At 61.8% G+C, this 115,343-nt stretch carries 107 protein-coding genes, 2 tRNA genes and 1 pseudogene (2 of these 110 only partly in view); 50 read left to right on the top strand and 60 right to left on the bottom strand.

Translation table 11 applies throughout. The features are described 5' to 3' along the window. Both rocF and P8L30_06425 read left to right on the top strand, forming a co-directional pair. Positions 1-429 carry the end of an arginase gene (gene rocF, locus P8L30_06430; GenBank protein MDG2239820.1) on the top strand. Its footprint begins 495 nt before the window's first position, so 429 of the gene's 924 nt are visible here — the last part of the coding sequence; its start codon lies beyond the left edge, outside the window; the stop codon is at positions 427-429. A 13-nt stretch (positions 430-442) separates the two neighbouring features. After that, positions 443-859 (top strand): DoxX family protein, encoded by a 417-nt coding sequence (locus P8L30_06425; GenBank protein MDG2239819.1) that lies wholly within the window; start codon positions 443-445, stop codon positions 857-859. Between the two features lie 55 nt (positions 860-914). Here the strand turns inward: P8L30_06425 and P8L30_06420 are convergent, their stop codons facing one another. Then, positions 915-1,787 (bottom strand): dienelactone hydrolase family protein, encoded by an 873-nt coding sequence (locus P8L30_06420; GenBank protein ID MDG2239818.1) that lies wholly within the window; start codon positions 1,785-1,787, stop codon positions 915-917. Between the two features lie 150 nt (positions 1,788-1,937). Between P8L30_06420 and cysK the strand changes: the two genes are divergently transcribed. After that, on the top strand, positions 1,938-2,903 hold the full coding sequence (cysK, locus tag P8L30_06415; protein MDG2239817.1) for a cysteine synthase A: 966 nt from the start codon (positions 1,938-1,940) through the stop codon (positions 2,901-2,903). A 65-nt stretch (positions 2,904-2,968) separates the two neighbouring features. On the opposite strand, the gene P8L30_06410 is transcribed toward cysK, so the two are convergent. Continuing rightward, positions 2,969-3,382 (bottom strand): PIN domain-containing protein, encoded by a 414-nt coding sequence (locus tag P8L30_06410; GenBank protein MDG2239816.1) that lies wholly within the window; start codon positions 3,380-3,382, stop codon positions 2,969-2,971. Then, positions 3,379-3,576, bottom strand: a complete 198-nt coding sequence (locus tag P8L30_06405) for a type II toxin-antitoxin system VapB family antitoxin (protein ID MDG2239815.1) — start codon at positions 3,574-3,576, stop codon at positions 3,379-3,381. The genes P8L30_06410 and P8L30_06405 overlap by 4 nt, the downstream gene beginning before the upstream one ends. Before the next feature lie 158 nt (positions 3,577-3,734). On the opposite strand from P8L30_06405, the gene P8L30_06400 reads away from it, so the two are divergent. Both P8L30_06400 and P8L30_06395 read left to right on the top strand, forming a co-directional pair. Further along, positions 3,735-5,381: a M1 family aminopeptidase gene (locus P8L30_06400; protein MDG2239814.1), complete on the top strand. Its 1,647-nt coding sequence runs from the start codon at positions 3,735-3,737 to the stop codon at positions 5,379-5,381. Positions 5,382-5,383: 2 nt separating this feature from the next. After that, positions 5,384-6,616, top strand: coding sequence for an amidohydrolase family protein (locus P8L30_06395; GenBank protein MDG2239813.1), 1,233 nt, complete (start codon positions 5,384-5,386; stop codon positions 6,614-6,616). Positions 6,617-6,636: 20 nt separating this feature from the next. On the opposite strand, the gene P8L30_06390 is transcribed toward P8L30_06395, so the two are convergent. The 4 genes from P8L30_06390 to P8L30_06375 are packed head-to-tail and all read right to left on the bottom strand — an operon-like array spanning position 6,637 to position 9,693. Beyond that, on the bottom strand, positions 6,637-6,864 hold the full coding sequence (locus P8L30_06390; GenBank protein ID MDG2239812.1) for a hypothetical protein: 228 nt from the start codon (positions 6,862-6,864) through the stop codon (positions 6,637-6,639). Further along, a complete protein-coding gene (locus P8L30_06385) occupies positions 6,861-7,547 on the bottom strand; it encodes a DUF1080 domain-containing protein (GenBank protein MDG2239811.1) in 687 nt (228 codons plus the stop codon). Before P8L30_06385 ends, P8L30_06390 begins: the two co-directional genes overlap by 4 nt. Further along, a complete protein-coding gene (locus tag P8L30_06380) occupies positions 7,547-8,332 on the bottom strand; it encodes a DUF1080 domain-containing protein (protein MDG2239810.1) in 786 nt (261 codons plus the stop codon). Before P8L30_06380 ends, P8L30_06385 begins: the two co-directional genes overlap by 1 nt. Continuing rightward, a complete protein-coding gene (locus P8L30_06375) occupies positions 8,329-9,693 on the bottom strand; it encodes a Gfo/Idh/MocA family oxidoreductase (protein MDG2239809.1) in 1,365 nt (454 codons plus the stop codon). The genes P8L30_06380 and P8L30_06375 overlap by 4 nt, the downstream gene beginning before the upstream one ends. A gap of 120 nt (positions 9,694-9,813) precedes the next feature. Here P8L30_06375 and P8L30_06370 point away from each other — a divergent pair, with 120 nt between their 5' ends. Genes P8L30_06370 through P8L30_06355 form a run of 4 tightly spaced genes read left to right on the top strand, consistent with a single transcriptional unit; the run spans position 9,814 to position 12,377 of the window. Next, the gene (locus P8L30_06370) at positions 9,814-11,235 is read left to right on the top strand and encodes a M20/M25/M40 family metallo-hydrolase (GenBank protein ID MDG2239808.1); all 1,422 of its coding nucleotides are present in this window, start codon (positions 9,814-9,816) and stop codon (positions 11,233-11,235) included. Position 11,236: 1 nt separating this feature from the next. Beyond that, the gene (locus P8L30_06365; protein ID MDG2239807.1) at positions 11,237-11,560 is read left to right on the top strand and encodes a cupin domain-containing protein; all 324 of its coding nucleotides are present in this window, start codon (positions 11,237-11,239) and stop codon (positions 11,558-11,560) included. A 41-nt stretch (positions 11,561-11,601) separates the two neighbouring features. Further along, positions 11,602-12,111 (top strand): DUF1028 domain-containing protein, encoded by a 510-nt coding sequence (locus tag P8L30_06360; GenBank protein MDG2239806.1) that lies wholly within the window; start codon positions 11,602-11,604, stop codon positions 12,109-12,111. Further along, the gene (locus P8L30_06355; protein MDG2239805.1) at positions 12,009-12,377 is read left to right on the top strand and encodes a DUF1028 domain-containing protein; all 369 of its coding nucleotides are present in this window, start codon (positions 12,009-12,011) and stop codon (positions 12,375-12,377) included. Before P8L30_06360 ends, P8L30_06355 begins: the two co-directional genes overlap by 103 nt. Here the strand turns inward: P8L30_06355 and P8L30_06350 are convergent. From P8L30_06350 to P8L30_06340, 3 genes are all read right to left on the bottom strand, one after another. Next, a complete protein-coding gene (locus tag P8L30_06350) occupies positions 12,374-12,814 on the bottom strand; it encodes an SRPBCC family protein (GenBank protein MDG2239804.1) in 441 nt (146 codons plus the stop codon). The genes P8L30_06355 and P8L30_06350 overlap by 4 nt on opposite strands. Positions 12,815-12,933: 119 nt before the next feature. Then, a complete protein-coding gene (locus P8L30_06345; protein MDG2239803.1) occupies positions 12,934-13,332 on the bottom strand; it encodes a hypothetical protein in 399 nt (132 codons plus the stop codon). Between the two features lie 208 nt (positions 13,333-13,540). Beyond that, positions 13,541-13,957, bottom strand: coding sequence for a BrxA/BrxB family bacilliredoxin (locus P8L30_06340; protein ID MDG2239802.1), 417 nt, complete (start codon positions 13,955-13,957; stop codon positions 13,541-13,543). Between the two features lie 154 nt (positions 13,958-14,111). Here P8L30_06340 and P8L30_06335 point away from each other — a divergent pair, with 154 nt between their 5' ends. From P8L30_06335 to P8L30_06305, 7 genes are all read left to right on the top strand, one after another. Further along, positions 14,112-14,618 carry a (2Fe-2S)-binding protein gene (locus P8L30_06335; GenBank protein ID MDG2239801.1) on the top strand — a complete coding sequence of 169 codons (507 nt, stop codon included), beginning with the start codon at positions 14,112-14,114 and terminating at the stop codon, positions 14,616-14,618. A 50-nt stretch (positions 14,619-14,668) separates the two neighbouring features. Further along, the gene (locus P8L30_06330) at positions 14,669-17,071 is read left to right on the top strand and encodes a xanthine dehydrogenase family protein molybdopterin-binding subunit (GenBank protein ID MDG2239800.1); all 2,403 of its coding nucleotides are present in this window, start codon (positions 14,669-14,671) and stop codon (positions 17,069-17,071) included. After that, positions 17,071-18,060, top strand: coding sequence for a DUF1460 domain-containing protein (locus P8L30_06325; protein MDG2239799.1), 990 nt, complete (start codon positions 17,071-17,073; stop codon positions 18,058-18,060). The genes P8L30_06330 and P8L30_06325 overlap by 1 nt, the downstream gene beginning before the upstream one ends. 1 nt (position 18,061) lies before the next feature. Beyond that, on the top strand, positions 18,062-19,042 hold the full coding sequence (locus tag P8L30_06320) for an FAD binding domain-containing protein (protein MDG2239798.1): 981 nt from the start codon (positions 18,062-18,064) through the stop codon (positions 19,040-19,042). Beyond that, entirely contained in the window at positions 19,042-19,872 is an 831-nt protein-coding gene (locus tag P8L30_06315) for an alpha/beta fold hydrolase (protein ID MDG2239797.1), read from the top strand. The genes P8L30_06320 and P8L30_06315 overlap by 1 nt, the downstream gene beginning before the upstream one ends. A 312-nt stretch (positions 19,873-20,184) precedes the next feature. After that, a complete protein-coding gene (locus P8L30_06310) occupies positions 20,185-20,688 on the top strand; it encodes an acyl-CoA thioesterase (GenBank protein ID MDG2239796.1) in 504 nt (167 codons plus the stop codon). Positions 20,689-20,815: 127 nt separating this feature from the next. Next, a complete protein-coding gene (locus P8L30_06305; protein ID MDG2239795.1) occupies positions 20,816-21,112 on the top strand; it encodes a hypothetical protein in 297 nt (98 codons plus the stop codon). A gap of 12 nt (positions 21,113-21,124) precedes the next feature. Here the strand turns inward: P8L30_06305 and fadI are convergent, their stop codons facing one another. From fadI to P8L30_06270, 7 genes are all read right to left on the bottom strand, one after another. Further along, the gene (gene fadI / locus P8L30_06300) at positions 21,125-22,399 is read right to left on the bottom strand and encodes an acetyl-CoA C-acyltransferase FadI (GenBank protein MDG2239794.1); all 1,275 of its coding nucleotides are present in this window, start codon (positions 22,397-22,399) and stop codon (positions 21,125-21,127) included. Positions 22,400-22,406: 7 nt separating this feature from the next. Further along, complete coding sequence (locus P8L30_06295; protein MDG2239793.1) at positions 22,407-23,957, bottom strand: SLC13 family permease; 1,551 nt, start codon at positions 23,955-23,957, stop codon at positions 22,407-22,409. A gap of 161 nt (positions 23,958-24,118) precedes the next feature. After that, positions 24,119-25,282, bottom strand: a complete 1,164-nt coding sequence (locus P8L30_06290; protein ID MDG2239792.1) for a PQQ-dependent sugar dehydrogenase — start codon at positions 25,280-25,282, stop codon at positions 24,119-24,121. Positions 25,283-25,358: 76 nt separating this feature from the next. Beyond that, positions 25,359-25,997, bottom strand: coding sequence for a hypothetical protein (locus P8L30_06285; GenBank protein MDG2239791.1), 639 nt, complete (start codon positions 25,995-25,997; stop codon positions 25,359-25,361). Between the two features lie 16 nt (positions 25,998-26,013). After that, entirely contained in the window at positions 26,014-26,454 is a 441-nt protein-coding gene (locus tag P8L30_06280; GenBank protein ID MDG2239790.1) for a hypothetical protein, read from the bottom strand. Next, entirely contained in the window at positions 26,451-28,118 is a 1,668-nt protein-coding gene (locus P8L30_06275) for a hypothetical protein (GenBank protein ID MDG2239789.1), read from the bottom strand. The genes P8L30_06280 and P8L30_06275 overlap by 4 nt, the downstream gene beginning before the upstream one ends. Positions 28,119-28,122: 4 nt before the next feature. Next, a complete protein-coding gene (locus P8L30_06270) occupies positions 28,123-29,250 on the bottom strand; it encodes a cytochrome c (GenBank protein ID MDG2239788.1) in 1,128 nt (375 codons plus the stop codon). Positions 29,251-29,344: 94 nt separating this feature from the next. Here P8L30_06270 and P8L30_06265 point away from each other — a divergent pair, with 94 nt between their 5' ends. The 7 genes from P8L30_06265 (at position 29,345) to P8L30_06235 (ending at position 37,186) form a co-directional block, all read left to right on the top strand. Beyond that, positions 29,345-30,871 carry a solute:sodium symporter family transporter gene (locus tag P8L30_06265; protein MDG2239787.1) on the top strand — a complete coding sequence of 509 codons (1,527 nt, stop codon included), beginning with the start codon at positions 29,345-29,347 and terminating at the stop codon, positions 30,869-30,871. A gap of 44 nt (positions 30,872-30,915) precedes the next feature. Next, complete coding sequence (locus tag P8L30_06260) at positions 30,916-32,994, top strand: DPP IV N-terminal domain-containing protein (protein MDG2239786.1); 2,079 nt, start codon at positions 30,916-30,918, stop codon at positions 32,992-32,994. A gap of 5 nt (positions 32,995-32,999) precedes the next feature. Then, positions 33,000-33,599 (top strand): GNAT family protein, encoded by a 600-nt coding sequence (locus P8L30_06255; GenBank protein ID MDG2239785.1) that lies wholly within the window; start codon positions 33,000-33,002, stop codon positions 33,597-33,599. Further along, a complete protein-coding gene (locus P8L30_06250) occupies positions 33,596-33,910 on the top strand; it encodes a hypothetical protein (protein MDG2239784.1) in 315 nt (104 codons plus the stop codon). The genes P8L30_06255 and P8L30_06250 overlap by 4 nt, the downstream gene beginning before the upstream one ends. A 4-nt stretch (positions 33,911-33,914) precedes the next feature. Continuing rightward, a complete protein-coding gene (locus tag P8L30_06245) occupies positions 33,915-34,523 on the top strand; it encodes a DUF2007 domain-containing protein (protein ID MDG2239783.1) in 609 nt (202 codons plus the stop codon). A 93-nt stretch (positions 34,524-34,616) separates the two neighbouring features. Beyond that, positions 34,617-35,873: an alcohol dehydrogenase catalytic domain-containing protein gene (locus P8L30_06240; GenBank protein MDG2239782.1), complete on the top strand. Its 1,257-nt coding sequence runs from the start codon at positions 34,617-34,619 to the stop codon at positions 35,871-35,873. Positions 35,874-35,920: 47 nt separating this feature from the next. Continuing rightward, entirely contained in the window at positions 35,921-37,186 is a 1,266-nt protein-coding gene (locus tag P8L30_06235; GenBank protein ID MDG2239781.1) for an FAD-dependent oxidoreductase, read from the top strand. Here P8L30_06235 and P8L30_06230 read toward each other — a convergent pair. From P8L30_06230 to sufC, 9 genes are all read right to left on the bottom strand, one after another. Further along, positions 37,183-38,265, bottom strand: coding sequence for a porin (locus tag P8L30_06230; GenBank protein MDG2239780.1), 1,083 nt, complete (start codon positions 38,263-38,265; stop codon positions 37,183-37,185). The two genes, P8L30_06235 and P8L30_06230, sit on opposite strands and share 4 nt — an antisense overlap. Continuing rightward, positions 38,262-38,924: a hypothetical protein gene (locus P8L30_06225; GenBank protein ID MDG2239779.1), complete on the bottom strand. Its 663-nt coding sequence runs from the start codon at positions 38,922-38,924 to the stop codon at positions 38,262-38,264. Before P8L30_06225 ends, P8L30_06230 begins: the two co-directional genes overlap by 4 nt. A 21-nt stretch (positions 38,925-38,945) precedes the next feature. Next, positions 38,946-39,434: a methylated-DNA--[protein]-cysteine S-methyltransferase gene (locus P8L30_06220; protein MDG2239778.1), complete on the bottom strand. Its 489-nt coding sequence runs from the start codon at positions 39,432-39,434 to the stop codon at positions 38,946-38,948. A 56-nt stretch (positions 39,435-39,490) separates the two neighbouring features. After that, positions 39,491-39,937 carry an SUF system NifU family Fe-S cluster assembly protein gene (locus P8L30_06215; GenBank protein ID MDG2239777.1) on the bottom strand — a complete coding sequence of 149 codons (447 nt, stop codon included), beginning with the start codon at positions 39,935-39,937 and terminating at the stop codon, positions 39,491-39,493. Positions 39,938-40,042: 105 nt separating this feature from the next. After that, positions 40,043-41,272 carry a cysteine desulfurase gene (locus tag P8L30_06210; protein MDG2239776.1) on the bottom strand — a complete coding sequence of 410 codons (1,230 nt, stop codon included), beginning with the start codon at positions 41,270-41,272 and terminating at the stop codon, positions 40,043-40,045. A gap of 19 nt (positions 41,273-41,291) precedes the next feature. Continuing rightward, complete coding sequence (locus P8L30_06205) at positions 41,292-41,603, bottom strand: non-heme iron oxygenase ferredoxin subunit (protein ID MDG2239775.1); 312 nt, start codon at positions 41,601-41,603, stop codon at positions 41,292-41,294. 3 nt (positions 41,604-41,606) lie between these two features. Further along, positions 41,607-42,947 carry a Fe-S cluster assembly protein SufD gene (sufD, locus tag P8L30_06200; GenBank protein ID MDG2239774.1) on the bottom strand — a complete coding sequence of 447 codons (1,341 nt, stop codon included), beginning with the start codon at positions 42,945-42,947 and terminating at the stop codon, positions 41,607-41,609. A gap of 157 nt (positions 42,948-43,104) precedes the next feature. Beyond that, a complete protein-coding gene (gene sufB / locus P8L30_06195; GenBank protein MDG2239773.1) occupies positions 43,105-44,520 on the bottom strand; it encodes a Fe-S cluster assembly protein SufB in 1,416 nt (471 codons plus the stop codon). A gap of 21 nt (positions 44,521-44,541) precedes the next feature. Next, complete coding sequence (sufC, locus tag P8L30_06190) at positions 44,542-45,324, bottom strand: Fe-S cluster assembly ATPase SufC (protein MDG2239772.1); 783 nt, start codon at positions 45,322-45,324, stop codon at positions 44,542-44,544. A gap of 123 nt (positions 45,325-45,447) precedes the next feature. Here sufC and P8L30_06185 point away from each other — a divergent pair, with 123 nt between their 5' ends. The 6 genes from P8L30_06185 (at position 45,448) to P8L30_06160 (ending at position 52,666) form a co-directional block, all read left to right on the top strand. Beyond that, positions 45,448-46,302: a patatin-like phospholipase family protein gene (locus P8L30_06185; protein MDG2239771.1), complete on the top strand. Its 855-nt coding sequence runs from the start codon at positions 45,448-45,450 to the stop codon at positions 46,300-46,302. Between the two features lie 8 nt (positions 46,303-46,310). Then, complete coding sequence (locus P8L30_06180; protein ID MDG2239770.1) at positions 46,311-47,027, top strand: sulfite exporter TauE/SafE family protein; 717 nt, start codon at positions 46,311-46,313, stop codon at positions 47,025-47,027. After that, complete coding sequence (locus P8L30_06175; protein ID MDG2239769.1) at positions 47,024-47,665, top strand: pyridoxal-phosphate dependent enzyme; 642 nt, start codon at positions 47,024-47,026, stop codon at positions 47,663-47,665. Before P8L30_06180 ends, P8L30_06175 begins: the two co-directional genes overlap by 4 nt. A 595-nt stretch (positions 47,666-48,260) precedes the next feature. Further along, positions 48,261-50,276, top strand: coding sequence for a hypothetical protein (locus tag P8L30_06170; GenBank protein ID MDG2239768.1), 2,016 nt, complete (start codon positions 48,261-48,263; stop codon positions 50,274-50,276). A 123-nt stretch (positions 50,277-50,399) separates the two neighbouring features. Further along, entirely contained in the window at positions 50,400-50,777 is a 378-nt protein-coding gene (locus P8L30_06165; GenBank protein ID MDG2239767.1) for a hypothetical protein, read from the top strand. Next, entirely contained in the window at positions 50,774-52,666 is a 1,893-nt protein-coding gene (locus P8L30_06160; protein ID MDG2239766.1) for a M6 family metalloprotease domain-containing protein, read from the top strand. Before P8L30_06165 ends, P8L30_06160 begins: the two co-directional genes overlap by 4 nt. A gap of 82 nt (positions 52,667-52,748) precedes the next feature. Here P8L30_06160 and P8L30_06155 read toward each other — a convergent pair whose 3' ends face one another. From P8L30_06155 to P8L30_06085, 15 genes and pseudogenes are all read right to left on the bottom strand, one after another. Continuing rightward, complete coding sequence (locus tag P8L30_06155; protein MDG2239765.1) at positions 52,749-53,465, bottom strand: Spy/CpxP family protein refolding chaperone; 717 nt, start codon at positions 53,463-53,465, stop codon at positions 52,749-52,751. A 233-nt stretch (positions 53,466-53,698) separates the two neighbouring features. Beyond that, positions 53,699-54,049: pseudogene (locus tag P8L30_06150) on the bottom strand (aminotransferase class III-fold pyridoxal phosphate-dependent enzyme). A gap of 162 nt (positions 54,050-54,211) precedes the next feature. Beyond that, a complete protein-coding gene (locus P8L30_06145; protein MDG2239764.1) occupies positions 54,212-55,813 on the bottom strand; it encodes an NAD(P)/FAD-dependent oxidoreductase in 1,602 nt (533 codons plus the stop codon). 160 nt (positions 55,814-55,973) lie between these two features. Then, positions 55,974-56,579, bottom strand: a complete 606-nt coding sequence (locus tag P8L30_06140) for a thiamine pyrophosphate-dependent enzyme (GenBank protein ID MDG2239763.1) — start codon at positions 56,577-56,579, stop codon at positions 55,974-55,976. Next, positions 56,579-57,118: a thiamine pyrophosphate-binding protein gene (locus tag P8L30_06135; protein ID MDG2239762.1), complete on the bottom strand. Its 540-nt coding sequence runs from the start codon at positions 57,116-57,118 to the stop codon at positions 56,579-56,581. The genes P8L30_06140 and P8L30_06135 overlap by 1 nt, the downstream gene beginning before the upstream one ends. A gap of 2 nt (positions 57,119-57,120) precedes the next feature. After that, positions 57,121-58,443: an APC family permease gene (locus P8L30_06130; protein MDG2239761.1), complete on the bottom strand. Its 1,323-nt coding sequence runs from the start codon at positions 58,441-58,443 to the stop codon at positions 57,121-57,123. A gap of 88 nt (positions 58,444-58,531) precedes the next feature. Continuing rightward, positions 58,532-59,302, bottom strand: a complete 771-nt coding sequence (locus P8L30_06125) for a peptidylprolyl isomerase (GenBank protein MDG2239760.1) — start codon at positions 59,300-59,302, stop codon at positions 58,532-58,534. A gap of 10 nt (positions 59,303-59,312) precedes the next feature. Continuing rightward, positions 59,313-60,104 carry a cyclase family protein gene (locus tag P8L30_06120; GenBank protein ID MDG2239759.1) on the bottom strand — a complete coding sequence of 264 codons (792 nt, stop codon included), beginning with the start codon at positions 60,102-60,104 and terminating at the stop codon, positions 59,313-59,315. Further along, positions 60,101-60,721 (bottom strand): lactate utilization protein, encoded by a 621-nt coding sequence (locus tag P8L30_06115; GenBank protein MDG2239758.1) that lies wholly within the window; start codon positions 60,719-60,721, stop codon positions 60,101-60,103. The genes P8L30_06120 and P8L30_06115 overlap by 4 nt, the downstream gene beginning before the upstream one ends. After that, complete coding sequence (locus tag P8L30_06110) at positions 60,718-62,115, bottom strand: LutB/LldF family L-lactate oxidation iron-sulfur protein (protein ID MDG2239757.1); 1,398 nt, start codon at positions 62,113-62,115, stop codon at positions 60,718-60,720. The genes P8L30_06115 and P8L30_06110 overlap by 4 nt, the downstream gene beginning before the upstream one ends. Continuing rightward, entirely contained in the window at positions 62,112-62,822 is a 711-nt protein-coding gene (locus P8L30_06105; protein MDG2239756.1) for a (Fe-S)-binding protein, read from the bottom strand. The genes P8L30_06110 and P8L30_06105 overlap by 4 nt, the downstream gene beginning before the upstream one ends. A 3-nt stretch (positions 62,823-62,825) precedes the next feature. Further along, positions 62,826-64,448: a hypothetical protein gene (locus P8L30_06100; GenBank protein ID MDG2239755.1), complete on the bottom strand. Its 1,623-nt coding sequence runs from the start codon at positions 64,446-64,448 to the stop codon at positions 62,826-62,828. Further along, on the bottom strand, positions 64,445-64,567 hold the full coding sequence (locus tag P8L30_06095) for a hypothetical protein (GenBank protein ID MDG2239754.1): 123 nt from the start codon (positions 64,565-64,567) through the stop codon (positions 64,445-64,447). The genes P8L30_06100 and P8L30_06095 overlap by 4 nt, the downstream gene beginning before the upstream one ends. Before the next feature lie 22 nt (positions 64,568-64,589). Next, the gene (locus P8L30_06090) at positions 64,590-65,615 is read right to left on the bottom strand and encodes a fatty acid desaturase (GenBank protein ID MDG2239753.1); all 1,026 of its coding nucleotides are present in this window, start codon (positions 65,613-65,615) and stop codon (positions 64,590-64,592) included. Further along, the gene (locus P8L30_06085) at positions 65,612-67,762 is read right to left on the bottom strand and encodes a penicillin acylase family protein (protein ID MDG2239752.1); all 2,151 of its coding nucleotides are present in this window, start codon (positions 67,760-67,762) and stop codon (positions 65,612-65,614) included. Before P8L30_06085 ends, P8L30_06090 begins: the two co-directional genes overlap by 4 nt. 82 nt (positions 67,763-67,844) lie before the next feature. Between P8L30_06085 and P8L30_06080 the strand changes: the two genes are divergently transcribed. After that, positions 67,845-68,054 (top strand): hypothetical protein, encoded by a 210-nt coding sequence (locus P8L30_06080; GenBank protein ID MDG2239751.1) that lies wholly within the window; start codon positions 67,845-67,847, stop codon positions 68,052-68,054. A gap of 78 nt (positions 68,055-68,132) precedes the next feature. On the opposite strand, the gene P8L30_06075 is transcribed toward P8L30_06080, so the two are convergent. Then, a complete protein-coding gene (locus P8L30_06075) occupies positions 68,133-70,649 on the bottom strand; it encodes a zinc-dependent metalloprotease (protein MDG2239750.1) in 2,517 nt (838 codons plus the stop codon). Between the two features lie 63 nt (positions 70,650-70,712). Then, complete coding sequence (locus P8L30_06070; protein ID MDG2239749.1) at positions 70,713-71,876, bottom strand: hypothetical protein; 1,164 nt, start codon at positions 71,874-71,876, stop codon at positions 70,713-70,715. 154 nt (positions 71,877-72,030) lie between these two features. Between P8L30_06070 and P8L30_06065 the strand changes: the two genes are divergently transcribed. Continuing rightward, positions 72,031-73,251: an Ig-like domain-containing protein gene (locus P8L30_06065; protein ID MDG2239748.1), complete on the top strand. Its 1,221-nt coding sequence runs from the start codon at positions 72,031-72,033 to the stop codon at positions 73,249-73,251. A gap of 30 nt (positions 73,252-73,281) precedes the next feature. Here P8L30_06065 and P8L30_06060 read toward each other — a convergent pair whose 3' ends face one another. The 6 genes from P8L30_06060 to P8L30_06035 form a co-directional block, all read right to left on the bottom strand. Beyond that, positions 73,282-75,105 (bottom strand): cytochrome b N-terminal domain-containing protein, encoded by a 1,824-nt coding sequence (locus P8L30_06060; GenBank protein MDG2239747.1) that lies wholly within the window; start codon positions 75,103-75,105, stop codon positions 73,282-73,284. Continuing rightward, complete coding sequence (locus P8L30_06055; GenBank protein ID MDG2239746.1) at positions 75,102-75,650, bottom strand: Rieske 2Fe-2S domain-containing protein; 549 nt, start codon at positions 75,648-75,650, stop codon at positions 75,102-75,104. Before P8L30_06055 ends, P8L30_06060 begins: the two co-directional genes overlap by 4 nt. Before the next feature lie 232 nt (positions 75,651-75,882). Next, positions 75,883-76,260 carry a hypothetical protein gene (locus P8L30_06050; GenBank protein ID MDG2239745.1) on the bottom strand — a complete coding sequence of 126 codons (378 nt, stop codon included), beginning with the start codon at positions 76,258-76,260 and terminating at the stop codon, positions 75,883-75,885. Between the two features lie 90 nt (positions 76,261-76,350). Continuing rightward, positions 76,351-77,157, bottom strand: coding sequence for a hypothetical protein (locus tag P8L30_06045; protein ID MDG2239744.1), 807 nt, complete (start codon positions 77,155-77,157; stop codon positions 76,351-76,353). Between the two features lie 125 nt (positions 77,158-77,282). After that, a complete protein-coding gene (locus tag P8L30_06040; GenBank protein MDG2239743.1) occupies positions 77,283-78,893 on the bottom strand; it encodes a GMC family oxidoreductase in 1,611 nt (536 codons plus the stop codon). Beyond that, positions 78,890-79,474, bottom strand: coding sequence for a gluconate 2-dehydrogenase subunit 3 family protein (locus P8L30_06035; protein MDG2239742.1), 585 nt, complete (start codon positions 79,472-79,474; stop codon positions 78,890-78,892). The genes P8L30_06040 and P8L30_06035 overlap by 4 nt, the downstream gene beginning before the upstream one ends. 393 nt (positions 79,475-79,867) lie before the next feature. On the opposite strand from P8L30_06035, the gene msrB reads away from it, so the two are divergent. Further along, positions 79,868-80,329 (top strand): peptide-methionine (R)-S-oxide reductase MsrB, encoded by a 462-nt coding sequence (msrB, locus tag P8L30_06030; GenBank protein MDG2239741.1) that lies wholly within the window; start codon positions 79,868-79,870, stop codon positions 80,327-80,329. 15 nt (positions 80,330-80,344) lie between these two features. Further along, positions 80,345-81,826: a YdiU family protein gene (locus P8L30_06025; GenBank protein ID MDG2239740.1), complete on the top strand. Its 1,482-nt coding sequence runs from the start codon at positions 80,345-80,347 to the stop codon at positions 81,824-81,826. Between the two features lie 17 nt (positions 81,827-81,843). Here the strand turns inward: P8L30_06025 and P8L30_06020 are convergent, their stop codons facing one another. From P8L30_06020 to P8L30_05990, 7 genes are all read right to left on the bottom strand, one after another. Beyond that, entirely contained in the window at positions 81,844-83,811 is a 1,968-nt protein-coding gene (locus tag P8L30_06020) for a pyrroloquinoline quinone-dependent dehydrogenase (GenBank protein MDG2239739.1), read from the bottom strand. A gap of 13 nt (positions 83,812-83,824) precedes the next feature. Further along, positions 83,825-84,649: an MBL fold metallo-hydrolase gene (locus P8L30_06015; protein ID MDG2239738.1), complete on the bottom strand. Its 825-nt coding sequence runs from the start codon at positions 84,647-84,649 to the stop codon at positions 83,825-83,827. After that, on the bottom strand, positions 84,646-85,146 hold the full coding sequence (locus tag P8L30_06010) for a hypothetical protein (protein MDG2239737.1): 501 nt from the start codon (positions 85,144-85,146) through the stop codon (positions 84,646-84,648). The genes P8L30_06015 and P8L30_06010 overlap by 4 nt, the downstream gene beginning before the upstream one ends. A 13-nt stretch (positions 85,147-85,159) precedes the next feature. Continuing rightward, positions 85,160-86,182, bottom strand: coding sequence for a CehA/McbA family metallohydrolase (locus P8L30_06005; GenBank protein MDG2239736.1), 1,023 nt, complete (start codon positions 86,180-86,182; stop codon positions 85,160-85,162). Positions 86,183-86,214: 32 nt separating this feature from the next. After that, entirely contained in the window at positions 86,215-89,043 is a 2,829-nt protein-coding gene (locus tag P8L30_06000) for a M28 family peptidase (protein MDG2239735.1), read from the bottom strand. Between the two features lie 14 nt (positions 89,044-89,057). Further along, the gene (gene dacB / locus P8L30_05995) at positions 89,058-90,683 is read right to left on the bottom strand and encodes a D-alanyl-D-alanine carboxypeptidase/D-alanyl-D-alanine-endopeptidase (protein ID MDG2239734.1); all 1,626 of its coding nucleotides are present in this window, start codon (positions 90,681-90,683) and stop codon (positions 89,058-89,060) included. Positions 90,684-90,820: 137 nt separating this feature from the next. After that, complete coding sequence (locus P8L30_05990) at positions 90,821-92,005, bottom strand: aminotransferase class V-fold PLP-dependent enzyme (GenBank protein ID MDG2239733.1); 1,185 nt, start codon at positions 92,003-92,005, stop codon at positions 90,821-90,823. 87 nt (positions 92,006-92,092) lie between these two features. Here P8L30_05990 and P8L30_05985 point away from each other — a divergent pair, with 87 nt between their 5' ends. Further along, positions 92,093-92,332: a response regulator gene (locus tag P8L30_05985; GenBank protein MDG2239732.1), complete on the top strand. Its 240-nt coding sequence runs from the start codon at positions 92,093-92,095 to the stop codon at positions 92,330-92,332. Between the two features lie 117 nt (positions 92,333-92,449). Here P8L30_05985 and P8L30_05980 read toward each other — a convergent pair whose 3' ends face one another. Next, entirely contained in the window at positions 92,450-94,090 is a 1,641-nt protein-coding gene (locus P8L30_05980) for an amidohydrolase family protein (GenBank protein MDG2239731.1), read from the bottom strand. 96 nt (positions 94,091-94,186) lie between these two features. Then, positions 94,187-95,107, bottom strand: a complete 921-nt coding sequence (locus P8L30_05975; GenBank protein ID MDG2239730.1) for an alpha/beta hydrolase — start codon at positions 95,105-95,107, stop codon at positions 94,187-94,189. Between the two features lie 108 nt (positions 95,108-95,215). On the opposite strand from P8L30_05975, the gene ligA reads away from it, so the two are divergent. The 8 genes from ligA to P8L30_05935 all read left to right on the top strand — a co-directional run bounded on the left by ligA (position 95,216) and on the right by P8L30_05935 (position 104,933). After that, positions 95,216-97,276 (top strand): NAD-dependent DNA ligase LigA, encoded by a 2,061-nt coding sequence (gene ligA / locus P8L30_05970; protein ID MDG2239729.1) that lies wholly within the window; start codon positions 95,216-95,218, stop codon positions 97,274-97,276. Between the two features lie 10 nt (positions 97,277-97,286). Next, entirely contained in the window at positions 97,287-99,047 is a 1,761-nt protein-coding gene (gene polX / locus P8L30_05965; protein ID MDG2239728.1) for a DNA polymerase/3'-5' exonuclease PolX, read from the top strand. A 13-nt stretch (positions 99,048-99,060) separates the two neighbouring features. Then, positions 99,061-100,026: a calcium/sodium antiporter gene (locus P8L30_05960; GenBank protein MDG2239727.1), complete on the top strand. Its 966-nt coding sequence runs from the start codon at positions 99,061-99,063 to the stop codon at positions 100,024-100,026. A gap of 34 nt (positions 100,027-100,060) precedes the next feature. Beyond that, the gene (locus P8L30_05955) at positions 100,061-101,221 is read left to right on the top strand and encodes a hypothetical protein (protein ID MDG2239726.1); all 1,161 of its coding nucleotides are present in this window, start codon (positions 100,061-100,063) and stop codon (positions 101,219-101,221) included. Between the two features lie 80 nt (positions 101,222-101,301). Continuing rightward, positions 101,302-102,201 (top strand): enoyl-[acyl-carrier-protein] reductase, encoded by a 900-nt coding sequence (locus P8L30_05950; protein ID MDG2239725.1) that lies wholly within the window; start codon positions 101,302-101,304, stop codon positions 102,199-102,201. 53 nt (positions 102,202-102,254) lie between these two features. Further along, positions 102,255-103,595 (top strand): aminotransferase class III-fold pyridoxal phosphate-dependent enzyme, encoded by a 1,341-nt coding sequence (locus tag P8L30_05945; GenBank protein MDG2239724.1) that lies wholly within the window; start codon positions 102,255-102,257, stop codon positions 103,593-103,595. Position 103,596: 1 nt separating this feature from the next. Continuing rightward, on the top strand, positions 103,597-104,283 hold the full coding sequence (locus P8L30_05940; protein MDG2239723.1) for an alpha/beta fold hydrolase: 687 nt from the start codon (positions 103,597-103,599) through the stop codon (positions 104,281-104,283). Beyond that, a complete protein-coding gene (locus P8L30_05935; GenBank protein ID MDG2239722.1) occupies positions 104,280-104,933 on the top strand; it encodes an HAD-IA family hydrolase in 654 nt (217 codons plus the stop codon). The genes P8L30_05940 and P8L30_05935 overlap by 4 nt, the downstream gene beginning before the upstream one ends. An 8-nt stretch (positions 104,934-104,941) precedes the next feature. On the opposite strand, the gene P8L30_05930 is transcribed toward P8L30_05935, so the two are convergent. Further along, entirely contained in the window at positions 104,942-105,226 is a 285-nt protein-coding gene (locus tag P8L30_05930) for a 4a-hydroxytetrahydrobiopterin dehydratase (GenBank protein ID MDG2239721.1), read from the bottom strand. Positions 105,227-105,425: 199 nt separating this feature from the next. Between P8L30_05930 and P8L30_05925 the strand changes: the two genes are divergently transcribed. Together P8L30_05925 and P8L30_05920 are read left to right on the top strand one after the other, a co-directional pair. Further along, positions 105,426-105,498: transfer RNA gene (locus P8L30_05925), tRNA-Glu, on the top strand. A gap of 55 nt (positions 105,499-105,553) precedes the next feature. After that, positions 105,554-105,626, top strand: a tRNA-Val gene (locus P8L30_05920). Positions 105,627-105,885: 259 nt separating this feature from the next. On the opposite strand, the gene P8L30_05915 is transcribed toward P8L30_05920, so the two are convergent. Further along, complete coding sequence (locus P8L30_05915) at positions 105,886-106,965, bottom strand: hypothetical protein (GenBank protein ID MDG2239720.1); 1,080 nt, start codon at positions 106,963-106,965, stop codon at positions 105,886-105,888. Between the two features lie 310 nt (positions 106,966-107,275). Here P8L30_05915 and P8L30_05910 point away from each other — a divergent pair, with 310 nt between their 5' ends. The 6 genes in view from P8L30_05910 to P8L30_05885 are tightly spaced (at most 20 nt apart) and all read left to right on the top strand, a layout consistent with a single transcriptional unit that may run on beyond the window. Beyond that, a complete protein-coding gene (locus tag P8L30_05910) occupies positions 107,276-108,358 on the top strand; it encodes an efflux RND transporter periplasmic adaptor subunit (GenBank protein MDG2239719.1) in 1,083 nt (360 codons plus the stop codon). Continuing rightward, positions 108,355-111,429, top strand: coding sequence for an efflux RND transporter permease subunit (locus P8L30_05905; protein MDG2239718.1), 3,075 nt, complete (start codon positions 108,355-108,357; stop codon positions 111,427-111,429). Before P8L30_05910 ends, P8L30_05905 begins: the two co-directional genes overlap by 4 nt. A 13-nt stretch (positions 111,430-111,442) precedes the next feature. After that, positions 111,443-112,789 carry a TolC family protein gene (locus P8L30_05900; GenBank protein MDG2239717.1) on the top strand — a complete coding sequence of 449 codons (1,347 nt, stop codon included), beginning with the start codon at positions 111,443-111,445 and terminating at the stop codon, positions 112,787-112,789. A 20-nt stretch (positions 112,790-112,809) separates the two neighbouring features. Beyond that, positions 112,810-113,517, top strand: coding sequence for a hypothetical protein (locus P8L30_05895; protein ID MDG2239716.1), 708 nt, complete (start codon positions 112,810-112,812; stop codon positions 113,515-113,517). Then, positions 113,514-114,950, top strand: a complete 1,437-nt coding sequence (locus P8L30_05890; protein MDG2239715.1) for a hypothetical protein — start codon at positions 113,514-113,516, stop codon at positions 114,948-114,950. Before P8L30_05895 ends, P8L30_05890 begins: the two co-directional genes overlap by 4 nt. A gap of 13 nt (positions 114,951-114,963) precedes the next feature. Next, on the top strand, positions 114,964-115,343 hold the 5' portion of the coding sequence (locus tag P8L30_05885; protein ID MDG2239714.1) for a hypothetical protein. It continues 232 nt past the right edge of the window; 380 of the gene's 612 nt are visible here — the first part of the coding sequence; it begins with the start codon at positions 114,964-114,966; its stop codon lies off the right edge, out of view.

The following is a 115,343-nucleotide window of genomic DNA, read 5'->3' as shown; positions in this document are numbered from 1 at the left end:
GGCGGGCGCGATCAGGCGGTGAAGCCCGAGAACGTGAGCGTCCTGGGTGCGAGGCAGCTGGACGCTGGCGAGAAGGCGCTCGTCTCTGAGCTTGGAGTCCGGGTGTTCACGATGTCGGAGATCGACGACCGTGGCGTCAGCGTGTGTATGGATGAGGCGCTGGAGCGCGCCAACGCTGGAACCGGCGGGTTCCACGTCTCATTCGATCTGGACTCACTCGATCCGCGCGAGGCGCCTGGAGTGGGGACCCCAGTTCAGGGAGGGCTCACCTATCGGGAGGCCCACCTGGTGTGTGAGAAGGCTGCCCGCTCGGGTGGGTTGGTTAGTTTCGAGATGGTAGAATTGAATCCGGTACTCGATGACAGGAACCACACCGCAGTTCTCGGTGTTGGCCTCGTGGCCTCTGCTCTTGGGAAGAGCATTCTCTAACTCAGGACTTCTAATGACCAGTGAAGGCTCACGCTCCGGCGTTTCGCACTTCTTTCTGAACGCGCTTCGCATCGTGGTTGCGTTGATGTTCATGCAGCACGGGGCCCAGAAACTCCTCATGATGTTTGGTGCCGAGAGCGTCGCGGAGTTCATGACGCGGCGGTGGTTCGCAGGAGTTCTCGAACTGTACGGCGGTGGTTTGATCCTGGTTGGACTCTTCACCAGGCCGGTTGCCTTTGTTCTCGCGGGTGAGATGATGTTCGCCTATTTCATCGCTCATCATTCACGCGGTTGGGTCCCCTACATGAATGGCGGGGAGCTTCCCGTCTTGTTTTGCTGGACGTTTCTCTTCTTAGCGGCGAACGGAGGGGGTTCGTTCAGCTTGGACGGCCTTCTAGCGGCCCGCAAAAGAACGAAGGCCGAGGGCTGACACCCCCCCGGCCTTCATGGTCACCGCTCGGTTCGTTCAGGCGAACCGCTCCCCCTCAGCCGCCTAGTGTGCGGTCCAAGTAGGCCTTTAGGCGCTCCCAAGCATCCAGCGCGGGGGCTGCGCGTAGGTCGGGGTCACCGTCCACCCTCAGCCAGAAACCGTGGTCGACCGCGTCGTAGATGTGGAGATCGTTCTCGATTCCAGCTGCGCGAAGGGCGGTCTCGAATCCTGACACCTGTTCGGGGGACGGACCGGAATCCTCCGCTGCAAAGGTCCCGTACACCTCGTGATCCATGTTCGCGAGAACTTCGGGGTCGTCCACGAGGCGCCCGTAGAAGATTCCCGTGGCCTGATGGTCGACGCCATCGAGTCCGAATGACAGCGCGATTCCCCCGCCAAAGCACCAACCCATGGCGCCGACTTGGCCCGAAACGTCCGTGCGCGTCTTCAGAAACCCGACGGCGGCGTCCAGGTTGGCGACGACGGTAGGCATTTTCGCGTTGGCTTCCTGCATGAGCGCGATGTTCTCGTCACTGGACGACCCCACCCGCCCCTGATACAAGTCTGCGGCGAGTGTGACATACCCCTCCGCGGCGAAATCGTCTGCGACCTGGCGGACACGGTCGGTCAGCCCGTTCCATTCGTGGATGATGATAAGAGAGGGGAAGGGGCCGGCACCTTCAGGGATGGCCAGGTATCCGGTGGTAGCGGCGTCACCGTCCAAATAGTGGACGTCTTGGCCTTGGAGGTCCCCGCCCTCGCCAACGATCGAGGGTGGTAGTTGTCCCTCAGCGGTCGGAGCTAAGGCTACGCGGGGCTCCGGGGCTGCTTCGGATTCTGCGGCCTGATCGGGGGATTCTGTGCCACCGCACGCGCTCACGAGAAGGGAGAGGACGGCGGCTGATAGTAGGCGTCGGTGGGTTTTCATGGCTTGAAATTGTCTGTACGGGAGGGTGATGTCGCTGAGCGCAGGATTAGGTCCAGGGCCTCTTTTACGCAACTGATCCCCTGCGACCCCTTTCCTGTAATCCATGTAGACACCATTTAGAGATCAAAATCACCCGAGAAGAGGTTTCCGATGTCCGTACATCAACGAGAGCCCGGCCGCGGCCGGATTTATGACGATTTTGCAGCGACTATGGGTGACACACCCCTTGTTCGTGTGCCGCGACTCAAGGAGAAGTACGGTGTTGGCGCTGACATCCTGCTCAAATGTGAGTTTTTCAACCCGTTGGGCTCCGTGAAAGACCGCATCGGGGTGGCCATGATCGAAGCAATGGAAGAACAAGGCATTCTGAACAAAAACTCCACGATCGTGGAGCCGACATCCGGAAATACTGGGATCGCACTGGCGTTCGTGGCCGCATCCAAGGGATATCGGTGCATTTTGACGATGCCGGAGACGATGTCTGTCGAACGGGTGCAGATGATGAAGCATTTGGGCGCTGAAATCGTGCTGACGCCGGCCGCGGAAGGAATCGGCGGAGCATTTGCCGCTGCGGATCGTCTCACGGAGGAAATTGACGGTGCAGTCCAAGCCGGTCAGTTCGTGAACCCGGCCAATCCTGAGGTGCACCGGCGGACGACTGCGCTCGAGATTTGGAATGACACGGACGGGAAGGTGGACGTCTTCGTGTCAGGCGTCGGGACCGGCGGAACGATCACCGGGGTGTCCGAGGTTCTGAAAGAGAAGAACCCGAACCTCCACTCTGTTGCCCTCGAGCCGGTGACAAGCCCGGTCCTCTCCGGAGGTGAACCGGGCCCTGGGAACATGATCCAGGGCATTGGTGCTGGCTTCGCACCCGACGTTCTCAACATGGACCTCGTGGACGAAGTGATGACGATCGTGAACGAGGATGCTTTCGCGATGGCGAGGGACGTCGCGAAGGTCGAGGGGCTTCCTTGCGGGATTTCCGCAGGGGCTGCGATCTGGGCTGCGATTCAGATTGCCAAGCGCGCTGGGATGGACGACAAGACGATCGTCGTAGTGCTGCCGTCCTTCGCTGAGCGCTACGTCTCGACGGACCTCTTCTCGGACGATTAGACGGTCCGCAACGGGCAGCGATGTGCGTGGCGAAAGGGGGCGGACAGGGTGACCGGTTCCCCCCTTTACGCTGCCCCTCCCCGCACGACCGACAGCGACGTCATCTCCGCGACACGATTGAACGCGAGGTCTGTCGTGAGGAGCGTCAGATCGTGCCTCAGGCAGAGCTGAGCCAGAAGGGCATCGATCGTTCCGATACGGAGTCCTTCCGACGCTAGCCGGCGGCGGAGCTCAGCCGCGTCCACGTAGTCTCGTCCGTCCGGGACGACGTGCGGGAGTACACTAAAGCGCTCCAGAATCAGGTCGCGAGCCTCGTCGTCAGGGAAGCCTTGGAGCAGTTCTTGAAGGACGAGCCCCGTCGTGAACACCTGCTCACCTTCCCGGAGCGCCTGAGCGAGTCTGCGAATCTTGGGGAGCGTGGACGGGGCGTTGTTGCGAAATGCGAGAGACCACACGGAGGTGTCTACGAGGAGTCTCACGACCGTGTACGCTTGGTCTTGAAGTCGTAGGGGTCCCAGTCCAAGGCGTCGAATAAGTCGAGGATATCCATTTGCCGACGGCGCGCTACGAACTCTTTCAGAGCCTTCGTGACCGCCGCCTTCTTCGTGCGTTCACCGCTGACAACAAAGGCTTCTTCGAGTAAATCGGGGTCCAACGCGAGGTTCGTGGCCATCGTCGTTTCCATAGATGTGTGAAAAGTCACACAATAAGTTACACAATCGAGGATCGATTCAACATGACTACCCCGTTAGGGGTTGCCGGCAAACGAAGCCGTTGCTGGCAGCCCGCTGGAGGGGCATGTTCCTCGCCCCACATCCATTTGGAGGCTCCATGCGCGCTTGGCGTTCTGCATTGGTCATTGGTCTCGTATTGGTGGCGGCTGCGTCGTCGAGTACGCCTGACGACTACCCCCGCCGGATCGGAATCGACATAGAGCACTACCGGTTTGAGCTCGCGCTTGCTGACGACTCGGACGAGATCGCCGGGCGTGCGACCGTGACCGTTCTGTTCACCGGAAGTGGCGTTGTCGACTTGCCGCTGGACCTGACGTCGATCGCCTCAGGTGGCCGGGGAATGGAGGTCCTTTCGGTGATGTCCGACGGAGCCTCTTTGGACTTCACACACCGGTCTGACGTCCTCAACATCCGCCTCGCCGAGACGGGTCGGGCTGGGGGACGCGTGAGCGTCACGATCGACTACCGTGGGGTTCCGGTAGCCGGCCTCCAGATCGGTCCGAACAAGTACGGTGACCGGACCTTCTTCAGCGACAATTGGCCTAACCGAGTTCACAATTGGTTGCCGACCGTGGACCACGTCGGTGAGAAGGCCACGAGTGAATTCTTGGTCACTGCTCCGGCCCATTATCAGGTCGTGTCGAACGGACTCGTTCTCGAAGAGACGGACCTCGGCAACGGGAACCGCCTGACGCACTGGAAGCAGTCGGTCCCCATCTCGCCGTGGCTCTTCGTGCTCGGCGTCGCCCGATTCGCCGTCCAACAAGTGGACGACTTCCAGGGCAAGCAGATCCAAACCTGGGTCTATGCTCAGGACCGGGACGCAGGCTTCTACGACTTCGCCGTCCCCACGAAACAGGTCCTCGAGTTTTACGACGAGTATGTGGGGCCGTTCGCCTACGAGAAGCTGGCGAACATCACATCGCCGGCCACAGGCGGAGGCATGGAGGCGGCGTCCGCCATCATGTACAGCGATAACTCTGTCACCGGCGAGCGCACGGACAGGTGGCGGAACGTCGTCATCCACGAGATCGCACATCAGTGGTTCGGAAACGCGGTAACAGAGGCCGACTGGGACGACGTATGGCTGAGTGAAGGCTTCGCCACCTACTTCACGCTGCTCTACCGAGAGCACGCGTATGGTCGGGACGATTTCGTTTCCGGACTTCAGCAGGCTGCCGACCGGATCTGGCCGATGTACGTGGATGCCCCGGAATACCGCATCGTACATGACGATTTGGCTGACATGGCGCTCGTTACCAGCGGAATTACCTACCAAAAGGGTGCCTGGGTCCTCCATATGCTTCGGAAACGCATGGGGGACGAGGCGTTTTGGGAGGGAATCCGGACCTACTACGCTCGTTATATGAACGGAACGACTTCCACGGATCAGTTCATGGAGGTCATGGAAGAGGCCTCAGGTCAGGATCATCAGGTGTTCTTCGATCAGTGGCTTCGGCAGGGAGGCAATCCGTCGCTCCAAGGCTGGTGGGTCTACGATGAGACTGCCCAGGCGGTCCGGGTCGAGCTGAATCAGGTCCAAGACGTCGGTTCGTTCGTGATGCCGCTCGAGATCGGGGTCGACATGGACGGTGATCAGATCGCAGATGTAATGGAAACCGTTGAAATCACTGGCGATTTACAACGTTTTGTGATCTCCGTGCCCGGTGAGCCGGTGAATGTCCGCCTGGATCCAGATACCTGGGCGCTCTTTCAGTCGGACTTCGGTCCGAGGGGGCGGTAGTGATGCGTATGCGGGCCGTTGTCGCGGCGACGCTGATGTCTGTTGCGGCTTGTGCCGCTCCAGCGGATGGGCCGAAAGACGTTCTGCTTACTGCAGATCGGGGGATCGACGGTCTCGGAGAACCGATTTCGCCAGCTCAGGTCCTGATTCGTGGTGACCGAATTGTGGCAGTAGGCTCCGCGGTTAACGCCGCGGGCGATGTTGAGGTTATTGATCTGGGCGACGTGACGTTGTTGCCTGGGTTGATCGACAGTCACGTACACATCACGTACGCCTTTGCGGGCGAGCCACGGGATACGGAGACCGGTATCGTGGGGGCGTCTTCGGCCGAAGCCCTTCTCTTAAGCGGGTTTACCACGGTCAGAACACTCGGCAGTCCCGACTTCTCCGATGTGCTCCTCAGAGACGGCATCAATGCCGGAATCGTCCCCGGTCCGCGATTGCTCGTTTCCGGCCAGGGCATGACGGACGGGGTCGTGGTCGCCGCGGAGGGCGACCGCGTTGACGAAGGAGTCGCGACGGAGGAAGAAGTCCGAGCTTTTGTTCGCAGGGGTATCGAATCCGGAATCGACTGGCTCAAGATCTTCGCGAGCCGTAGCAGTCGGTCCGGGGGCACCCCCAACTACTCCCAAGAACAGCTGGAGTGGGCCATCGACGAGGCTTCGCAGGCGGGACTTCCGACATCGGCGCACGCACACGCCGCCGAGGCAGCGCGACGGGCCATTGAGGCCGGGGCCCGGACTATTGAACACGGATCGCTGGTCGACGAAACCGTTCTCGATCTGATGATCGAACGGGGGGCGTTCTATTCACCGAACCTGTACTTGTCGGAGTACTACCTTGCGAACGGCGACCGCATGGGCTTTTCGGAGGAGGCGCTGGAGTGGACCGCGCGGCTGCTCCCGCCACGGACGGCGATATTCACCACCGCTGTTGAGCGGGGCGTCCCGATCATCTTCAGCACTGACGCCAATCGTGGATGGGTGTGGTCGGGAGATACGGCCATCGAATTCGTGCGTCGGGTCGAGGCGGGCCAGTCGACCAAGGACGCGATCGTCAGTGCCACGTCCCGTGCTGCTGAGGCTCTCCAAATACCGGATGTGGGCGACCTGGCTGCGGGGAAGTACGCAGATGTGATCGCGGTCCTCGGTGATCCGCTCCAGGACATCAATGCGCTTCGGAGTACGGTCTTTGTGATGAAGGGCGGAGAGATCTACCGGAGGCCCGCGGGGTGACTCGACGCGAAGAAGGTCGCTTACGCCTCTGTGGGCTCGTGCTTTGAGCTGCGTGTCAGCAGCTTGTAGCCGACGTACCCGACTACTCCAATGCCCAGCACGATGGGTACCCAACTCACGAACTGCAGCACCAGCCCGCCCAAGAAGACTACGGCTCCGCCCTGCACCCACCCCATCATCTTGGCGTTGCGGCGTCCCTTTGTGAGATCCGCTTCGGTGTAGATCCGTTCCGGCAAGTTGTCGGTCAAAGCTCAGCCACCTTCAAGTTGCGCCAGCGGACCTTGATGCCGCCCCCGTCGTGGATCTGGAGGGCGATGTGACCCGCGCCCTTTCCGATTCCTTCGTCCACGAGGTCGATCATCTCGGTGCCGTTGATCCAGGTCGTTACATGATCCCCTACGACCCTGATTCTCATCTCGTTCCAATCGCCCATCTTGAGTGCCGCGTCACGGTCCGCTTCTGGCTGGATCAGCCAACCGCGTCCGTATGATTCGTAGATACCCCCCGTGTACAGCCCCGGCGGTGCGACTTCGGCCTGCCAGCCGCTGATACGGACGCCATCGATAGTGGAGCGGAAGAACACTCCTGAGTTGCCGTCGGCCTCCTGTTTGAACTCGAGTGTGAGTTCGAAGTCTTGGTAGGTCTCGTCGGTACGGAGGTACCCGTATTGAGCGTCCGGGCCGCTCTCACAGATCAGGTCACCTCCGTCGACATACCAGAGCTCGGTGCCGTGGATGGTCCACCCGTCCAAGCTCTCGCCGTTGAAGATGGACACGGCCTCCTGGGCCCCAAGGGGCGTCATGAGGATGCCGAGTAAGGCTGCCGCCATCACAAGCGCACGAACGAAGTCCGCAGGGAGCACGCCGGCAAACAAGGTCAAGCAGGCAGCTTCGGCGCCCGGCTCAGGACGCTCCTCTGCATATCCGCCCATCACTCCATCGCCCTGATTTTCATATTCCGATACCACACCGGCGTGCCGTGGTCCTGCAGGCCAATGGAGCCGGACGGGGCCCGCGCATAGTGCTCCTCAACGCTGAACTTGCTCGCCTCGACTTGGCCGTTCCACTTTTCAGAGTACAGCTCGTATTCGACGGTCATTGTGCCGTTGAGCCAGTGCTGCACCGTATTCCCCCGTGCGACGATCTTCCCGGAATTCCATTCGCCAATCGGATGGACAATTCGGTTGTCAGCGGCCTCGAGGTCGTAGTTCTCCCCGGTCCGGTGCGTACGTGGATCCCAGTCGTCGGACTCAGGATAAGCCGGGTCGTCCAGCACTTGGTACTCGGCGGAGACCTGCCAAAGACCCTTCCCGTCAGTCTCCACAGCGCGGTAGAAGACGCCACTGTTTCCGCTGGGGCCCACTTTGAAATCGAAGGTCAACTCAAAGTCCGTGTACTCGGCGACTGTGATGATGTCACCGCCGTCCATGTTCCCGCTGGATGCCTGAAGCACCATTTCGCCGTTCTCGACGATCCAGGTCTCGGGCAAGCCATCACGCCCGTAGCCGCGCCACTGGTCCATGGCTTCACCGTCGAAGAGCAGCGTCCACCCTCCTGCCGCTTCTTCGGCGGACAGCGAATTGTGGGCTACCTCTGCCGCAGCTGTGTCCTCTGCGGACGCGTCAGCGGTTTCTTCTCCGCTACCGGCGCAGGCTCCCGAACCAAGTAAGGTGACGGCCGCTATAAAGGCGAGCGTGCTAGTCGTATTCGTGGTCATAACACTTCCATCACTTCGGGATCCCAAGAGATCACCTTTTCGTCGAAGTAGGAGTCGTTGCAGGCAAGGGCAGGCGCAGCGGCGCGCAGTCCGAAGGTGGCATCTTCCACGACCGGCGTGCCGTCACGGACACCGTTGAAGAAGGTGGTGAAGTGGTCGTAGTGAGCGCCCTTGTAGCCCGCTTCCGCAGTGTAGACGCTCTCGGCGGGCGGAAGCATTGATTTGCGAGCGGCGACGACCTGGCCGGCTTCGTCGGACTTCATCTGACTGAAGACATCCGTCGCACCCACAGACTTGTTCCGACGCAGGACCACATCTGTCCACGTGACGTCCATGGCACCTTCGTTCCCTACGAGTCGCAGGAAGGTGCTACCCGAAGTGCCGTCCACGAAGTTCACGCGCAGCGACAGGTTGAAGGCCGGGTGCATTGCAGATTCGGGGTAGTCGAACATGCCGAGCAAGACGTCTGGCACCTCGCGCCCGTCCTTCCAATACCTGAGTCCACCTTGGGCCATGACTTTCCGTGGCCCATGTGAAGACGTCACGAAGTGCAGGCTCGAGAAGAGATGCACGAAGAGATCACCTGAGACTCCGGTGCCGTAGTCCCGGTAGTTCCTCCATCGGAAGATCCGAAGCGGGTCGTAGTCTCGTTGGGGTGCGCCACCCAGGAACATGTCCCAGTCGACTGTCTCTTCGGAGGCGGTCTCCGGGATGGGATACTGCCAGGCCCCGATCGGATCGTTCCGTGCCCAGAAGCCTTCGGCGTAGTTGAGTTCACCAATGGCGCCCTCTTCGAGAAGTTGTTTCGCCTTCTCGTTGCCGAGCGAACTCATGCCTTGGCTTCCGACCTGGAACGTCATTCCGGTCTCTTGCTGCACGCGCACCAACTCTGCGCCCTCCGAGATCTTATGCACCATTGGCTTCTCGCAGTACACGCCCTTCCCGGCCCGCATCGCATCGATGGAAATGCGCTGGTGCCAGTGATCGGGTGTTCCAATGATCACCGCGTCGATGTCGTCCCGAGCGAGGATCTCGCGGTAGTCCCGCGAAGTGAAGACGTCCGCCCCGTGCCGGTCCTTGATGTCCTGCAGCCGGCCATCGAAGCAGTCCGCTGCTGCCACGAGCTTTACGCCAGGAATCTGCAGGGCCGTGTTGACGTCGGCGTTCCCCATCCCGCCGGCTCCGATCACAGCCAGATTGACCTGATCGTTGGCGGAGAATCGGCGGCGGCCTGGTATGATGTGGACGTCTCTCAGGTCGCGTGCACTCAAGACGTGGGGGGTCGCGCCAGCTGCGACTGCACCCGCGGCGAGACTGCCCAAGAACTTGCGACGTGACTGTGGTGGGCGCGGATCGGTCATGGTTCGCTCGTGTTTTGAATTGGGTATGGAAGAATGGGTGGGGAGGCCTTCGATTGCCAGCCGATCCGTCTATGTCGCATCTTGGCGACTCCCCCCGACCCAACGAGACGTTCCAAGCTTATGACGAACAGACTCTTCACGACCTGCAGCGGATGGTGTGCCGTTGCCGCTCTCGCCCTCGCTGCACCGGTCGACGCGTCGGCCCAAGTCGATCTAGAAGCGCTCCAGGACGAGGCCGTAGCCTGGCTGCAGGAGTACATCGGCATCAACACGATCAACCCGCCCGGGAACGAGACGCGTGGCGCCGAGTTCTTCGCGGAGATCTTCAAGGCCGAGGGGATCGAATACGAGATGGCGGAGTCCGCCCCAGGACGGGGAAATATCTGGGCTCGGCTCGAGGGAGGCGACGAGGAAGCCCTGGTGCTTATCCACCACATGGATGTCGTTCCGGCGGATGAGCGCTTTTGGACGACGGATCCGCTCTCCGGCGAACTGCGAGACGGATACATCTATGGCCGAGGGGCGTTGGATACTAAGACCGGAGGTATTCTGCATCTCGCCACATTTCTCGCGTTGCACCGGTCCGGCATCCCGTTGAAGCGCGACGTGATGTTCGTGGCTACTGCGGATGAGGAAGCAGGTGGTTTCTTCGGAGCGGGGTGGCTCGTCGAGAACCGCCCGGAGATCTTCGAAGGCGTCGGCTTTCTCCTGAATGAAGGCGGCGGTGGTGGGGTCGTCGATGGGAAGATCCAGTTCGGGGTCGAGGTGACTCAGAAGGTCCCCTACTGGCTGCGTCTGACGACGGTCGCGAACCCCGGGCACGGATCGAGTCCTCAAGTGACCTACGCCGCGGTAGAAATGGTGGCGGCGCTCGAGCGTCTCCGGGTCCATGAATTCAAGGCGCGCATCATCCCGGCGGTCGACGTGCACTTTAAGGGCTCCGCTGGCGACCATCCCGAGCCGTGGCGCACGCGTTTCGCTGACATTGCTACTGCGATTGAGCAGCCAGGCGTCCTGAGGGAGCTTCAGGCGTATCAACCCTGGATGCATACGCTGACGAGGAATACGTGCTCGATCACGCGCTTCGAAGGCAGCTCCAAGATCAATGTTGTGTCGCCGGAGGTTTGGGCGGAGATCGATTGCCGACTCCTTCCAGACCAGGACCCCGACGCCTGGCTGGCGGAGATGGGAGGGGTGCTCGGGCCCGACGTTGAGATCGAAGTACTGATGGGCTTCAGCCCCGCGGTGTCGAGCACCGACACAGAGCTCTATCGAACCGTCCAAGACGTCACGCTGGAGACGTTTCCGGGAGCCAATTTCGTCCCCCAGGTTTCGGGTGGTTTCACGGACAGCCACTTCTTCCGCGACCTGGGAATTGTCAGCTATGGCTACGAGGCGACCGCGACTCCTGAGGCAGATGGAAGCGGTGTCCACGGAAATGATGAGCGCGTTACCGAAGAGAACGTCCGCCGCGGTGTGGCGATGACCCTACAGATTTTGGAGCGGTTCGCCGCGACACGACCGATCATGGAGGAGTACTGAGATGCCGGAACGCTACGATGTGTGGGCCATGGAGCCCGTTGAAATCAAGCCGGGATACTTCGGTCGGGCGATCACGTCCGAACACACCACCCACATGTATTGGGAGATCGAGGCGGATCGGCCTCTGCCGGAGCACGCACATCCGCACGAACAGATCGTGAACATGATTGAGGGTACGTACGAACTCGTGATCGGCGGTGAGTCGTATGTACTCAACGCAGGTGACGTGCTCGTGATTCCTGGAGGGGTGCCGCACGGCGGCCGGTCGCACACCGCGTGCAAGATTCTCGACGTGTTCTCTCCGGTGCGCGAGGAATATCGGTAGTATGGCGATTTAGCTGCGCCGCCATTGTTCGAGGAGGTGTTGTGGCTCTCGGCGCCGTGCTGGCTCTCGCGACGCTGTCGGCTAGCGTCGCCGGACAGGCTGCCACTGCAACGGGGGTCACCTCCGAAGAGGTTGAGCGCGGGCCACCAATCGCCACGTTTTCCATCCTGGGTTACGACCCGGAGACGGGTGAGGTCGGTGGGGCGGTTCAGTCCCGCGTGTTCGCCGTCGGCAACGGGGTTTTGTGGGCGGAAGCGAACGTGGGCGTCGTGGTGACCCAGGCGATCGTCGACGTCAGTTACGCTCCCCAGAGCATCGAGCTACTCCGCCAGGGTTTGTCCCCAGCCGAAGTGGTCGAGACGGTCCTCGCGAACGACCCTGATCCGCGACCGGACAATTGGAGCAAACTGGGGCGTCAATTCTCAGTTAATGGGATGCCACCGGCGATGTGGCCACGCACACAGGGCCGAGTGCCTCAGAGTGGGCGGGGCATAGGACTGGTCGGTACGTCTCCGCTCAAGGCAACATCCTCGCGGGCGAAGATGTCGTGAACTCCATGGTCGAGGCGTTTGAGACGACGGAGGGGCACCTTTCGCTGAGGCTCATGGCGGCGCTCGAAGCAGGTCAGGCCGCGGGAGGGGATCGCCGAGGTATGCAGAGTGCCGCGATGCTCATCGTCAAAGAAGCCGGCGGCGTGTGGTTGAACAACGATGTGGTATTGCGGCTCCAGGTGGACGATTCCGAAGAGCCCATTGCCGAACTTCGTCGGTTGGTAGAGATCGCTGCTCGCCGACGGGAGCGGGTCCGAGGGCGTTAGACCGCCTCTAGGCGCTCCTTCAACAGAGTGAGCATCGCGTCGAGCTGGTCGCGAGCCGCCTTCTCGAGCGCGGCGGATGGAATCAGCTTCAGCGCGCCACGAGGACTGGCTTCGACGGACATTGTGATCATCGTGCCGTCCGAGGTCGCTTCGCACTCGACTTCAGATGTCGCGTCTACGGTGGAGTCCGAAGTCGTCGCATAGACGATGCGCCACCCGGGCCCCATCTCTCGGACCACATAGGTGTTCTGGGTCCGGCGCCCAAGGAACTCGCTCACATAGCTTTTCCGAGTGCCCACCTGGCTTGGCCCCGGAGGGTCTTTCGTGGCCGACTCGAGACGAGGCTGCCATTCGTGTTCCCGGTCGACATCGTCCAGGTACGCGAAGACGACTCCGATCGGTCGACTGATTTCGATGCTCTTGGACTGTCTGCTCACGTCGTGCTCTCCTTGCTCTACGTCGCCCGTTGAACATCGCCTCGCAACATGCCTGAATAAAGAAACGGCTGCGGAGGCTTCCTGTCCTTGCAGCCGTATCGGTCCCGCGAAGGCTTGAATCAGCCCTTTTCTACTTGGATCGTCGACTGCGTGAGATCGGTCTCGAGATACAGGCTTACCGCTGCACCTTCGTCGAGTCCCATGTCCTCCTTACGGATGCCGTCCTCGTTGCCAACGAGCGAGCAAGAAGGCGTGTTGGGATAGGCCTTGAGTCGCAACTCGCCCATTTCAGCGACCGCGTTGGAAAGCTCAAGGACTTTGAACTGGCCCCGTGCCACTCGGCCCAAGTTGTGCAGTTTTCCGTCAACGTCCTGCGCGTAGACCATCACAGGCAGCTGATCGTTGTTCACGACACGGATTTCGTGTGTGGTGGCGTCATCGGGTCCAGTCACGATCGCAGCACTGACCAAAGTCGCGTTGAAGACAGCCAGGCCAAGCATGAGAGCTACTCGATACATCCCCTTCATCCTCCTCCCAGAGTAGTTACGCACTCAGGCTCTGAATCGAAGTCCCATTCGCGCCTTGAGTACCGCGAGCCCCTTGGCTCGCCCTGCAAGCGATGCTGTGTTGTTGCCTGCGTGTACCCTCTACGAGAAAAGGGCCCCGACCTTTCATCGGGACCCTCACTCTGTCTGCGCTCGGAGATGTCTCCGAAGACGTATCGCTCTAGCAGTGCTGTTCGTAGGCCGCCTGGAGGTCAGCTGCGATGTCTTCTGGGTGACGCCCTTCGATCTGGTGGCGCTCCATGAAGTACGCGAGCTCGCCGTCCTTGAAGAGAGCAATGGACGGGGACGACGGTGGGAAGCCCGTGATGTAGTCACGACTCCGGTCCGTAGCGTCCATGTCCTGACCCGCGAACACAGTGGTCAGGATCTCGGGCTTCTTCTCGCCCTGGAGCGAGAGGTATACAGCAGGACGCATCATTGCAGCTGCGCATCCACACACTGAATTGACGACCACGAGCGTCGTCTTCTTCTCGCTACCGAGAATCGCATCGACATCGCCCGCGGTCCGCATCTCCGTAAAGCCGACCCGAACGAGATCTTCGCGCATCGGGGCGACCATCATTTCTGGATATGGCATTCTGTTCTCCTAAACCAACCGACTGGGAAGGACGGCACCCGACGACAGATCGCCGGCCGGACGAAAATTACCCCAAGTCCCACGAGTGTTCCAACTTCGTGTTCAATGAGCGTCCAAGTTGCCGCCGCCCGAAACTGCGGCGACCTTTTTCGCCATGTCCTCAACTTCGCAGATCGTACGTCTCACGGTGAATGGAGACATCCATGAAGTCGGCGTGCCGACTCATTTCACCCTGCTCGAAGCTCTTCGCTATGCGATTGGGCTCACGGGGTCGAAGCAGGGGTGCGACAAAGGCGACTGCGGTGCGTGCACCGTCGTTGTGGACGGCCAGCCCACGTTGGCTTGCCTGACGCCCGTCTGGGAAGCAGAAGGCAAGGTGGTGACCACCGTCGAGGGCCTCGCGGGTCCGGAGGGTCCGCACCCGCTCCAGGATGCGTTCGATGTGAACGGTGCGGCCCAGTGCGGCTTCTGTACTCCGGGGATTCTATGTTCCGCAGCGGTCCTTCTCGAGCAGAACGCGACGCCGACGAGGGCCGAGATCCAGGATGCCTTGGCCGGTAATCTCTGTCGTTGTACTGGCTACGCGAAGATTTATGCCGCGATAGAAGCAGCCGCGGTGCAATGCCGCGCAGACACCTCGAATAGGGAGGGGGCTGAGTGAGTGCTGACACACATAAGTCCCAGTCGGACTTCACGTTAATAGGATCTTCCATGCGGAAGATCGAAGGGTTGGATAAGTCCACTGGGCGTGCTGTCTACACGGATGACATCACTCTGCCAGGGATGCTTCACGGCAAGATCCTGAGAAGTCCACATGCGCATGCGCGCATCGTCTCGATCGATACTGCCGCTGCCCAGGCGTTGCTGGGCGTGCACGGCGTGATCACCGGACAGGATATGCCGACGACCTACGGCATCATCCCATGGACCCCGGACGAACATCCGCTGTGTGTGGATCGTGTCCGGTACATCGGTGATGGTGTCGCAGCCGTGGCTGCAGTCGATGAGGACACGGCGCTTCGTGCGTTGGATCTGATCCAAGTGGTCTACGAGGTGCTGCCGGCCTTTTTCGACCCGCACGACGCCTTAGCGGCCGATGGTGCGTCTCCGTATGTGCACGACGCCAAGAAAGAGGGATGGAACGGCAACATTACGAAGAAGGTCCACCTGGAGTTCGGTGAGGTCGACGAGCTCATGGACGCGTCCGATGTCGTTGTGGAAGACGATTATTTCTTCGAGGGCACGACCCACACGCCTATCGAGCCACACTGCGCGATCGGCTCGTGGCAACGCGGTGGCGGTGTCCGCGGCTCAGATGGCGAGGAGTCGGGCAAGCTCACGGTTTGGTCGTCGACCCAGGTGCCGCACTACCTGCATCGTGAACTCGCGCGGGTCTTGGAGCTGGATCAGGCTCATGTGCGTGTGCTCCAGCCCTTGGTTGGGGGTGCCTTCGGCGGAAAGAGCGAGCCCTTCGACCTAGAGTTCTGCGTCGGTAAGCTCGCGATGGTGACCGGCAGGCCGGTGAAGATCCTCTACACGCGAGAAGAGGTCTTCTACGCACACCGCGGGCGCCATCCTTTCCATATGCACTACCGCACTGGGGCCAATCAAGACGGAAAGCTCACTTCCGTAGACGGAAAGATTTTGCTCGACGGCGGCGCCTACGCCTCCTTCGGGCTCGTGACGACCTACTACTCGGGGCAGCTGCTGTGTGCGCCGTATGCCATGCCGGCGTACCGGTTCGACTCCACGCGCGTGTACACGAACAAACCCGCGTGCGGACCCAAGCGGGGCCACGGGTCAGTCCAGCCCCGGTTCGCGTTCGAAGTCCAGATGGACCGCCTTGCAGAGAAGCTCGACCTCGATCCGATCGACTTTCGCCGTCGCAACTTCATCGGTGCAGATACCCGGACCATAAACGAGCTCCGGATTACCTCGAACGGCTTCCTCGAGTGCCTCGAAGCTGTTGAAAGCGCGAGCGGTTGGTCGGAGAAATTCCGGAAGCTTCCGTTCGGCCGCGGCCTCGGCGTTGCCGGATCGATGTATATCTCCGGGACCAACTATCCCATCTACCCGAATGACATGCCGCAGTCCGCGGTGCAAATGCAGATCGATCGTTCGGGGCGTGTTGCAGTGTTCAGCGGGGCGAGTGAAATCGGACAAGGCTGTGACTCCGTGGTCGCGTATATCGCGGCAGAAGAGCTGGGTGTCCCATTGGACTACATCCGAGTCATGCGTGGAGATACCGACTTCACACCGGTGGACCTCGGCGCCTACTCCAGTCGCGTGACCTTCATGCTCGGCAATGCGGCGATCGATGCTGCGCGCAAGCTGCGCATCCTTGTCCAAGGAGCGGTTGCTGCCGAATGGAACGTAAAGCCGGGGCAGGTGCTCCTCGCGGGTGGCTACGCGATGTTCGCGCCTGACACTGCCCGCCGAATGCCGATCAAGGAAGCGTTCAACCTCGCCGAAGCGATGCATGGTGCGCTGGGTTCGACCGGTTCGTACAACACTCCGAAGGACGTGCATGGCGAGTACAGGGGAGGGACGATCGGGGCCTCGCCCGCGTATTCGTTCACCGCTCACGTGGCTGAAGTGGATGTGGATACCGACACGGGAATCGTTGAGGTGAAGAAGATCTGGGTGGCTCACGACTGCGGGCGCGCGCTCAACCCAGTTCTCGTCGAGGGTCAGATGGAAGGTTCTGCGTACATGGGCTTCGGTGAAGCGCTCATGGAGGAGCAGATCTACAAGGATGCCGACCACGGTCGCGCCGGGCTCCACAATGCTCCGTCACTTCTGGATTACCGTATTCCAACGAGCCTCGACACACCTGAGTTGGAAGCGTTAATCGTCGAGTCGATCGACCCGGAAGGCCCGTACGGCGCGAAGGAAGCAGGAGAGGGCCCGCTTCATCCCTCCATTCCGGCCATTGCAAACGCGATCTATGACGCTGTTGGTGTCCGGATGACACGCCTGCCGTTTTCAGCCCCGAACGTATGGCGGAACGTAGAGGCGGCACGCGCCGAAGGGACATTGAAGAAACCCGCCGTTCCGACCCGAGCGCCTGCCGGCGTGCCAGATAGTCCCTCCGTGCATACGGCGGCGGACTGATGCGCGAATACCGTGCGCTTCTCGGTCCGGTCGGTGTGATTGCGCTTTTCTTCATCGCTGTCAAATGGTCTCCGTTTGAACCTCACGCTGAACCGGTGTCCGATGCGCTGCCGGTACCCTGGGAGAACCCCAGGGCCGCCCCTTCGTGGCCTGATGCGGACTGGGCGGTTTTCGAAGAGAAGGTTCGTTGGGCCCTCGACGTGCGTGCGGACACTCTGCCGCTTGGGCAGGCGATGGCCGCTCTGGGGCGTTCTTTCATCGGGACTGCTTACGTACCGGGCACACTCGAAACGGACGGGCCGGAACATCTCGTGATCAACTTCCGAGGTCTCGACTGCGTCACCTTCGTAGAGAACGTGTTCGCACTGTCGCGCTTCGTGTCGGAAGCCGGGCGCGCATTTGATGCGGATGCTGATTCGGTACTCGGAAACCGGGGAGCGGTAGAGGACGCGTACGAAGAAGTGTTGGCGAGCTTGCGATACCGAAACGGTGAAGTCGGAGAGTACCCCAGCCGACTCCACTACTTCACTGATTGGATCGGGGACAACGATCGACGGGGATTGGTGGCGGATGTCACCGGAGATCTCGGCGGAGTACTGGACCGAGAGCCGATCGACTTCATGACCACGCACACGGACGCGTATAGACAGCTCGCTGATGCTGCTTACGTGGACGAGGTGAGGGCAGCTGAAGAACGGCTCAGCACGGCTGGCCGGATCTTCATCCCAGAAGGGGATATCGAAGCGGCTGCTTCGCAAATTCGAGACGGTGACATTATTGCTGCCACGAGCACCGTCGAGGGCCTAGACGTGGCGCACACGGGCCTCGCGCTTTGGGTGGACGGAGCGCTCCATCTGCTGCACGCCCCGTTGGTCGGAGAGAGTGTGCAGATCTCCGAGGTATCGCTTGCGGCCCGGATTCAGAGGATTGGTGGGCAAGACGGTATCATCGTGGCCCGCCCACAGTCCGGTTCGGGGGGAGGGGCCTGAGATGCTGAGACTGCCTCCGTTCCAATACCACCGCCCTGGGTCGGTCGCACACGCCGTCGAATTGATGGGTGAGCACACAGGTCACGCGATGTACATCGCCGGCGGGACAGATCTGATTCCGAATATGAAACACCGTCTCTTCGAGCCGGGACACTTAGTGGCCCTCAAGCGCATCGAAGAACTCGGTGGAATCCGGCGCGATGGTGATGATCTCCGGATCGGTGCAGGTGAGACCCTGACCTCAGTGGCCATGAACCCGGATGTAAGGGAGCTCTTTCCAGCGCTCGCTGATGCAGCCGGACATGTGGCGGGGCCTCAGCTTCGGAATTCAGGCACGATCGGCGGAAACCTGTGCTTGGACACCCGCTGCACGTACTACAATCAGACTGAATTCTGGCGTGACGCGCTCGGGTACTGCCTCAAGAAGAACGGGACGGTTTGTCACGTCACGAAAACTGGAACGAAGTGTGTGGCGGCCCACTCGGCTGACACACCGCCAGTTCTGACGATGCTGGATGCGGTTGCGACGCTTGTGGGTCCGGAGGGACCTAGAGACATGCCGGTGCGCGATTTCTTCCTAGCCGACGGGATCATCAACACCCGACGTGCTCCGGAAGAGATCCTCACGGAGGTTCGTGTCCCGATCGCATCTGCGCAGCGCAGACAGGCCTATGTCAAGCTTAGGCAACGAAAGTCGATCGACTTCCCGCTGCTGACCGTAGCAATCGCTGCTGACCTTGATGGCGATGGGACTGTGAAGAGCATCGAAGGTGTCGTCACGGCATTGGGGTCGCGCCCGAGGGTGCTGACGGGTTGGTCGGAGGCGGAGGGCCGAAGGCTCGATGCCGAGGTGATCGACGAGCTCGCGGTGCGTGCCCACAAGCAGTGCCACCCGCTCGAGAACATCATTGTCGATCCTGAGTGGAGACGGGCAATGGTGCCGGTGTACGTTCGCCGTGCTCTGGAGCAGTTGGGCGCCTAGTGGCCCCCTACATACTCGCAGCGCTTTTCCTCGTCGTGATCGATCGCGTGTCACTCAGCATCCTGACACCGGTTCCGCGCGCCCCTGATCGGACCGTGCCCGAGACCGGAGTCGATCACGAGGACCTGATCATTCGGTCGGGGGATCACGATCTCGGTGCGTGGTTACTCAAGCCGACTGGTGAACCGCACCGTCCGCTCGTTCTTCTGGCTCACGGGTGGGGCGCGAACTACTCGCTGCTATTGCAGCTTGCGGAGCCTCTCGTGTCCGAGGGGTACGAGGTCCTGCTCTTCGACGTTCAGGGACATGGCCGTAATGAACCGGTGCCTTTTGTCACGATCAGACACTTTCGTGACGACGTGCTTGCCGTGGCTGAGTACGCCAACGGTCGTTTCCCTCAGCGCCCGATCCTACTGGTTGGACATTCGCTGGGAGGATCCGCTTGTGTGTTGGCTGCTGCTGAAGGGGCCCGCGTCGACGGCGTGATCACCATCGCATCTCCGTCAGATGTGGTGCGCGTCACCGCGGAGTTTCTTTCGGCTCAAGGCATGCCGGGAGGGATTCTGGCCAAGCTGTTCATTCCTTTCTGGTGGAGACGTGCGGGGAGCCGCTTCGGGCCGCTCACACCGAGCAAGCGTATTCACGAAGTCCGGATCCCAGTTAGGATCGTTCAACCCGAGAACGACAATCGGGTGTCCGGCGGACACGCTGAGGCACTCTCGTCTGCTTCGGGCCAAGATGTCACCCTGGTCCAAGGCGCCGGACACAACGATGTCTTGGGGCGGGAAGAGACGCGTGAGGTCGTGAGAACGCTGCTGACCCAGATCTAGCTACGTCGACGCTTCACTTTCGGCGGCCGGACCCTTGTTGTCTAAACGCCCCGGTGTGGATCCGGATAGCCCTTGTGCCGCCGCGTGTCTGAGAGCTGAGTCATCTTCCACGGGGATCACTCGGTAGTTGTCATCCTCGCAGATGATCGACAGATCTACGTCGGGCGTGATCACCCACGGCGTATCGAGGAGCGGATTCGAGCGGCGGCGGGCAGTGACTTGGCAGCAGATACCTCAGCGGACGCTGATGGCCCCGGCATCTCCGTTGTTCTCGGTAGAACCGCTCGGGATGATCGGTGTACTACTTCCACTATGACTGATTCCGATATTGTACCTAAGAAGCCGTCCGATTCACTGACGGTCTTCACGGAACTCATGATGCCCAACCAAGTGAACAACCTCGGGCATGTGTTCGGTGGCGAACTCCTTTCCATGGTCGACCGAGCAGCAGCGGTAGCCGCGATGCGTCACGCCGGAAGGCCCTGCGTGACCGTGTCCATCGACCGGGTCGACTTCAAGCTGCCTATCTACACAGGGGAGCTCGTGACCTGTTCGGCGCGAGTGAACTTCGTAGGTCGGACATCGATGGAGGTCGGGGTCTGGGTGGATGCGGAAAACCTGATTTCCGGAACCAAGCGGCACACGAATGTGTGCCTCCTGACATTCGTGGCCATCGACGACGAGCATCGTCCGTGCCCAGTCCCGCCGCTTGATCTATCCGATCCCGATGATGAAAGGCGCTTTCGAGACGGGAAGCGGCGTCGTGAAGTGCGGGTCGCTTTGGATAAGGAACTGGAAGAGTACGACGTCACTTGAGTACCGCTGCACCCTTAGGGTGTGCTGAGCTAGAAACAACCTCGTTGCACCTTGGGTGCAGCTTGAATGCATAGATGCGTTCTCAAGCGCCGGCGGCGCAGTCTACACGAGCGGTTCGCTCGGCAGTGTGACCGATCACGCCCTCACGCACGGTGTGGGGTCACTCTCTTCCAGTGGATTCAGAGGCGGTGCGGTGGCGAAGGGTGGCACCACGGTGGTGGCATCGTGGAGTGACGGGGCGCCCCTAGTTGGGTACAAGACTCTATCAGCCGGTCAGCGGATGGTGGGCGTGAGTCTCTTCCCTGCCCACAGTGGGGTCGGGGGTGTGAGTGGAGACACCGGTCAGCTGTGGAAGAACGCAGTGCGTTTCGCCGGTGCGGCCGGTGGGCCGGCTAGAGTGGGCGTGGTCGCTGGCGGGAACTGACGCCGCGTCCAGCTACCTCCGTTCGACCACCATCGCAAAACCCATCCCACCCGCGGCGCACACCGTGATCAATCCGAATTCCACGTCGCGTCGTGCCATCTCGTTCAGAATCGTCACTGTGAGTCGACCACCAGTGGCGCCGAATGGGTGTCCGATTGAAAGTGAACCGCCCATGACGTTGATCACTTCGACGTCGGGATGACCCACGGCCTTGCTTCGCCCTAGTTCCTTCTGAGCGAATTCCTTCGACGAGAGCGCCTGGAGGTTCGACAGCACCTGGGCGGAAAAAGCCTCGTGCATCTCCATGAGGCCGATGTCCTTCATGGTGAGCCCCGCACGGTCGAGCGCGATGGGCGCTGCATATGCGGGCCCTTGGAGTAGCTGACCGGCAGGATCCAACGCGGTCCACGCCCAACTTCTTATGTAACCCATGGGCTTGAGGCCTTCCGCCTGGGCCTTCTCGCTGTTCATCAACACGACCGCTGAGGCACCGTCGGTGAGCGGAGACGCGTTTCCAGCTGTGACTGATCCGTGTCTTCTGTCGAAGGCGGGTCGCAGCTTGGCGAGCCTCTCGAGGGAGCTGTCGGTCCGTATGCCGTTGTCACGCGCGATGACTTTCTCAAAATCAGGCGGGACGTACACTGGAGTCAGCTCTGAAGTGAGGCGCCCGTCCTGCGTTCCGGCTGCGGCCAGCTCATGGGACCGAAGCGCCCAAGCGTCTTGGTCCTCTCGAGAGATCCCGTTCTCCTTGGCCATCCGTTCCGCAGAGCCACCCATAGTCTCGCCTGTTGTAGGCTCAGCGATGGCGGGAGTCACTGGCACGAGGTCTTTGGGACGGACTCGCGACAGAGGAGAGAGGCGTCGCCCCAGCGTCTTCCCCTTGGAGGCGGCCACTAAGGCCTTACTCAGCTTGTCGCTGACCTTCATGGGGATGTGCGACAACGACTCCGAGCCACCGGCCATGACGATGTCGGCCTGCCCGACCTCGATGAGTTGGGCGGCGTCCGTGATGGCTTGATTCGCCGAGGCGCAGGCTCTGGAGACTGTGACGGCCGGTACGGTTTTCGGAAGCACCGCGAGGCCGACTTCCCTCGCGATGTTCGGCGCCTGATTGTCGTGCACCACGGTCCCGTACACGAAGTGATCGACCCGGTCGCCCCTGAGGCCGCTCCGGGCCAACGCATCCCGGACAGCGAGTTTGCCGAGTTCGATGGCGTCGAGGCCTGCGAGAACGGTGCCCGATCGTGTGAAGGGCGTTCGACATCCGGCGATGATTGCGATCTTCATACGCTTGCTACCCCTCGAGGCCGCTCGCGATCGATGTGGCCCAGTCGGGCACAATGTTCGGATCGATGTCGAAAACCACGGTACCCACTGTGTAGACTAGAATAGCCACGACCACCGCGCCGATCAGATTGAGCACGAGCCCGATTCGAGCCATTTCACCTACACTGATGCGATCGCTGCCGAAGACGATGGCGTTGGGTGGTGTCGCGACCGGCATCATGAACGCGCACGATGCCGAAATCGTCGCCGGGATCATAAGAATCAAGGGGTTCATCTCGGTAACCACCGCGACCGCTGCGAGGATCGGGAGGATCATCTCGGTCGTTGCGAGGTTGCTGGTCAGCTCGGTTAGGAACGTGAGTGCGAGGCAGACCAGCAGGATCATGACGAAGGTGGGCAGCACGGACAGTACTTCGAACTGATCTCCAATGAGCTGAGCCAACCCAGTCTGCTGGAAGCCAGCCGCGAGAGCGAAGCCGCCACCGAAGAGCAGAACGATGTTCCATGGCAGCCGCGGAATGATGTCGCGCTCGGTGATGCGCATTGCACCGCTTTCCCGGTTCTTCGTAGGCACGAAGAAGAGGAGTCCCGCCATCCCGATAGCGATAGTGCCGTCATCGATCATTCCTTGGAACGGCAAGAAGCGTGACCAGCCCGGGATCACGAAGAGTCCGACGTTGAGGTCTACACGGAAGACCCAGAGCAGGGCAGTGGCTGCGAAAACGGCCAACACCCACCGCTCCTCATAGGAAATCAATCCGAGTTGGTCCTTCTCTCGGGCGACGACGCCTTGGTCGACAGTGATCTCCTTGGACGTCTTGTAGAAGACCTTGGTGATGAAGAACCAGGCGGTGACGAGCATGATCAGTCCGATTGGGAAAGCCATGACCAGCCACTGACCGAAGGCGATCGATGGTGCCTCGGGGAACAGAATCTCGAAGATCCGCACGAACGAGAGATTGGGCGGTGTGCCCACCAGCGTTGTCAGGCCCCCTACGGAACACCCGTAGGCGATTCCGAGCATCAGGCCGACAGTGAACGAATGCGTCTTTTCCTTACCGAATTCGTCTTCCAATTGGAGGACCATCGCTAGCCCGATGGGGACCATCATGACCGCGGTCGCGGTGTTTGAAATCCACATGGACAAGAAGGCCGCGGCGATCATGAAACCGAGCACGATGCGGGAAGGCCCGCCTCCCACTGCGTTGATGATGTTGAGCGCGATACGCCTGTGCAGATTCCACTTCTCCATGGTGAGGGCGATTATGAAGCCCCCGAGAAAGAGCACGATGGTGCTGTTGAAGTAGACGGGCGCCGTGGCTCGCCCGGTCATGATTCCGAGAAGAGGGAACAGAACCAGCGGGAGCATTGCCGTAGCGAAGAGCGGGATCGCATCGGTCACCCACCAGACGGCCATTAAGAGCGCAACCGCGGCGAGACGGCTCGCCGGCCCATTGGTTGGGTCGATTGGGACGGCGAGTAGGAACAGGAAACCGCTCAGGCCGATCCAGAGCCCGAGTTGTTTTCCTTTTTCGCCGGTCTTTCGTGCTATCGCCATGTCGCGCGGGTGTTAGGTGGAGGGGTAGAGCAACCTGGGATGTGGTGTGGGTTGAGTCCAGTTCGGTGCAGGGATGGCTGGGTAACTGACCGGGTCTAACAACGAAGGGCCGAACAACATCAAGTTGCCCGGCTCTTCTTGTTGTCTTCCGGAGTGGCGGCCTAGCGCCCCCCCGCTGGCTCCAGGCGCACGATTGGCGTTGGGGCTCCGCGACGATCTTCGATTGCCACGTAGATGTACCCGTCGGGTCCCTCGCGCACATCGCGGATGCGGCCGAGTCGCTGCAACAGCGTCTCTTCCTTCATCACCATCTCGCCATCCACCGTGAGGCGAGCGAGCTGCTGACCAGCCATGCCCCCGGCGAAGATGTTGCCGTTCCAGGCTGGGAATTTGTCGCCTCGGTACATCATGAGGCCTGACAGGGCGATAGACGGAACCCAGATGTGCGACGGATTCTCCATGCCTTCTCCCTGTGTCGCAGAGTGAATTGCGGAGCCGCTGCCGTAGTTCACGCCGAACCCGACGACCGGCCAGCCATAGTTGGCGCCGGGCTTGATCAGGTTCAGCTCGTCACCACCCTGAGGTCCGTGTTCAGTCGCCCAGATGTTGCCAGTCGACTGATCAATGATGAGGCCCTGTGGGTTCCGGTGTCCGTAGCTGTAGATGTCGCTGAGCGCCCCGTCGGTTCCGATGAACGGGTTGTCCGCCGGGATTCGACCATCGTCGTGCAAGCGCACGATCACGCCGTGATGGTTCGAGTAGTCCTGTGCAGGGTGTGCTTCAAGGTCCCCAGAGGGTGAGATCTGGCGATCTCCGGCGGTGATATACAGGTATCCGTCCGCATCCCAGGCCATTCGAGAGCCGAAGTGACCGTTCCGACCGGTGGATTCCGCGACCCAGATCTGCTCGACGTCCATGAGCGCACTGTCCTGGAGACGACCACGCACGACTCCGGTGCTGGCACCCTCTCCGGAGTCCTTCTCTCTCGAGTAGCTCAGGTAGATGAAGCTGTTGCTCTCGAAGTCAGGGTGCACGATGACATCCAGCAGGCCGCCTTGGCCCTGTGCGACAACCTCGGGCACGCCCGATACCGGAGCGGCAAGCAACTCACCTCCGCGCACGATGCGGAGACGCCCGGCGCGTTCCGTGACGAGCATGTCCCCGTTCGGGAGCCATGCTATGGCCCACGGATTGACGAATCCTTCTGCGACGGTCACGACTTGGAAATCGTGCCTCGCCGAGCGTTGCACTTGGGCGTCCGCAGGCATCGCACCCGCGAGCATCAGCACCGCTAGGGCCACCGTCAGCCGAGTCTTCAAAGCCATCTTCTGCAACCTCATTAATTGAATGAGCTACTGCCTACGGGAACCCATAGGGCGTTCTTTCTGCTGCCGCCAGGGATCAGCGGATCTCGACGTAGCGTTCCATGCGGGCCACCTCGTCTTCATCGACGTATTTGCCCATCTCGCGCCGGAACTGAGCCATGGCTTCGAACGGGCGGTACTCCTTGAACTCTCGAAGCATACGAGCACCGATGCCCGGAAGGCTCAGGATTGCTTCGTCGGATGCCGTGTTCAGGTCGATACGCACGTACACGTACTGCTCCAAGCGGGCGAGCTCATCGTCATCGACGTACTTATCGATTTCACGGTGGAAGACCGAAAGCGCCTCGAATGGTGCGTATTCACGGAACTCATGGAGCATGCGGGCGCCGACGCCGGGAATGAGGAGGATCTCCTCATCCGTTACGTCGTTCAGGTCTATGGGGAGCCACAGCCCTGCGTAGACTTGAGCGAAGGCGGCATCGGTGACATGAGCGGAAAGCGCCTGATGCAGCTCGGACATCTTGAGGAAAGGACGACCCTGCATGATGGCTTGGACGGCACCGCTGTTGAGCCCGTCGACCGCCCCGATCTCTTCTGCAGTGGCGAGGTTCGGGTTCACGAGGCCGAGGTTCTCACCGACCTGAGCTGTGACCGGAGCTGTAGCCAAGAGTGCGAGGGCCACTACCCCCATGAATACAGGGGTGAAGTTCTTCATTATGGATATCCTGCTCTTAGGAATTTTCTGTTTCAGCAGCGGCCCCACCCAATGCGGGGTGCCGGAATGTGATCAACAATCCGAGAAGCCCGAGTTGGGTCATGGTGCCCGGAGCCAGCGCTGGCATCGCGCCGGTCAGACTCTCTATGACGAGCTCCATCCCACGTACGGTCGGGTGTAGCTCCAATTCGAACTCTACATTTGCCTTCAGGTGGAAGTACATACCCAGCGCTCCCGACCCGACATACATGGCCATGAGCCCTTGCAGGGCACGTACGGCTCCTTTCCCCGGCCGGGCAGCAACCCAGAAGCCGAGCACCACACCTACACCCAGGAGTGCCAAGGGTGTCCATTGAGGCGTGAGTTCGAAATGCCCGAGGAGGTAGAGCTCGAGCAGGACGCCGGCCATGCCGAAGATCAGCAGAGCGAGGCCGAGTTTGCGCCAAGTCTCGATCAACGGATCTCCTCGGAAGCTTCAGCGATCACGATGGCCGAACGTTCTGCCATGTCCCGGTAGTACCGGAAAAAGCGCTGTGTTTCGAAGGTGTCGTATTCGCCGAGGTTTTGAGCCCACCGGTATCCTATTGGCTGGAACCAGAGCTCCGCGGTCACGGTGAGTGGCCCGGCCGCGTCGCCCGTTGGAACCGAGTACTGCACTCGGTCCAGTCCGGCGACGAAATCTAAGTCCGTGGCTGCCTCACCCACAGGGCGCACGCGCGGGTCCGCGGCGGATGCGTCGAAGCCGTCGGGGAGAAGTCGGTTGTCCTTGGCCCATCGCTCGGCGGACATGAGCCCAGTAGTCACCTCTCCTGCTTGGTCTACCATGACGGACTGATAGATCTGAACCTGATCAGGGCTGGTGATCTCGGCGTAGTGGGGCTCATACGTCGTGCCGTTCGCGTCGTGGTCGTCACCGATGACCCGACCGTCCGGGGAGAAGGCTCCGGATTCGAAGACGGTGTCGCCGCCGCGGTCCGTGACGGTCACGTGCAGCCAGGCTCGTCGTGACGGGTACGCGGTGGGGAATTTGTGGCCGGCCATGTTCCGGATTTCAACAGTGGCGGACAACACGCCGTCCGTAAGGCTGACGTCCATGACCTCCACAGTGGCGGTGGCTTCGCGGAGGTGATCCTCGGTGCGGGCGGCTGCCAGCGCCATCTCTTGGGGTAGGGCGGTCACGCCCAATTCGTCACGGTATCGGTTGAGCATCCGCAGCATGAAGAAGTTGCCGCCGCGGAAGACGTGCCTTGAGACGTTTGGACGCTCGCGACCGAGAACGGCGGTGACAGGCACATCTTCACCGACTTCGGGCATGTGGCAGTCTTGGCACGTCACGTTCTTCCGGCCGAACGAAGAGGCCTGCCACTCAAGGTACGGGGCCTGTTCTGGGAACTCGACTCCGTCTGAACCATCGTTCCGGATGGAGTGCGTCATGAGGGTATGGCACGACGAGCACAACTCTGCCGACTGCATGTGCGCGCCTTCTGTGGGACGGAAGCCAGTCGCGGAATGCATGATGCCAGCTCCGCCCTCATCGGGCTCGAAGGGACCGTAGACGGTGCGGCCGTCGGGTGCGGCGTCAGTGTTCACTGTGAACTGTCCGGTGAAGCTCGCTTCCGACCCGAGTCCGTCTGGAGCGATTTGATGACACGCCGCACAGGACACGCCGTCTGCAGCGAGCGCGGCTTCTCCCTCTGCTCCGGCTTGGATAGGGAGGTTTCCGAAAACCGAGGTTTCGCGCCCCTGGGAAGCTGCCACGACATTCGCCATGGGCATGTGACAACGACTGCAGTTCGTCTCGATGGACACGGATGATTCGGGGAAGTCAGTGATCTCGCGGCGGACCGCGGCGTGCCAGTAGGGGTCGCGTGCACTGTTGGCCATCATAGACGCACGCCAGTCGTATCCGATTGAGACGTCTGTGCCGTCTGAAGCAGTGATTCCTTTATGGCATGCGATACAGCGATCGGCTGTCTTGAAGAGATCGTCCGTAGCCGCTGGGGCCGTGACGGTCTGTACGGGTATGATCGGTGATGGTGCGGCGGGCGGCCCTTCCGGAGTGCCACTCACGATTAGAGCTGATCCGAGAACGATCACGGTGACGAAGGTCCATTGGTTCATCGTCTCACCATCCCTCGAAGAAGCCGCCGTCAAACCAGTCGAGCAGCACATAGGCGAGGAGTCGAACACCACGTCCGTCGGTATTCGTGGCGGGTATCAATAAACCCAGGCTTCCCAACACATGTTGTCGTTGGTTGAGGGAGAACTGGAACTGTGGGACCACATCGAGCTTCGTGACCGCTCCGGACTCTAGGTCACGCTTTGCCGCGAGCTCGAGCATTGGGGTGAAGCTTCGTCCCCATGGACCCGATGTGAAGGTGCGACCGAAGACGAAGCGGCCGAAGGTCTCGTTGTCACCACCGCTGTAGAGCGGAACCTCGAAGCCCACCTGAGCTTGGATGAATGCGTCTCCTGTGAGGGTCTGGCCGAAGGAGGAGAAGACTTCGGCCGTTACACCGTCGGCTCCAAGACCCTTTGTTTCGTCACCGGTGGGCAGGATGACTTCACCGCCGAGCGAGAGGATCCTCCCGACAGATTTGTCGTGGTATGCTGCGTGTTTCACGCCTAGAACGAGGTCGCCGGGGGCGCTCACCCAGTCGCTACCGGCCCCTTCCTTCCAGCCGTAAGGAATCACGACCTCCCACTGCGAGCGGGACCCGAAGCGTTGTTCGTAGACGTAGGCACCTTCTATGGAGCCTTCACCTTCCAGCGCGACGCCAGCCTCTATGACCCATTCGTCCTCTGGATACGCCTTCTCGGCGAGCAACGCCCTGGGCAGGTTGAGTTCCCCGGCCGGCCAGTTGGGGTCGGTACACAACGTGCGGATGTAGCCCATCACGCGGTCGAGTTGTGCCACAGTGAGTGCTCCCCGGAACGCGGGCATCATCTCGCTGAAGCCGCGAATAGGGCCGCCCTCATGCGCGACTGCCACCCAATCGCCGTCAGGTTCGCGCGCCGCGAAGTCGCAGTCGGTGAAGTCAGGCATCTCTTCGGCGAATGCGAGCAAGGACGGCTCCACCCCGCGGCCGTCGACGCCGTGGCAATTGGCGCATGAGGCCTGGTAGAGCGCTTCACCCGATGCCGCTTCGAGGTCCTCCGGCCGCTGGCCTGTGAGGGGCGCCGCGACGAGTGACAATGCGAGGGAAACGAGCGCAGATATGCTCGCGAATCGCACAAAAAAGGCTGTTGTCATTTCAGAGGGTTTTGAGCCTTACGGGTCGAGGACTTAAGGTGCGTCACCCTAGTAGACGCCCGACGGCCCTACTTCGCTAGATCCCGGAGCCTGAATGGCGTTTAGTTCTCTCGACATCGTCGCGTTCGTCCTCTTCATCGGGTTCGTGATCGGGGTCTCTCTGTGGGCTTCACGGGGGCAGAGCACGAGTGAGGACTACTTCCTGGCGGGCCGGAATCTGCCCTGGTGGCTGATCGGCTTTTCACTCATTGCGTCGAATATCTCTACCGAACACTTCGTCGGCATGGCGGGGCGCGGGTACGACCTGGGCTTGGCGATCGCGAGCTACGAATGGATGGCGGCGGTCACTCTCGTCCTGGTAGGGCTCTGGTTCCTCCCCAAGTTTCTCCGTCTTGGGATCTACACGATTCCAGAGTACTTGGAGTACAGGTACGACGTGGGCGCCCGAACGATCATGGCCGCCTACCTCATGCTCGCCTACGTCTTTGTGGCTCTGGCCACGGTGCTGTACAGCGGTGCGTTGGCGCTCGAGGCCGTCTTCGGGATCCCCACACTGCCGGGGATCTGGTTGATTGGGATCTTGGCCGGGCTTTATACCGTCATTGGTGGGCTGCGGGCCGTCGTCTGGTCCGACCTGATTCAGGGTGTGACGCTCCTCGCGGGCGGTGTGCTGGTGACGGTTCTGGGGTTCCGCGAGATCGGCGGTTGGGCGCCCTTCGTGGAACTCGCCGGAGACAAGCTGCACACAGTTCTTCCGTTCAATCATCCAGAGATGCCATGGGTGGCCGTCTTCATTGGAGGGCTGTGGATCCCTAACATGTTCTACTGGGGACTCAATCAGTTCATCACGCAGCGCACACTCGCCGCGGGCTCATTGGCGGATGCTCAAAAGGGCATCTTCCTGGCAGCTTGGATCAAGCTGATCATCCCGTTCATTATCGTCTTTCCGGGCATCATGGCGGCGTCTCTTTATGCCGACCAAATCGAGTTGGCGGATCAGGCATACCCCATCATGATTCGTGAGCTGCTTCCGGCTGGACTGACGGGAATCATGTTCGCCGCGCTCTTCGGAGCGGTCATGAGTTCGCTCGATTCCATGCTAAATTCTGCTGCCACGATCTTCACGATCGATCTCTTCAAGCGTTATAAGGAGCCTGATGCAACTGGGGCACGCCTGCTGAAGGTGGGCCGAACCGCGACGGGCGTACTTGTTGTGGTCAGCTGCTTGTGGGCCCCTGTGGTCGCGAGCGCGGAGAGTGTCTTCGAGTACATCCAGATGTTTTGGGGCTTCATCTCCCCTGGCATCGTGGCGGTGTTCGTCTTCGGTTTTATGAACCGGAGAACTCCGCCCTGGGCGGCAAAGGGCGCCATGCTCATGGGCGTCCCCGTGTACGGGAGCCTGCTCTTCTTCCTGCCCGACGTTGCCTTCCTGCACCACATGATGCTCACATTTGTCGTGTTGTCGGCGTTCATGGGACTGGCCACGGTGAGATCCACATTCGAGGCCCCAAGACTCGACGAAGTCGAACCCGTGGTGGACCTCAAGCCTGCTCGGGGTGCCAAGTTCATGGCTGCATCCGTTGTGGCGGGTGTGGTCGTGCTCTACGCCGTGTTCTTCTAGGTTCAAAACTGATCCGCAATACCCGCACAATTAGGACACCGTTCATGAAGATCCGCACGCTTGCCGTTGCACTCGTAGCCCTCGCTCTCCCGGCGTTCGCTTCGGCACAGAGTCGGTTGCCGACCATGCCCGGATACGAGCGCCTTACCGCGATGACTCCTGAGTTAGCGCAGGTCCAGCGCAACGCCTCGAGTACCGCTTCGTGGGCTGAGGATTCCGAGAGCGTGACGTTCATGCTCGCGGGCGAGCGCATGAGCTTCGATCTCGCGACGGGTCAGATCACGCCGGCCGAAGGGGGCCAGGGTGGCGGCCGAGGGCGTCGCGGCGGACCGGAGCGTGGTCGTCAGTTTGTCGAGGCCGACTCTCCGGACGGGATACGCAAAGCGTTCTACCGGGACCGAAATATCTACATCAGTAACATGGACGGCACCGGCGAGGTCCAGGTGACCACGGACGGTAGTGAAGCGGATCGCATCAAGTACGGGACTGCGAGTTGGGTCTACGGTGAGGAGCTTGGCCAGAACACGGCTATGTGGTGGTCACCGGACGGAAGCAAGCTCGCGTTCTACCGCTTCGACGAGAGCCCCGTGCAGGACTTCTATCTCCAGATGACGCAGACGGACATCCAGAGCTCGCTCGACATCGAGGCGTACCCGAAGGCCGGGACCGACAATCCACTTGTGGACATGTTCGTTTTCGACGTGGCCAGTGGAGAGGTGACCGAGATCGACGTGCGTGACGGGCAGGCGTTCACGGACGATGTGGTGGGGCACTACGTCTATCGGGTTCGGTGGTCTCCGGACGGGGAAGAGGTCCTGTTCAACCGCACCAATCGAAGACAGAACGTGATGGAGTTTACGGCGTGCAGCCCGGACATGGGATCGTGCCGTGTAGTCATCCGAGAAGAGTGGCCAGCGAGTTGGACGTCGAATCGGCCGTATCAGTTCTTCTTGGAAGACGGCGAACGCTTCATCTGGGAGTCGGAGAGGAACGGCTGGAGGAACTACTTCCTATACGACCTCAGTGGGGAACTGCTGAATCCTCTGACCTCCCATGATTCCTTCGAAGCCGCAGGTGTGACACGCGTCGACGAAGAGAACGGGCTGCTCTACTACATGGCCCGCAGTGGCGACAACCACATGAAGCAACAGCTTCATCGCGTCCGGCTGGACGGCCTGAACGACGAACGGCTGACGGATCCCGCTTTCAATCACAACGTCTCCTTCGCGTCGAACGGCGAACACTTCGTCGACGTGTCGCAGACCCACGATTCTCCGCCCGTGACCGTGCTACGAACAGCTGAGGGAAGTGAGGTCAGGGTACTCGCTCAGGTCGACGATTCGGCCTTCGATCGGCTGGGCCTGGAACGTGTGGAGATGTTCACGTTCACGTCTGCCGACGGCTTCACCGAACTACACGGCATGATCCACAAGCCGTCCAACTTTGATCCGAGCAAGAAGTACCCCGTTCTCGTGTCGACGTATTCCGGTCCCGGGTGGGCCGGAGCGAGGGAGAGCTTCACCGTCCCAAACCGCTACACGGAGGCAGGATTCCTATACGTGACCTTGGACGCCCGCAGTGTCGGTGGGAAAGGCAAGAGAGCGCTCGACGCGCTCTACGAGGGCATGGGTGTGGTGGAGATCGACGACCTCGCGGCGGGAATCCGTTCGTTGTGGGATCGACCCTACGTGAATCGTGAGGCCGTCGGGATCTACGGCACGTCCTACGGTGGATATGCGTCCGCCATGGCGCTCCTGCGGTATCCGGACGTCTTCCAAGCGGCGTCCGCGTCGTCGTCCGTGACGGATTGGCGTCACTACGACACGATCTATACCGAGCGGTACATGTACACGCCGCAGGACAACACAGCAGGGTACGACGCCGGTTCGGCGATGACCTATGCTGCGAACCTCGAAGGGGATCTGCTCCTCTATTACGGGACGGCCGACAACAACGTGCATCCCAACAACACGATGCAGCTGATTGCAGCGCTGCAGGCTGCCGGGAAGAGCTTTGAAGTGCAGGTCGGGCCGGATCGGGGCCATTCAGGTGTGAATCCGGACCGGATGATGGAGTTCTTCATCCAGCACCTGGTCGTCGAGAAGGGTGGCATCGTCTTTTAGCTCAGGTGAAGAACGCAGATTCCCGGGCCGACCTTCCGCCTGCGCGGATCGAGACAGAGCGATTCGTTCTTCGCTGTTGGTCTGCAAAGGACGCGCGTCTGTTCAAGTCCGCCTTGGACATGAGTCTCGAAGCGCTCCAGAAGTGGATTCCCTGGGCGCGGGACGAACCCTCTCCGTTGTCGCTCATCGAAGAGCGACTGCGGCAGTACCACAACGACTTCAATGCGGGCAAAAATGCGCTCTACGCCATGATGGATGTGGACGAGCGTGAAGTGCTGGGTGGCGTGGGCTTATACAGGAGGGTCGGACCCGGAGCACTCGAGATCGGGTACTGGGTCAGGTCGGATCTTGCGGGAATGGGACTGGCGACGGCGGGGACGGCCGCCCTGACGAATGCAGGCTTTTCGATTCCAGGGATCTCTCGGATTGAGATCCATTGTGATCCACGGAACGAGCCGAGTGCAGCCATCCCCAGAAAGCTGGGATACTCGCTAACTGAGATAAGGAAGGACGTGGAGACTTCGTCCGATGATCCCGAGCGTAGTACGATGGTGTGGACTTTGAGTGCGGACGAATACGAACTGACCTGGATGCGATCGATATGAGACGAGTGAAAGGAACACTTGCTGCCCTCGCATTTCTGCTCGCGCTGGGCCTGAGCGGGTGCAACCTTCTTGAGCCCGAGCTTGCTGATACCGGCATGGTTAAGAAGCTCGAGATCGAGGGGGGATGCTGGGTTATCGAAAGCAATTCCGAGACCTACCTTCCAGCCCACTTACCAATGGACCTCCGTATCGAGGACCTACGCGTGCAGTTCGAAGGAACGAGCCGTCCGCATGCCGCCTCGTTTTGTCCGGGCCTTCAGATCGATCTGATCTGGATAGAGGCTCAGCCTGCTGTCGGTGCAGAGGGCTGACGTGATGTCCCGTCGAGCCGTTCAGACACCTGACCGTCACGATCCCGATGTGGTCATTGCCGAGTATCTCTATCGCCACGAAGCCGAATTCGCGGCTGGGTTCTTGGCCCACGCGGGTATTCCACACCGTCTGCAGGCCGACGACGCCGGCGGGGCTGATGCCGGCGTGACGTTCTCTCGGCCTGCCCGTATTTGGGTCCGACGCGCCGATGCCGAAGCGGCGCGCGAACTGCTTGAGGTCACTCCGAACGCGGCGGTCACAGACGAACAGGGCGAACACGAAGCGGAAGAGGAAGATCCCCCTAAGGGACTCTTCATGCCGGCTGCTCGAAAGAATGTGCTGGCTTCGACTCAGAATGATCGCCTTCCGGGACGCCCGTCCGACTCGACTGAATTGTGTGGATCGGAACGGGCCGTCGCCCTACTACTAGGAGTCGGTTTCGGGGCCCTCGGGGCGGGTGTTGGCGGTATCGCTCCGGAGGGACAGTTCGGAATGTTGTGGACCTTGGGCATGGGATTGCTCGGTGTGGCGATGCTCGTCAGCGGCTTGGTCGGCCGTTCGTGGGGGCCGCTTAGATCATTGTTACGCGCCCTGTCCGGCGCGGTGCCCTAGGCTTCTGGTGATGGGAATCAGAGAAGGACAGCAGGAGGACGAGGCCGGGGATTCGCTCCGGCCGACGACCGGCGAAGAAGAGGTATAACGTTCATGCGAGCCGTTTCATTCAACGTCACGATTCCGAGTTTCTTGATTGGAAAAGGGTTCGGGAAGATCACCGAGTCAGCCATTTTTGGCGGCTTCAGCGGTGTGACCTTCGGTGACGTTGCGGAGCCGTCCTTACCCGATGGTGATTGGGTCCGGCTCGAGATTCTGAAGGCGGGCATTTGTGGTACTGACATCGGAACGCTGACGTTCAAGGCGAGTCCCGCCATGGAGCCGTTCGGTTCATTTCCAGCTGTACTCGGACATGAGATCCTCGCGCGAGTCCTGGAAGTCGGCTCAAATGTCTCAAGCGTTACGCCCGGACAACGGGTTGTCGTAGACCCAATGATTTCCTGCACGATGAGGGGCTTCCCAGGGGACGGACAATGCCCATCGTGCTCTGGAGGAAGTCACTGCACCTGTGAACGAATGGGTGAGGAGGGAGTGGTCCAGGTCGACGGTGAGCCGCTGAAGCGCGGTGCCATGATTGGCTATCACGCATCGCTCCCCGGAGCTTGGGCCGAGAGGATGATTGCACACGAGAGTCAACTCTTTCCGGTAGCCGACGAGATGTCGGACAACACAGCTGCCCTGATCGAGCCGATCGCGGTGGGCATGCATGCGGTTTTAGGGTCACGGCCCTTTGACCCGGGCCCGGTGCTCGTCATTGGGAGTGGCCCCATCGCGCTCGGGACGATCTGGTCCTTGAGAGCGGCTGGCTATGAAGGTCCGATCGTCGCTCAAATCAAACGAGGTCCCGAAGCGGACATCGCACGGAGCTTGGGTGCTTCCAAGGTCGTGTCTCCGGGAGATGAAGCGCGGCAGGCCCTCGTGGACACGGGCAGTCAGGCCTATATGCCGATCGTTGGGGAAGAGGTTTATGCCGGCGGTGGCTTCCCAGTCATCTTCGATTGTGTGGGAAGCGGCCAGACGATTTCCCAATCCCTCCGGTTCGCGGCCCCGCGGGCGCGAATCGTCATGCTGGGGTGCGCCGCTGAGATCAAGAACCTGAACCTCACGTTCTTGTGGGCGCGTGAACTGGACGTGAAGGGTTTCGTCGGGTACGGAATCGAAGACTGGAAAGGTGAGCGTCAACATACGTTCCAGATCACCCACGACATGCTGCTCGAAATGGGAGCTCCGGTGGACCAGATGGTCACCCATGTATTTCCGCTCGATCAGTACCAGAACGCGTTGTCGACGGCTGCGAACCGCAGAAAGACCGGTTCGATCAAGGTGCTCCTGGATCCATTGGCCGGGTGATGTCCCGACGTCGACCCGATATCGCTGAGCCGTGGGCCTTTTAGGACGTGAGTAGACCCAAGTTTCTCGTGGTGGGTGGCGGTGTGATCGGAGTGAGCTGCGCCTATGCATTGGCGCGGAGGGGAGCCGACGTCCAGGTGCTGGAGCGCGACACTCTTGGCGCCGGTGCTTCTGGAGGGAATGCCGGGACAGTCTCGGCGGGGCATCCTCCGTTGAACCGACCTGGACGGATCGTCCAGGCGTTAACCCAGATGCTGGATCCGGCGTCGCCATTGTTTCTGCCGCCCCGGTGGGATCCGAAGCTCTGGCAGTGGCTCCTTGGATTCGGTCGATATTGCACCCACGAACACGTCGAGTCCTGCATGCAGGTGATGGCTCCACTCGGGATGGATGCACTGCATCTCTTCGACGACCTCATCGAAGCCGAAGGTATCGAGTGTGGCTACAAGACCGAGGGGTATTTCGAAGTCTGTTCCACCCAGAAGGGCCTCGTGCAGGTCAAGTACGAGTCGTCGATCATCGAGCGACATGGGTACCACCCGCAGACGGTGAGTGGAGACGAGCTCCGGGATCGGGAACCGGCGTTCGGTCGAGACATGATCGGGGGGATGTTCTATCCTGAAGCGCGCACACTCGACCCGTTGAGGTTCCTCATCGAACTCGCTGACCGCTCGCGCCGGCTGGGCGTAAGTATCAATGAGGGGGCCTCAGTGAGCGAAGTCACGACCGCAGGAGGTCGAGCCACTGGGGTCCGCTTGTCGAATGGGGATGTGCTCGAAGCGGACAGCGTAGTGCTGGCGACCGGGCCTTTCAGCCTCGACCTCGCGGCTCGGGTGGGTACTCGTTTACCGGTGCAGCCCGGGAAGGGGTACCACCGAGACATCGAGATCCGTACCGGTGGGGCACCGCCGCTTGGGGTCGCCTGTGTACTGAGTGAGACCTCGGTGTTTTGTACGCCCATGGACGGGTTCGTCCGGTTTGCGGGGACCATGGAATTTTCGGGGGAGAACGACGTGATGCGGCGGGCTCGACTCGAGCAGCTCACGATGGCAGGTCGTCTTTGTTTTCCCGATTTGGGGCACGCAGCGCCGTCGTCCGAATGGTGCGGTTTGCGCCCGATGGCGGTTGACGGAATGCCGATCGTTGGAGCCCTGGATGGCATCGAGGATCTCGCTGTTGCAACCGGGCACGGCATGCTCGGACTGACACTTGGGCCGGTTACCGGAGAGATGATCGCTAATCAAGTGTTCGGCGAGGAGGATGTGCGCCTCCAGGCATTCTCGCCGAGCCGTTTTCAGGGGTTCGACGACTAGAAGTAGACTGAGGTGTGCACTTTGAGGCCCCATGCGGTGACCCCCGTTTGGGGCTTCCACACGTCCACATTCACGGCCAACCGATTCCGGCCCGTGAAGTGGAGAATCACCCCCGGCGTCATCAGCCACCCGCCATCCCTTCCGGTCGAACGATCCGGATCACCCCAGCTCACCCGGCCAATAGGCTCTACGGCGAGGACTTTTCCTGGGTTGGAGAGGACGGACTTGTACGTCGCGATCCCTTGGTAGGTCAGAAACCGCGGGCTGCTGCCTGAGGGTGTGAGTGCGCGCCAGTTGTCTCCAGCCATCACACCCAACTGGACGTGAAGCCCTTCGTCGAAATTTCCCCACTCGACGTCGAATGCACGGGCCGGCGCGTAGTCGTCTGTACCCGTGATTTCGTTGGTGTAGTCGTGGAAGCTGTAGTTGCCACCAATTCGGAGCTTCTCTACGGGGTACCACTCGACGCGGCCTGACACCGACTTGGCGTTGTTGGTCTCGCGTGTGTTTCCGCCGCCTCCGTTGGTGAGTGTGGCGCCATAAGAGAGACGACCGTCCGCGAGGTCGCCTTCAATGAGCACGCCCACGTCGATTGAGGAGTGTTGAAGCCTCTCCGAGAATCGAGAGTACGAACACAGTCCGCTCACCCCGGTGCAGTCCGACACGCCCGGAATGTTGCCGTCCCGTTCGATGGCCAAGATCTGACTCGAGCTTGTCAGTTCGAAGAGATCGAACGCTCGCTTGAATTGGCCGGTCGTCACGATGAAGCCAGGATCGAGTTCAAAACGAATGAAGGCGTAGCGACCCACCACCTGACCTTTCGCGATGTCGATTTGAACGGCCGCATCGATCCAATCATTGAGACGCGAAGCCGCCCATAGGCGGGCACGGCGCAGGATGAATTCGGTCGCGGGCACGCTACCCACAGAGGAGGCGGACATCTGCATGTGCACTCGTCCACCCAACTCGGTGCGCTCAACCGGCCGGCGTGGCTCCACGTACTGTGCGTTTGCCGATAACGGGGCAAAAGCCAGGGACGCACTCAAGACGAGAAGGGCGCGCATAGAGGTCGGGGTCACCGGACGTCTACCACAAGGCGGTTTGGCCCGCGCATTTCCAGGACTCTTACGTCCGTTCCCTCTACTAGGCCTGTGATCCACGTGACAACATTGTTCTCCGCGCATGCGATTCCCGCCTCATGCACGCGCTGCTGCGCGTATGTCTCGGTCTCTACGGGCATGGTCGAGCGGCCGTTCTCATTCGTGTGGGCTGGATGAAGGTTCAGAACCAGGAAGCGATCGCCTTCGACCTCCGGGACAAGAGGCTGCGTTTCGAGGGCGGACTCTTCCTCGGTGACCTCGTCGGGATTGCCGCACACGATGGAGCTACTTGGGTCGTACACCCGGACGTTATACCCAGGAAAAGCGACTCCGGACCCGAACGCGAAGATCATCCGATCGAAACCGTCATGGCTCTCGACCACGACACTCTCGACGAGTGCTCGAGCGGCTTGAGGCGTAGGACGGCGATTGATGTCGTTGCGCGTCCATGGAATCTCAAGCGAGAGATTCGCGATATCGAGCCCCATCATCTGCGTCTCGGTGAGCGCTTCACGTTCGAGTGGCTTGATGAACGTGTCGGGAGCTTGGACCATGGAAGCACCCGGAGCGTCGGAATCGGAGCCACCGCAAGCGGCAATGACGAGCACAAGGGCTGTAAAGATGGAGGTGCGGTTCATTTCTATTTCTGGAGAGTAGGTCTAGAGATCCAGAGGGATGACCTCTGGGCGTACTTTGCTGTTCGCTGCCGAGCCATCGACGCCGATCCCTTCGAGTTTCAGTAGGCCGACCTTCGCCTTCAGTCCCCCAGCGAAACCCGTCAATCGCCCGTCAGACCCGACAACCCTGTGGCAAGGAACGATGATGGGTATCGGGTTCGCTCCGACAGCCTGACCGACGGCCCTTGCCATGTCGGGCTTTTCGATGTCCCTGGCTACTTGACCATAGGAGACAACCTGGCCGTACTTAATGCCCATCAGGCGCTCATAAACTTGGTCCTGAAACGGGGTCGTCATTCCACCGAAATCGAGGGGGAGGTCGAACACCTCACGCTTCCGGTCGAAGTACTCTGTGAGTTGCCGGACTGCTTCCCGAAGGTTGTCCGGCCATTCCTCTGGCGTGTCCGTGTGGTCTTCTTTGGGCAGGCGGCCGAACTCGATGCGACGCACGCCGGTGGCCGAGACCCACACGGTAAGGGGGCCTGCCCTGGTATCGGACAGGTGCGCCGAGTGGACTTCGCGCGGACTCAGTCTGACGCTCCGTGCTTCTTCAGCGCTTCTTGAAGCGCATCGAACCCAATGAGCGCGCACTTTACGCGCACCGGGAACTTGCTGACTCCTTGTAGTACCCGAAGGTCACCCAGCGATTTGTCCTTTGCCGCTTCCGGGTCCCCGTGCATCAATTCTGTGAATCGCCCGACAAGTGCGCCGGCTTCTTCTAGAGAGGCACCCTGCAACTTGATCGTCATCATACTGATGGCGGCTTGAGAGATGGAACATCCTTGGCCGACGAACTTCGCCTCGGCAATGTGATCGCCCTCAATGCGGAGTTGCAGCTTGATCTCGTCTCCGCAGACCGGATTGGCCATGTGGATTTCTACAGTATTCTCCTCCATCTCGGCCTTGTTCCGCGGGTTGCGGTAGTGCTCGAGAATGAGCTGCTGGTACAGAGAAGAGAGCTGCGGAGTTTCCATTACATGCTCGTGGCGGGTGAGGTTTTCAAATCTATGTACGGGGACTTCGTCTTTCCACTTCAGCGTATCTAGTCGATGTGGAGGACCATCTCCACTCGACCGGACTCATCCGAAGATCGCTCGCACGTGTCCGAGTCCTTCGACAAGCCGATCCACTTCGTCTCGTGTGTTATACAGGTAGAACGAAGCGCGCGCGGTGGCCGCGACCCCGAAGTGCTTCATCACGAGCTGAGCACAGTGGTGGCCCGCTCGTACAGCAATACCCTCGGTGTCGAGGATGGTCGAGATGTCATGAGGATGGGCGTCTCCCAATGTGAAGGAGACCACAGCTGAATGCTCGTCGAGGGACTCGGGGCCGTAGATCTTTATGCCCCCGACTGCGCCGACCTGCTCGACAGCGTATTCCATGAGATCGCGCTCATGCGCTGCGATCGCGTCCATCCCGATCGTACCTAGGAAGTCCACAGCCGCACCCATCCCGATCGCTCCAGCGATGTTGGGCGTGCCTGCTTCGAACTTGTGGGGCACCTCGGCCCAGCTGCTCTCATCGCGACCCACGATGTGGATCATTTCGCCGCCACCCTGATAGGGGTGCATTGACTCGAGTAACTCCTTTCGCGCCCAAAGCACACCGATTCCAGTGGGTCCGCACATCTTGTGACCACTGAAGGCGTAGCAGTCCACTCCCAGGTCCTGAACGTCGACCTTGGTGTGGACGGCTCCTTGAGCGCCATCGATCACGACCAGGGCGCCGACCTTCTTCGCTGCCGCCGCGATCTGCTTGATTGGGTTGATGGTCCCGAGCGCGTTCGACACATGCCCTAGCGCGACCACCTTGGTTCGCTCTGTCAGCAGGGTGTCGAGATCGTCGAGAATCAAGCGGCCTTGGTCGTCGATTTCGATGTACTTGATCTTGGCTTTCGTGCGCATCGCCAGGAGCTGCCACGGAACGATGTTGGAGTGGTGTTCCATGACCGAGATCAGGATCTCGTCGCCCTCACTCACGTTTTCGAGCCCCCAAGCTGTAGAGACGAGGTTGATGGCCTCTGTGGTACCGCGTGTCCATACGATCTCGGCCGGCTCCTCCGCGTTGATCCACTTCGCGACTTTTCCGCGAGCCTCTTCGTACGCCACGGTCGCCCGACGGGAGAGCTCATGAATACCGCGATGCACGTTCGCATTGTCGTGCTCGTAGTAGTCACTCAGCGCCTTGAGCACTGCCTTCGGCTTCTGTGACGTTGCCGCGCTGTCTAGGTAGACGAGCGGTTTCCCGTTGACCTTCTGCTCGAGCGCGGGGAATTCGCGGCGAATGCGCGTGTGGTCGAGTGCGGCCATATATGACGTCCTGTGGAGGCTACTCCACGTCAATGAAGATGTCGCCGTCCCGGACTTCTACCGGGAAGGACTTCACAGGCCGGATCGCCGGCAGTGTCTTGTTCTTGCCGCTCGTGCAATCGAAGCGCGCCCCGTGATACGGGCATACGACATCGGTGCCCTCGAGTTCTCCGTCAGAGAGGGGGAGAGCCTCGTGGGAGCACTCGTCACGGAGGGCGTAGATGTCGCCTTCCACGTTCGCGAGGACGACGGGTGTCGCGCCTGCCATCACACCCTTGAGCATTCCGATCGCAACGTCACCGTCTGCGGCGACACGCACCCAGTCAGCCATGGATCAGCCTTGATGCGCGAGCTTGTGCTCGATCACGCGGGATACCTTCTCTACCACGCCACCCAGCGGAAGCTTGGACAGCACCTCACCCAAGAAGCCCAGCACGACTAGGCGCTCTGCCTGAACGAGCGGGAGCCCACGGCTCATGAGGTAGAACTTGGCCTCCGCGTCGAGTTCGCCGATGGTCGCGCCGTGCGAACACTTCACGTCGTCCGCCTCGATTTCGAGGTTCGGGAGCGAGTCCGCGCGTGCGTTGGGCGAAAGCAGGAGGTTCCTGTTCGTCTGGTATGCGTCCGTCCCTTGGGCACCCGGATACACCCGAATGATACCACGGAAAACAGAGTGGCTCGCCCCGTCGAGAGCGCCCTTGTAGAGCAGGTCACTCGAGGTGTTCGGGACGGTGTGGTCCTGGCTGGTATTGAAATCGAAGTGCTGGTCGCCGTCTCCGAAGTAGAGACCCAGCATGTCCGAGTTCGCGCCTGGCCCGAGGAGACGGGCGTTCAGGTCGACGCGCGTCACTGAGGCGCCGAGCGCCACGTTGAGCGTATCGAGCGTCGAGTCCCGGTGCGCGAGCGTGCGCTGCACCGACTGGTAGAACGCGCCCTTTCCGAGACGCTGGACCGCAACGTACTGAACCTGGGCGTTCTGCTTGGCGATGACCTCGACGGCGGTCGAGGTCATCGTCTGAGACTCGAAGTCATCTGAGAGCATCTCGTCCACGTACGAGACCTGGCTCGAGTGCTCGGCCACGATCAGTACACGGCTGAAGTACGCCGTCGCAGGCTCGCTGAACCAGCGCGTTACGCGGATGGGCAGCTCGAGCGCGACACCACGCGGGACGTACAGGAAGATCCCGTCGTTCCAGAGTGCCGCGTTGAGTGCAGCGAACTTTCCTTCCTCGGCGGGGACAGCCTCGGTGGCTAGGTGCTCCTGAATGAGCTCCGGGTGCTTCGCTACGGCATCGTGCAGTGACTCAAGGATCACACCCTTCGCGGCGAGGCCCTCGTCGATGTCCGTGTGGACCACGTGACCATCGATGATGACCATGTGCCCGGAAGCATCACGGTCCTCGTCCATCGCGGCGCGCAGACGCGCAGGCCATGTGGCCTGGTCCGTCATGGACTCCGCTGTGCTGAGCTTCAGCGCGTCGAGGTCGAGTGTCTTCTTGAGGTCTGTGTAGCGCCACTCTTCGAGCTTCGTCGTCGGCATGGGCGTTCGTTCGTAAACGTCCCATGCATGCGAGCGACGCTCTCGCAGCCACTGGGGCTCGCTGATCGCAAGCTTCTCGACGGCCGCTGGGTTAAGGGCTTCGGTTAGGCCTTCCATCAACTCTGTGCTCATCATGATCTGTCGTGGTGTGGGCTCGTGAAATCGGACTCGGGCGTCGTTGGTTTCCGTGCGCCGACCTGCGAAATAGCGATGCTATTCCGCGGTCGTCGTACTCGACCGTCTACCCAGAGCCTCGATTTGACGAGCCCCTGCGGGCGGGCTTCGGAAGTCGTCACCCGACTGACCCTTCCATTTCCAGCTCAATCAATCGATTGAGTTCGACTGCGTATTCGAGAGGCAATTCTTTCGCGATGGGTTCGATAAACCCACGCACGATCATGGCCATCGCTTCGATCTCCGAGATGCCACGGCTCGTCAGGTAGAAGAGCTGCTCTTCACCGATCTTCGAGACCGAAGCCTCATGTCCGACGCTGGCATCGTTCTCTTCGATCTCGATGTACGGATAGGTATCCGTGCGTGAGGTGTCGTTGATGAGCAAAGCGTCGCACTCGACGTTGGAGCGAGCGTGGTGCGCACCCTCGTGGACCTTGCACAGCCCACGGTAGGTGGAGCGACCCGTACCCTTGGAGATGGACTTCGAGACGATGGTCGACGTGGTGTGTGGGGCAACGTGGACAACCTTGCCGCCCGTGTCCTGGTGCTGCCCGTCACCTGAGTACGCGATGGAGAGGATTTCTCCGTGCGCGCCTTCTCCAACCAGATAGCAGGACGGGTACTTCATGGTCAGCTTCGACCCGAGGTTGCCGTCCAGCCACTCCATGTGGCCGTGCTCGTGCACAATCGCTCGCTGCGTGACGAGGTTGTACATGTTGTTCGACCAGTTTTGAATGGTCGTGTAACGGAAGCGCGCGTTCTTCTTGACGATGATCTCGATGACGCCGGAGTGGAACGACTCGGTCGAATACACCGGCGCCGTGCAGCCCTCGATGTAGTGAGCGTGTGCGCCCTCATCTATGATGATTAGCGTACGCTCGAATTGGCCCATGCGCTCCTGGTCCACGCGGAAGTACGCCTGGAGCGGAGTATCGAGGTGGACTCCCTTCGGGACGTACACGAACGAGCCGCCAGACCATACCGCGGAGTTCATGGCGGAAAACTTGTTGTCCCCCGTCGGGATAATCGTGCCGAAGTGCTCCTTGAAGAGCTCGGGATGGTTCTTCAGTCCGTCTTCGATGGAATCGAAGATGACACCCTTATCTGACCACTCTTTTTTGAGCGAGTGATAGACCATCTCGGACTCGTACTGCGCCCCGACACCGGCCAAGATCGCACGTTCGGCCTCAGGAATGCCGAGTTTCTCGAAGGTGTCCTTGATCTTGTCCGGAACGTCGTCCCACGAGCGTTCCATCTGATCCTGCGGGCGCACGTAGAAGTAAATCTCGTCCAGGACGTTCTCTAGGTCCGAGAGGTCGCCGCCCCACTTGGGCATTGGCTTCGACTCGTAGACCTCGAGCGCCTTGAGGCGGAAGTCGAGCATCCACTGCGGCTCGTCTTTGTGCGCGGAGATCTGCCGAACGACTTCTTCGGACAGACCTTTCTCGGCCCGGAAGACAGGCTTGGACTCGGTGACAAAATCGTACTTGTATTCGTCTAGGCCGAGGTCCTGAATGGTTTCATTCTGCGGCATGGAGGGTCTCCTTGGTCCTGCTTAGGCGCCGGCAGGTGCGTCCGCGTCGTTCCACGCGGCGTAACCTTCAGCTTCGAGTTCGAGAGCGATCTCAGGACCACCAGACCGGACGATCCGTCCGTCGACCATGACGTGCACAAAGTCGGGTTTGATGTAGTCGAGGAGGCGCTGGTAGTGCGTGATGAGGAGGATCGACATCTCGGGATCCTCTTCTGCCAACTTATTCACGCCGTTGGCGACGATCTTGAGCGCGTCAATGTCCAGCCCCGAGTCCGTCTCGTCCATTACGGCGAGCTTCGGCTTGAGCATGGCCATCTGAAGGATCTCGTTGCGCTTCTTCTCACCACCGCTGAAGCCGTCATTCACATGGCGCTCCGCGAACGTCACGTCCATCTCGAGCATCTCCATCCGCTCGGTCAGTTCGTCCGCAAAGTCGAAGATGTCGACCTCCTCGCCCTCTGCCGCATGTGCCTGCATGGCCGTGCGGAGGAAGTTCGCGATCGAGACCCCAGGGATCTCCACGGGGTACTGGAACGCGAGGAAGACGCCTGCTCGCGAACGCTCGTCGGCTTCGAGATCGAGGAGGTCCTCGCCACGGAACTCGACGGAGCCTGAAGTGACTTCGTATCCGGGGTGCCCGGCGAGCACCTTGGCGAGCGTGCTCTTGCCGGAGCCATTCGGCCCCATGATGGCGTGGATCTTACCTTTGTGTATGTCGAGATCGACGCCGTTCAGGATGCCGATATCTTCGTCGGCGACCTTGGCTTCGAGGCCGTGGATCTTCAGAATGGGAGAGTCGCTCATACCTGCCTCAGACACGGAAGTGGAATCATTGCAATTCCGCTTATCAAGAATGATTCTTTGTTTCGGAACCCGAAAGCTAGATACGTCAATTAGGGGGGTCAAGTGGACGTTGTAGAGGTTGAAATGTCCCCAAAATCAAGATCTTTCGCCACATTGGCTGAGTTGGGGAAACGGCCCTGGCTGGTGCTTGGCGGAGGTGGTCTCAAGGGGCTCGCCCACGTAGGCGCATGGCGCGCCTTGATAGAGGCAGGGGTGCGGCCGCAGGGAATCGTTGGGACTAGTATTGGGGCTTTGGTGGCTGCTTTAGCCTCCAGCGGGATGCCCTGGGAGGAGATGCGCGAACACGCCCTAGCGGTCACGCGAGACGACATCGTCCGGCTCAATCGCCGCGCTGCTTGGATCAACGGCATAAGGCAGCCCAGCGTTTTCAAGGGCGAGGCTCTGATGGATTTCTTTGAAGAGTTACTTCCCAATGACGGTTGGGACGCGCTCAGCATCCCCGTGCTGATCAACGCGGTGGACCTCCAGGACGGCTCTACTGAGTGGTTCGGGCCCGGGGCTCGGACTGACATCTCACTGCTCGAGGCCGTCTACGCATCTTCCGCACTGCCCGTCTTCTATCCCCCGTTTCAGACGAATGGGCACGCATATGTAGACGGGGGGAGCGCGCATCCTCTCGCGCTCCAGCGCGCTGAGGACGAAGGAGCGGCGGGCATCATCGGCATCGATCCCGGTGCGGGTGAGACGGGTGATGTGGACAAGGTGCTCTCTCAGGGCATGATTGCTGTCCATCAACGGATCTTTGCGATCATGACATGGCGTCGCCGGCGTGACCTGCTCGCTCAGTGGGACGGTCCACCCGTGATGTATGTGCGGCCTGAGTTGGAGGGATACGCGACCTTCGACTTCGATCATGTCGAGTATTTCTTGGACGAGGGGTATCGTGCTATGAAGGTTGCGTTGGAAGGGACTATCTGACTTCGCTCATCGTAGTCACGCTCGTGGCAGGAATCATCCAGGGCCTCGCCGGATTCGGATTCTCCCTATTCGCAGCGTCTGCGTTCTTGCTTCTCATCGGGTCAGGAGAGGCTGTTCAACTCCTGATCGTCATTAACCTGGCGATCTCTTTGGCCCTCATCGGTCCTCTGTGGAAGGACGCAGACCGTACCGTCCTGAAACGCTTCGTGGGGGGTGCGCTAATTGGGCTCCCGAGCGGATTGGTCCTCTTTAAGGTCGCTGCCGTTGAGCAACTCGAATTGATGGTCGGGGTCGTGATTCTTCTCTTTGTGGGAGCATCGGTAATGCGGTCCGCAGTGGACTCCGGTTCGGAAAGCACGCCAGGGGTCGCGGGTGGGCTGGCGACAGGTGTGTTAGCCGGCGCGATGACAACCTCCTTGGGCATGCCCGGTCCTCCTGCAGTCGTCTACCTGTTGGCTGTAGGACTCTCTAAAGACGCCACCCGCGCGACCACGCTCACCTTCTTCGTGTTCGCGTACGCCGCATCATTGATCCTACAGTTGGTGATGGTCGGTGTGGACAGAGACGTATGGCTCAACGCGGCGGTGTTGGTACCGGTCGCGATGCTTGCTTCCGCTATCGGTCACCGCTTGTCGAGCAGGGTCAGTGAGAAGGTCTTTAGGGTCGGGGTGCTCCTCTTGCTCGCGGGAACCGGCATCTTCGCACTCGCACAGGCACTAACATGACGGTCACAGAGACGCTTGCAGCGTTCCCGCGGACTGCATTGACTCACCGGCCGACCCCAGTCGAGTTCATGCCCAATCTTTCCGCTGCGGTGGGCGGAGTCGATTTGTATGTGAAAAGGGACGATTGCACAGGTCTCGCGATGGGTGGCAACAAGGCGCGGCAGCTCGAGTTCTACTTGGGTGAGGCGTTGGAGCAGGGGGCTTCCGCTGTCCTCATTACCGGCGCTGTGCAGTCCAATTATGTGCGTAGCACGGCAGCAGTGGCTGCGAAGCTAGGACTGCGTTGTATCGTGCAACTCGAGCAGCGCGTGCCGGATATGTCGGAGCTATACCACCGGTCCGGCAACGTTCTCCTCGATCATGTACTCGGCGCTGAAGTTCGGACCTTCCGTGAGGGAGAGAACGAGGCGGGCGCCGATGCCGAACTGGAACGTATGGCCGCGGAGCTTGCTGCAGCCGGGGAGCGACCCTACGTCATCCATTTGTCCGGGGGGCACCCTCCACTTGGTGCTCTTGGCTACGTGGACGCGGCTACTGAAATCGTGGGGGCCGACACGATTGCCAAGATCGAGGAACTCCGAGGCGTCTACGGATTGGATCTCACCGCCGAGGACGGTCACGCCGCCGACGAGGGGTGAACATGGGCGAGATCGATCTCCATCGTGGTGGCCCCGATATCCTTCGTGGAGCGCGGTCCGAGACGCCCCTCCTTTTGTTGCGTCAGGCCATGTCAGGGGGTCGTACCGGAACATGGCCGGCCGATCTCCCGTCGCGCGTTGGTAGCTTGCCGCCATCCCAGTGCCCGCGACGTTGTCCGGATACGGATGTACAATCACCTCTTGCTCAGGAATGGTCGCAAAGGCCCAGGGCATCGACAGTCGCGCCTCGGCAACCGCTTCGTCGAAGAGACTGCGCATCTCTTGGGCACTGGCGAAGTGATTTGCCGGATCGTCTATCGTCTGAGAGATGATCGCTTCGAAGTCACTCGTCCCGTATTCGGCTGAGCCGAGTTGGACGACATCGGCCAGGCGCTTCGGGCGGATGGCTCAGCGGTGTTTCGCTCGCGCTCCTCGGGACGGCCCTCATTGCGCGATCATTCCCGCGGCCCGAGCGGCGTGCGTCGATCCCACAGAGGCTCTAAGCCAGGAGTAGCACGCAAGGCGCTTGCAATAAACGTTGATTTCGACGTACAACTCTCAATCTAAGAAGCCTCTAGATTGAGAGTTGTTCGTTATGAACCGTACTTCCCTGACGCTCGTCGCCCTGCTGTTCACTGTTACGTCCGCCGAAGCGCAAACCGCGACGGCGCTTGTCGCGACTCCGGACCGGATCGAGCTGCGTGTGGGCGAGTCCGCTCAGGTGTCGGTTGCAGCAATGGATGCGAGCGGGGCGATGGTAGCGGCTGATTTCCGTTGGAGCGGCGAACGCAACGCGATCAATTACTCGGATGGAGTCGTGACGGGTGTCCGAGCGGGCGAATACGAGCTCAACGTCTCCACCATAGTCGCGCCAGGTCGGGAGCCGTTGACGCTAACGATACCGGTCGTTGTTCAGTGGCCTGAGATCGATCGTGTCGCCATCGAGACAGATGGTGGTCGGCTCTACGCGGGCACGCGAGTAGCCCATCGCGCGGTCGGGTACCACGCCGACGGCTCCGTTCGTCCATATCCGGACGTCCGGTGGCAAAGTGAGAACGAGGGAACGGCTTCCGTCGATGTGTTCGGCAACGTGCGAGCCGTGCGCCCAGGCACCGTCGCGATTCGTGCTTCCATCGAGGGCGTCGAGGGACAAATGTCCCACGAAGTGACGGCCTCCCCAGTCACGTCACTGGAGTTGCGGGGAGGGTCACAACAGGTGCGCACGGGAGACGTGCAGACGTTCATAGCTACTGCCCGTGACGGCGATGGTGGGGCAGTCACAGACGCCCCCATCTCGTGGACCTACATCTACCAGCCAGATGATTCGATCGTAGCGCCTGCCGGGCCTGCGCAGATCATGGACGGGCGCATGGTTGCCGACGTGCCTGGCGTGTACACGGCGGTGGCTTCCAGCGGACGCGCTTCTGCCGAGTATTCGTTTCGGGTCGTTCCAAGGAACGCGGTCAGGAAGCTCGAGGTGATTGGGCAGGGTAGTGAAGATCGGATCTTCACCACCGACTTCTGGATCTGGGAGGGTGTGGACGGTCGCGACTACGCGCTGACTGGCTCCAAGTCCGGCAATGGGATTTCGATGGTCTGGGACGTCACTGACCCCACCAACATCTTCAAAACGGACTCGGTGCCCGCTGACGCGCGCACGTCGAATGACGTGAAGGTCTCTCCCGACGGCCGCTGGGGGGCCATCTCGCGTGAGGGTGCGTCGAACCGGAGAAACGGGGTGATCCTCCTCGATTTGGCGGATCCTGCCCACCCGAAGATCGCCTCTACCTACGAAGGCAATGGGATGACCGGTGGAACGCACAACATGTTCGCCACCAACACGCATCTGTTCGCCCTCGCCGCCGGCGACAAGTTCGTGATCATCGACGTCACCGACGTCTACAATCCCCGCTATGTCAGTGAGTACAACCATCCTGGCTCTCGGGTCCACGACGTGTGGGTGCACGACGGACTGGCCTATTCGGCTGAGTGGAGCACGGGTGTTGTCGTCGTCGATGTGGGTAATGGGAAGTATGGGGGCTCCCTCGAAAGCCCGAAGCTGGTAACGACCTTCCCGACCACGACCGGATCGACGCACGCGATTTTCCCCTACTACCAGGAGTCGAGCGACCGCTTTCTCCTTGTGGTTGGTGACGAGCGTGTGCAACGGAGTGGTCTGGCTTGGGAGGGTGCCGGACCCGACCACCGTGTGCAGTACGATCCGGAGACTGGGAAGGGCGGGTACCCGCGCGCGACTTCGGGATACGTTCAGATCTTCGACTTCACAGACCCGATGAATCCGGTCCAGCTGGCGCGCTACGAGGCTAGCGAGTACGGCACGCACAACATCTGGGTGGAGGACGACATCCTCTATCAGGCGTACTATGAGGGTGGCGTCCGGATGGTCGACATATCTGGAGACCTCATGGGAAACCTGTACACGCAGGGCCGTGAGATGGCGGTTTTCAAAGCGCACGACCCGGTCGGGTACATCCCGAATTCACCCGGCGCGTGGAGTGTGATGCCGTGGAAGGGCAACATCTTCTTCAGCGACATCAACTCCGGGATGTGGGCCGTAAAGATGCAGCCTGTACAGCGACCGATCTCGTGACCGGCGGGCGGCGTGCACTCCTTCCGGCCTAAGTCCGGCGTGCGAGGAACCGCCACGAAATGCGTCCTATACACTAGACGTAGATTGCCTGTCCACTCGATCGACCCTGACCGAGGTTCCCGTATGACCCTCCTCCGCTCATTCCTGACGGTGATGATGCTTCTACTGGTCGGCGCATGTTCCGATCAGGCGCCCGTTTCAGGCCCTGGCACGATGACCGTGACTCTCAAGTCTCCCAATGGCAGCGAGGGGGCCGCGTTGGTCGCGATTCTCGGCGACGACGTCGGGTCTGTGAGTGCGTCCGGTGCCACCGAGGTATGGAGCCAGGAAGGAAATAGCATCACACAGATTGTCCTTATCGATCAGGACGGCGGTGACCTCAGCTTCCGCTTGGCCGTTTCCGACACGACGAATCCACCGGGGTGGGTGATCCATGAGGTGGCGGGGCCGGACAATCAGCTTCGCGGGACCACGGACTATGAGCTGGAGTTTCGTCGATGAAGTGGGGGATCGGTTTCCTCGGCGCGCTGTTAGCGGTGCTCAGCCTGGGAACTCAGGTGAGCGCTCAAGACATCGAATCGGCGGCGCGCCTGCGGGGGCTGTCGTTACCTGATGCCTACTACCAACGCGTACAGGCTGACCCCACGGCGTACCAACTCCCGAATGGACTCTTCCGGACCGAGTCCGGAGGGCAACGGGTCGCCAGCCGAGGGGAAGGCACAGCGAAGCTCGCGATCATCTTGGCTCTCTTCTCGGACTCAGAGGAGCCTCACATCTCTCGGGATGACATCCAGGCGTCGCTGTTCGATGGTCCAACTCCGTACGGGACGATCACCGAGGCGTACCATGAAATGTCAGGCGGGGCGCTGACCGTGACGGGTGAGGTGTTCCCCTGGGTCCGCACGTCGAACACCATGGACTCCATCGTCGGGACTGGAAACGGGCTGGGAGGAGATGCGGACCTGGGGAGTTACTTGGTCGAGGCGCTGACGCTCACGGACCCGAACGTGGACTTCGGCGAATACGACAGTGACGGCCCGGACGGGATCCCGAACAGCGGGGACGACGACGGGATTGTTGATGCCGTCACCTTCGAGTTCCTCGAGATTGCGGGCTCGTGCGGAGGTCCGTCGATCTGGCCCCACCGTTGGAGTATCAACGGAGCGACGGGTCAGGGTGGCCCCTATGTCACTGACGACCCAGGTGCGAACGGCAGCCTGATCGAGATCAATGGATACATCACGCAGAGTGTCGCGGACTGCACAGGGGAGAGTGTTCAGTCCGCCAACGTGATCTCGCACGAGTACGGCCATGTTCTCGGGCTTCCCGACTACTACCACCCCACGGGGGATGGGGCATTGGGGCGGCGATGGGTTCTAGGGTGTTGGTCGCTGATGGCCGCTGGCTCATGGGGATGTGGCCCGGTCGCAGATCGTGCCGAGCCTTTCGGGCCCACGCACATGACAGCGCGGTCTAAGAGCGTCCTGGGGTGGATCGACTGGGTCGATCCCGGAGAGGTGTGGAACCAGGAGATCTTTCTCGACCCGATCCTGACCTCTCGTGAGGCGCTGAGGATTCCGCTTGGAGCAGGGGATACAGAATTCTTGATCGCGGAGTATCGCGTTCAAGAGGGCTTTGATGCTGAGATCCCGGCCGAAGGGGTGCTCCTCATAAAGCAGGACATAGAGGCGTCGTTCCGCCCCGATCCTACGACGAATGACCCCTACAACCTCACGATGCTCGAGCAGGACGGGAATCGTGGGTTGACCCGGAACAGCCTGGAGGGTGGGAACCGCGGAGAGGCCGGCGATGCGTGGGGTGTGAACGGAGTAAGTAGGAAACTGCATGCTGCTACTGCGCCTCAGCTACTGTTGAGTGATGGGAGGACCACGTCGGTGACGATTCACGAGATCTCAGTGGAGAACGGTCGTGCACGGATCGTTCTCTCCACCGGGGAAACCCCTCTGATCGTCACGCCAGAAGCACCGCTCGAGGTGGAGGCGGTCAAGTCGTTCCTCCGGTTCATCCGTATCGCCGGGGGAAGGCAGCCCTATACGGTCACGGGGAACGCCCCGTCGACGATGACGCTGTCTGCGAACGGTGACGAGGTGTTCGTTGGAGGTTTCGTGACTGAAGCGGGCCCTCATGACCTGACCATCCGCGTGCAGGACGCCGGGGGTCTCATCTCGCAGGATATTTCGGTACAGCTGAACACAACGCCGTGGAATCCTGTGTTCGAGCAGATCATGCAGCCCTTCCTGCTCACTGATGTCGATCAGCTTTCCCCTGGTGAGAAGCACTACATCGATCAGCTGGGGAACGACAATGGTCGCTACGACGTGGGTGACCTGCGGAAGTGGATCCGGGAGAACGGCACAGGCGGTTCCTGAGTCAAGCCGCACCAAAAAGACCCCCGCCCAGCCGTAGCCAGACGGGGGCCGCATCGGACCCACATGGTGAGGTGCGTGTCATTTATATGAATCCGATGTTGGTTGTGTCTGCGGCCACGCTGCCGGAGCCCGCTCCGCCGCCTCGACGGCGCTGCATGCGTACTGCACCCCCAGGAGCTCGACCCGAGCGCTGATCCCGAACACCCTGGCCGCGATGCGCTCCGGCACCCTGGCCCCCGGGACCGCGCCGCCCCTGCATCGCCGGGTGCTGGCGATTCTGACCCCTCATGCCCTGCTGGCCACGAACGCCGCGTTGGCGTGACATGCCTTGGCCTTGCCCGCCGCGGCGCATGCCTGCGGCGACACCCGCTCGGAAGGCGCGACCGCGCTGGCTAGCCTGCTCAAGGGTTTCGCGTTGTGCGTCGGTCAGGAGCGATTCGATCTGAGTCCGGTGGGCCTCTGCGACTCCCTTGGTTTCGTCTCTGCGCCCCTCCATGGCGGCCATGAAATCGCTTCTTTCTATTTGGCCCGCAGCGAGCTGAGATTGCAGTTCGGATATCTGAGCCATGGCGGCGGTCCGGCGCGCCACGCTCGTAGAGCGGAGCGCGTCGAGCTGCGCCAGTTGATTGTCTGTGAGTTCGAGACGCTCGCGCATTTGCATGATCCTCTCCACACCCCCGCGTTGCCCTCTATCCGCACCCATTTGTGCGCCTCGTCGTCCCTGTTGGGCTGTGAGGTCAGCTGCTCCGGTTGCCATCACCGTTGCCAGAACCAGAAGCCCTCCCACCGTCTTTTTCATTGTTCTCATCCCGTTAGCGCACCTCTGGCGAGGTCACCTCCGGCCTCGCTCTGAACATTGGAGGAGGGGAAGGGCGGGTTCGTTAAATCGACTCTGGGGACGAGCTAGGACGCGGCGGCGGCCTGTGTCGGTGATGCCTTCACGACACAACGCCTCGAGAGAAAGGAAACCGCCGACTGTATCGAGGAACGGTATGGCTGATCGCGCTCTGCCTCGCGCCACGGGACGGCGTGCTAGACTTCAGCCAAGACTTCGATAAGAGCGTCACCCACCGTTTTGAGGTCGGTTTCACTGATCACGAGCGGCGGCAGCAACCGCACGACGTTCTTCCCCGCTGTGAGCGCCAGGATCCCACGCTCTTGAAGCGCAGCCAGGCATGGACGCGCGGTCGTTCGCACCTGAATGCCGATCATCAGACCGATCTGGCGAACCTCCCGCAGCCCTGCTGGGGCAGTCTCGCGCAGGCGGGCAGCAAGTGCATCTCCGTTGCGTGCGGCGCTGGCTATGATCTGCCCGTCGCTCAGGGCTTCGAGCGTCGCGATCCCGGCGGCGCAAGCGAGCGGGTTGCCGCCGAACGTGGAGCCGTGCGCTCCCGGGTATCAACCTGGCGGAGTTGGCCTCGACGACTCGTGAGTTCCACATCTACATTGAGGAAAAGGATGTGATGCTCGCGCTCGACTCGTTATACGGTGCCTTCGGGAGCAGGAGAGGAAACCCAACCGAAGTCTAGCGTCAGATTGCGACGTTCACCCCGTTCCGGCCGCTGGGTGCTCCGCCGTGACCGACGCCGAGACCGCCCGAGCCACGCCGATGCCGTCCATGGCCGCGCTCATGATGCCCCCCGCATATCCGGCCCCCTCTCCGCAGGGGTAGAGTCCATCGAGGTCGGGGCTGGTGAGGCTCTCGCGATCTCGGGGTACGCGCACAGGTGAGCTCGTTCGCGACTCGACGCCGACGAGTACGGCCTCCTCGCTCGCATAGCCCCGCATCCGCTTTTCGAAGACTTTCAGCGCGCGGCGCATACGGTCCGCCAGTCCCAGCCCGACCAAGTCCAGTACGTCTCCGACGTTGGCGGCCTCTAGCCCGGGTTGGTAGCTCGTGTTCGGGACGGTGGTGGAACCCCGTCCTGCCAAGAAGTCGGTGGCTCGGGTGGCCGGCGCGCGCAGGCCGCCGCCGCCCGCCTCCCACGCCGTCTCTTCAATGCGTCGCTGAAGTTCGACGCCCGCCAACGGTCCCTTGAAGCCAGCCCTCAGTGTATCCGCAACCTCGATGCCGACCACCAATCCAGAATTCGCAAAGGGCGAGTCGCGCCGGGAGAGGCTCATGCCGTTGAGCACCAACTCGCCAGGGCTCGTCGAGGCCGGAACGAGGAACCCGCCGGGGCACATGCAGAAGCTGAACACGCCGCGTCCCGATTCCGTGAACGCCAGCTTGTAGGCTGCGTTGGGTAACTTTGGATGATCCGCGTGGCGGCCGTACTGAATGCGATTGATGTAGGGTTGAGGGTGTTCGATGCGCACACCCAACGCGAACGCCTTCGGTTCCAGTGAAACTCCGGCGTCGAGAAGCATACGGTGGACGTCCCGGGCCGAATGTCCGGTGGCGAGCACAACGGCGTCGGCGCCCAGTTCTTCCCCAGATTCGATCCGCACTCCGCACGCCAGGCGACGTGCCCCCTGCTCCCGCGTCAGCAAGCCCACCACGCGTGTGCCGAAGCGAAAGGTCACACCGTGACGCTCTAGGTGCTCTCGGATCGAGGTCACGACCTTGGGCAGCTTGTTGCTGCCGATGTGGGGGCGTGCATCTGTCAGGATCGACTCGGGCGCCCCGTGCAGCGCCAGTACTTCGAGCACGTCACGACAGTCGCCGCGTTTGTGGGACCGCGTGTAGAGCTTGCCGTCGCTGTACGTCCCTGCACCGCCCTCGCCAAAGCAATAGTTGCTGTCCTGGTCCACGACCCCGAGCTGGTTCAATCCCCTCAGGTCCCGGCGGCGGGGCTGAACTGTTTTGCCTCGGTCCAGCACCGTACAGCCGATGCCGCGACGCGCGAGTTCGTAGGCACAGAACAAGCCCGCGGGCCCGTCTCCGACGACGATCACCCGGCCCAGGCGGTCCACGTCGACGGGATGGGGGGCGCCCATCTCCCGCGGCGCCGGGTCCCGCTCCAGCAAGAGTCGGAACACGACTTTGCCGTGTCGTGCGTCGATCGATCGCTTGCGGAGGGCGAGTCGGGGAACGTCGTCCAGCTCGCAGCCGAGCCGTCGTGCCGCCTTCCGGCGTATGGCCTCGTCGTCGTCCGCCTCGTCGAGCCCCAGCTCGATCTCGATCTCTGACGGCAATGTGGTCATGGCGGAAGGACGTGGAGATTTGGGGTTCATTCGTTCGGGCACTTCTGCGGGGCCTCAAGCTACGTGTAGTCATCATCCGTGACATAGGGAACGCCAGGACGCCTAGAGAGGCGGATCAAGCGTCGTCGAGGGAAGATTCCCCACACGACCAGGGATGCCTTCAGGCCGCGGGTCCCGTGCGCATCAGCGACGCCTTCATGACGCGGCACCAGTCTGCCAGGGAGACCTTCAGATAGCGCGCTTCCTCAGCCGAAGAACGGCTGATCGGGCCCTCTGTGCCAGGTGCGACGAGCGCGTGGATAAACGTGGGTCCAGCCGCGGCGAGAATCGCAGGAAGTTGCACAGCATATTCGCGAGCATCGGCGAACGTGTGGACGTTTGTCCAGCCGGAGGCCCGAGCCATAGCGGCGTGATCGATAATCGCAGAGGCTGCGACTGGCTGATTTCCCGTGATCTCATATGTGCCGTTGTCGACGACGACGAGAACGAAATTGGTCGCTTGAGCTCCTACAGCCGTGGCGAGCGTGCCGAGTGTCATGAGCATGCTGCCGTCACCGTTCAGGCAGATCACCTGTCGGTCGGGTCTGGCCAACGCGACACCGAGGGCGAGGTCTGCCGCGTGACCCATCGCGCTATCCGCCGAAGCGAAATCGAGGTCATGATCAGACACACGCCCCCATGGGCGGGTCACACTCATGGTCGTGACCACGACCTCGTTGGTCCTGTGTTCGGCCAGCGGACCCAAGAGCTGAGCTCGTGTGAGCATCAGTTAAGCGGGCAGGCGATGATCGCCGCCGTTGGTCGTTCTTCGGTCCTAGCGGACTCTATGGCTCTAAGAATCGTGGCAGCCGCATACTCTTCCTCTTCACAGCGCTCGAACGGGATGCCCCACGCGTCTAGCGTCGGTTCCGTAAGTGGAGCGGTTGTGTCGACGTCGGGCCTCGTGAGAAAAGCCCGAGTCCGTGGTTCATCGGGAGTGATGCCGGCCTTCGCCATTTTTGCGTAGCCCCGGCCCGTGATCAGCATCGGTACCGCGGCCCCCATTCGGGAAGCTGTGCCCCGCAGGCTGTCGCCGGATTCCAGCAGCCCCGTGTTTTGAATCACGATGAGCGGCGCGGCGCCTCCGAGCCAGAGCCCTGCGGCCACTGCGATCGCCTCACCTTCTCTCGTCGCCGTTACCAATGTGATCGAGGGATGATCCCCCAATGCATCGAAAAGCGGTGCCGAAGTGTTGTCTGGAATGCCGACGACATGTGTGATGCGTGCGGCAGCTAAGGCGCGGAGGGTCTCAGTCGGACAGGACAGGGTCAGCCCCCATTTCTTCGTGCTGTGAAGAAGCCAGCGATGAAGATGGCCGCGATCATGGCTCCGGCGCCAAGCGCGAGTTGAGGCTGGGTGCCGACCAAGATCGCCAGGATCGCGAGATACAACGCGACCGTGACGGCCGGCAGCCACGGATGTCCTGGCATGTTGAAGGGCCTTTCTAGGTCCGGCTTAGACCAGCGCAGCTTGAAATACCCCATCAGCACCATGGTATCCACGGTGATGGCGACGGTCATCATGAACCGAATGAGCAACTCGAGCTGTCCGGATAGGGCCATCAGACCGATCCAGGCCGAGATGAAGTAGAGCGCTTTGCGCGGCGTGCCCCGGGCATCGACCTCGGCGAACGCCTTTGGAGCCAATCCGTGCTGGGCCAGTCCGTACGCGACTCGAGGCAGCCCGAGGAAGTTCACATTCAGACTACTGATGAGGATGAGCAGGCTCGCGACGACCACGACAGTGCCTGCGGCGCTCCCGAAGACGGCGGTGATCGCGTCTTGAGCGACGAGCTCGGAACCGGCCATCTCAGCCGGAGTGAGCGCGGCCAGGAATGCGGTGTTCAGGAGCAGGTAGAGGACCATCACGGCGAGAGACCCACCGACGAGGATCTTCGGGAGAGCAGTCCCTGGGTCTTCCACCTCTTCAGCCATCTTCGCCGCGTCTTCCCAGCCGTAGTAGGCGAAGGAGATGGACTGATAGGCGAGGGCGAAGCCAAGCAGGCCGGCGGTGGGGCCCGACGCAGACGTGACCGAGGGCTGGAAACCCGCGAACTCACCCGCAGCGAGGCCGGCGGCAGCGATCCCGAAGACGATCAGGACCTTGATGGCCGTAGTGATGTTTTGGAACTGAGTACTTGCCTTGAGGCCGCGCGTATGCAGGAAGAAGAAGGCCACACAGACCGCGAGGGCGTACAAAGAGATGGAGCCTCGTCCGCCGGTAAGGATGCGGATGTACTCCCCGATGGCGACCGCCTTGGCCGCGCCCGAGAAGCCTCGCGAGACCAGAAGTTCAGCCCACCCAGCGACAAAACCCATCGTGGGGCCCCAAGCGTGCCGAGCGTAGACGTACTTGCCCCCCGCCTCGGGGAGTGCCGCAGCCATCTCCGCGAGTACCAGCGTGGAGAGGGCAACGACCACCCCGCCGAAAAACCACATCCCCAAGATGTGCCAAGGATTGTCGAGATACCCTGCGATCAGGCCAGGCGTGCGGAGAATACCGGCACCGATCACGATCCCGACCGTCACTGCCATGCCGTCTCGGACGCGTAGCACGCGCTTGAGCTGGTAGGTCGACGAGCCTTCGGTCACTGTAGCCTCACTCACAAATGTGGCGGTGGATCACCCGGAGTCGATCAACCTTCGACGCGCAACGAATCCGGTCAAACCAGCCACGAGATCAGCGAGTGACGATCGTCGCTCGAATCAGCCGGTCTAGCTCGGGGAAGTTCGCGTCCAGGTGGGCGTTTCCTTCGGAGACGAGGCGGCTCTGGTCGCCGTTGCGGACGCCGCCGCCGGACCCTTCACCGTATCCGGAGTAGATCGAGTCGACCACGGTCCCCATGCCTCGCGTGACTCGACCGAAGGGCGCGAAGCTGCCAGCGTCGAGGCGCGAGTTGTCGACCATGTTGATGTAGATCTGAGTGGCTCGCGTGCGGGGTTCCGTGAAGGCGTAGGCGATCGTGCCCCTCACGTTGCTGGCCACCACCGTGTCGTCGGGCATGCCGCGTTCGTACCACACCGCGTCGACCTCCGGATCGCCTGAGACTCCCCACTGGGTGATGAAGTCCGGGACCACTCGATGGAACCGGACGTCATCGTAGTACCCGTGCCGGATCAGGTTGTAGAAGCGGTCCGCGCCGACGGGCGCCCATTCACGGATGACTTCGATGACGAAGGGGCCGCGCGTGGTTTCGAGGTGGGCTTCGAAGGTGTCGGGGGCCGGTTCGGACCAGGCGGGGTGGGTGGGGTCGAGGAGGACGGCGCGGTGGTCGGGGGCAGATGCGGGCGGAATCTGGTCGGTATTCGGTGGATCGATGGCGTCCCCACCATCCCCGTTACAGGCCGCGATGATCAATACGGCAGCCAGGGCTAGCGGAGCTTTAATCCTGTCGAACCATGAGAATCGGCAGCTCTCAGTGTCGTTTTGGCGGAGGATCGGGTCTGTCATGGCCGCTGCACTAAAGGACCACCGCAAACACACGCACCTGTCCGCCTGACCCACCTTCGATCTTGATGGGTGCGACGATCAGGTAGGCGCCCGACTCGGGCAGCGCACTCATGTCGGCCAGGTTCTCAAGGTGGAATCCGCCCGACCCGTTCACCACGCCGTGCGTAGGGAAGCTGTTCGCGTTCCCTGGATCCACACTGCCGGTGTCGACCCCGATACCAGCGATGTCTCGCTCGCTGATCAAGAACTCCGCGGCCTCGACGGAAAATCCAGGAAAGTGGAGGTGCCCGTCCTCACCGCGATTGTAGTAGGCATCACCCTGCGTCCATCGTTCGGGCCAGCCGGATCGCATCAAGACGATGGCGCCCGTCGGGATCGCTCCATGAGCGGACTCCCAAGCTTCGATATCAGCGACGCTCACAGCGTAGTCCTCATCTGCCTTTGCTTGAGCCGTCACGTCGATGACCACCGCTGGGCCGAAGAGTTCGGACGTCCGTACGAGATCGACTGATGCCAGTCCCTTGCCGCCGTGCACGGGTGCGTCGAAGTGTGTGCCGAAGTGTTCGGGTACCGCGTAGGCCGCCATGGACGGAGCGCCGTCGTCATGAGCGGACAATGTGTCGTGCAGGAACGGACTCGTAGGAGACCCGGGCCAATACGGTGCCTCAGCGCTCACGGCGTGCGTGAGGTCGACCACGGTCATGTCGTCTGCAAAGAGAGAGGCGAGAGTGTCTACCGGTGCCTCAGGGGCTGCGCAGGCGGCTGACGCCATCGCGATCACGACCATCACGCCTTGTTTCATGTGCTGTTCCTTTTGTCGGCCAAAAGCACAGCGATCAATCGTCCTGGTCCATGCACACCCTTTACCAGTATCTGCCCGATATCCGCGGACTTCGACGGGCCGGAGTGCAATCCGACTGCGGACGGCAGATCCTTACCCAAGGTGGAAAGGGCCTGATACAACATCGGGAAAATCATCTTCTCTTCGACCCAGACGACGTGCACGGGCGGGAGCAGTTGAGCCCGCCGTCCGTCCTGAGGGGTCATGATGAGCGAGCCGGTTTCAGCCACGGCTCCGTACGCCAGTGAAATGCCGACATCGGAGTCGGCAGGATCCGCTGACTTGAGCACCAATTCCGGCGACTCAGCGCCGACCGTTGTGGGCCCTCGAGCCAGCCTCCCCATCGAGACCGCGTCATACTTGGACACGAAATCCCTTACCCATGCCGCAGCAACCGCGTCGTCGTCGAACCGCACGACCTCTCCACCTGCGGCTTCGAACAGCTGTATGAACCGGTCTACCGCAGGACTGTCTTCACCTTCAGACCGCCATCCTCCAAACGGACCTGGATGAGCCTCCTGTTTCCGTTCGGCCAATGCCTCACGCACACGGCCCAAGATTCGATCACGAGCGCTCATACGATGCCTTCCTCCCACATCTGCATGAAGCTCTTTGCGCTTGGCTCAGGTGCGGCCCGCTCAAGGACCCAACCACTGAGGATGGGTAGGGCTCGACCGCCCAACTCGAGCGGAGCACGACGCATGATTGCGCCGGCGGTGTTGAAGAGATTGGGTCGTTGGGCCAAGGCGGAGTAGGCCTTAAGTCCCAAGGTCTCGGACTTCGGTGCGAGTCCTGCGGTCACAGCCTTCTCGCGCCAATGGACGAGCAGGTCCGGGATCGGGATGCGCACGGGACATACGTCCGCACAGGCTCCGCACAGGCTCGACGCGTGAGGCAGCGGCATCGACTCTTCGAGTCCCAAGATTCCGGGTGCGATGATTGCCCCGATCGGGCCAGAGTAGGTCCAGCCGTATGCGTGGCCCCCCGTTTGGCGGTACACCGGGCAGATGTTCAGGCATGCACCGCACCGGACACACCTCAATGCCTCCCAGGCTTCGTCGTCGGCGAGCAGCTTCGTACGACCGTTGTCGACGAGGACGACGTGCACTTCTTCGGGCCCGTCCGGCTCATTGGCCTTCTTTGGTCCCTGGATGAGCGAGACGTAGTTCCCAACCGGCTGGCCGGTGGCTGCGCGTGACGTGAGCTGGACGAATCCAGCGACGTCCGTGAGCGTAGGTACGAGTTTCTCGATGCCAACGAACGCGACGTGAACTCGAGGCAGCGATGTAGAGAGCCGGATATTTCCCTCGTTCTCAATGAGCGCGATGGTGCCGGTATCAGCTGCCATGAAATTCCCGCCTGATATGCCGAGGTCGGCAGCGAGGAAGTCCTTACGCAGTGCCTCCCGGGCGGCAGCGGCGAGCTCGTCTGGCTCAGCGTTCACCGGTGTTCCGAGACGTTCGTGGAAGAGCTCGCGGCAGTCCTCCAAGCTCTTATGAATCGCTGGCCCGACGATGTGACTTGGAGGCTCGCCCAGAAGCTGAAGGATGTACTCGCCCAAGTCGGTTTCCCGGACGTCTACGCCGAGCTTCTCGAGGTGCGGGTTCACCTGCAGCTCTTCGCTGAGCATGCTCTTCGCCTTCACGGCGCTCTTGATGCCGTGCTCCCTGATGATGCCGGCCAGGATCTCCAGGGCATCTTCTGCCGTCTCGGCCCAGTGCACCTTCGCGCCGTTCGCGATCAACTGCGCTTCGGCTTCTTCGAGATACGTATCGAGATGGGTCAGGAGGTGCGTCTTTACGTCGCGGGCCCAATCTCTCCATCGCTCGGAATCAATCTGAGCGAACGCTTCGACCCGGTGCGCGTCGAACGTGAGTGTCGCCTTAGTGACGGAGTCACGGACCTGAGGTTCCTCGCGGATCGTCCGAGCGGCCTCATTCCGGTACTGACCCGGAGTGGATCCGCAGCTCATGTGCCCACTCCTTCCCAGAGGAGACTGGCAAGGTGTTTGAACGGCGGCCCGACGCTACGGCGGGACGCTCGTCCTGACATCTGCATGAGGCACCCCCCGTCCGTTGAGGTGAGGACATCGACCTCGGGAAGCGTGTCCAGTTTCCGGTCGGCCATGGCTGCTGATGTCTCCGGGAGCTTTGCACTGAAGAGTCCACCGAAGCCACAACACTCTTCGTCGGCCTCCCACGGCACGACCTCGGCCCCGCAGCCACGCAGCAAGGCGAGTGGTTCATCTCGAACGCCGAGCTCTCGCAGGGCATGGCAACTGTGATGGTAGGCGATCTGCCGACCCTCCAGCCCCTTGCCGAGCTTCGTTACGCCCATGACCCGCACCAAGAACTGGGAGAGCTCGAATGTGCGCTCGACCAAGTCCGGTACCGTTTCGTCCTCTGAGAGGAGGTCGGGATAATGGGAGCGCATCATGCCCACGCAGCTACCGGAGGGAAGAACGATGTAGCCAGAGTTGCTGAAGACCGTCGCCGTGTGGCGAGCCATGTCACAGGCCTCGGCTCGCCGCCCCGCGTTGTAGGCGGGCTGGCCACAGCATGTCTGAGCCTTCGGAACATCGACCTCTACGCCGAGGTGTCGAAGCAGCCGCACAGTGTCCGCGCAGGCATCTGCATAGAACTGGTTGGCGAGACACGTTGCAAAGAGGGAGACCTTCATGCGTCAGAGCCCGGGCCCGGCACGCAGGGTGTCCGTCGCAAGCGGTGCGATGTCAGGCGCGGTGGGAGCATCCATGATTTCAAAGACAGCAGAGTTCCCTCCGTCGTGGGCAAGTCGGTAGCGCTCATCGCTTAACAGATAGAGCGAGAAGCGTGGGTTCCGAAAGGGCTCCACAATCACCCAGCGCGCACCGAAATGGTCGCGCAGCACTTCGTGCGTATCGGTGGCTAGTCCTGCATTGCACGGGAACGCATCGCATGTCCACTCGACGTTGATGTCTGCCGAGATATAGAAGTACTCCCAATAGAACCGCGGCTCGTGAACAAATTGGAAGATTGGGTCCATTCCCCCGATGTACAGATTTTTTCGATTGTGCGCGAAGAGCGGGCCGAAGTTGTCCCAACGAGCGTGGAAGACGACTTCTCCTGGTTCGCTGTTGTCTTCCACGAACTGTGCTGCTGATTCGAGCGTGTCGGGGTCGAAGGCGACCTGCGTGACGTTGAGTGTGTGCCTCCAGCCACCCCAGGCGAGGTGGAGGGCCACAGCTACCCCGACGAACTGCTTCATGCTGCGCCGGTCGTACACGTAGGCGACGTGGGTCCAAAAAATGGGGAGCCCCAGGGCACCGAACGCGACCCACTGAACCATCGCCCGGCGCGCGGACACCGTGGCGAGTAGAGCGAATGCGACGGAAATCAGCAGGGACGTGAGAAGGAGCGTCCGCTCTTCAGGAGGGACGTCCTGCAGTTTGTTCTTACCTAGATAAGTCACTACGCCGACACACGCGATGAGCCAGACGATGAAGAAGAGCCACGACGTCTGAAGCAATTCCATGAATGGGATCGGCAACAATTCGGCGGCGAAGAGGAGCGGTTCTTGTGTGGCTTTCTGAGCGAAGAGTCGGATGATTTGTACGTTCGCTAGCGCGCCTGCCTCGATGGGGTGAGGCCTAAGGAGCCACCCCGCGACCGTGCCGAGGAAGACCGCGGACACCGCAGCGGCCGGTGCGATGCTCTCTCGGGCCTTCGGAGCCCCGATCACCGCTTCCAGGTATCGGACCATGACGTAGGCGATGACGATCCCGGGAGCCATCCAGAACAGACTCAGATGCAGCCAGGTGATGAGCGCGCTTACCAAGAAGGCGGTTCGCGCCCGCCCACGGACCAGCAGGGAAAGCAGCGCGAGCGAAGCTGCCAGCGACATCATGTGCGGCCGCAGCATTAGGTGTCGGAAGAACACATTTGGCACGCCGATCATGAAGACCAGTGTCCACCAGGCGGCACCTGGGACGGCGTGGCGGTTGAGGATCCAGAAGAAACAGACCGCGAGCGTCGCCGTGAGCGTGAAGGCAGCGAGCCGGATCGCCCACTGAACGTCGCCCACCACTGTGAAGGGCATGAGTGCAGCGTGGAAGCCCCACCACATGTCCGCGCCACGGTCGGCAATGATGGACTGCGTCGCCCACGGCAGCCCCGTGTTGAAAATGCCGCCTTCGGCGTACGCGAAGGCATGACCCATGTGATAGAACGCGTCGAGATCCGCAATTTGCGGAAAGAGCGACAGATGTCCGAGGACGACCGTTAGTGCCAGGACGCCGACGGACAGCGCCGACGTGCGGGAGGTCACTCCGGTGACGATCCCGGCTTGGTGTCGGTTGTGACCTCGAATCCGAGTTTCTCGTAGAACTCGCGCGAGACGGACAGGTCCTTCAACGTCAGGCTTACGGAAAACGCTCCTAGCGCCATGCCTTTCTCCTTGGAAAGCTCGCTACGCGGCCTTCAACTGCTTGAGGTCCTTGAACCGGATCAGCTGTCGGTTCTCCTCATCCCAAAGGGCGAGGCTGATGAGCTTCAGAGTGTCCTTGAAACTCACCTTTGTCACACCGTGGAACTCTGGGTTCTCGTCGTGAACCTGCTGCAATTTGTAGTTCGGGATCCGCGCGCTCATGTGGTGCACGTGGTGTACCCCGATACTCGATGTCATCCATTGGAGCACCTTGGGGAGCACGAGGTATGAGCTGCCGTACAGCGACGCATCGTAGTAATCCCAGTTTTCATGCGAGTGCCAGTACGTGTGTTCGAATTGGTGTTGCACATAGAACATCCAGATCCCGAGCGATGACGCAGCGAACTGAATCGGAATTTGGATGAGGAAGAAGCGCTGATACCCGACGAGCGTGCCACCGAGGACTACCGCTGCGAAAATCGCCACGTTCGTCCACCAGACACTCTTCCACGCCTTCTTCCAGTGGTCCGGGATGTCATAGGGATACCGATGTTTGAGCCCGAAGAGGTAGATGGGACCGAGCCCGAACATCACGAGTGGGTGTCGGTAAATTCGATACCGAAGACGTTCCGCGCGCGACCAGGACATGTACTCTTTAACGGTGAACGTGTCGACGTCCCCGAATCCTCTGAAGTCGAGGTCGCCGGAGTGCGCGTGATGGTATGCGTGCGTCCGCTTCCAGTAGTCGTAGGGCGTCAGCAGCAGAACGCCGATGAACCTGCCTACCCAGTCGCGAGCCTTTCGTGACTTGAAGAAAGACCCATGGCCGCAGTCATGCTGGATCATGAACATCCGCATGAGGAAGCCAGCCGCGGGGACGGCGAGTAATAGCGTGAGCCAGTACCCGACCTCGAGGCTGCGCAACATCGCGTACCAGAGGGCGGCGTATGGAATTAGGGACGTGAAGATCTGCGTTACGCTTTTGGGTGTGTCGGCTCCCCAGTATGGACTGAGGACTCCGTTCCACTTTTCGATCTTCGCACGATCGGGCTTGGGGTGATGGCTCATCGCCTGACTTCTTCTCCAGGTCTGTAGCGTTCTAGGGTTGTCCGCTCGATGTCACTATCGGCCCAAGAGACTCTCTTCATCTCGCCTCGGGCGAACAGCACTGCTTGGTCATCGTAGTGCGGGGAGTCTTCGCGTGCAGTTTGGCCGTAGGACAATACCGTGTACGCCCTGGGAATGTCACCGAATTCCACTGTGAAAATCCAGGCGTCTCCGCGATTGGCTGCGTAACGCCCGGGGCTCACCCGGTTGTAGGACAGTGTCCTGAAGCAGCCCAGGGTGGGTTCACACCCCGACACCGGCAGGTCCACATCGCCACGAATGACCCGGTGGACGTCTCCCCATTGCGCGTCGATGTCGACGCCCTCGGTGGCCAGGGACGACAGTGCTCGCTCGAGTGCGGCGACTCCATTCGCTGCGTTCCCCAGCCCGAATGGTGTCGTGGCTGGCCGGGCGGGGTCCCAGAATTGGGTCCACAATTCGGTAGTGTCTTCGTTAGCGAAGTAGAAGTTCGACCACCGTTTGAAGAGCACGCCGCCCCGACTTTCGGCTGCTGCCGTTCGGTCCCATGCACCGAGGACATTGGCTGCGTCCTGAAGCTCTCGTCGGCCTGAGTCCCTAATGGCTTTGAGCAGGTCGTCCAGGATTCGCTCCGCCATGAGCATGCGCGGAGAGTGTTTCAGCTCAACCACGTCTTCTAGGCTGAGTTTCCGGTCGTTGTGCACGAGGTCCAACGACAACTGACTCCGAAGACGCAGGCGCGGTGCAGGCAGGTTCGCAGCGACCGTGTCTCGATCGAGTGGCACGTTGAGGTTGGTGTAGTCGGGTGTGTCGTTCGTCTGCGACACATACCCACCCGGAGGATTCACGTAGAGCGGGAGGTCGTCCCAAGGGACGAGCTCCGACCAGATATCCACGGTGGTCGCGGCGAAGGCGGCGGTGTCCCCGGTGACTTCGTGGGGAAGGAGGGGCAGTCGAGCGTTGTAGTAGTGAACAGCGTTCCCGGCCGCATCCGCGTAAGTGAAGTTTGAGCTCGGGTGGGCGCGCATGTGCATGACGTCAAGCCATTCATCAAGCGACTCGGACATCATCATCTTCAGGAATTGCTCGCCGCGCCGGAACTCGCCGTCTCTCGGGTCCTTGAGGACGTAGACTCGGTCGTCGGTTCGGTGAATGACCGGGCCGTGAGAGGTCCACCACGTCGACCGGGTATCCGACGCGACAGTACCGTTGACTTCCATGTAGTCCACGGTCGAAGTGCGCTCCGTGAGCGCGAGTGGCTGTCCGTCCAGTACTGCGTGGTTCTCTAGGGTCGGATGAGCCTCCAGTGCGTAAGCTTGGGAGTACCTCGGGTAGTTGTTGGTCGTCGCCCAGCCCAGGTGTTCGTTGAAGCCGCCGATGATCCCGAACGCGCTCCCGATCCGGAAGTCTCCATAGAACTCGATAACGCCAGGTACGCGAACATGTGCTTCGTAGTAGGTCGAGCCGAGGCTGCGCGTGAGCAACTGCGCGTCCGTCGCCCAGGACAGGTGCGGGTTTCGGAGCAGGATCGCATTACCGGATGAGGTGCGTGTACCCGAGAAGGCCCATGCGTTTGAACCGTCGAGGAGGAACGCAGTTTCGGCGGCCTCGTCTTCAGGGGCGGGCGCTGGCGGCATGCCGTTCGATTCGAGGGTTCTGACGAAACGGGCGGCGTCGGCACGGCTCCACGTTTGTACATCCCTCGCGAGTGCGTCCACACCGGTGAAGTCTGGACGAATCCAATCGGAAAATTCGTCTGCATGGTGGCGGATGTAGTGGTTCACACCTTCTGCGAAGCCGGAGTAAACCGCTTGGGTGTTCGGATCGAGGCGACTGAACGTGCGGACAGCTCGGGCGTGTACCTCCCGTGACGTGTGGTCCGCGTCGAGGGCGTCTTCTCCTGTGAAGCGAGAATACGTACCGCGGCTTTCGATCAGAGAGGTCGCGATGGACGCCGAGAAATCTTCGGACTGCACGTATCCCAGGCCGAACCCCATGGCCTTCAGGTCGTCCGCCATGATGTGAGGAATTCCGTACTCCGTCCGGATGATTTCCACGCGAGCGGCTAGCGCGGATCCAGAATCGGCCACCTGGGGCGTTGCGAACGCCAAGAGCAGTGCTGTGATCATACAGTCCTAAGTTGTGTGCAGTGTGGATCGTCTCGGAGACGTATAATCTCCGGCGTTAAGGGATACGGGACCAGAAGGGAAGTTGCACACCAATGTTTCCCACGGGACCTGGGGCTTGAGTCCCAGGCTGAGGGTCTTCCGGCGCGACGTGGAGGACCACGTCGCTGTCGTACTCGACATGACGATGCCGGTCCTCATCACCTCCGGCTATGCGTGCGAGAGTGCCCAGAAGAAGTTCACGGACAACGAGCTTATCGACTTCTTACAGAAGCGGCTCTTACCTAAAACCTGAGTTCCCCCCGCAGGCAGTGAAAAAGAAAGCGGCGAGCCCGGAGCGTCTCCAGGCTCGCCGCTTTCTTTCCTAGTTGGCTTAGTTGCCCTCGAGGATCCTATCGATCTCGGTGGCAACGTCCCGCAGATGGATGCGCGTCATACCGTCTCCCGCGTTCCCGATAGCCGATGTCACGGAGGAGTTGAGGTCTTCCAACGTCGCGCGCATGACACCGCGGATGTCGGATGTCCACCCGCCAGGTACCGGGTTGTTCGCCCGGGTCAGCTCGGCCTCCGTCGGATTCAGCCGATTGTTGACCGTCTCCAGGAATGCTCTTTGGGTATTCCGTCGGTAGGTGTTGATGCGCACGGAGCCGTCGTCTAGTTCATCCCAGACACCCGCCACGAGATCGTCCATTAAGTCGGCGATGCTGTACTCATCATCTGGGTCGTCTGATGTCGCTTCGAACTCGATGAGGCGCTCAAGCTTGGCTTGGCTCATGAGGCTGTTGAGGACCCGGCTCTGCTGTGTGCGGAACCGCGCGACCACACCAGTCGGCTCCATACGGCGCAGCATGGCCTCATCCAGGAACATCTCCGGTACGTGGAACGATGTCTCGGTCAGGTACTCGAGGGCCTCACGTTGACGGTCTTCAGCGACCGGCGTGAACCGCGGGCCGGTGCCGTATCGCTCCTGCGTGATCGCGCCACCCACCAGGGCTGCCACGTGGTTCATGTATCGTCCCCACTGGCCAACCGCCTGGCCATACATGTTCTCCAACTCAGCGTAGCTCTCCTGGGGCTTCTCGGTGGCGTCCAGCATCATGTCCATTACGCGTTCGAGATTCATCATCCCGTACGTGGTGGATTGTACCGCGTCTGCATCACCCACGGCCTCGGTCAGTGCCTCCGGATCTGAGCCCGCTGCGTCCGAGGTCGTGAAACGCAGCCACGGGAAGCGATCCTGCTGGCGCGCCCACTCGTCGAGCGTCGCACCCTCATCGTCCGGCGTGCTGGCATCTGGGATCGACCCGTACCCCCAATTCACCGCGAAGTCATCGTAGGGTCCGACCTTCGGGATGAGCATGTCGAGCGGGATGTTGTCTTCGGGTTGCGCCACGTAGTTGAAGCGCGAGTAGTCCATGAGGGTCGAGACGTGACTGCCTCCCATCCGCTCGAGGAAGCTGGCGCTTCGGAGTGAGTCCGCCGGATACATGGCGGAGGCCTTCATGTTGTGGGGAAAGCCGATGGAGTGACCGATCTCATGTGTCACGACGTACTCGACCAATTTGCCCATCAAGGAGTCGGGCAGCGGCAGAGTCTGGGCACGTTCGTCAAGCGGCCCGACCTGGATGAAGTACCAGGCCTTCTGCAGGTCCATGATGTTGTGGTACATGTTGACCTCACCCTTCAGGATCTGACCTGAACGGGGGTCTACGATCTGTCCACCTGTGGCATTCGCGACCGTAGATGGGCGCCAGTAAATAACCGAATTCCTCGCATCGAAGAGCGAGAAGTCCGGGTCCTCGGCTGGTGTTGGGGCGATACGCCCGAAGATCGCGTTGCTGAATCCCGCCTTCTCGAAGGCGGACTGCCAAGCGTCCACACCGCTCTGGATCCACGGCTTGAGCCAGTCTGGCGTCGACGGGTCGATCCAGTAGACGATGGGCTCGACCGGGTCAGAGATCTCAGCGTTCGGGTTCTGCTTGTCCAGGCGGAACCGGTGGATGAAGCGCACCTGCTCCAGCCGGTTGTCCGGTCGAGAGAAGTCGTACGACCGGCTCGAGTTGAATCCGACACGGTCGTCGTGCCACCGCGGCATCATGGGGTCTTCGGGGAGCCGGGCCATGCTGAAGAACTTCTTCACCGTCTGGAACTGATTGCTCCCGCTGCCTCCACGTCCACCACCCGGAGGGCCTCCACGTCCGCCAGTTGCGGCCGGAGCAGCGGAGCCACTCTGCGTGACTTGGACGTTTACCGCATCGCCGAACGACCAAAAGTCCTCAACCCAACTCCGACCGGCGTTGATGCCGTCGATGGGTCCGAACTGGGGGATGTTCGAGATGAATAGGCTGGAGACGTCCACCACGGCCGATCCGTCGTCGTTGAACGCTTCCACGCTGAGCCGGGCGAGGACGGGGCCCTTACGGAAGCCCGAAATCTGGCCCCAAATCGGCGAATCCTCGTCCGCGATCACGTCGTACTCTTTCGCGCGCAGCACCACATGTTCGTCGTTCAGCTCCCACTGCACGATCAAGCGTGGTCCGCCTCCGAAAAACGAACCCGGATTCTGAAGTGTGGACTCCACGGATCGTTGAATCAGCAGCATCTCCACATTGAGTTCGGACGTCGGGATCTCGAAGTAGAGCTTGTCATCCACCTCGTGCACATCGAACATGCCCAACTTGGTGACAGCATCTTCCGTGATGACCTCGGAGTATTCTTTGGGACCGTCCGAACTCGCCCCGTCGTCACCACCACCACCGCGTCCGCCGCCACCACCACCACGTTGCTGAGGCGCTACCACGGGTGTCGTCAGGGAGAACGCGGCCTGCGGGACCAGTAGCGAAGCACTGGTAACGAGGGCGACGAGAAGGATCTGAGCAAGTCGTTTCATGGTGCGGGAACCGGGAGTCGTTGTGTCGATCGTGCTGCTGCGAGTGCGCAGGGTAGAGGCGCTTTACACTCCCAGCAAGGCGATCGCGACTCTCCATGCCGTGTTGTCGTGCCACGCATCGATGAGGGCCAGGACTCCTACTTCGGCGAGATCCTTCGGTCCCTCGTCCGAGTCGAACTTGAAGAGGTCGGGGAGGTCGGACGCCTTGACCGGTGTGTCGGCTACATACATCTGCCAGGCCCCGGCCTCGAGGTACAGTTGGAGTGACACGCGCGAAGACATGGACGGAGGGACAAGCCAGGTGTGTTCGCCGATCCTTTGCCAGCCTTCCACTTCGGCGGGCTCCGGTTCTTCCTGGCTCGTGACGTAGATATTCCCGGGAAGGCCGCGCAGGGCTTCCATGATCTCAATCTGGGCATCGAGCAGCGTGTCTTGCGGCTTGGGACCCAGGTGCCACACACCTTCCGCGATGACCTCCGCACCCTGTGGCTTCAGTCCAGCACGGAAGGCAGCAGGCTCCAAAGAGGGACGGTATGAGTGGCCCTTCTCTCGGAGCTCAACGTTGTCCTCGGTCGGATGGAGCCCGCCGCCCGCGAAGACCCAGCGATATCGCGCGGTATCCGCGTTACCGCACGCCGAACAGGGTCGCATGTCTCCGTCCCGGAAAGCGATCTGCACACCGCTTGCTGTCGCGCGCGCCATGACATCGGCTCGTGATTCCGCCGCTCCAGTGACCTGACCGGACAACAGCGTCGCGACCAGTCCACCGGGATCTTCTAGGGTAGAGTCCGCGACGGAGGCCGGGACCAGAATGCGCGCTGCCCACCACTCGATGTCTTGGTCAGAAATCTCCCCGTGGCCACAGAACAGACAACGCGATCCTTCGATGGGTGGATCGGCGGGGTGGACCCAGTCGGCGCTGAATCGCTCATCCGTGATTTCGACGGCCAACTGGTAGATCCGTTCGCCGAGCACAGCGAGAAGGCGGTTCGCCCACGGTACTTCCTGCTGTTCCAGCGCGTGACCATTCGCTGGATCGAGGATCAAGTCGTTGAACGAGCCCATGCCACCGTAGGCGTCGAGCACGGTCGGGCTCAGGCCGCTCACAAGTGTCGTCTTGAGGTGGTCTCGGGCCCACTTGAGCCAGCGCGCCTCCCCGGAGTGCTCTAGGAGTCGGACGAGGCCCGCGAGTGCCTTTTCGGCCCGCCGGTCTGGCTGTTCGGTCATGGTGTCAGCAGCTCCACGGGGCGGTCCAGCCAGGTGCGAGGGTTTCCGGCCGCGACACAGGGGCAATCAGGATCGCACCGGGCGTTCCGAAAGTCACGGGCCGGCGCCGCAGTTACTCCTTCAGTCGCTTTAGTCTGCAATGTACCTTGTGACCATGATCAGTCTTCATCCAATCGGACGCACCGCGCGGGCGACCGCGCGCCGCTTGAGTCTTCTCGCTGCCTGTGTCGTACTCGCGTGCGGGGAAGGCAGTGGGACGGATGTCGCAACGATCTCTGTCAGCGTTCAGCCGACCGCTGCGCTCATCGTCGGGGTCGGCCGATCAGCGGACTTCGACGCCGTCGCCCGAGATGCTTCGGGCGCCCTCGTGTCGAGAACGCCGTTGTGGAGCTTGGCCGATCCTGAGGTCGCCTCTGTAGGGGTCAACGGAGTGATCACTAGTCTCGCGCCAGGGAAGACGACGGTGTCCGCGACGATCGATGGTGCGACGGGAACCGCGCAGCTCGAGGTCTACGTCCCGGAGGACGTCGCTGTCTATGAGCCGGGTGTCAGCTACTTCGGCCGCGGCCAGTATGTCGAGTACATCCCCGGTGAACTCCCGGTCGTCATTTCGTCGCCGCACGGAGGGGCGCTCACCCCGAACGAGATCCCGGACCGTACCTATGGTACAATCGGCTCCGATCGGAACACAGCAGAACTGACGGAGGCCGTGCGAGAGGCACTCATTGAACTGACCGGGTACGCCCCCTACGTCATTATCTCCCGCCTTCATCGGGCCAAGCTCGATCCCAATCGCGAGATCGTCGAGGCCGCCCAGCAGAACATTTACGCAGAGCAGGCGTGGCACGAGTTCCAGGACTGGATTTCGATGGCCCGGGTCGATGTCGAAGAGCGCTTGGACAGGGGCATGTACTTCGATATGCATGGTCACGGCCACGCGATCGACCGACTTGAACTGGGATACCTCTTGGGGGCGGACGAGCTGAACCAGGCTGACGCATTGCTCAACTCGCTGGCGGCAGTCGCGAGTTCGAGCATCCGTGACCTGGGCCGTGACTCGTCGCTTCCGTTCTCCCAACTCCTACGCGGGCCGCTGTCTTTCGGAGGATTTCTACAGGGGGAGGGTGTGCGTGCGGTGCCAAGCCCTGGCGATCCGAGTCCGGGGGCGGAGCCATACTTCACAGGCGGATACAACACCCGGAGGCACGGGTCGCGGACGGATGGGGAGTTCATCAGTGGCATACAGATCGAGCATCATTTCGATGGGCTGCGCGATACCGAGGAGAACCGAAGGGCCTATGCCGCGAAGCTCGCCCGGGTCATTCGCGCATTCATGCTCGAACACTACGGGTTCTTCGAGCCGGTAGGCGGCTGAAGTTACGGTCCTCTCGACACGCGGATGAGGTCAGGTTCCGCCGACATCGTCCCCGCGGCTTTGGGCTGTAGCATCATCGCCCTCTCTGACCCAGACACCCCGTAGCCAGTCGACGACGAGGGCCATCTCTGCCTCGGTGAGGATTTCGTCCATGCCGAATGCGGGCATGTCGTCATTGTCTTCGCCGTAGTAGTCAGCGTGCCCCGGGTCGTGAAGCATGCCGAGCATCCAGGTCCGTGACCCCCATCCGGTAAGCTCGGGGCCGCGCTGTTCCTGATTCACACCATGGAAGACGTGGCAATCCGTGCATCCGATGCTCTCGCTGCTCATGTCGAGTCGCCCTTGTTCGATCTCTCGAGAGTCGCTTGCGTCGAGTAGCGCTTGGCTTGGCAGCTGCGCCTCAGCGGAGAGAGCTTTGATGACCCGTTGCAGTTGAGCCACCTGGCTGTCGTCATAATTTGCGATCCTGCGCTCAACCACGCGCGACATCGCCCCCCGTCGGTGTGATGTGCCGCCGAAGTAGGCTGGCGACCCGAATTGTTCGGGGTCGAGCATGCCCTCGAGCCAGGCACGGCTCCCGAAGCCCGCCAGGTCCGGGGCGGACTGCGTGTCGGTTGGTGTGCCTCCCAATCCATCGAGGCCATCCACCCTATGACATCCAGAGCAGTGTGTGGAGAAGATCCGGGGACCTTGGGTGAGTGGGTCGGCGCGGAGCAGGGCCAACCCTCCTGCCGCCGGGATCCCGTGCTGGGCCGTGACCAAGATGTCCATACGCTCTGCCTGGGCGTGTGACTCGGCGGTCGCCGCCGCGTACTCAGGGTCTGCGCCGTCCTGGATCATTGCGAGGCGTGTCAGCCCCGCCATCGTAACCAGCAAAGCTGCGAGCGTTGCCAGATTGAACCGGTGCCCCCATCGCCATCGGGCGATGATCGGCATCGCTGCGAGGACGGTGAACACGAGGCCTGGAACGAGGTGTGCACCCACCACTTCGAGTCCTGCAGGGAAGTACTTCAGCCATTGGAAAAGAAAGAGGAAGTACCACTCAGGTCTGGCGGCAGCGTATGGTTCGGTTGGGTCGGCCGGGGCTCCCAGATCGGCGCCGCCGGTTGCCCACACGACGGCGAGCACCGCCAGCATCACGGCGAGAGAGGCCACTCCGTCACGGAGGACCTGCTCCGGCCAAAACATGCCGTCCGGAGCATCTTTGGTATTGGCCGTGGTCACGCCGTGTCGGCGAAAGAGGTAGACGTGGCCGACGATCATGAGGACCAAGAGGCCCGGTAGGACACCTGCGTGCAGCGCGAAGAATCGAGTGAGGGTTAGATGCCCATAGTCGACGCCCCCAATCAACAGGCGTTGCAGGCTCTCTCCCACGACCGGAGTCATGGCAGCGATGTTGGTGGCGACCTTGGTCGCCCAATACCCCTTCTGGTCCCAAGGCAGGAGGTAGCCGGTGAGTGACAATCCCAGGACCACGAGCAGGAGCCCGAGCCCGAACCAGAAATTCACCTCGCGCGGAGCTCGGTAGGCGCCGTCGATCACGACCTGCATGAGATGGACGACAAGCAGGATGATCGTGGCCTGGGCCATGTAGTGGTGGATGCCCCGGAGGACCCAACCGCCAAGCATCTGGTGCTGAATGAAGTAGACGCTCTCCCAGGCGCCTTGAGCGTTAGCGCTGTAGCTCGCCCAAAGCACGAGGCCGGTAACGAATTGGACGACGATGGCAAACGTCAGAGTGCTGCCCCACACATACCGCCAACGGGCACCACCTGGGATCCGCTCGAAAAGCACCGCACGAAGGAGCGTTCTGGCTCCGGTGCGATCGTCGAACCAGTCGAGGAGTGCTCTCATTGCACCGGGGTCTTTACGGTATGGCCCGCCTGAAAGCTCTGGAAGCGGACCCATATCTCGTCACCATTTCGCACTTCGACCTGCAGCGAGTCCATATCTCTGGGACTGGGACTCGCCGGGTCGTCGATGACTCCGGCCAAGTCGAACGAACTCTTGTGACAGGGGCACGTGAAACCGGGCCGGTCCTTCGCGATCCCCACGAAGCAGCCTGCGTGCGGACAGACGACGTTCAGAGCGTGTACGTCCTCTCCGACCTTTCGCAGATAGACCGCCCCGATGGGTGCGTCGCGGTGGATCGTCCACGCGTCGGTGAGGTCCGCGGTGATCGTGAATTTCTTCGGTGTGCCGTCGTTGGGGAGTACGGCCAGTGTGGTCACCCGACTCATTCCCGCCTCATTCCGTTTGCGTCGGAGAGGGTCCAGGAGAGACGTGGCACCTGACAAGACCGGCACGAGCGCGGCAACGGTCCCGACGAAGACGGCACTCATGCCCGCCAAGAAGGTTCGGCGCGGCTGTACCGGTGGGTTCTGTGTTTCCTCGTCCATAGCGGTCGTGTATTGAGTCGGGGGGTGAAGCTGGACTCGAATCGATGGCCGGCGGGTGGGAGGGAGCCGAAAAACGAACCCTAGCCTGAGGGTCGACTCCTCATTCGGCAAGCCCGCTGGCTCGATGGTGGTTCCCGGTCCAAGATTCGTGTTACGCCCACTTTTATGAAGCTGAGGACACTCCATGTGTAGCCTGTTTGCTGCTGTCTTTATCGTATTTGTCTCGCTTGGATCAGCCTCGGCACAGGAGTCTGTGCTGCTGACCCCCGACCGCGTGTTCGATGGCGAACAGATCAGAGAGGGGTGGTCGGTCCTCGTGCGCGGAGGTGCCTGATCGGTCCACCCAAGAGCCTGCGATGCCAGAGTCGGCGGCCGCTTGCGGCACGAGAGAGGCCGCCCGTTCAATGAGCTCGGCATCAATACCCACGTCTTGGCCCACCGATTTCATATCGGCGAGCGTGAGCCCACCAGTCCCCTCTTTGCCGGGCTGCTGAAGTTCGCTCGCCTTCCTTACAACGAGGGCGAACTCCTCATCGGAGTATCTACGATCGCTGATCGTGCTACTCCTGGTCGTGGACAGGGTCTGCCGTGAATACGAGGTAGGCGACAAGTAGCTTCTCTGGGCGGGAGAGGGGCGAAACAAAAGGGGCGGCAGGCCGAAGCCCACCGCCCCTCATGAAGACCGAGAATCAGTCGGCGATCAGCCGCCCGACTTACCCCCTCTTCCCCGGAAAGGGTGACGCCCCTCGCGAGTCGTTAGATCGATCTCCACCGACTCACCGTTCACAACAGCGCTAGCTGTTTCGTCACCATCGAACGTGATCGTCATGGTCATCGACTTCGTCTCCGTGCCGTCTGCATCCGTCCGCGTCGACTCCATAGCATGAGTGATCGTGCCAGAAATCGGGTAACGCGGGTCGGAGCCCGGAATGGGCACCACCACGTCGTTGTAGGTGATCGAGCCGGTCATCTCGTACGAACGGTTACCCTCGTCGGTGTGCCGGCTGCGACTGATCTTGCTCTCGCCTGTCCCGTTCACCGTACGGTGGGTTTCCTCACCTTCCAGCCCAGTGAGCGTCATGGTTCGCACTCGGTAGACCGAGGCGGCCCAGTTCTCGCGACTGACATCACCGCCTACCTCGGTCACGACCTCGATTCGTTCGGTCGTGAGGTCGTCCAATTCGGCTTGTTCGTTACCGACCGCATCGTAGAAGGTCCTCTCGACGGTTCCCGAGCCTGCATGGCCCAATCCACGGCGGCCACCGGCTCGACCCACCGCCTTTCCGGGTCCTCCCATCGCGCGTCCCATCTCGGCACCGGGTGCCCCGAAGCCGAACGGTTGAGCCCAGGTGTTCACGTCCTCGAGCGCAGCGTCAGCCGCAACGAGGGCCATGTCGCGCAGTACCGGATCATCAATCGACTCGATTCCGGTCATACTGTCGCATGCACTGATCGCCACTACGGCGGCCAGGGCCATCCCGACTGGGGTGAAGCCGGATCGTCTCATTCGCATTTTCTCGCCTTTCTCTTGATGTGGGGTTCGCACCTCCCCTTCCGGACCTTTGACGCCTGTGTACATAAAGATGTTAAATGTGGATGTATGTGCCACATGGCGCGCGCTGCGTCGAGTCCTCACCCCCGCCCGATCTCCTCAGCCGCCCGCAGCGACAGAGCCGAGAACGTCAGCGTGCCGTTGTTACATCCACCGGACACGTGCGTCGGTGCACCAACCACGAAGAGGTTTTCGTGATCGTGTGCGCGGCCCCATGAATCGACGACGCTCGTGCCGGGGTCGTCGCCCATGCGGCAACCTCCTGCCGGGTGGTCCTGAGTCGAGTCGACGGAGGTCCGCAGAACCCGTCCGCCACCAGCCCGCGCTACGCGCTCGAAGTTCTCACTCAGCCGGTCCTCGGTGTGCGCCCGTAGGTCACGAGACACAGGCGCGTCCACGAATTCCAGATTGGGCATCGGGTCACCGAATCGGTTCTTCCGAGACGAGTCCAGAACGATACGACTCGAGCGGTCCGGGATCACGTCGTAGTAGGAACGGAGCCGGGCGGTGCCCGTGGCTGTCCGCGACCGCCAGTCCGCCATGACCTCGTCGCCCAACATCAGTTGGCCGTCGGACCCTCGCATGCGTGGCCCCCGTCCCGTTGCGGACTCCCAGACCCGGAAGTCACTGCGCACGTAGCGCCCATTAGAGAGCCCCGGCCCGCCGGGAAGCTGAGGGCGTTGGAAGTACTTCGAGATCAGGCTGTGACCGTAGTACATGCCCGGCAGGAGCCGCATGGGCAGCTCGACCGTCGCGCTCACTGCGCGGTGGCCCGTCATGTAGCGACCCAGGGTACCGGATGAATTAGCGAGCCCGTCCGGGAATCGATCGTTGGCAGACAACATGAGGAGATGTGGCGACCACGTATACCCGCCCGCCAGTACGAACTTGCGAGCCCGGTACACGATGTCTGTGTCCGGATCGTCGTAGCTCCGTCCAATGGCTGCGAGAATGCGATCCGAGCCGGCTTCGAGCTCGAGGCGCCGAATGAGCGTGCCTGTCTGAAGCCGAATGCGCTCCGCGGCCAAGAGTTGTGCGAAGGTGAAGTCCGGCGAGTACTTCGCGCCCGTTGGGCAGATGTTACACGTGTCGCAGCGTGCGCAGACGTTCCGTCCGTTGTACGGCTCGGTGTTCTTCGCGACCGGATTCGCCCAGATCGGGATATCGGCGCCCTCGATCCATTCCTGAAGCCGTTCCAGCGTCCAGGTCAGCGGTACGTGCCGCATGGGGTAGGGTGCCCCACGCGGATCGAGTGCACTCGGGCCCTGCATGCCCGACACCCCCATGCGTTCTTCGGCCTCTTGGTAGTACGGGTCGAGGTCGTCGTACGTGATTGGCCAGTCCTCGTGCACACCGAACGTCGACTGCAGCTGGAAGTCTTCCGGGCTGTAGCGCGGCACCGTGCCGCCCCAGTGGAGCGCCTGGCCCCCGACCGCCATAGACCGGGACATGATTCCCATCGGGTGTTGGTCGTCGATGTGGTCGTTGTGCCACGGATTCTCGCCGTAATCGATGTACCGCTGGCGAGCGCGGGCGCGCTGGTCCGTCGGGGTCGAGTGCTGGCCAGCCTCGACGATCAGGACGTTGTCATCCGTGTTCGCGGTGAGTTTCTCGGCGACCATCGCCGCGGAGATGCCGCCCCCGATGATGAGAACATCGGTCTCGACCTGACGCGTGCGTCGCGCGCTCATCTTCGGCGCTCCGGTTCAGCCTGCGCTGTATCGATACTTCGGCAGCGACGCTCCGCGATGCGGCGATCATAGCAGCGGTCGATGGCGTCAGGTGAACGGAACCAGTGCGCCATGAGCGCGACCGCGATGTGCTGGGCACGCAGAGGGCTTGGGAGGCCATCGTCGGTGTCGAGGGTTTGTCCTTCTAAGAGTGTGCGCCGAGCGTCCATATCCAGGTCGGCGAAGCCGGTGCTCGAGCGTTGCTGTGCTTCGAGCTGAAGGGCTGCGAGCTGGGCGGTCCAGGCGGGGATGGGGTCCGGAGGGCCATACCGAATCACATCTGTACCATACCCGTGGTTCATCTCAGCGACGGGTTCGTATTCGTCTGCCCAGTATTCGAAGTCCGCCACGGCTTCCTCCCGGGCCCCTGCGCTCAGCTCCGAAGGAAGGACAACCTCTGCGACGGAGCGGAGGAGCGCGGGATCGAGGCGGCGGACCTGTCTTTCGTGGTCCGCCCCATCCATCGGTAACGCAGGCCCGACAACGACGGCGCCTAGCGCAGCGCTGGTGCGCTTAAGGAACGTTCTGCGGTCTTGGGTCATGCGGCTAGTTCCCTTCGGCTTTCAGTCCGGCCGTGAGTGCCCTGTGCGGTTGCTCGCTCCTTGGGGGCGTTTAGCCGTGCGTCAGAGATCTCGATGGTGGTCTTCATAAGGTTAGGCATATTTATGCACCCATAGTCCCATATAATGATTATGGGACAGTGGCTTCGTCGCAATCTGAGGGCAGGTGGCGTGCGGCCCCATACGCGGACGAGACGACTACTCATAGGCGCTCCGAAGTCCCCACTCACCTGAAACGCAACCGGGCCCCACGGATTTGACATGACGAAATGGGGCACGCCGCTTGACTCGATCGCTACCGTCTATGTCAGCGCCCCGAGCACTCATCGGGTGGGCAACGTGGATGACGTAGGACCGACACGGGAATCAACCAAGATGTCAGACTATAAGAGGACTCCAGAGGCTGTGGCTGCTCTGACCCCTGAGCAGTTCCGGGTCACCCAGGAAAGCGGCACCGAGCGGGCCGGCACCGGGCCTTACCTCGATAACAAAGACCCGGGCATCTACGTGGACATCGTGTCCGGGGAGCCCCTGTTCGCCTCGTCGGACAAGTACGACTCGGGCTGCGGTTGGCCGAGCTTCACCAAGCCTGTTCTTGCCGAACACGTGGCTGAGCTCCGTGATGAGACACACGGAATGACTCGCACCGAAGTGCGCTCACTCCACGGCGACAGCCACCTGGGGCACGTGTTCCCGGACGGCCCAGCGGATCGCGGTGGGCTACGCTACTGCATCAATGGAGCCTCGCTACGGTTCGTTCATCGCAATGACATGGCAGCGGAGGGCTACGGTGCCTATGTCGCCCAGGTCGAAGACCTGTCGCCCGACGGCGCCTGACGGCTGAGTACACCTATGCCCTCCGTTGACACATTCCAGTTCGACAACAGTTATGCGGCCGAACTCAAGGGGTTCTATGTGCCCTGGAAGGGTGAGGCCGTACCCGACCCGAAGATTGTCCAGCTGAATACGGAGCTATCGGCCGAGCTGGGGTTGGACCTAGAAGTGCTGGCCAGCCCCCAGGGGGCGGCGTTCTTCGCGGGTGTGGTCGCGCCTCCCGGTGCTGAGCCCTTGGCGCAGGCCTACGCGGGTCATCAGTTCGGTGGCTTCTCGCCGATGCTCGGTGACGGTCGTGCGCTTCTTCTCGGTGAACTCATCGACGGAGACGGCGTGCGCCGGGACCTTCAGCTCAAGGGGGCGGGCCGGACGCCGTTCTCACGCGGTGGAGACGGCAAGGCGGTCCTCGGTCCGGTGCTGCGTGAGTACCTGATTGGTGAGGCGATGCATGCTTTGGGTATTCCGACCACACGCGCTCTCGCAGCCGTCACCACGGGGGATAGCGTGTTCCGCGAGGGTCCTCAGCCGGGTGCGGTTCTGGCTCGGGTGGCCGCCAGTCACCTCCGGATCGGGACGTTCCAGTTCTTCTCCGCACGCCAAGAGATCGAGCGAGTTCGGCAATTGGCGGACTACTCCCTTCGGCGTCACTTCCCCGACCTCGCAACCGACGAGAACCCTTACCTCGCACTGTTAGGTGCAGTGAGCCAAAGACAAGCTGTCCTCGTCGCGAAGTGGCTGTCCGTGGGGTTCGTCCACGGGGTGATGAACACCGACAACATGACCATCTCCGGTGAGACTCTGGACTACGGGCCCTGCGCGTTTATCGACGCGTACGACACCGGGGCGGTGTTCAGTTCGATCGACCAGCATGGGCGTTATGCCTACGGCAACCAACCCGCGATCGCCCAGTGGAATCTCTCTCGCCTCGCCGAGACCCTGCTGCCGCTCATCAACCCGGACGACTCCGAAGATGCGGTCCGGATGGCTACAGAAGAGATCGAACGCTTCATGCCCATGTACCAGGCCTTCTGGCTTGCCGACATGCGGGCGAAACTCGGCCTGAGCCGTGCCGAAGACGGGGACCGTGGGTTGACCGAAGACTTGCTCGCTGTCATGCAGGCCCAGACCGTGGACTTCACCGGGCTGTTCCGTGCCCTGGCCCAAGTGCTCAGAGGAGACACGGCGGTAGCGCACGCGCTGTTCGACGATCCGACCGAGCTAGCGCCGTGGCTAGAGCGTTGGCTGGCCAGGTTGGAGCGCGAGGACGCGGACGCCGAGCTGACCGCCAGCGGGATGGACGGGGTGAACCCCATCTATATCCCCCGCAACCACAAAGTCGAAGAAGCCCTGCAAGCTGCAGCGGACTCGTCCGATTACGAACCGTTCAAGAAGCTTCTAGCCGTACTCGAGAATCCGTTCGATCAACGCGAAGGACTAGAGGGGTACGAAGGCCCCGCGCCCGAGAGTTTCGGGCCGTACAAAACCTTCTGCGGGACCTGATCCGGCTCCGCTTCCCGCTACTCCGGCAACGCAAACGCTACGAGTATCCCGTTCTCCCCTCGGGCACCCGTAGCGATCACCACGAACTGCCGCCCACTCGCGTCTCCATACGTCATCGGGTTGGCATAACCCACCGCAGGCAGCTGCGCACTCCACACTTCCTCACCGCTCGAGGAGTCGAAGGCATACAGCACGTCGCCGCCTCCCGTCAGGAAGATGAGCCCACCGGCCGTTACTACCGGTCCCGCAGCACCCTGAACACCGAGCCTGTCCGGTAGCTCCACACCACGCAGCAACGGGTGGTCCCGCAACTCCGGCCGATCACCCACAGGCACCTGCCATGCGAGTCGTCCCGTACTCATGTCGATGGCTGAAAGTGTGCCCCACGGCGGGTTCGTGATGGGGATGCCTTCGATGCGCAGCGAGCGGTTGGACGCTCTGTCGATCCCGTAGTCGCCTACCGTCCTGGCTGGATCCGGAGCCGCGATCTTGAGTAGGCTCGCCTCCTCGGTCGCCTTTACGAACATGAGGCCGGTCGTCGGGTCCACGGCTGAGCCGCCCCAGTTTCCCCCGCCAATGATGCCCGGCATGGCCAGCGTGCCCTGCATGGTCGGAGGCGTGAAGAGCCCGCCGAACTGCACGCCCCGTGTCATTTCCACAGCCCGACGGCGCAGCTCGGGCGTCAGGTCGATCAAGTCGTCCGGTGTGAATTGCTGCCGCGAAAACGGCTCCGGCAAGGTCGGGAAGGGCTGCGTCGGCGCCGCGACCTCACCCGGCACCTCGCTCCCCGGAACGGCCCGCTCCTCGATCGGCCACACGGGTTCACCCGTCACCCGGTCGAAGACGTATACGAAGCCCGTCTTCCCCACGATGGCCACCGCTTCGATGCTGCGGCCGTCGACCTCTGCCGTATACAACACAGGCGGGGCAGGGAGGTCGTAGTCCCACAGGCCGTGGTGCACGGTCTGGAAGTGCCAAAGCAGCTCACCGGTCCGCGCATCGACTGCGAGCAGTGACTCCGCGTAAAGGTTGTCCCCCAAGCGATGCCCGCCGTAGTAGTCGTTGCTCGGTGTCCCGACGCCTAGGTACACGATGCCGCGCTCATCGTCGAGTGCCATTGGAGCCCACGCGTTGGTGTGGCCGGTGAAGGTCTCCGAGTCACCCTCCCACGTCTCGTTGCCTGGCTCACCCTCCTGTGGGATCAGGTTGAGATTCCATACGCGCTCGCCGGTGAGGACATCGAAGGCCTGCAGCTGGCCGGGTGGGTCGTAGGGATACACGATCGCGTCCCCGACACCGTTCCCCAGGATCACGACGTTCCCGAACACCACAGGCGGCGACGTCTGCGTGTAGTGGAGCGGATTGGTGTGCCAGATCATGTCAGCAGTAAGGTCGATCTCCCCCCGGTATCCGAACGACTCGATCTCCATCCCCGTGGCAGCATCGATCGCGATCAACCGCCAGCGCGAGTTGAGGAAGATCCTGCGTTGCGGCGCACCGGTCTCGCTCTCACCCGTCCACATCGCGATGCCGCGGTGCACGAAGCCGGTGCCGTTTGGCGGCTGCCCAAAGTCCGTGGTGAGAGGGTCGTACTCCCAGATTTCCTCGCCCGTGGAGGCATCAAGCGCCAGCACACGGTTGTAGGAAGTCACCACATACATCGTGTCTGAAACGACGATCGGCGTGACCTCGAACGTCCCGGGGCGCACGGTGGATCCGCGGACGGGAGCTGCTGGCCCTTCGATCACCGTCTCGCCGGTTTCCCACGTCCACGCGACTTCAAGAGATGCCACGTTCGATCGGTCGATGGTCGTCAGCGGCGAGAACTTCGTGCCCGCCTGGTCGCGGCCATAAGCCGGCCAATCAGAGTCGGCGAAGACGCTGGAGACCGCATCTGCAGCGCCACCATCGGGCCCCGCGCACGCGGCCAACAGAAGAGTCAAAATGAGGGCGAAAGATGAAGCGCTTCTATCGAACGACCTCATGACATCTCCTGAGTTAGTTGCCTCCTGGTCCCGTCACATAAGGCGCGTGCTCAAACACCAGGAACGTCTGCGTGGCAGGCAGCTCACCCGCGCGCAGCGTTGTTACATGACCACCCACTCGCTCGATGCCTTCTCGGCCCTCGAGCCATGGATCTACACCGCCCAGATCGCTCGGGCTGTCCGCTTCAACCTCTAGGTCTCCGAGCCTGTAGTGCATCGGGATGACGATCTTGGGCTGAAGCGTCTCCATGATCTCCTGCGTGGTCTCCTGCGACAGGATATGCCACACACCGTCGCCAGGCACCATGAGCACGTCGACACGGCCAAGCCCAGCGACCATGTCAGGCGTGAGCGGCCCGTTGTCGCCGAGGTGAGCGATGCGTAGTCCGCCGGCCTCAATGACCATGGGCGTGTTCAGTTGCCCGAACTCCATTCCGTACGGATCCGCGTGTTTTCCTTCCACGCCGGTCACGGTGAAGTCGCCCAAGATCTGTTCGCCCGGAGAGTCTATCACGGGCACTTCATCCCCCCACGGGAACGGCATCTCACGGTACCGCCCCGCGTCGTGGTCGTAGTGCGGATGTGTGATGAGAATCGCATCAGGAGCCACACCAGCCGGCCAGTCATATCCGAGCCACACTCGGCTCGCGTAAGGATCGATCAGCAGTTCGGTCCCGTCTGGCGCGCGCAGCAGGAAGGAGGCGTGCGCGATGTATTCGATCTCGATTCCGGGGGCGGAAGCTTCGACGGCCGCCGCGCCATCGGCGGCTTCAGGCGTCCCGTCCCCGCTGCAAGCTGCGCAGGTGGCGACGAGAAGTACGGCAAGGGGGCGCATCATACCATCGGCTCAGACGGCGAGGTCGAGAGCATTGAGACGTGCCCATGTCCACCAAAGTGGGGCCGCTCCTGACTCTCCAGGGAGGGGTCGCGATATCGAAGGAGGCTCGCGAGGTGCCGTGCGGTCGGTTTGCCGAGTGCCTTGGCCAACTCGGCAGTCTCTTCGTCCAGAATGTCGGCCACCTTATGCGAGGCCACCGGCGTCTTTCCGTCACGCATGGCACTGAGTCGGGCGAGCTGCTCGAGTCCATTCATGAAGCCCGGTACGGCCGCGACGGCACCGGGGGTGTTGTTCAGAAGCTGGCGACCACGCGTGTTGTGCCGGCGCTTCTCGAAGAACCACTCCACGACTGCGACCGTGATCACGATGCCGACCATTTCGGTCCCGAGGTTGATGAGCAGGTTGCCGCGTGGTGTCTCCGCGCCCATGAGGAACGTGACCCACACGGTGAGCCCTGCGGTGCCGAGGAAGCCGGCGGTCACGATCCAACGGAGCATGCGCGGTTTGCCTTTATCCGCCGGTGACAAACACCGGCTGTGTCCACGCCACCCATCCACCCGAGTCCACGATCTTGGCTCGAACGTAACCGACATCGGAGGTTAGGTTGAAAATGGCTGGATTCGCTTCAGTTGCACCGATGATCTGCCCGCTCGACCCAATGAATGTGGTCGTGTATTTGAAGTCTCTATCCTGCTCGATGTGTACCTCGAGGCGAGTTTCGCTCACCATCACGTCTGCGAGCTCCACGCCGGTGCTCGCGTAGAAGTGACCGGCCTCGAGCGCGGTCATGAGCGCGAGCGGTTCTAGGGCCGCTGCTCGGATCGATACCCAGCCTCGGCCCGGGTTCGCGCGGTCCGCGGAGAACTCACCTTGGAAGTGATGTGCGTCGTCCACGGCGATGCCGAAGATGCGTTTTCCACCGGTGAGTAGAATGTCCCAGATCTCCTCGAGTCCCGGTGCGCCGCTGCCGCCCTCATTGTGCACGGTGGGGTGACCATTCCATATCTCGATGAGCTTGTCGTTCTCGATTTGAGCGAGCTCTTCTGCTCCGAAGGACCAACCGAAGTTCGGGTGGTTGATGTGGGGCACACCTTCCACTTCGCGGATCGCATCTACGTTGGCCTGGATCGTCGCCACGAGTGACTCCGCCTGCCGTGCCTCAACCAGGCCGGGCAAGTTGAGTCCGTTCACGTGCACGGAGGACTCCTCGAAGCTAGACGTCACTTCTTCGCCGGGCACGAGCAGAAAGGTCGAGTCGACTAGGTGAGCCAACGTCGCCGGGTCCGTAAAGACGTTGTGGTCCGTCAGAACGAGGAAGTCGTAGTCCTGGTCTTTGTACCACTGTGCCACGTATTCCGGCGGAGAGTCGCCGTCGCTCTCGAGCGTGTGTGCGTGGGTGTTGCCCTTGTACCAATTATCCGATGCGTAGTCGGGGATCTCAAAGCGCACGTCTGCAGAGGCAAGTGCGCCCTGTTCAGCAGTGCCTGTGCATGCGCTGAGGGCTACTAGAAGGAACGCAGCATGTCGTTTCATCGGCTGATCCTGTCTGTCGGGAGCGCGGTGGTTTAGGGAGCTGTCGTGCTATCGAGGACAACTGTCGTGTCGGGAGCAGCAGCTGTATCGGGCGTTAAGACGGTGTCGGGGGTGAGCGTCTGACCGTCTGGAGTCTCGGCAGCGGTGCTCTCCTCTCTCGCCTCTGTCTCGGATGGAACCAGGGCCTGTTCCGGCTCTTCCCCGTCGGGCCGGATCGAGGACAGCAGCATCGCGCGGTCACTCATTCGGTTGATGTTGGGCGCCAACGTCGAGGGTCGCGCGAAGGCGTCCGCTCCGAGGAGTTCCTCCGGACGCAGCAGGTGCTCGATGACGTTCAACTCCACGTTGGCCCCTTCCGGCATTTCGAGCGTGAGGAAGACAGCTGGATCAGGTGTCCCCCAGTGCTGAGCCCACTGCAAGGCCTCAGGGTCGTCGATCCTCCTTCCGTTCAGTGCGATCAGCCGCGTGCGCCCACCCACCGGATAGGTGAAGCGGAGCATCTCCGCCCCAATCTGTGAGACGAGCGCGAGCGTGACACGCCGGGTCCCGTCGACCGTTTCGTCGGATTCGTAGGTCACGAGCGGAGGAGCGGCGTCAACGACGGGTGCCGGGGCCACAGGCACATTTCCACCCACGTAGCCGAAGGCAGTGAGGTCCTGTTCCGCCCCGAAGGCGGCCCCGGCCCGTTCGGCTGCCCATGCGTATGCTGGCGTGTCTACAGAGTCGGTCAGGGCTTCAGTGGCCCAGAGTCCCCGGGGCTCCCCGTATTCGTAGGCGTACACGAGCGTGGACGGCGCCGGCCGCTCGGCGGACGGACGCGCGCCGAGTAGCCCCAGTCCGAGCGCGCTCGCTGCGACCACGACGCCAGTCACAGGCGCCCACCAGCTATTCGGATGCCTCAACGAGTCCAGTGCAGGCAGAGCGCAGTAGAGCGCGACCACGGCCAGGCCAACGATGGCGGTACCGAGCTGAATCGACATCGCGATCCAAAGGATCTCCGTGAGCGGCTCCATGATCGCTACGACGGGAAGCGCGAACGCCATCGCGATCACCCAACCCACGACTCCGTCGGCGTTCTGGGCCAGAACGAGTGCGACGATGAGCGCCACCAGCGCCGCAGCGGCAGGCAACTGGAGGTTCATGGCTGCGAGGGGAGCGAACTGCCCTAGGGCGACAGCCGCGGCCACTGGGACGATTGCGGCGCCCAGGGTCAGTTCCTGCCAACGGAACCGACGACGTGCGATTCCATGCAGCGCCGTCACGATCGCGAAGGACGCAGCTACCAGCGCCACGATGTACCAGCCTTCTCGATGGTAGGCCGACCCGTGCAGGCTGCCCAACTCGGGATGCTGGCTCGCTAGCCAGCCGGTAAGGCCAACGGTGGCGCCCACGGCGAGCCCCCCACCTACCAGTGCGGTCACCACGCCGACGAGCGTTCCGGTGTATCCCCATCCGCCGGTTCGTACGAGCACGAGTGCCAGCACGAGCAGCACGAGCAGAATGCCACTAATGGGCGTTACCCACTTTGCGGCGTATACGACGAGCCCCAACACGGGCAGGCTCAGATAGACCGCGTTGGGCGCGTCTACCGTGGTGAGGTCCTGGTTGCCCATGTAGCGCATGGAGCCGAGCGCGTTGAGGCCCTGATGTTGGAGCGTTGTCTCGGAGAAATTCTCCGGGGTGTCGTACTCCTGGTGGTAGACGTGGGCGTTGTCGATTCCCGCGAAGTTGAGTCCCTGGATGCCCGCTTCACGAAATGGCGTGAAGTCCGTGTCGTTGGGCATACGCTGATAGACCTCGTATCCCATCGAGTTTGCCCTCGCGCTGGGCACGCCCTCTCTAAGAGCCCCAACGACCCAACCGTTTTCATTGTTGGTCTCGAACATCATTGCCGGGCCCGCGCCGCCACGCATTTCGAAGGAGAGTGCGACTCGCACATCGGCCATCCAGGGGTGCTCATCCACAAAGGCACGGGCTCCAAGGAGACCGAGTTCTTCCGCGTCGGTGAACAACAGGATGAGGTCGTTTTGGAGGGGCTCGCCTGCCTGGATCGCCCTGTAAGCCTCGAGGAGCGAAACGACACCAGAACCGTCATCGCCAGCACCTCTCGAAATTTCCCGGCTGTCGTAGTGTGCGGTCGCCAGGACAGCACCGGTCGAGGCCGTGCCCGGTATGCGCACGACAACGTTATGGACGGTGGCCGCTTGGGCTCGGGTGGGCCCTTGAATCATCGAGGTGGTCGTCTGGATCTCGGGCTTGAGGCCCATCGAGGTCAGTCGGTCCACTACGTATTGCCGTACCACGGCGTGGTACGGCGAGCCGGGGGGGTGCGCCTCTCTCGCGATGTCGACCAGCATTGTCATGGCTCGCGCCGACGAGAATTCTGTGCTGGGCGCGTTAGCAGGCTCAGGACGGGGGAGTCCGGTCCTGCTGCTCGACACGAATGCCATCAGAAGCAGCAACACCAAGGTCGCCGGTCCCCGCCACTTCGTCCTAGGACCGTCCTCGTTCGCTGGCCGAGGTGTCTCTTCACCAGGTGGCTGGGCCTTCTGCTCCTTCGCAGCACGCTTCGCCTCAGCCTTCGCCTGTTTGGCGGCGGCTTTGGCGGCTGTCTTGGCCACCTTCGGGTCAGGCTCTGAGTCGGCCGCCTGGCCGCCTGAGGGCTCGCCCTGTGCCGGAGACTGGCTCGCCGCTGCAGGAGTGGCCTGAGGTGGCGGGCTTTCACCCAATAGCGCCGCCATCTCGGCGTCGCTCATCTCTGGTCCGGTGTCGCCGAACTCCTTTTCAAGCTCTGCGATCTCTTCCTTTGATAGTCCGAGATCTTCATCGGAAGGAAGATTAGGTAGGTCGAAATCACTCATTCACTTCGGTTCTCTCAGCGGGCTAGATCGCGCACGACGTCATCTATGGCAGCCCGGACAACGGAGGCAGGTAAGCCCGAACCGTTGGACAGGACAGAGAATATGACCTCACTACCATCCTCTCTTACGAGATATCCGGAGAGAGAGTTCACATTTGAGATCGTGCCGGTCTTCGCGAAGACGCGACCTTCGAGGTCGAGAAGGCGGTGTTCGAGCGTCGAGTCCTCCTCTCCGGGCGACGCGAGCGCCTCTTTGAAGATGTCCCAATTCTCGCTGTGACGCATGAAGGACAAGATGCTGACCAGCGCCCTCGGAGTGACCAGGTTATACGCGGACAGGCCGGAGCCGTCCCGCGGGGCCACGTCGAGGCTGTCGATGCCGACTTCCTCGGTGAGGAACGTCCGAATCACATCGACCCCCTCATCCCAGCTCCCTTCTTCTCCCAGTTCGGCGCCCAGTGTGCGGATGAGCTGTTCGGTCATCCAGTTTTGGCTGCGCTCGAGGAGTTGTTGCGAGATGACGGCCAGCGGGGGTGACGAGAACGTGAAGATGTGTCCGGCGTTGGGACACTCTTGTACGAGACCCGAGAGACATCCACGTCCGACACGCATGCTGTCGGCCCATGCGACCCGGGCCGTGCCTTCCATGGTGATGCCCGCCTGCCGTATCGCTGTGCCGAGGGCCGCTGTGGCCTGACGCACCGGATCGCGAATGGCGAAGGAGGCCGTGTCCACGGTCCCCAGCCCAGTTCGACCCTCTAGGACCAATCTCCGAGACTCGGGAAGGTAGAAAGGACGCACGCGAGTGCTGCTGTCAGGTGGTGCGGTGAGGATCCGAGATGTGAGATAGTCACTCGTCCCTCGAGGACTCCACTCCACGCTTGCCGGAGTGCCCACGGCAGGGCCCGCCGTCACAACGACTTGGATCTCACCCTCGTCGATCGCGAAGGCACCGCCTGTCGAGCCGTATGCGAAGCGGAGATCTTCGACCTCCCACGTAGGCCCGACCGTCGTGGAGTCCCACTGGGACACATCCACGAACACCGATCCCGTGAGGTGGCGGAGTCCGCGTCGGTGCAGCGTATCGGCGATCGCGGCGAGCGCCGCTTCACCCGACGCCCAGAAACGGTCCGACATCGTCGGGTCGCCGGAGGCCAACACGACGATGTCTCCGTCGAGCATGGAGTCCATACGTGAGCCTGTGGCCCACACTTCCGTCTCGTACCGGTAGTCAGGTCCAAGAAGCGAGAGGGCGGTAGATGTGACCAACACCTTCTGATTCGAGGCCGGCACGAACTTCCGGTGAGCATTACGAGCGTACAGAGCGCGGCCTGTTCGTACGTCGACGGCCATGACACCGAAGTGCACCTGATCCACGGGGGAGGTGTCGAGCGTGGCCTCCACCGCGTCCCGGTCTACTCCATGGAACCCACCCCCAATTCCGGCGCACGCCGTCTGCGCAGCGAAGAGGGCGAGTAGGACCATACTCTTGGCGACCGACCCGCCCGTTCGGGGACGTGCCGCAGAGCACAGGAGACTCCGTACGCTGTTGATTCCATCCATGGTCGCAACCTCACCAGGGGTTCGGCCCGTGTCCATCTTCATCGCACGAGCCAGCGCTGCAGCGGTCGAATACCCCAAGGAGAATGCTGTCTCTTCAACCGTCGCTCCACCTCAGGCTGCAATGTTACTCCCTTTCACGTGATTAGAGGTACGCGAGCCCGCGCCAATTTCTTCATACATGGTATCAAGGTGTATGCGCGATGGCTTGGGCGGGGTCAGCCTTTGCCGGTGATTTCGTGCAACGCTCCCACGAAAACATCGAGCTCATCTTCAGTGTTGAAGTAGTGCGGCGAGGCACGGAGTGAGCCGTCTACGCTCTTGTGGTCGTAGTCGATGACGGCGTCGATCCGGGATTGACCCGTCGTGTTGATCCCTCGTTTGCGGAGTTCCCGAACGAGGTCTGGGGGCGACCAGCCATCGACTGACAAAGTGACGGTCGCACTCAAGACAGCGCCGTGGTCGAGCACCTCGACTCCGTCCATGGCGGTCAGCAAGCCCCTGAGTTTCGCGGCGAGTGCCCACGAACGCTCCTGGATGTTGCCTAGGCCCAGGTCGGTGGCGTACTGCGCAGCAGCCCCGGTAGCGAGGACCAAACCCCAGAAGAACTCCCACGTCTCGAAGCGTTTTGCGTCGGGGGCCGGTTGGTAGAGATCTGCATCGATCCAGTCGGCTCCTCGTAGATCCGGAAAGAGGGGCTCGAGTCCCGCGTCGAGGGCCCGATTGGAGACGTAGAGAAATCCGGCGCCCCGGGGCCCGCGCAAGTACTTCCGGGCTGTCGCGGAGAAGAAGTCACACCCGATCGACTCCACGTCCACCGGCATTTGCCCTACGGATTGGCACCCGTCGACCATGTAGATGATGTTACGCGCGCGGCACATCTGCCCCACCGCATGCACGTCTTGAACGAGGCCGGAGCTGGTTGGGATATGGGTCACAGCCACCAAGCGGGGCCGTCGCTTGTGGATGATCTGCTCCATGGCCACGAGATCCACGCCACTCTCGGGAGCGTCAGGCGCACGGACGACCTCGACCCCGAAGCGTTCGGACAGAGCGAGGTACTGGATCTGATTCGAGACGTAGTCGTGACGGGTCGTGACGACCACGTCCCCCCGCTCGAATGGAATGGCCGAGAGTGCGGACACGAAGGAAGCTGTGGCATGCTCGGTAAAGGCGATGTTTCCCGGCTCAGTACTCAGGAGCGTCGCCACCTGCTCGTAGGCCTTCGCGATCTTGGGGGCGGCTTCGGCCTCAGCCTCATACCCACCGATCGTCGTCTCAAGATCGAGGTGTTCCTGAATTGCGGCGATCACGGGCCGTGGCATCAGGGACGCTCCGGCGTTGTTCAGATGGACCCGTGTTGCGCAGCCGGGTGTGTCAGCCCTGAGATCGGTGATGTTCAAGAGGGCGTCCTCGTGTATGGGATGTTGAGTGGAAACGATTGCCGAGCGTGAGTCTGTGACTAAAGATCACTACGGGACAAGAAAAGAATTCTAGTCGTAGACGACGAACCCGCAGTCACGAGAGTCATCGCCCGCTTCCTCGAGAACACGGGCCGGTACGAGGTAGTTGAGGTGAACGACCCCTTAAGGGCGGTCGAAATCGCGAAGGCATTCGCCCCTCAACTCGCGGTCTTGGACATCGTCATGCAGGGCTTAGATGGTGGGGAGCTCCTCGCGCGGCTACGCGTCTTGGATGACCTGTCCGAGTTCCCAGCCATGAGTCGGTGATCGACTGCGACCTTGGGCTCAGGGGCGTGCTCGGCTCGGGCTCGTGGTGCAACTAGAAAAAGAGGCGCCGCCCAGACAATGCCGGACGGCGCCTCCGTTCTTAGAGCTAGCTGTGAACTAGTGCGAACCCTGCTCGCTGATCACGCGCGCTTCCTTCTGCTCGCGAACCATCTCACGGACGTCCGCGAGCAGCTGCTGCGCGTCGTACACGATACCGTCTTTGATCGTGTACTTGATGCCGCCGACACGCTCGTTCTCGCCGGTCTCGTCGTTCAGGCGCCAGGCACCGTTGCCGTAGAGCACCTTGAGGTTGGCCAGTGGGTTTTCTTCGACGACGACCATGTCGGCCTTCGCGCCCACTTCGAGTACGCCGAACTGCAGATTGTTCTCCTGGCCACTCGGCTTGTGTAGCTGCACGGCGCCGTGGTATGTGGCGGCCCGGATCACCTCGAGCGGGTTGAATCCGGCCTCGCGGAGAAGCTCAAGCTCACGAATGTAGTCGAAGCCGTAGAGCTTGTAGATGAAGCCTGAATCCGAACCCGTGGTGACGATGCCACCAGCGTTCTTGTAGTCGTTCAGGAACTGCATCCATTTTTCGTAGAACTTGCCCCAGTGGTACTCGTCTTCGCTGGTCCAGTAGAACCAGTAGGACCCATGCGCCTGCCGGCTGGCCTGGTAGTAGTCCCACTGCGTGGGGAGTGTGTACTCCTCATGCCAATCGGCCTCACGGGCGCGCATCACGTCACGGCTCGCTTCGTAGATCGTCATGGTGGGGTCGATGCCGAAGTCGAGCTCCAGGAACCGATCGATAAGCTCGTTCCAGGTATCGGAGCCACGTTCTGCGGACTGATACCAAAGGCGGCCGACCTGCCCGAAACGATGCTGTTCGTTGTTGTAGTTGTAGTCGTTTGGAAAGTCCTGAATGGTCTGGTCGTCGAAGAGCGCCTCGAAGAGACCGTAGTAGTGGGTCATCATGTCGAGACCCAGTTCGGCTGCATCGAGCGCATTCATACGTGCCACACCGGTCTGCGCCAAGTGGGCGACAGTACCGAGGCCGTGCTTATGGGCCTCATCAATGAGAGCTTCCATGATCGCGGGCGGAAGCGAGGACAGCTTTAGGCCATCGATCTTGGCACCATCTACGTCGACTGCGGCAGCGTAGCGGACCCATTCACGGGCCTTTTCTGGTGTGTTCACCGCCCCTTGATCCCACCCTTCACCCGGGCGGGCGTAGGTGTACATCCGCGGAGCGACGATCTCGTTGCGTTCGGACTTCGCCTTCTCTTCGAGCGCCCACATCATGGGACCGTGGCCGACGCCGCGTGACGTCGTGATGCCGTTGCCCATCCACAGCTTGTACGTGTACTCGGCCTGCGGCGCCTTGCCCCCACCACCGGTGTGGGCATGCATGTCGACGAAGCCGGGCAGCACGTAGTGGCCGGTCAGGTCGATTTCACGCGTGGGGTCGCCCGGACGGCGTCGTTCGTCGATCGGCACGCCGGGGAAGCCGACGCTGCGGATCTCGGCGATCCTGTCGCCCTCCACAACAATGTCGACCGGGCCCAACGGCGGGCTGCCCGCACCGTCGATATAGGTCACGCCACGCAGGATGAGTCGCTCGTGCGGTCCGTCGCCTTCGTCCGCTCCCCTGAGGGTGGTCACTTCCATTCCGCCGCCTTGAGCAGCGATAGGAGCGGCCAGGGCGAAGACGGTAGCTGCTGCCATCACAAAGCCAAGCAGCGAGTGGTGCCTCTTCATAAAGCCTCCGAAATCGTGTTTCTCACCCGACCCAGGTGGCTCGGGGGCGGTAAGTATTGGCCCGGTTGGCAGGACGCGCCACACCTCGGCCTGGAGTCAGTTTCTGGAGGCGATTTCTCGAAAGGAGGCCTCTACGGTGTCTGCCACCCGCTGGAACGACTCGGTGGTGGGGACGATCATCTCGAAGTGGCCTGATTCGGGGAGCTCAACGAGGTCGATCCTGTCTGCGCCGACAGCGATCGCCCGATAGAGGTACGACACCGAGGCAGGCGTCCACGCTCGATCGAGAAGGCCTACCACGAGTTGGACTGGCTGAGTGATCGGTGCGAGCTGCATAGGCGAGCCGGCGGCGTAACGTTCCGGGACCTGTACCGGAGTTCCGCCCATGAGACGATCGACGACGTTTCCGCACGCTCCGTTCATCTGAGCCGCTTCGAGATCCCCCACAGCGGCGAGGCCGAGGACGGCGTGGACATCGAGTGGTTCCGCGGTCCACAGTTCGCTGCCTTCGTCGATCTTGTCTCGCCCAGCGGCCCAGAGAGCGAGCGTACCGCCCGCAGAGTGCCCACTCACGACAACACGACCGATATCGAGTGAATATTCGCTCGCCACGTCACGGAGATGATCGAGCCCCATGCCTACGTCTTTGAACGTGTTCGGCCAACCGCCACCCTCATCGCCGACCCGACGGTACTCGATGCTCCACACAGCGTAGCCTCGATCTGCAATGGCACGCGCCAGGCCGGCCGCATGATCCAAGTTGAACGCAGACAGGAAACATCCACCGTGGATGAACGCCAGAACCGGGTGTTCACCGGGTCCGGCCGGTAGGTACAGGTCGCCGAACTGAAACGCATCGTCTCCGTATGCTATTCGGGCGTCGGCTTCCGGGACTGGGAGCTCGGAGAGGTCCCCTGCACCGATCAGCCCCTGAGCAGCGGTATCGGCCGATGTTGCCACGAAGAGCGCGGCGACCAGGGGCCACAGGGTGCGTTCTAGAACTGGTCTTCGAGCCATTGGATTCGCCTTCTCGGTGGAGTGCTGGAAGATTCTGCTCCCGTCGCAGAGCCCAGTGTGCCTATTATTACCTCCCGACCAATTGCACCCAACACTTCTCTACTTCGTGTGAATAGCACTCCTCCCGATCCCGACACCGGCGCTGATGCTCCGCCGGAGGCCCGAGCCGAGGCTGAACGCCTTGGTGAGGAACTCCGTCGTTATGCACACCTCTACTATGTAGAGGCGCGTCCTGAGGTTGGTGACGACGAGTACGACCGACTGTTCCGCCGGCTCCAAACGCTTGAGGCCGAATTCCCAGTGTTCCTGACCGGGGACTCGCCGACGCAGCGTGTGGGGGCAGAACCGAACGACAAATTCGAGACGGTGGACCACGTGGCACCGCTGCTGTCGCTCGATTCGACCCAGGACGAGGTCGAACTCCGTCGGTTCGACGACCGCGTGCGGAAAGCGTTGGGTGAGGGGCACCCGCCCACGTACATCATGGAGCCCAAGTTGGACGGCGCTTCCATCGAGTTGGTATACGTGGATGGTGTGCTCACACGTGCGGTGACACGCGGCAACGGCCGTGCCGGAGAGGGGGTCACGGACAACATCCGTACCATCCCTACAGTGCCGCTGCGGCTGAACACCGATGTTCGTTCAGCACCTTCGCTGCTGTCGCTACGCGGCGAGGTCCTGATGTATATCTCGGATTTCCAGGACTTCAACTCTGCCCTGGTCGATGCAGGTCTCGATCCATACGCGTCGCCTCGGAATTCGGCTGCGGGATCGGTTCGCCAGCTCGACTCGCGGGTGACGGCTTCCCGGAAGCTCGACCTTATGGTGTACGATGTGCTCGCGGTGGAAGGCGAGACGTTCCGAACGGATACTGAGGGTGTCCAAGCGATCCGCGATTGGGGCTTCCGGGTGCCGGAGCGGATTGAGACAGCGGGCTCCGTCGAGGAGATCTTGGCGTACCACGAACGATACGGTGCAGACCGCGAGACTCTCGATTATGAGATCGACGGCATCGTGATCAAGCTCGACGATTTCGCGTCCCGGGCGGCGATGGGTGCCACCTCCCATCATCCCCGCTGGGCTATTGCTGTCAAATTTCCAGCGCGGCAAGAAGTCACACGCATCGACAAAATCGACATCCAAGTGGGGCGCACGGGTGTACTCACACCCGTGGCCTTTCTCCGTCCAGTGGTCGTTGGTGGTGTCAGGGTGGCTCGGGCATCTCTGCACAATCGCGAAGAACTCAAGCGGAAAGACATCCGCGAGGGTGACACGGTGCGCATCCAGCGTGCCGGAGATGTGATCCCGCAGGTCGTCGAGGTCATCGGGCACGAAGACGAGCGTGAGGCCCCGTTCGAGATGCCGACGGAATGTCCGGCGTGCGGTGAAGAGGTCTACCAAGAGGGTCCACGGACCATCTGCCCGAATCGGTTCGGATGCGGGGCGCAACTGAAGGGGCGCATCATCCACTTCGGTGCTCGGGAAGCGCTCGACATCGAGGGGCTTGGAGACGAGACCGCCGCGCAGTTCGTCTCGACGGGTCTCGTGACGACGCTCGCGGACCTGTTCAACCTAGTGCCGGACCAGCTCGTGGGGCTCGAGGGGTTTGCCGAGAAGTCCGCAAACGCGCTCTTCGAGGCGATTCAGTCCAGGAAGGCCCCTGAGCTTCGCCGCTTCCTCATTGGTCTCGGGATTCCCGAGGTAGGCGTCACGGTGGCGCGGGATCTGGCGCAGGCATTTGGGAGCATGGACGCGATTCGGGCGGCATCCAGAGAGGAACTCGAAGCCGTGGACGGCATCGGGCCGAAGATGAGCAAGACCATCACCAGCTTTCTCGCGGTGGAGCAGAACGAGGCAGCGATCGACGCGATTTTGGCGTGCGGGGTGTCTCCCGTGGCGCCCGAGCCCCTCGGGGAAGATCTTCCTGATCAAGGATCCGCGGTCTTCACCGGAACGATTCCGATCCCTCGCGCCACCGCTGAAGCGGCCTGGCGTTCGGTCGGTGGACGCGTCATTTCGTCGGTGTCCAAGAAAACCGACTATGTGGTCGCGGGTGAAAACGCAGGCTCCAAGCTGGAGAAGGCTGAACGACTCGGCCTGACTGTTTTCGATTTCGACGAGTTCGTGGTGAAGGTGCACGAACTCGGCGGCGAGGTGCCCCTCCCGTGACGGTCGCTTGATGGAGAACCTCGATGTCTCGCGCACGCTCACGGAGCTGGCGGATCTGCTCGAGATCCAGGGTGCGTCTATGTTCCGCATTCGAGCATACCGCAACGCGGTCAACACGATCAACTCGCTGAGTCGTCCGCTCTATTCGATGCTCGAGGCGGGCGAAGACCTCACCGAGTTGCCGGGAGTGGGGAAGAGCGTCGCCAAGTACATCGGCGAGCTGCTCGACACAGGAAAGATCAGCCGCATGGAAGAGGTTTCTGCGGAGTTCCCACGGACATTAGTCGAGCTGATGCGCTTGGACGGGGTCGGGCCTAAGAAGGCGCGCAAGCTGTTCGACGAGCTTGAGATTTGCACCGTAGACGACTTGGAGCGTGAGCTGCAGTCGGGGCGCGTGCAGAAGTTAGAAGGCTTCGGCGCGAAGAGTGCCGACAAGATCATTCGGGCCATCGACGACCATCGGAAGCACACAGGGCGCTTCCAGATCCACCAGGTCGAGAAGCTGATCGCGCCGGTTCTCGATCATGTCCGCGCTGCCACTGGCGTGGGCCGTGTGGCGGTCGCGGGGAGTCTGCGCCGGCGCAAAGAGACGATTGGCGACGTTGACATCCTTGCTGAGTTCGACGGAGACGGCACTCCCATTGTCGACCACTTCGTGGGCTACTCTGGCGCGGAGCGGATCGACGGAGCAGGGAGTACCAAGGGCAGTGTTGTGCTTCATTCCGGCCTGCAGGTCGACCTTCGGGTCATCCCGCCGCGCTCCTTCGGGGCGGCCCTGCAGTACTTCAGCGGTTCGAAGGAGCACAACGTCTCGGTGCGGACCCGAGCGGTGCGCCAAGGACTGCGCGTGAATGAATGGGGTGTGTTTCGAGTGCCCGAGGACGCGGACCCAGAGACGCTGGAGAAAGAAGATGGCGAGCGGTTGGCTGGGGACACGGAGGAAGGCGTGTACGAGGCGCTCGGGATGAGGTGGGTACCTCCCGTATTGCGTGAGAATCGGGGTGAAGTGGAGTCGGCCACGTCAGGGGAACTGCCCGCTCTCGTCTCCCTAGAGGACATGAAGGGGGACCTTCAGATGCACTCCACTTGGAGTGACGGGGAGGCTTCCATTGAGGAGATGGCGCGTGCATGTTTGGCGCGCGGCTACGAGTACTTCGCGCTCACCGACCATAGCCAGGCTATGGCCATGGTTGGCGGGCTTACGCCCGAGCGAGCGCGCGCGCAGTGGGAAGAGATCGCGGAAGTTCAGGAGGGTGTCCCTGAGATCCTCATCCTTCGAAGCGTCGAGGTCGACATTCTCAAAGACGGCTCCCTCGATCTCCCCGACGACGTTCTCGAAGAACTTGATGTGGTCGTCGTGTCCGTGCATTCATTGATGGACCAAGACCGCAAAACGATGACGGAGCGTGTGATACGTGCCATTCGACATCCATCTGTCGATATATTGGCCCACCCCACTGGGCGCCGAATCAACCGCCGCGAACCGTTCGAGATGGATGTTGAAGCAGTTCTCGAAGTTGCGGCGGCGGCCTCCGTGGCAGTGGAGTTGAACGCGAACCCGAACCGACTGGACCTCAACGACGTGCATGTTCACCGCGCCCAGGAACTGGGAGTACCCGTCGTTATCAGCACAGATGCGCATTCCCCGCGGGGGCTTGCTGATATGCGCTACGGAGTAGATCAAGCGCGGCGGGGCTGGCTCGAAGCGGCGGATGTGTTGAATACGCGGTCGGTCGAGGACATGAAGACGTGGCTGGGTCGGAGAGCATGATGAGGGAAAGCGTTTGCCCGAGCTGACCGGTGATGTAGTTCTGCTGATCTGCGGCATCGGGGTCCTCTACTACGGTGCTGAATGGCTCGTGAGGGGCTCCGCTCGGCTCGCCGCATCGCTCGGCGTGAGTCCGATCGTCGTTGGGCTCACGATCGTCTCGTTCGGAACGTCAGCGCCTGAGTTGGTCGTGTGCACCGTCGCAGCAATAAGCGGGAATCCGAACCTGGCCATCGGGAACGTGATGGGCTCCAACCTCGCCAACATCGGCCTGATTCTCGGTCTCACGGCGCTTGTCCGGCCCCTCGAGGTTCACGCACGGGTAGTTTGGCGCGAGCTGCCGCTCATGTTGATCATCACGCTCGCCCTGTATCCGCTCATTTGGGATGACCTTGAGTTGAGCCGAGGTGACGGTGTCCTGCTCCTTATGGCGCTCGTGGCGTATCTGCTCTTCGTCTTCCAGTCCTCAGAGGATGAAGCCCCGGAGAGTCTGGGTGAGGACGAGGACTTCATGAAGCACTCGGATCAGGCCACACAACGCGTATCCTTAGGTGACGTGGGTTGGGTAGTGGTCGGCTCGGGCTGCCTCGTCTTGGGTGGTTACGCCATCGTCGAAGGGGCAGTAGAAGTGGCTGGCGCTCTCGGCATTTCGGAAATCGTGATCGGACTCACCGTGGTGGCCGTCGGGACTTCGCTACCGGAGTTGGCGACTTCGATGATCGCTGCGATGAGGCAAGAGGCGGATATCGCCGTGGGGAACGTCATCGGATCCAACATTTTCAATGTCGCCGCGATTCTTGGAACAGCTTCGTTCCTCGAGCCCCTCACGATTCCTGAGAGTGTGCTTTACCGGGAATTGCCGGCGGTTGTTCTCATGTCATTGCTGCTCTTCCCTGTGCTGCGCAGTGGCTGGAAGATCCGCCGTTGGGAGGGAGCGATCCTGCTGAGCGCCTACTGCGCCGTCGTAGTCATCCTGCTCTAGCGTCCGTATCACTCCAATCCAGAGGGCTGATCCAATGAGCGCAGAACCCAGAGCCGTCTTGGCGGCCATCGATCGATGGGAACAGGATGGCCTTGTCGATGCGGAGGCCGGGGCGCGGCTTCGCGCCGAGACGACCCGCGAGGCCGGCAAGTTTTCGCGACGCATGTCCCAGTACGTTGTGGCCACCACCGGCGGTGTTGTTCTGGTGATCGCCGCCGGAGTCTTTTTGGAGTGGAGCTGGCCTCAGATGAGCGAGGCAGTGCGCTCCGGGGTGCTCGCTGTGATCGGTATCAGCGTGGTCGCGATTGGAGCGCGGCTCGAGCTGCTCCGTCGGTGGATTCCGGCCTCCTTTCTGCTTCAGGCAGGTGGGCTCGGAGTTGTCCTGGCCGCCATGATCTATTCTGGCGAGGCTTGGCCGGATGAGACGTTTGGCGCGATCGCGTTCGCGGTGATGAGTCTGGCGATGCCGATTGTTGTGGGTATTCGAGGTATGCGCACCAACGTCGTGACACCGGCAGTGGGGTTCGCTTTCGGTCTGGTGTCGATCGCTTTCTTTTTGATGCGTGCGACTCCGTTGGACAGTGATGGTGTCGTGTGGGCCACTGATGTGGTCTTCCTTGTCGCCGTCCTCGGTCTCCTGAGGGTGCTTGCGACTGACCCGACCGGTGAGAAGCGTCCGTGGGCACTCTACTCGTTCATTACGGGATTACTCGCGGGTTTCGTATTGGTGATCGCGACCGCTTCCGGTCCGCTTGATCTGGGTGACGAGGTGCTCTATCCGCTCGATCTGTGGCTGGGTGTGGTGGCTACACTGGCGCTCTGGGGGCTCCACAAGGGTCCCGCGCATGTGCGAGACGCAGGGCTAGAGAGGATCCTCGCTGTTCTCATGCTGTTCTGGATCCCACTGGGGTTTGGCACCGCGACCCAGGCAATAGACGGTCCCCCAGAAGTCGGACTTCTCCTCGTGGGGAGTGCTGGTGTCGCTGGCTTCCTGCACGCGGATCGTCACGACCTGAGAACATTGATGGCAGTTTCGGCGCTCGCCTTCATTGCGGCTCTGTGGTATTGGGGTGTCGAGCGCGGTGGCGCTCTGGGGGCGGCGCTCGCTCTCTTCGCGACTGCCGGGTTGCTCTTTTGGCTTTCGGGTCGGATGCGTGCGACGGCTTCGGCTGACTCGGTCGAGCCTGCGGGGTAGGCGACCCGCGCCTCGCCCGGTACTTTTGAGTCCCGCAGAAGCAGGGACGCCACAAGCACACTCGTGAGGAGTACCGCAGCATGCTGCCGATCGATCTTACCGGAAAGCGCGCGCTCGTAGCCGGAGTCGCCGACGACAAGGGATACGGATGGGCGATCGTCCGCGCGCTGTCAGCCGCGGGTGCGAACGTCTGCGTGGGTACGTGGCCCCCGACCTTAAAAATTTTCACCAAGAGTCTCGAGCGGGGAAAACTCGACATGTCTCTGCCCGGCGGTGGCGAGATCGTCCTCGAGAAGATCTACCCACTCGATGCGGTCTTTGACACGCAGGACGATGTGCCCGAGGAAGTGAGCTCGGACAAGCGGTATCGGGAGCTCAAGAACTACAGCATCCAGGGGGTAGCAGATTCGCTCAAGGCGGACTTCGGCGAAGGTTGCCTCGACATCGTCGTGCACTCGCTCGCGAACGGACCTGAAGTTCGGAATCCACTTATCGAGACGAGCCGAGCCGGGTATCTCGCAGCTGTGAGCGCGAGCGCCTATTCGATGGTGAGTATGATCCAGCGCTTTGGCCCTCTCATGAACAAGGGAGGCGCGCTCGTGTCGCTCTCCTACCTCGCGGGTGAGAAAGCTGTCCCGGGGTACGGTGGTGGCATGAGTTCCGCGAAGTCCGCGCTCGAGGGCGACACGCGCACTCTCGCCTATGAAGCCGGCCGTAAGTACGGGATTCGGGTCAACACGATCAGTGCAGGTCCTCTGGCGAGCCGTGCGGCAAAAGCCATCGGCACCATCGACGCGATGGTTAAGTACTATGAGGAGAACTCCCCACTTTTTGCGGCCAACACGGCTGCCGACGTCGGTAACGCGGCAGCGTTCTTGTGCTCTCCCTTGGGTGCCGGGATCTCTGGTGAGACGCTTCATGTAGACTGTGGGTACCACGCGATGGGGATGCAGGCTTTCGATCGACTATCTCCAGAGTGAACCCAGGGGTTGCTGAGATCGCAGCCGCCTAGGACCCAATCAACGGAGGGTGAGTGACCGTACAGGCCGATCATTTTGGATCGCTCCTGCCCGACGTCCGCTCACGTCCTCCTGGTCCCGTTTCGCGCGCTTTGCTTGAACGCCTCCGGGCAGTTGAATCGCGTAACGTCACGTTCGGAGACGCCGGATGGCCGGTCTTCTGGGAAGAGGCGTTGGGGTCGAACGTCCGTGACCCGGACGGGAGTGTCTATCTCGACCTGACAAGCGCCTTTGGTGTGGCTCTGCTCGGACATGCGCACCCGGCGGTAGTCGGGGCTGTCCAGAGGCAGGCTGCTCGTCTCATGCACGGCATGGGAGATGTGCACCCACCGGTTCAGAAGGTGCAGCTCTTGGAGCGGTTGTGCGGCTTGGCTCCGTGGTCGGACACGAAGGCGACGTTGGCGTCGACTGGCTCCGAGGCGGTTGAGATCGCTTTGAAGACTGCGGCCCTGGCCACGAACCGCCCGGGTATCGTCGCGTTCGAGGGTGGATACCACGGACTTACGCTCGGTTCTCTTGCAACGACCGAGCGAACGCATTTCCGGGCCCCGTTCCAGGAGCGCCTGTATGGGGGGGTGGCCTTCGCCCCATTTCCGGACTTCATGCGCGAAGGTGAGGCCGGGGCTGAGCGCGCACTAGATGTCGTTCGGCAGGCGTTGTCAGAGGGCGCTACGAACGGGGACGCGGTGGGTGCTGTCATCATCGAGCCCGTACAGGGAAGGGCCGGAGTCCGCTTGGCGCCGCACGGGTTTATGTCTGCTCTGTCGCGGATCGTAGCCGAGTCCCACGCGGTGCTTATCGCGGACGAAGTGTTCACGGGCCTCGGCCGGTGTGGCGCGGCTCTGGCTTCCGAGCGGGTGGGCCTTCGGCCTGATGTGGTTTGTGTGGGGAAGGCCCTTGGTGGCGGCATGCCGATCTCCGCGTGCTTGGCTCGTGCGGATGTGATGGATGCCTGGCCAGCGAGCGATGGTGAGGCGATTCATACGAGCACGTTCCTGGGTCATCCCGTCGCGTGTGCCGCCGCTCTGGCTGCCCTGGAGACGCTCGAAAATGAGGCGGTGGTGGAGCGCTCCCGTGTGCTGGGGGCTCAGCTTCTCAAGTCCCTTCGGTCTCGCGTCGAGGGGGCCGCCGGAGTTGTGGACGTCCGCGGCCTTGGCCTTCTCATCGGGATCGAGTTCGAGGAGGACGGCTATGCGGTCCGATTGGCTTCAGCCGCGCTCGAGATGGGCCTTCTGGTATTGCCTGCTGGTGACAGGGGCCAGGTTCTCGAGCTGTCACCCCCCGCAGAGCTCAGTGACGCGCAGGCGGACTTCGCGCTCGACGCACTCGAGCGACTCATTCGTCAGGGGGTCTGAGATGCGCGTCGTGTTTTCGGTGATTATTGCGGCGATGGTCGGAGTTGGTTCGATGAGTGTTCGGACCGAGCCCGAAGAAGCGCTCCTTCTTGTACCGGTTCTCCTCGTCCCTGGCTGGTTCGACACTGATCGTGATCTCGCCGCTCTGAAGATCCGATTGGTGGCATCTGGGTGGGCGGGGAAAGACATAGAGACGATGGGCTTCCGCAGCCCCACAGGAAGCAACCGAGTTCATGCGGAGGAGATCGCGGCTGCCGTCACAGATCTTCGGAAGCGGACGGGTGCCGACAAGGTGGATATCGTGGCGCACTCGATGGGGGGCTTGGCAACGAGGTGGTACCTCCTCCACCAACAGGACGCACCCGTCCGGCGAGTGGCGTTTATCGCGTCCCCCCACCGGGGCACTTACAGCGCCTATCTGTCCTGGGGTGAGGGGCGCCTAGAGATGAAGCCTGAGAGTGCGTTCCTCGACACCCTCAATGCCGCGACCGCGGTTCCTCTGGGCACGCAAGCGATTACCGTGTGGACGCCACTCGACACGCGCATCATCCCGGTTGAGAGCGCGAAGCTTGTGGGTTTTCCGGACTACCGAGTGTGCTGCCCCACGCATGCCGGTCTGCTGAGGGATACTCAAGTTTTCCAGATCATTCGACGATTTCTCGAAGACGGGTACGAGAAGCAGCGATGAGCCGCGATTGGTCCGCCGTACTCTTTGATCTGGACGGTACGCTCGCGGACACCGTTGAGCTGATTCTGCGCAGCTACCGGCACACGATGGAGACACACTTGGGTGAGGCACCTCCGGACCGGCTATTCCTCGACACCATGGGAAAGCCGCTCCCGACGCAGATCAGAGACTTCGCCGAGGACGAGGCGCAGGCTGAAGCTATGCGCCAGACCTATGTCTCGTTCCAGCGGGAGATTCACGACGACATGGTGAAGCCTTATCCCGGGGCTGATTCAGTTTTGGAAGAACTGCGCGGCCGCGGGGTCAAACTCGGCGTGGTAACGAGCAAGGCAAGCGGAATCGCCGCGCGGACGCTCGAAGCGTGCGGCTTGTTTGGGCACATCGATTTCTTGGTGTGTCATGACGAAGTGGAGAAGCCCAAACCCGATCCCGAATCGGTCGTGCGTGCGCTCGAGTACTTCGACCTCACGGATCGCCCGGGGGACGTGATCTTCGTGGGAGACTCTCCCTTCGACATGCAGGCCGGACGTGGTGCGGGCACGAAGACAGGGGCCGCACTTTGGGGCCCGTTCGAACGAGATGCGCTCGAGGCACAGCAGCCGGACTATTGGTTCGATGAGATCAGGAGCGTTTTGGAGACCGCTCCCTAAATCGTCACTTAGTGGGTCGAAGTCGCGAAGTCGATCTGCTCTGCCAGCTTGATGTCCTTCTCCGTAATCCCACCCGCGTCGTGTGTCGACAGAGTGATCGTCACCTTCTCGACACGCACATCGATGTCCGGATGATGGCTGTGTGTGTCGGCTAGCGTTGCTACCCGATTCACGAAGACGATCGAGTCCCGGAACGAACTGAACTCGAAGGCCTTCATGAGCTTGTTCGACCGTCGCCTCCAGCCCTTCCGGCCCTTAATCCATCCCCGAACCGATTCTGTATTGAGCTTCATATCTCACCTTACGCGAACAAAGATTCAAGTCTTTGTGAAGAAACGACTTATCACGGGTGTGAGCAGTCCAATTCAGCGGCCGTCACCTCCCACACGTACCGAACTAGAAGACACATCCGGGGCCGAAAGCGTTGAGGGGTTGACCCTCGGAAGCGGCCCTTTGTAGACTTTGAGCCCTCCGATATCGGAGGGTATGAATGCCCTTATCGTCTAGTGGCCTAGGATATCGCCCTCTCACGGCGGAGACCGGGGTTCGAGTCCCCGTAGGGGTATCGACGAATGAGCGAGGTCCGGACAGCGGTCCGGGCCTCGCGCGTCTGGTAAGTAGGTCGCTTAGCTCAGCTGGTAGAGCGCCACGTTCACATCGTGGATGTCGCAGGTTCGAGTCCTGCAGCGACCATATACTTCGGCCTCGGCCGACCCTTGGGAAACGTTGGACGTGGGAGGGTTTGAACAACCACTGCGCCGGCGTGACCAACTGCTGGGGCTGGATTCGGCCCACCAGCATCTCGGGAATGAAGCCGTGGAAGGTGTGGTAGTTCTTCCGGCTCACGACCGTAAGCTTGGGGTCACCCCGCTTGATGGCCTTGCACAGCCTCTTGACCAGGTAAACTGCGGCCCACCCCCCCCAAGGCAGACGATGCGCGTGGGCGACGCCTTCACCCTCCGTTCTCCAGGAAGCCCGCAAGACGTTCCCAGATGGGTCTGCGGGCCTCTCCGCTGAGATAGCAGTCCAGGTGTCCGAATCCCTCGAAGGTCTCGCGTTGGATGTTGGCCCCGAGGGCGTCGTGGAGCATATGCCACGTGCGCTCCGTGGCTTCCGGTACGAACATCTGGTTCTCCTGCCCGGAGATGAGCAACATGGGCACGTCGAGGCGGTCGAGGTGCCGGCGATCGTCGTCGTCGAGGATGTCGTCGGCCCGGCTGCTCGGCGCCACGCCCTTGAGAAACGAACTGTTCACCTCGGGGACCAGTTCGCCCATGAGCGCGTGGGTGGCGTCGTTGATCTTCTCGTGGAGGACGATATCACCATACGTCGCGCTGTGACGATGGCACGCGGGGTTGTCGCACGAGTAGGACTTGGGCCACACCGCCGCCAGGAACCCCACGGCCAGATCCCACATTCCCTCGCGAGGCGTGTCCTGGGCCTGGTGCACCATCCGGTTCGCCGGCAACAGCCGGTCGACGCCCAGGCTCACCTTGAGGCGATTCGCCTTGTTCATCACAAGGTGCAGGCCGACCTGGCTGGGCACGAAGGCCTTGATGTGCCCCGGGTCAGTATATCCCCGAACCAGGGATAACATCATGCACGGCGAACTCAGGCAGTGGGCCAACACCGACACCTGTGCCGCGCCGGTTGCCTCTCGGACGTGCTCGATGGCCGCGGGCCAGTCGTACCGCGCCACGTCATCGAAGTCGTATTCCTGGTTGTGCGCCGCGAGGTAGGGGCTGGTGCGCCAGTCGAACAGCCAGATGTCGAAGCCCTCGGCCGCCAGGTATTCGGCGAAGCTCTGCTCGGTGGTGTCGGTCAGGAAGCACAGGGCCGACATCGCCGTGCCGGGAGCCAGGATGACCGGGCCCTTGTCGCCGCCGGCGATATGGTGCACCTGAAGTGCCGCACCGTCCCCGGCGGTCAGGGCGGTCCGGACGGGGGTTGGACATGACAGGGGACGCCGCACTCCGAACAGGGGCGGATGGGCCGCAACTGGGACACCCTCGTTGAGGGAATTGGATGACATGGGACTTCGAGGGAGGAGAGGAGTCTTGACGCAGCCAATGTGTGCCGTTGCCGTGCACAGGCAAGCTCCACACTTAGAGGAACCAGGCGCAGTCGCCCGCGAGCGAGGGGGAGTGTCGAGGACGTCCAGGCGATGGCCCATTCGACACGGGAAGCGGTTCGTTCTATTCTGGTTTCCTTGCAAAGAGCCCTTCGACGGGTACACGGCCCTGGTCAACGAGCCAGAACCCATAATGAAGTTTCTTGCGCCCTGCCTCGGCCGCACGTGGGAGGCTTGGGGGTAACTATTTGAGGACGGAGGAGTTGATAGCGTGGACACCGAACTGCCCACCCTACGCGCCCGTGCGCCGATCGGCGTCCGGATGGCGTTGCTTTTAGCCTTGACCATCTTCGGCTGCGGTGGGCCGGATTCAATGGAGGGAGCCGGCGCGAGCCCGGTCCCGGTGCGTCTCCACGAGGTGGCCCGCGTCGACCGACCCGCGTGGATCGGCCTGAGTGGTGATGTCGAGCCACTGAGGACCGCCAACGTCGGTTTCATGGTACCCGGTCTCGTCACCGCGGTGGGTCCCGAGGAGGGTGATCGAGTCAGGCAGGGCGACCTGCTGGCCGAGCTCGACCCGACCGACTACGAGCTCAATTTGGAGTTGGCCGCCGCCCAACGACAGCGGGCCGAGGACGAGTTCGGACGGGCGCAGGTGGTCTTCGCGGAAGACGGCATTCCGGAGAACGACTTCCAGAAAGCCCAGACGGCTGTCCGCATGGCTCGCGCTCAGGAGGCGATGGCCGCCAAAAAGCTGGCCGATGCTCGCATCACGTCACCCATGAACGGCGTCGTGGCGCGTCGTAACATCCAGCCGGGCGAGCAGGCGGGGCCGGGCTTCCCAGTCTTCACCATCGTCTCCATCGACCCTGTTCAGGTCAGGATCGGGGTTCCGGAAGCTGAAATCGGCCCCATCGCCGTGGGTCAGCGCGCAGACATCACGATCCCGGCGTTGGATGCCGCCTTCGAGGGCCGTGTCCGGCTCGTGGGGATCGCGGCCGACCCAACGTCGCGGACGTACACTGTGAAGGTCCAGGTCCCCAACGCGGATGGTCGACTGCGCCCCGGCATGATCGCCGAGGTGCGGGTGGAGACCGACGCGAGAGTGGAGGCGCTGACGGTGCCAGGGGAGGCCATCGTGCGTGGGGCGGACGGAATCACCCGGGTCTTCGTGTACTTCCCGGAAGAGGAGCGTGTTCACGCGCGCCGGGTCGAGGTGGGCTCTGCGTACGGGACGCAGATCGAGATTCGAGAGGGCCTGGCGGGTGACGAGCAGGTGGTCGTCGGGGGTCAACATCGCCTGCGGGAAGGCTCGTTGGTTCAGGTCGCGGAAGGCGGGAGCGGCTCTCCATGAATCTCATCCGGATGTCGCTCCGGCATCCCCAGGTCATCTATGTCGTGACCGCGATAGTATGCCTCGCGGGCATCAACGCCGTGATGACCATGCCGCGCCGCGAGGATCCGAATATTCCGATCCGAAGGGGCCTAGTGTTGGCCGCCTACCCCGGCGCCACCGCCGCCGAGGTGGAGGAACAGGTCACCAAGCGCATCGAGGAACGCCTCTTTGCCTTCGGTGAGGTAAGGAAGGCCAAGACCGTGTCGACGAGCATGATCGGTGGCGTGGTCATCGACGTCACTCTCGAGAACTCCGTGAAGGAGGCCGACCAGTTCTGGTCGAAGCTCCGTCACGACCTCAACGAGCTGGGCGTCACAGATCTACCAAAGGGCGTTCTCGGGCCCATCGTCAACTCTGACTTTGGCGACGTGATCGCAATCCTCCTCTCTGTCACCGGTGAGAATTACGGGTATCGAGAACTCCAGGGATACCTGGAGCGTGTGGAGGCCGAGATCCTCCGACTCCCAGCGGTATCCAAGGTCAAGCTTATCGGGGAGCAGGAAGAGAAGATCTACGTCACCAGTACGATGCAGCAGCTCGTGCAGTACGGAATCACGCCCCTCCACCTGGTCGGAGCCCTCCAGGATCAGAACGTCATTTCCGAGGCCGGGGCCTTCGACGCCGCGAGCACCCGGGTGCCGATCCAAACGGCGGGGCTCTACGGGAACGAGGACCAGATCCGCAGGCAGATCGCGGGGGTTTCCCCCACGGGGGTCCCGATCTACATCGGCGACGTGGCCAACGTCCAGCGGCGGTACTCTGATCCAGACTTCCTCGTGCGGGCGAACGGTCAACCGTCCGTCATGCTCAGCCTCGAGATGCGCGAGGGCTACAACATCGTCGAGTTCGGGCGCGAGGTGGACGAGACGATCGCCGAAGTCAGGCTCCGACTGCCGCCCGACGTCCAGGTCGAATCCATGGTCGACCAGCCCAAGGTCGTCGAAGAGCGTATCGGGCACTTCATGAGTGAATTCGGGATGGCACTCATCGCGGTGATCGCCGTGACCCTGTTGCTGCTCCCGTTCCCTGTGGCGACGGTGGCGGCCACGGCGATTCCCGTAACCATCCTCATGACCTTTGCGATGTTGCGGGGGTTTGGGATCGAACTGCACCAGGTTTCGCTCGCGGGGCTCATCGTGGTGCTCGGCTTGGTGGTGGACGACGCCATCGTCATCGCTGACAACTATGTGGAACTCCTCGACCAAGGGCTTTCGAGGCACGATGCCGCCCGGCGCTCCGCCGCCGAACTCGCCATTCCGGTTCTCGCGGCCACGCTCACCATCGCCGCGGCCTTCTTGCCGCTCGCGCTCATTCCCGGCCAGATGGGTGAGTTCATGCACGCACTCCCCATTACCGTGGCCCTGGCGCTGGCCAATTCGTACGTGGTGGCCATGCTCCTGACTCCGTTGCTGTGCCGGACCTTCATCAAGAAGGGGCTGCACGTCGACCAGCCGACCGACGCCGAGGCTCCCAAGCGTCGGGGGCCCCTGGACATCCTGCAGGACGCCTACGACAGCACGATCGCCCTGGCCATGAAGAACAAGCGACTGACCATGGCGTTCGGCATTCTGGTGGTGGCGGCCGGTGGCGTTTTCGCCAGCATGGTGCCCCAGCAGTTCTTCCCGGCGGCCGATCGCGACGAATTCGCTATCAATGTCTGGATGCCCGAGGGCACGCGCCTCGAGGCGACGGACGACGTCACTCGGGTTGTGGAGGAGGTCCTCGCCGCAGATCCCGACGTGCGGGAGTACGCTTCCTTTGTCGGCGTGGGCGCCCCTCGCTTTTTCTTTTCGTTCGAGCCGGTGCTTCCGCGGCCGAACACCGCCCAGATCATCGTTCGCACGGTCGCGGTGGACGTCACGCCGGAGGTAGTGAAACGGCTGCGGGCCGCGTTGCCCGGCCACGTCCCCGAGGCGGAGGTGGAGGTGCAGCGCTTGATAATGGGGGATCCCATGTGGGCTCCCATCGAAGTCAGGATTGCGGGCGAGGACCTGTCCGTGTTGCGCTCGATGGGGGACCGCGCGGCCATGGTCCTGGAAGACACGCCGGGCAGTTTCATGGTGCGCAACAACTTCCGCGAGGACTCCTACGCCCTTCAGGTTGACCTGCGACCGGAGGTCGCCAGCCGACTCGGCATGAGCTCAACGGTGGTCTCCAACCTGCTGGCCGGAACGTTCCTGGGAACGCCGGTGTCGACGTTCTGGGAGGGCGATGATGCCGTTGACATTGTGCTGCAGCTGGATGAGAGCCATCGGGATTCCTTCGAGGACCTCGGCAGCACCTACGTCGTCTCACCGGTGGCTCGAGTGCCGCTCCGCGGGATCGCCGATCTGAACCCGGTGTGGCATTCGAGCCGCATCGTGCGCCGCAATGGCATCCGCACGATCACAGTGGGGAGCTTCGCTCAGGACGGTGTGTTCCCGTCCGTCGTACTGGGGGCTGCGCAGCCCACCCTCGACACTTTGACGCTCGCGGCCGGATACGACCTCTCGTACGGGGGAGAGGTCGAGATCCAGACCGAGAGCTTCGGCTATCTGAGTGTCGGCATGCTCGTGAGCATGCTGCTGATCGCACTGATTCTGCTCTTCCAGTTCCAGCGGGTGAAGGACGTCCTGGTCGTCATGGTATCGATTCCCTTGGCGCTGTTTGGGGCGTACCTGGGCCTGCTGATCACCGACAATCCGTTCGGCTTCACCGCCTTCATGGGGCTGATCAGCCTGACCGGAGTCGTCGTGCGCAACGCCATCATCCTGCTCGACTTCATCCATGAGCGGATGGCCGAGGGTGGCACGCTCGAGGAGGCCGCGCTCGAAGCAGGGCGGCGGCGCCTCCGCCCCATCTTCCTCACCACGATGTCTGCGGCCGCCGGCCTCACGCCCATGATCCTTTCCGGTTCGGCGCTCTGGTCCCCGATGGCCAGCGTGATTGCTGTGGGCATCGTCTTCTCGATGGTGTTCACCCTGGTGGTGGTGCCTGTGCTCTATGTCTTGGTGTCGCCGAATACCGAACCCTCCCCCGCTGCCGTCTGAAGATGCAACGACCATGGTGAGATCCTCCCTGCCAACGGCGCTGCTCTTAGGCGCACTCCTCGCTGCCCCCGCCGGGGGCCAGGAAACCTCGCGCATCCTGACGCTCGGACAGGCCCTCGAGATGGCCAGGGAGGGGAACCCTGGCCTCAACGTGGTCCGGCAGAAGGTGGAGGAAACACGCCAGAGCAGTTCCATCGCCTTCACCAACTACCTGCCGCAGATTCGAACGCAGGCCAGTTACCTGGCCAACAACAACACGCAGGGAATCCTCCTGCCGGCTGGGTCGCTCGGCTATTTCTCCGAGTTGGGAGGCAAGTTTCCGCGGACTGATCGCACCGTCCCCCAGGGGGGCACCAACGTCTTCTTCGCGCTGACCACGATCACACAACCCCTCACCCACTACTTCAAGATCCGCGAGGGCCGGGGCGTTCTGAGAGCCGACGAGGAAGTTGCGGGGGCCGGACTCCGCTCGGCCGAACAGGACGTCTCCCTTGGCGTGCTCCGTGCGTACGCGGGGCTCCTGCTCGCCGACCTCGGCAGAGACGCCGCCCGGGAGCGCGTTGCCGCGAGCGAGGAGCGGATGGCCTACCTCGCGTCTGCCGTAGAGGCGGGTACCGCCGCTGATCTGGCCGGAAGGGAGGCCCGGATACGCTGGCTTCAGGCCCGACAGGTGCTCCTGGAGCGGGAAGGCGAGGTTGACGATCTGACGTACGTGCTGGCGGATGCGGTGGGCCTTCCGGCCGGGACCCGCGTGGAGGTCACTCCGCCCCCACCTTCAGCGGTGACCGACGAGCCTCTCGATTACTATGTCGAGACGGCCTTGCGTAGTAGTCCCGGCCTTCTCGAGGCGCGAGCGATGGTCAACAAGGCCACCCACGGTGTCGGCGCAGCGCGCGCTGAGTACATCCCCGAAATCGGGATCCTGGGAGCGCATCTCTATCAGAACTCCGTCCCGTTCTTTCCCAAGAATACGATGGGCATTGGGATATCGGGGAGTTGGACCATCTTGGACTTCGGGGCCCGGAGAAAGACCGTGCGGGAGCGCCGCGCCCAGCTCGGACAAGCGGAGAGTAACCTGACCATGGTCGAGGGCAGGGTGCGCGGAGAGGTCGAGGCCGCCTACCGGAAGCTCGCTCGGGCGAGGGATCTGGTCGAGCTGGCCAAGGATGCACTCGCGCTGCGCACCGAAGGCTCTCGGCTTCGCATCGTGGCGGTGACCGCCGGCTACGCGGTAGCCGCGCAGGAGCGCGAGGCGATCGCCGATCGCCTGGAGGCCGAGATGGACATGTTGAAGGCCGAGATGGGCTACCGGATCGCCATCGCGGAACTCGGACGGGCCGCCGGGATCCTCGGCCGCTGACTCTGATCCAAGAAAAAACCATGACAGCAGACGAGCACACGAAGTCAGACGCCGCCGGCGTCACATTCACCGAGACCATGCGCGGGTTCGTGTCGACCCACGCCACCGACGACTACGAAACGGGTTGGGCCACGGGAAAGGCCGAGGGCTCCCTCCTCGACTTCACGGTCACCGTGATCGCACCCGACGTCGACGCGCTGATTGCCGATCCGAATCACGAAGCGCTCCTGAGCGGCACCGTGACCGCGCCGGCCCTTTCACCGATGCCCCTCCGGGTGGGGAAGGGTCGCTTCTTCCTCCTCGTGCGTGATCCCGAGCAGGCCCGTACTCGCAAGATGATCTACCACATGCCCCTGTCAGCCGATGACGGTCGACACTTCTACATGGACGGATTCAAGACCATCCATGACGATGCGGGCCCCGACATCTGGTCGGACACGACGACGCTCTTCGTCACGGTCAGGGAGGGTGACGAGGCGGGGCCGGTGGTGGCCAAGGGGATCGTGAAGATCCTCATCAACGATTTCAGGAAACAACTTGGTACGATGAAAGCCGTGGGCGCGCGCAACAAGCTCCAGGAACTTCAGGCCATGGCAAAGTTCGGGAGTTTCTTCATGGGCGCCTTGACCGAGGTCTACGGGGGTGTCTTCGCCCGACCGAGCGCGTCCGACCCGGATGCGCATTCTGCAGCCACGTCTCGACCCACGCCCCTGGAGGAAGAAGCATGAGCACCGAGAACGGACACCAGCACGGCAGCCTGAACGACCTCTTCGAGTATCCCTTAATGTCGGCGTTGGTCGACCGGCGCACGCGACGCCTGGCCCGCGGCACATCGATGAAGGCCGGACCCCTCTCCCACGAGAGCAAGAACGACCCGGCGCCATTGTCGGCGCTCGAGGAAGCGATCCTGATCACGTGCGTGACGGGAATCACCGGCGTCACCACGCACGACGGACCCCTCACCAAGGCCGACGGGACCGACGAGCTCGGGACACCCTTCCTCCACATCATGGCACGCACGGGAAGTAGCGCGGACAACTGCCAGGCCACGCACTTCTTCATGATCAACGACGACGGGATTTTTCTGCTTCGGCATCCGACGGGCAAGGAGGCTCTTGCGCTGCTCACATCGCTGCCCCCCCGATGGGCCGATTGGAGCGAAAGCGATTGGATCCGTGCGGCCGACAGTTGCAAGATTCGCGTCTCAGACCGGCGCATGGAGTTCCCCCGGGAGTGGCCGTACTACCTCGGTTGGAACGCACAGATGTCCAACGTCCCCGGGTCCACCGTCCTCTTCCCGGTCGTGGACTGCACCTCGCAGTACATCAACGCGCTGCTCATCATCGCCAGCGAACCGGACGGAAAACGCCCCATCTTCGTCGACGACTGGCGCACGTTCCACCCCAAGGGCCTCGTGGAGCGGATGGCCAAGCTCGCGGGCACCCTGGGAATGGCCGAGAAGGTTCCCTATCACCCCATAGGGGGCCTCAAGTGGGTGCGCAACGGGTTCGTCAACAAGGACAACGTCGCCCCCCTGGGCTTCGGCGGGGCCTTACGTACGGACTATGAGGCGTTCTTCTACTTCCAGAACCTCATGCTGGTGGGGCAGGCCATGGGCTTGGGCGGTTGGATCCACGGATCCGTCTTCCCGCCATACGTCTTCCAGGACGATCCCGCCAAGGGATTGCATGGACTCGGCTTCCGGTTCCAGCAACCGAACACGCTGTCGCCGTGGGCTCCGGTTCCGGCTTCACAGCCGAACCCCATCGGCATCGACGGCATCCTGGAAGGCCTCACACCTCCCTACGTGAAGTCCATGGATGAGGCGGTGGACCGGGTCATCGAGGCCAAGTACAGCGCCGCCGGGGGCGCGTACGGCGACGAGGACGTGTTCTCGCGGCAGTACAAGGACCGCGCCAGCGCTGGAAAGTACATGAAGAAGGCCACGAAGTTCGCGCCCAGGCAGGTCGAGTACGTGAAGGAGATGTGTAACTACATCTACGATACGTACGGACGCTTCCCTGCCCACGTCGACGCCTTCTACACGCCGGGCATGTGGCTCCAGTTCTCACACCTGGAGATGGAGTACTACGACCGCTACTACGACAAGGCTCAGTACGAGCGTCAGGCGGCCCACGACAAGCTGTGGCACGGACGCTGAGGAGACACGCTCTATGACGACGATCGAGAGCCCCGACGCCCGGGATGGAGGCACCACGGCGTTGCCCGGCAACCAACTCGGTAGGATCTTCTGCCTGACGCTTTTTACACCCATCCGCAGGCAATGGGTGCCTGTGCTGGCAGCGGCGATGTGGGTGGCGAAATGGATCCCGTTCGCGCAGAAGCACATCCTCCAGTTCAACTTCATCCGGTTCGTGCGCTGGACCATCGTGCGGGACCTCCCCCACAACGGCCCACCTCAGGAGCGGGACCGGCTCAACTACGCCTACCTGTTCTTCGAGAGCAACTTCGATGGGCCATGGCAGCACTACATCGATGCGTTCGCGTACTGCATCCCTCTGGACATCCGGTTCGTCTGGGGCCGCGGTTTCGC

Source organism: Longimicrobiales bacterium, assembly GCA_029245345.1.
Lineage (GTDB): Bacteria > Gemmatimonadota > Gemmatimonadetes > Longimicrobiales > Gaopeijiaceae > CALFPJ01.
Note: the sequence above shows the minus strand (reverse complement) of the source record. Positions and strands in the feature narration are given on the sequence as shown.

Excerpts from the sequence above, each read along its gene's own strand:
- P8L30_06425 (MDG2239819.1), top strand. The coding sequence starts at position 443 with ATGACCAGTGAAGGCTCACGCTCCGGCGTTTCGCACTTCTTTCTGAAC.
- P8L30_06420 (MDG2239818.1), bottom strand. The coding sequence starts at position 1,787 with ATGAAAACCCACCGACGCCTACTATCAGCCGCCGTCCTCTCCCTTCTC.
- cysK (MDG2239817.1), top strand. The coding sequence starts at position 1,938 with ATGTCCGTACATCAACGAGAGCCCGGCCGCGGCCGGATTTATGACGAT.
- P8L30_06405 (MDG2239815.1), bottom strand. The coding sequence starts at position 3,576 with ATGGCCACGAACCTCGCGTTGGACCCCGATTTACTCGAAGAAGCCTTT.
- P8L30_06400 (MDG2239814.1), top strand. The coding sequence starts at position 3,735 with ATGCGCGCTTGGCGTTCTGCATTGGTCATTGGTCTCGTATTGGTGGCG.
- P8L30_06395 (MDG2239813.1), top strand. The coding sequence starts at position 5,384 with ATGCGTATGCGGGCCGTTGTCGCGGCGACGCTGATGTCTGTTGCGGCT.
- P8L30_06385 (MDG2239811.1), bottom strand. The coding sequence starts at position 7,547 with ATGGGCGGATATGCAGAGGAGCGTCCTGAGCCGGGCGCCGAAGCTGCC.
- P8L30_06380 (MDG2239810.1), bottom strand. The coding sequence starts at position 8,332 with ATGACCACGAATACGACTAGCACGCTCGCCTTTATAGCGGCCGTCACC.
- P8L30_06375 (MDG2239809.1), bottom strand. The coding sequence starts at position 9,693 with ATGACCGATCCGCGCCCACCACAGTCACGTCGCAAGTTCTTGGGCAGT.
- P8L30_06370 (MDG2239808.1), top strand. The coding sequence starts at position 9,814 with ATGACGAACAGACTCTTCACGACCTGCAGCGGATGGTGTGCCGTTGCC.
- P8L30_06365 (MDG2239807.1), top strand. The coding sequence starts at position 11,237 with ATGCCGGAACGCTACGATGTGTGGGCCATGGAGCCCGTTGAAATCAAG.
- P8L30_06345 (MDG2239803.1), bottom strand. The coding sequence starts at position 13,332 with ATGTATCGAGTAGCTCTCATGCTTGGCCTGGCTGTCTTCAACGCGACT.
- P8L30_06340 (MDG2239802.1), bottom strand. The coding sequence starts at position 13,957 with ATGCCATATCCAGAAATGATGGTCGCCCCGATGCGCGAAGATCTCGTT.
- P8L30_06335 (MDG2239801.1), top strand. The coding sequence starts at position 14,112 with ATGTCCTCAACTTCGCAGATCGTACGTCTCACGGTGAATGGAGACATC.
- P8L30_06330 (MDG2239800.1), top strand. The coding sequence starts at position 14,669 with ATGCGGAAGATCGAAGGGTTGGATAAGTCCACTGGGCGTGCTGTCTAC.
- P8L30_06325 (MDG2239799.1), top strand. The coding sequence starts at position 17,071 with ATGCGCGAATACCGTGCGCTTCTCGGTCCGGTCGGTGTGATTGCGCTT.
- P8L30_06320 (MDG2239798.1), top strand. The coding sequence starts at position 18,062 with ATGCTGAGACTGCCTCCGTTCCAATACCACCGCCCTGGGTCGGTCGCA.
- P8L30_06310 (MDG2239796.1), top strand. The coding sequence starts at position 20,185 with ATGACTGATTCCGATATTGTACCTAAGAAGCCGTCCGATTCACTGACG.
- fadI (MDG2239794.1), bottom strand. The coding sequence starts at position 22,399 with ATGAAGATCGCAATCATCGCCGGATGTCGAACGCCCTTCACACGATCG.
- P8L30_06295 (MDG2239793.1), bottom strand. The coding sequence starts at position 23,957 with ATGGCGATAGCACGAAAGACCGGCGAAAAAGGAAAACAACTCGGGCTC.
- P8L30_06290 (MDG2239792.1), bottom strand. The coding sequence starts at position 25,282 with ATGGCTTTGAAGACTCGGCTGACGGTGGCCCTAGCGGTGCTGATGCTC.
- P8L30_06285 (MDG2239791.1), bottom strand. The coding sequence starts at position 25,997 with ATGAAGAACTTCACCCCTGTATTCATGGGGGTAGTGGCCCTCGCACTC.
- P8L30_06275 (MDG2239789.1), bottom strand. The coding sequence starts at position 28,118 with ATGAACCAATGGACCTTCGTCACCGTGATCGTTCTCGGATCAGCTCTA.
- P8L30_06270 (MDG2239788.1), bottom strand. The coding sequence starts at position 29,250 with ATGACAACAGCCTTTTTTGTGCGATTCGCGAGCATATCTGCGCTCGTT.
- P8L30_06265 (MDG2239787.1), top strand. The coding sequence starts at position 29,345 with ATGGCGTTTAGTTCTCTCGACATCGTCGCGTTCGTCCTCTTCATCGGG.
- P8L30_06260 (MDG2239786.1), top strand. The coding sequence starts at position 30,916 with ATGAAGATCCGCACGCTTGCCGTTGCACTCGTAGCCCTCGCTCTCCCG.
- P8L30_06250 (MDG2239784.1), top strand. The coding sequence starts at position 33,596 with ATGAGACGAGTGAAAGGAACACTTGCTGCCCTCGCATTTCTGCTCGCG.
- P8L30_06245 (MDG2239783.1), top strand. The coding sequence starts at position 33,915 with ATGTCCCGTCGAGCCGTTCAGACACCTGACCGTCACGATCCCGATGTG.
- P8L30_06240 (MDG2239782.1), top strand. The coding sequence starts at position 34,617 with ATGCGAGCCGTTTCATTCAACGTCACGATTCCGAGTTTCTTGATTGGA.
- P8L30_06225 (MDG2239779.1), bottom strand. The coding sequence starts at position 38,924 with ATGAACCGCACCTCCATCTTTACAGCCCTTGTGCTCGTCATTGCCGCT.
- P8L30_06215 (MDG2239777.1), bottom strand. The coding sequence starts at position 39,937 with ATGGAAACTCCGCAGCTCTCTTCTCTGTACCAGCAGCTCATTCTCGAG.
- P8L30_06210 (MDG2239776.1), bottom strand. The coding sequence starts at position 41,272 with ATGGCCGCACTCGACCACACGCGCATTCGCCGCGAATTCCCCGCGCTC.
- P8L30_06205 (MDG2239775.1), bottom strand. The coding sequence starts at position 41,603 with ATGGCTGACTGGGTGCGTGTCGCCGCAGACGGTGACGTTGCGATCGGA.
- sufD (MDG2239774.1), bottom strand. The coding sequence starts at position 42,947 with ATGATGAGCACAGAGTTGATGGAAGGCCTAACCGAAGCCCTTAACCCA.
- sufB (MDG2239773.1), bottom strand. The coding sequence starts at position 44,520 with ATGCCGCAGAATGAAACCATTCAGGACCTCGGCCTAGACGAATACAAG.
- sufC (MDG2239772.1), bottom strand. The coding sequence starts at position 45,324 with ATGAGCGACTCTCCCATTCTGAAGATCCACGGCCTCGAAGCCAAGGTC.
- P8L30_06185 (MDG2239771.1), top strand. The coding sequence starts at position 45,448 with ATGTCCCCAAAATCAAGATCTTTCGCCACATTGGCTGAGTTGGGGAAA.
- P8L30_06175 (MDG2239769.1), top strand. The coding sequence starts at position 47,024 with ATGACGGTCACAGAGACGCTTGCAGCGTTCCCGCGGACTGCATTGACT.
- P8L30_06170 (MDG2239768.1), top strand. The coding sequence starts at position 48,261 with ATGAACCGTACTTCCCTGACGCTCGTCGCCCTGCTGTTCACTGTTACG.
- P8L30_06165 (MDG2239767.1), top strand. The coding sequence starts at position 50,400 with ATGACCCTCCTCCGCTCATTCCTGACGGTGATGATGCTTCTACTGGTC.
- P8L30_06160 (MDG2239766.1), top strand. The coding sequence starts at position 50,774 with ATGAAGTGGGGGATCGGTTTCCTCGGCGCGCTGTTAGCGGTGCTCAGC.
- P8L30_06155 (MDG2239765.1), bottom strand. The coding sequence starts at position 53,465 with ATGAAAAAGACGGTGGGAGGGCTTCTGGTTCTGGCAACGGTGATGGCA.
- P8L30_06145 (MDG2239764.1), bottom strand. The coding sequence starts at position 55,813 with ATGACCACATTGCCGTCAGAGATCGAGATCGAGCTGGGGCTCGACGAG.
- P8L30_06140 (MDG2239763.1), bottom strand. The coding sequence starts at position 56,579 with ATGCTCACACGAGCTCAGCTCTTGGGTCCGCTGGCCGAACACAGGACC.
- P8L30_06125 (MDG2239760.1), bottom strand. The coding sequence starts at position 59,302 with ATGACAGACCCGATCCTCCGCCAAAACGACACTGAGAGCTGCCGATTC.
- P8L30_06120 (MDG2239759.1), bottom strand. The coding sequence starts at position 60,104 with ATGAAACAAGGCGTGATGGTCGTGATCGCGATGGCGTCAGCCGCCTGC.
- P8L30_06115 (MDG2239758.1), bottom strand. The coding sequence starts at position 60,721 with ATGAGCGCTCGTGATCGAATCTTGGGCCGTGTGCGTGAGGCATTGGCC.
- P8L30_06110 (MDG2239757.1), bottom strand. The coding sequence starts at position 62,115 with ATGAGCTGCGGATCCACTCCGGGTCAGTACCGGAATGAGGCCGCTCGG.
- P8L30_06105 (MDG2239756.1), bottom strand. The coding sequence starts at position 62,822 with ATGAAGGTCTCCCTCTTTGCAACGTGTCTCGCCAACCAGTTCTATGCA.
- P8L30_06095 (MDG2239754.1), bottom strand. The coding sequence starts at position 64,567 with ATGGCGCTAGGAGCGTTTTCCGTAAGCCTGACGTTGAAGGACCTGTCC.
- P8L30_06090 (MDG2239753.1), bottom strand. The coding sequence starts at position 65,615 with ATGAGCCATCACCCCAAGCCCGATCGTGCGAAGATCGAAAAGTGGAAC.
- P8L30_06085 (MDG2239752.1), bottom strand. The coding sequence starts at position 67,762 with ATGATCACAGCACTGCTCTTGGCGTTCGCAACGCCCCAGGTGGCCGAT.
- P8L30_06075 (MDG2239750.1), bottom strand. The coding sequence starts at position 70,649 with ATGAAACGACTTGCTCAGATCCTTCTCGTCGCCCTCGTTACCAGTGCT.
- P8L30_06070 (MDG2239749.1), bottom strand. The coding sequence starts at position 71,876 with ATGACCGAACAGCCAGACCGGCGGGCCGAAAAGGCACTCGCGGGCCTC.
- P8L30_06065 (MDG2239748.1), top strand. The coding sequence starts at position 72,031 with ATGATCAGTCTTCATCCAATCGGACGCACCGCGCGGGCGACCGCGCGC.
- P8L30_06060 (MDG2239747.1), bottom strand. The coding sequence starts at position 75,105 with ATGAGAGCACTCCTCGACTGGTTCGACGATCGCACCGGAGCCAGAACG.
- P8L30_06055 (MDG2239746.1), bottom strand. The coding sequence starts at position 75,650 with ATGGACGAGGAAACACAGAACCCACCGGTACAGCCGCGCCGAACCTTC.
- P8L30_06045 (MDG2239744.1), bottom strand. The coding sequence starts at position 77,157 with ATGAGACGATCCGGCTTCACCCCAGTCGGGATGGCCCTGGCCGCCGTA.
- P8L30_06040 (MDG2239743.1), bottom strand. The coding sequence starts at position 78,893 with ATGAGCGCGCGACGCACGCGTCAGGTCGAGACCGATGTTCTCATCATC.
- P8L30_06035 (MDG2239742.1), bottom strand. The coding sequence starts at position 79,474 with ATGACCCAAGACCGCAGAACGTTCCTTAAGCGCACCAGCGCTGCGCTA.
- msrB (MDG2239741.1), top strand. The coding sequence starts at position 79,868 with ATGTCAGACTATAAGAGGACTCCAGAGGCTGTGGCTGCTCTGACCCCT.
- P8L30_06025 (MDG2239740.1), top strand. The coding sequence starts at position 80,345 with ATGCCCTCCGTTGACACATTCCAGTTCGACAACAGTTATGCGGCCGAA.
- P8L30_06020 (MDG2239739.1), bottom strand. The coding sequence starts at position 83,811 with ATGAGGTCGTTCGATAGAAGCGCTTCATCTTTCGCCCTCATTTTGACT.
- P8L30_06015 (MDG2239738.1), bottom strand. The coding sequence starts at position 84,649 with ATGATGCGCCCCCTTGCCGTACTTCTCGTCGCCACCTGCGCAGCTTGC.
- P8L30_06010 (MDG2239737.1), bottom strand. The coding sequence starts at position 85,146 with ATGCTCCGTTGGATCGTGACCGCCGGCTTCCTCGGCACCGCAGGGCTC.
- P8L30_06005 (MDG2239736.1), bottom strand. The coding sequence starts at position 86,182 with ATGAAACGACATGCTGCGTTCCTTCTAGTAGCCCTCAGCGCATGCACA.
- P8L30_06000 (MDG2239735.1), bottom strand. The coding sequence starts at position 89,043 with ATGAGTGATTTCGACCTACCTAATCTTCCTTCCGATGAAGATCTCGGA.
- P8L30_05980 (MDG2239731.1), bottom strand. The coding sequence starts at position 94,090 with ATGAAGAGGCACCACTCGCTGCTTGGCTTTGTGATGGCAGCAGCTACC.
- P8L30_05975 (MDG2239730.1), bottom strand. The coding sequence starts at position 95,107 with ATGGCTCGAAGACCAGTTCTAGAACGCACCCTGTGGCCCCTGGTCGCC.
- polX (MDG2239728.1), top strand. The coding sequence starts at position 97,287 with ATGGAGAACCTCGATGTCTCGCGCACGCTCACGGAGCTGGCGGATCTG.
- P8L30_05955 (MDG2239726.1), top strand. The coding sequence starts at position 100,061 with ATGAGCGCAGAACCCAGAGCCGTCTTGGCGGCCATCGATCGATGGGAA.
- P8L30_05950 (MDG2239725.1), top strand. The coding sequence starts at position 101,302 with ATGCTGCCGATCGATCTTACCGGAAAGCGCGCGCTCGTAGCCGGAGTC.
- P8L30_05940 (MDG2239723.1), top strand. The coding sequence starts at position 103,597 with ATGCGCGTCGTGTTTTCGGTGATTATTGCGGCGATGGTCGGAGTTGGT.
- P8L30_05935 (MDG2239722.1), top strand. The coding sequence starts at position 104,280 with ATGAGCCGCGATTGGTCCGCCGTACTCTTTGATCTGGACGGTACGCTC.
- P8L30_05930 (MDG2239721.1), bottom strand. The coding sequence starts at position 105,226 with ATGAAGCTCAATACAGAATCGGTTCGGGGATGGATTAAGGGCCGGAAG.
- P8L30_05915 (MDG2239720.1), bottom strand. The coding sequence starts at position 106,965 with ATGTCATCCAATTCCCTCAACGAGGGTGTCCCAGTTGCGGCCCATCCG.
- P8L30_05905 (MDG2239718.1), top strand. The coding sequence starts at position 108,355 with ATGAATCTCATCCGGATGTCGCTCCGGCATCCCCAGGTCATCTATGTC.
- P8L30_05900 (MDG2239717.1), top strand. The coding sequence starts at position 111,443 with ATGGTGAGATCCTCCCTGCCAACGGCGCTGCTCTTAGGCGCACTCCTC.
- P8L30_05895 (MDG2239716.1), top strand. The coding sequence starts at position 112,810 with ATGACAGCAGACGAGCACACGAAGTCAGACGCCGCCGGCGTCACATTC.
- P8L30_05890 (MDG2239715.1), top strand. The coding sequence starts at position 113,514 with ATGAGCACCGAGAACGGACACCAGCACGGCAGCCTGAACGACCTCTTC.